The 113,835-nt window shown below is 71.8% G+C and carries 103 protein-coding genes and 1 pseudogene (2 of these 104 cut by a window edge); 36 read left to right on the forward strand and 68 right to left on the reverse strand.

Translation table 11 applies throughout. The features are described 5' to 3' along the window. Positions 1-328 carry the start of a UPF0182 family membrane protein gene (locus tag FB563_RS08165; RefSeq protein ID WP_107100762.1) on the reverse strand. It extends 2,585 nt beyond the left edge of the window, so only the first 328 of its 2,913 coding nucleotides appear in the window; it begins with the start codon at positions 326-328; its stop codon lies beyond the left edge, outside the window. A gap of 164 nt (positions 329-492) precedes the next feature. On the opposite strand from FB563_RS08165, the gene FB563_RS08170 reads away from it, so the two are divergent. Next, entirely contained in the window at positions 493-1,035 is a 543-nt protein-coding gene (locus tag FB563_RS08170; RefSeq protein ID WP_055709272.1) for a PPA1309 family protein, read from the forward strand. Positions 1,036-1,118: 83 nt separating this feature from the next. Here FB563_RS08170 and FB563_RS08175 read toward each other — a convergent pair whose 3' ends face one another. The 4 genes from FB563_RS08175 to FB563_RS08185 all read right to left on the reverse strand — a co-directional run bounded on the left by FB563_RS08175 (position 1,119) and on the right by FB563_RS08185 (position 4,374). Further along, on the reverse strand, positions 1,119-2,216 hold the full coding sequence (locus tag FB563_RS08175) for a YlbL family protein (protein ID WP_055709273.1): 1,098 nt from the start codon (positions 2,214-2,216) through the stop codon (positions 1,119-1,121). A gap of 48 nt (positions 2,217-2,264) precedes the next feature. Beyond that, positions 2,265-2,438, reverse strand: a complete 174-nt coding sequence (locus tag FB563_RS42810; RefSeq protein ID WP_167528473.1) for a hypothetical protein — start codon at positions 2,436-2,438, stop codon at positions 2,265-2,267. A gap of 238 nt (positions 2,439-2,676) precedes the next feature. Then, positions 2,677-3,135, reverse strand: coding sequence for a molybdenum cofactor biosynthesis protein MoaE (locus FB563_RS08180; RefSeq protein WP_055709274.1), 459 nt, complete (start codon positions 3,133-3,135; stop codon positions 2,677-2,679). 120 nt (positions 3,136-3,255) lie between these two features. Continuing rightward, positions 3,256-4,374: an SDR family oxidoreductase gene (locus FB563_RS08185; RefSeq protein ID WP_055709275.1), complete on the reverse strand. Its 1,119-nt coding sequence runs from the start codon at positions 4,372-4,374 to the stop codon at positions 3,256-3,258. A 191-nt stretch (positions 4,375-4,565) separates the two neighbouring features. Between FB563_RS08185 and FB563_RS08190 the strand changes: the two genes are divergently transcribed. Beyond that, positions 4,566-6,023, forward strand: coding sequence for a zinc-dependent metalloprotease (locus tag FB563_RS08190; RefSeq protein ID WP_055709276.1), 1,458 nt, complete (start codon positions 4,566-4,568; stop codon positions 6,021-6,023). Next, positions 6,020-6,535, forward strand: coding sequence for an NUDIX hydrolase (locus tag FB563_RS08195; protein WP_055709277.1), 516 nt, complete (start codon positions 6,020-6,022; stop codon positions 6,533-6,535). The genes FB563_RS08190 and FB563_RS08195 overlap by 4 nt, the downstream gene beginning before the upstream one ends. Positions 6,536-6,598: 63 nt before the next feature. On the opposite strand, the gene FB563_RS08200 is transcribed toward FB563_RS08195, so the two are convergent. From FB563_RS08200 to FB563_RS08215, 4 genes are all read right to left on the reverse strand, one after another. After that, positions 6,599-7,354: an AIM24 family protein gene (locus FB563_RS08200; protein WP_055709278.1), complete on the reverse strand. Its 756-nt coding sequence runs from the start codon at positions 7,352-7,354 to the stop codon at positions 6,599-6,601. 17 nt (positions 7,355-7,371) lie between these two features. After that, positions 7,372-8,052, reverse strand: coding sequence for an AIM24 family protein (locus tag FB563_RS08205; RefSeq protein WP_055709279.1), 681 nt, complete (start codon positions 8,050-8,052; stop codon positions 7,372-7,374). Between the two features lie 12 nt (positions 8,053-8,064). Further along, complete coding sequence (locus FB563_RS08210; protein ID WP_142218561.1) at positions 8,065-9,804, reverse strand: TerD family protein; 1,740 nt, start codon at positions 9,802-9,804, stop codon at positions 8,065-8,067. Between the two features lie 129 nt (positions 9,805-9,933). Then, the gene (locus FB563_RS08215; RefSeq protein WP_055710390.1) at positions 9,934-10,530 is read right to left on the reverse strand and encodes a M48 metallopeptidase family protein; all 597 of its coding nucleotides are present in this window, start codon (positions 10,528-10,530) and stop codon (positions 9,934-9,936) included. A 306-nt stretch (positions 10,531-10,836) separates the two neighbouring features. Between FB563_RS08215 and FB563_RS08220 the strand changes: the two genes are divergently transcribed. Together FB563_RS08220 and FB563_RS08225 are read left to right on the forward strand one after the other, a co-directional pair. Further along, positions 10,837-12,051, forward strand: coding sequence for a TOMM precursor leader peptide-binding protein (locus FB563_RS08220; RefSeq protein ID WP_142218562.1), 1,215 nt, complete (start codon positions 10,837-10,839; stop codon positions 12,049-12,051). Then, positions 12,044-13,423, forward strand: coding sequence for an ABC1 kinase family protein (locus FB563_RS08225; protein ID WP_142218563.1), 1,380 nt, complete (start codon positions 12,044-12,046; stop codon positions 13,421-13,423). The genes FB563_RS08220 and FB563_RS08225 overlap by 8 nt, the downstream gene beginning before the upstream one ends. A 74-nt stretch (positions 13,424-13,497) precedes the next feature. Here FB563_RS08225 and FB563_RS08230 read toward each other — a convergent pair whose 3' ends face one another. The 5 genes from FB563_RS08230 to FB563_RS08250 all read right to left on the reverse strand — a co-directional run bounded on the left by FB563_RS08230 (position 13,498) and on the right by FB563_RS08250 (position 17,410). Next, positions 13,498-13,710, reverse strand: a complete 213-nt coding sequence (locus tag FB563_RS08230) for a hypothetical protein (RefSeq protein WP_142218564.1) — start codon at positions 13,708-13,710, stop codon at positions 13,498-13,500. A gap of 157 nt (positions 13,711-13,867) precedes the next feature. Then, positions 13,868-14,191 carry a hypothetical protein gene (locus FB563_RS08235; protein WP_055706133.1) on the reverse strand — a complete coding sequence of 108 codons (324 nt, stop codon included), beginning with the start codon at positions 14,189-14,191 and terminating at the stop codon, positions 13,868-13,870. Further along, positions 14,188-14,556 carry a WhiB family transcriptional regulator gene (locus tag FB563_RS08240; protein ID WP_023546912.1) on the reverse strand — a complete coding sequence of 123 codons (369 nt, stop codon included), beginning with the start codon at positions 14,554-14,556 and terminating at the stop codon, positions 14,188-14,190. Before FB563_RS08240 ends, FB563_RS08235 begins: the two co-directional genes overlap by 4 nt. A gap of 173 nt (positions 14,557-14,729) precedes the next feature. After that, positions 14,730-15,050 (reverse strand): hypothetical protein, encoded by a 321-nt coding sequence (locus tag FB563_RS08245; protein WP_055706134.1) that lies wholly within the window; start codon positions 15,048-15,050, stop codon positions 14,730-14,732. A 164-nt stretch (positions 15,051-15,214) separates the two neighbouring features. Next, positions 15,215-17,410, reverse strand: a complete 2,196-nt coding sequence (locus FB563_RS08250) for an ATP-dependent DNA helicase UvrD2 (protein ID WP_199832812.1) — start codon at positions 17,408-17,410, stop codon at positions 15,215-15,217. Between the two features lie 197 nt (positions 17,411-17,607). Between FB563_RS08250 and FB563_RS08255 the strand changes: the two genes are divergently transcribed. Beyond that, entirely contained in the window at positions 17,608-17,850 is a 243-nt protein-coding gene (locus FB563_RS08255) for a mycoredoxin (RefSeq protein WP_030649619.1), read from the forward strand. Between the two features lie 87 nt (positions 17,851-17,937). On the opposite strand, the gene nudC is transcribed toward FB563_RS08255, so the two are convergent. The 5 genes from nudC to FB563_RS08280 all read right to left on the reverse strand — a co-directional run bounded on the left by nudC (position 17,938) and on the right by FB563_RS08280 (position 28,285). Beyond that, positions 17,938-18,882: an NAD(+) diphosphatase gene (gene nudC, locus FB563_RS08260; protein WP_142218565.1), complete on the reverse strand. Its 945-nt coding sequence runs from the start codon at positions 18,880-18,882 to the stop codon at positions 17,938-17,940. A gap of 148 nt (positions 18,883-19,030) precedes the next feature. After that, positions 19,031-20,434: a dipeptidase gene (locus tag FB563_RS08265; RefSeq protein WP_142218566.1), complete on the reverse strand. Its 1,404-nt coding sequence runs from the start codon at positions 20,432-20,434 to the stop codon at positions 19,031-19,033. A 53-nt stretch (positions 20,435-20,487) separates the two neighbouring features. Further along, positions 20,488-24,069 carry an ATP-dependent helicase gene (locus tag FB563_RS08270; RefSeq protein ID WP_142218567.1) on the reverse strand — a complete coding sequence of 1,194 codons (3,582 nt, stop codon included), beginning with the start codon at positions 24,067-24,069 and terminating at the stop codon, positions 20,488-20,490. A gap of 116 nt (positions 24,070-24,185) precedes the next feature. Beyond that, entirely contained in the window at positions 24,186-27,641 is a 3,456-nt protein-coding gene (locus tag FB563_RS08275; RefSeq protein WP_107100737.1) for an ATP-dependent helicase, read from the reverse strand. Positions 27,642-27,898: 257 nt separating this feature from the next. Then, positions 27,899-28,285, reverse strand: a complete 387-nt coding sequence (locus FB563_RS08280; RefSeq protein ID WP_055708608.1) for an MGMT family protein — start codon at positions 28,283-28,285, stop codon at positions 27,899-27,901. Between the two features lie 186 nt (positions 28,286-28,471). On the opposite strand from FB563_RS08280, the gene FB563_RS08285 reads away from it, so the two are divergent. The 3 genes from FB563_RS08285 (at position 28,472) to FB563_RS08295 (ending at position 34,776) form a co-directional block, all read left to right on the forward strand. Continuing rightward, complete coding sequence (locus FB563_RS08285; protein WP_055708607.1) at positions 28,472-31,378, forward strand: lysylphosphatidylglycerol synthase transmembrane domain-containing protein; 2,907 nt, start codon at positions 28,472-28,474, stop codon at positions 31,376-31,378. Between the two features lie 152 nt (positions 31,379-31,530). Continuing rightward, the gene (locus FB563_RS08290; protein WP_055708606.1) at positions 31,531-33,075 is read left to right on the forward strand and encodes an alpha/beta hydrolase; all 1,545 of its coding nucleotides are present in this window, start codon (positions 31,531-31,533) and stop codon (positions 33,073-33,075) included. A gap of 147 nt (positions 33,076-33,222) precedes the next feature. Next, the gene (locus tag FB563_RS08295) at positions 33,223-34,776 is read left to right on the forward strand and encodes an alpha/beta hydrolase (RefSeq protein ID WP_055708605.1); all 1,554 of its coding nucleotides are present in this window, start codon (positions 33,223-33,225) and stop codon (positions 34,774-34,776) included. Positions 34,777-34,841: 65 nt separating this feature from the next. Here the strand turns inward: FB563_RS08295 and moeZ are convergent, their stop codons facing one another. The 12 genes from moeZ to FB563_RS08350 all read right to left on the reverse strand — a co-directional run bounded on the left by moeZ (position 34,842) and on the right by FB563_RS08350 (position 50,180). After that, positions 34,842-36,020: an adenylyltransferase/sulfurtransferase MoeZ gene (gene moeZ, locus FB563_RS08300; RefSeq protein WP_055708604.1), complete on the reverse strand. Its 1,179-nt coding sequence runs from the start codon at positions 36,018-36,020 to the stop codon at positions 34,842-34,844. Between the two features lie 63 nt (positions 36,021-36,083). Beyond that, positions 36,084-36,833 carry a spherulation-specific family 4 protein gene (locus FB563_RS08305; RefSeq protein WP_055708603.1) on the reverse strand — a complete coding sequence of 250 codons (750 nt, stop codon included), beginning with the start codon at positions 36,831-36,833 and terminating at the stop codon, positions 36,084-36,086. Then, the gene (locus tag FB563_RS08310) at positions 36,821-37,780 is read right to left on the reverse strand and encodes an NAD-dependent epimerase/dehydratase family protein (RefSeq protein WP_055708602.1); all 960 of its coding nucleotides are present in this window, start codon (positions 37,778-37,780) and stop codon (positions 36,821-36,823) included. Before FB563_RS08310 ends, FB563_RS08305 begins: the two co-directional genes overlap by 13 nt. Positions 37,781-38,048: 268 nt before the next feature. Next, positions 38,049-39,425, reverse strand: a complete 1,377-nt coding sequence (locus tag FB563_RS08315; RefSeq protein ID WP_234357899.1) for a hypothetical protein — start codon at positions 39,423-39,425, stop codon at positions 38,049-38,051. A gap of 473 nt (positions 39,426-39,898) precedes the next feature. Continuing rightward, positions 39,899-41,560 carry a glycosyltransferase gene (locus FB563_RS08320; RefSeq protein ID WP_055709822.1) on the reverse strand — a complete coding sequence of 554 codons (1,662 nt, stop codon included), beginning with the start codon at positions 41,558-41,560 and terminating at the stop codon, positions 39,899-39,901. Between the two features lie 236 nt (positions 41,561-41,796). Beyond that, complete coding sequence (locus FB563_RS08325) at positions 41,797-43,389, reverse strand: dipeptide ABC transporter ATP-binding protein (protein WP_055709823.1); 1,593 nt, start codon at positions 43,387-43,389, stop codon at positions 41,797-41,799. After that, on the reverse strand, positions 43,386-44,384 hold the full coding sequence (locus tag FB563_RS08330) for an ABC transporter permease (protein WP_055709824.1): 999 nt from the start codon (positions 44,382-44,384) through the stop codon (positions 43,386-43,388). The genes FB563_RS08325 and FB563_RS08330 overlap by 4 nt, the downstream gene beginning before the upstream one ends. After that, on the reverse strand, positions 44,381-45,397 hold the full coding sequence (locus tag FB563_RS08335) for an ABC transporter permease (protein ID WP_055709825.1): 1,017 nt from the start codon (positions 45,395-45,397) through the stop codon (positions 44,381-44,383). Before FB563_RS08335 ends, FB563_RS08330 begins: the two co-directional genes overlap by 4 nt. A gap of 4 nt (positions 45,398-45,401) precedes the next feature. Next, positions 45,402-47,120: an ABC transporter substrate-binding protein gene (locus tag FB563_RS08340; protein WP_055709826.1), complete on the reverse strand. Its 1,719-nt coding sequence runs from the start codon at positions 47,118-47,120 to the stop codon at positions 45,402-45,404. Between the two features lie 177 nt (positions 47,121-47,297). Beyond that, positions 47,298-47,393: an Ms4533A family Cys-rich leader peptide gene (locus tag FB563_RS45180; protein ID WP_324615887.1), complete on the reverse strand. Its 96-nt coding sequence runs from the start codon at positions 47,391-47,393 to the stop codon at positions 47,298-47,300. Positions 47,394-47,449: 56 nt separating this feature from the next. Further along, positions 47,450-48,958 carry a DUF3152 domain-containing protein gene (locus FB563_RS08345; RefSeq protein WP_142219049.1) on the reverse strand — a complete coding sequence of 503 codons (1,509 nt, stop codon included), beginning with the start codon at positions 48,956-48,958 and terminating at the stop codon, positions 47,450-47,452. 238 nt (positions 48,959-49,196) lie between these two features. Beyond that, positions 49,197-50,180, reverse strand: coding sequence for an alpha/beta fold hydrolase (locus tag FB563_RS08350; RefSeq protein ID WP_055706873.1), 984 nt, complete (start codon positions 50,178-50,180; stop codon positions 49,197-49,199). A gap of 212 nt (positions 50,181-50,392) precedes the next feature. Here FB563_RS08350 and FB563_RS08355 point away from each other — a divergent pair, with 212 nt between their 5' ends. The 4 genes from FB563_RS08355 to FB563_RS08370 all read left to right on the forward strand — a co-directional run bounded on the left by FB563_RS08355 (position 50,393) and on the right by FB563_RS08370 (position 52,215). Then, entirely contained in the window at positions 50,393-50,617 is a 225-nt protein-coding gene (locus tag FB563_RS08355; RefSeq protein WP_055706874.1) for a hypothetical protein, read from the forward strand. A 157-nt stretch (positions 50,618-50,774) separates the two neighbouring features. After that, the gene (locus tag FB563_RS08360) at positions 50,775-51,416 is read left to right on the forward strand and encodes a TetR/AcrR family transcriptional regulator (protein ID WP_055706875.1); all 642 of its coding nucleotides are present in this window, start codon (positions 50,775-50,777) and stop codon (positions 51,414-51,416) included. 134 nt (positions 51,417-51,550) lie between these two features. Next, positions 51,551-51,778, forward strand: coding sequence for a DUF3107 domain-containing protein (locus FB563_RS08365; RefSeq protein WP_055706876.1), 228 nt, complete (start codon positions 51,551-51,553; stop codon positions 51,776-51,778). A 170-nt stretch (positions 51,779-51,948) separates the two neighbouring features. Further along, positions 51,949-52,215: a hypothetical protein gene (locus FB563_RS08370; protein WP_055706877.1), complete on the forward strand. Its 267-nt coding sequence runs from the start codon at positions 51,949-51,951 to the stop codon at positions 52,213-52,215. 126 nt (positions 52,216-52,341) lie between these two features. Here FB563_RS08370 and FB563_RS08375 read toward each other — a convergent pair whose 3' ends face one another. After that, positions 52,342-53,088 (reverse strand): ferritin-like fold-containing protein, encoded by a 747-nt coding sequence (locus FB563_RS08375; RefSeq protein WP_199832851.1) that lies wholly within the window; start codon positions 53,086-53,088, stop codon positions 52,342-52,344. A 405-nt stretch (positions 53,089-53,493) separates the two neighbouring features. Between FB563_RS08375 and FB563_RS08380 the strand changes: the two genes are divergently transcribed. Then, positions 53,494-56,031, forward strand: coding sequence for a DEAD/DEAH box helicase (locus FB563_RS08380; protein WP_079048827.1), 2,538 nt, complete (start codon positions 53,494-53,496; stop codon positions 56,029-56,031). Positions 56,032-56,138: 107 nt separating this feature from the next. Continuing rightward, positions 56,139-57,020, forward strand: a complete 882-nt coding sequence (locus FB563_RS08385) for an alpha/beta fold hydrolase (protein ID WP_079048828.1) — start codon at positions 56,139-56,141, stop codon at positions 57,018-57,020. Here FB563_RS08385 and FB563_RS08390 read toward each other — a convergent pair. After that, positions 57,017-57,922 carry an NYN domain-containing protein gene (locus FB563_RS08390; protein WP_107100653.1) on the reverse strand — a complete coding sequence of 302 codons (906 nt, stop codon included), beginning with the start codon at positions 57,920-57,922 and terminating at the stop codon, positions 57,017-57,019. The two genes, FB563_RS08385 and FB563_RS08390, sit on opposite strands and share 4 nt — an antisense overlap. Before the next feature lie 184 nt (positions 57,923-58,106). Here FB563_RS08390 and FB563_RS42820 point away from each other — a divergent pair, with 184 nt between their 5' ends. Beyond that, entirely contained in the window at positions 58,107-58,283 is a 177-nt protein-coding gene (locus FB563_RS42820; RefSeq protein ID WP_159045531.1) for a hypothetical protein, read from the forward strand. Between the two features lie 55 nt (positions 58,284-58,338). Here FB563_RS42820 and FB563_RS08395 read toward each other — a convergent pair whose 3' ends face one another. From FB563_RS08395 to FB563_RS08405, 3 genes are all read right to left on the reverse strand, one after another. Beyond that, positions 58,339-58,944, reverse strand: a complete 606-nt coding sequence (locus FB563_RS08395) for a MarC family protein (protein WP_055706879.1) — start codon at positions 58,942-58,944, stop codon at positions 58,339-58,341. Positions 58,945-59,008: 64 nt separating this feature from the next. Continuing rightward, positions 59,009-59,866: a PHP domain-containing protein gene (locus tag FB563_RS08400; protein ID WP_055706880.1), complete on the reverse strand. Its 858-nt coding sequence runs from the start codon at positions 59,864-59,866 to the stop codon at positions 59,009-59,011. A gap of 208 nt (positions 59,867-60,074) precedes the next feature. Next, positions 60,075-60,716, reverse strand: a complete 642-nt coding sequence (locus FB563_RS08405; protein WP_055706881.1) for a DUF6758 family protein — start codon at positions 60,714-60,716, stop codon at positions 60,075-60,077. Between the two features lie 117 nt (positions 60,717-60,833). Between FB563_RS08405 and FB563_RS08410 the strand changes: the two genes are divergently transcribed. Then, on the forward strand, positions 60,834-62,033 hold the full coding sequence (locus FB563_RS08410) for an MFS transporter (protein WP_055706882.1): 1,200 nt from the start codon (positions 60,834-60,836) through the stop codon (positions 62,031-62,033). Positions 62,034-62,074: 41 nt separating this feature from the next. Here FB563_RS08410 and FB563_RS08415 read toward each other — a convergent pair whose 3' ends face one another. Beyond that, a complete protein-coding gene (locus tag FB563_RS08415) occupies positions 62,075-62,659 on the reverse strand; it encodes a suppressor of fused domain protein (RefSeq protein ID WP_055706883.1) in 585 nt (194 codons plus the stop codon). A gap of 484 nt (positions 62,660-63,143) precedes the next feature. On the opposite strand from FB563_RS08415, the gene FB563_RS08420 reads away from it, so the two are divergent. After that, positions 63,144-64,274 carry a magnesium and cobalt transport protein CorA gene (locus tag FB563_RS08420; RefSeq protein ID WP_055706884.1) on the forward strand — a complete coding sequence of 377 codons (1,131 nt, stop codon included), beginning with the start codon at positions 63,144-63,146 and terminating at the stop codon, positions 64,272-64,274. A 24-nt stretch (positions 64,275-64,298) separates the two neighbouring features. Continuing rightward, a complete protein-coding gene (locus tag FB563_RS08425; protein ID WP_055706885.1) occupies positions 64,299-64,826 on the forward strand; it encodes a hypothetical protein in 528 nt (175 codons plus the stop codon). A gap of 93 nt (positions 64,827-64,919) precedes the next feature. Here FB563_RS08425 and FB563_RS08430 read toward each other — a convergent pair whose 3' ends face one another. Further along, complete coding sequence (locus FB563_RS08430) at positions 64,920-65,666, reverse strand: hypothetical protein (RefSeq protein ID WP_199832852.1); 747 nt, start codon at positions 65,664-65,666, stop codon at positions 64,920-64,922. Between the two features lie 190 nt (positions 65,667-65,856). Between FB563_RS08430 and FB563_RS08435 the strand changes: the two genes are divergently transcribed. Genes FB563_RS08435 through FB563_RS08445 form a run of 3 tightly spaced genes read left to right on the forward strand, consistent with a single transcriptional unit; the run spans position 65,857 to position 68,930 of the window. Then, complete coding sequence (locus FB563_RS08435) at positions 65,857-67,149, forward strand: magnesium transporter MgtE N-terminal domain-containing protein (protein ID WP_055706886.1); 1,293 nt, start codon at positions 65,857-65,859, stop codon at positions 67,147-67,149. Then, positions 67,139-67,753 carry a DUF1003 domain-containing protein gene (locus FB563_RS08440; RefSeq protein ID WP_055706887.1) on the forward strand — a complete coding sequence of 205 codons (615 nt, stop codon included), beginning with the start codon at positions 67,139-67,141 and terminating at the stop codon, positions 67,751-67,753. Before FB563_RS08435 ends, FB563_RS08440 begins: the two co-directional genes overlap by 11 nt. Positions 67,754-67,796: 43 nt before the next feature. Then, positions 67,797-68,930, forward strand: coding sequence for an Mrp/NBP35 family ATP-binding protein (locus FB563_RS08445; protein WP_055706888.1), 1,134 nt, complete (start codon positions 67,797-67,799; stop codon positions 68,928-68,930). Positions 68,931-69,000: 70 nt separating this feature from the next. On the opposite strand, the gene FB563_RS08450 is transcribed toward FB563_RS08445, so the two are convergent. The 5 genes from FB563_RS08450 to sigE all read right to left on the reverse strand — a co-directional run bounded on the left by FB563_RS08450 (position 69,001) and on the right by sigE (position 74,632). Continuing rightward, positions 69,001-69,666: a hypothetical protein gene (locus FB563_RS08450; protein ID WP_055706894.1), complete on the reverse strand. Its 666-nt coding sequence runs from the start codon at positions 69,664-69,666 to the stop codon at positions 69,001-69,003. A gap of 267 nt (positions 69,667-69,933) precedes the next feature. After that, complete coding sequence (locus FB563_RS08455; protein ID WP_055706889.1) at positions 69,934-70,404, reverse strand: sec-independent translocase; 471 nt, start codon at positions 70,402-70,404, stop codon at positions 69,934-69,936. Between the two features lie 84 nt (positions 70,405-70,488). After that, positions 70,489-72,066: a S1C family serine protease gene (locus tag FB563_RS08460; RefSeq protein WP_435015279.1), complete on the reverse strand. Its 1,578-nt coding sequence runs from the start codon at positions 72,064-72,066 to the stop codon at positions 70,489-70,491. A 776-nt stretch (positions 72,067-72,842) separates the two neighbouring features. After that, the gene (locus FB563_RS08465) at positions 72,843-73,925 is read right to left on the reverse strand and encodes a zf-HC2 domain-containing protein (protein WP_142218569.1); all 1,083 of its coding nucleotides are present in this window, start codon (positions 73,923-73,925) and stop codon (positions 72,843-72,845) included. Further along, positions 73,922-74,632, reverse strand: coding sequence for an RNA polymerase sigma factor SigE (sigE, locus tag FB563_RS08470; protein WP_078963521.1), 711 nt, complete (start codon positions 74,630-74,632; stop codon positions 73,922-73,924). Before sigE ends, FB563_RS08465 begins: the two co-directional genes overlap by 4 nt. A gap of 234 nt (positions 74,633-74,866) precedes the next feature. Between sigE and FB563_RS08475 the strand changes: the two genes are divergently transcribed. Next, on the forward strand, positions 74,867-75,565 hold the full coding sequence (locus FB563_RS08475; protein ID WP_079048867.1) for an O-methyltransferase: 699 nt from the start codon (positions 74,867-74,869) through the stop codon (positions 75,563-75,565). An 84-nt stretch (positions 75,566-75,649) separates the two neighbouring features. On the opposite strand, the gene FB563_RS08480 is transcribed toward FB563_RS08475, so the two are convergent. Both FB563_RS08480 and FB563_RS42825 read right to left on the reverse strand, forming a co-directional pair. Next, positions 75,650-75,817 (reverse strand): DUF3117 domain-containing protein, encoded by a 168-nt coding sequence (locus FB563_RS08480; protein WP_018544333.1) that lies wholly within the window; start codon positions 75,815-75,817, stop codon positions 75,650-75,652. Positions 75,818-75,961: 144 nt separating this feature from the next. Beyond that, the gene (locus FB563_RS42825; protein ID WP_159045545.1) at positions 75,962-76,126 is read right to left on the reverse strand and encodes a hypothetical protein; all 165 of its coding nucleotides are present in this window, start codon (positions 76,124-76,126) and stop codon (positions 75,962-75,964) included. A 62-nt stretch (positions 76,127-76,188) separates the two neighbouring features. Here FB563_RS42825 and chcB point away from each other — a divergent pair, with 62 nt between their 5' ends. Beyond that, entirely contained in the window at positions 76,189-76,992 is an 804-nt protein-coding gene (gene chcB, locus FB563_RS08485; RefSeq protein WP_055707264.1) for a 2-cyclohexenylcarbonyl CoA isomerase, read from the forward strand. 27 nt (positions 76,993-77,019) lie between these two features. Here the strand turns inward: chcB and FB563_RS08490 are convergent, their stop codons facing one another. Genes FB563_RS08490 through FB563_RS08500 form a run of 3 tightly spaced genes read right to left on the reverse strand, consistent with a single transcriptional unit; the run spans position 77,020 to position 78,615 of the window. After that, positions 77,020-77,679, reverse strand: coding sequence for a GNAT family protein (locus tag FB563_RS08490; RefSeq protein WP_055707265.1), 660 nt, complete (start codon positions 77,677-77,679; stop codon positions 77,020-77,022). Beyond that, positions 77,672-78,262 (reverse strand): DNA-3-methyladenine glycosylase I, encoded by a 591-nt coding sequence (locus FB563_RS08495; RefSeq protein ID WP_055707266.1) that lies wholly within the window; start codon positions 78,260-78,262, stop codon positions 77,672-77,674. Before FB563_RS08495 ends, FB563_RS08490 begins: the two co-directional genes overlap by 8 nt. After that, a complete protein-coding gene (locus FB563_RS08500; RefSeq protein WP_055707267.1) occupies positions 78,259-78,615 on the reverse strand; it encodes a DivIVA domain-containing protein in 357 nt (118 codons plus the stop codon). Before FB563_RS08500 ends, FB563_RS08495 begins: the two co-directional genes overlap by 4 nt. A gap of 135 nt (positions 78,616-78,750) precedes the next feature. Between FB563_RS08500 and folP the strand changes: the two genes are divergently transcribed. After that, positions 78,751-79,611, forward strand: a complete 861-nt coding sequence (gene folP, locus FB563_RS08505; RefSeq protein ID WP_055707268.1) for a dihydropteroate synthase — start codon at positions 78,751-78,753, stop codon at positions 79,609-79,611. A gap of 47 nt (positions 79,612-79,658) precedes the next feature. On the opposite strand, the gene FB563_RS08510 is transcribed toward folP, so the two are convergent. Together FB563_RS08510 and dapE are read right to left on the reverse strand one after the other, a co-directional pair. After that, positions 79,659-80,417 carry an LOG family protein gene (locus tag FB563_RS08510; protein WP_055707269.1) on the reverse strand — a complete coding sequence of 253 codons (759 nt, stop codon included), beginning with the start codon at positions 80,415-80,417 and terminating at the stop codon, positions 79,659-79,661. A 126-nt stretch (positions 80,418-80,543) separates the two neighbouring features. Next, the gene (dapE, locus tag FB563_RS08515) at positions 80,544-81,623 is read right to left on the reverse strand and encodes a succinyl-diaminopimelate desuccinylase (protein ID WP_055707270.1); all 1,080 of its coding nucleotides are present in this window, start codon (positions 81,621-81,623) and stop codon (positions 80,544-80,546) included. Positions 81,624-81,720: 97 nt separating this feature from the next. Here dapE and FB563_RS08520 point away from each other — a divergent pair, with 97 nt between their 5' ends. Together FB563_RS08520 and FB563_RS08525 are read left to right on the forward strand one after the other, a co-directional pair. Then, entirely contained in the window at positions 81,721-82,713 is a 993-nt protein-coding gene (locus FB563_RS08520) for a VldE C-terminal domain-containing protein (protein WP_199832870.1), read from the forward strand. Positions 82,714-83,001: 288 nt separating this feature from the next. Further along, positions 83,002-83,415: a hypothetical protein gene (locus FB563_RS08525; protein ID WP_055707271.1), complete on the forward strand. Its 414-nt coding sequence runs from the start codon at positions 83,002-83,004 to the stop codon at positions 83,413-83,415. A 55-nt stretch (positions 83,416-83,470) separates the two neighbouring features. On the opposite strand, the gene FB563_RS08530 is transcribed toward FB563_RS08525, so the two are convergent. Further along, positions 83,471-84,568: a bifunctional succinyldiaminopimelate transaminase/glutamate-prephenate aminotransferase gene (locus FB563_RS08530; RefSeq protein ID WP_055707272.1), complete on the reverse strand. Its 1,098-nt coding sequence runs from the start codon at positions 84,566-84,568 to the stop codon at positions 83,471-83,473. Between the two features lie 126 nt (positions 84,569-84,694). After that, positions 84,695-85,015, reverse strand: coding sequence for a ferredoxin (gene fdxA, locus FB563_RS08535; RefSeq protein ID WP_023546973.1), 321 nt, complete (start codon positions 85,013-85,015; stop codon positions 84,695-84,697). A 140-nt stretch (positions 85,016-85,155) separates the two neighbouring features. On the opposite strand from fdxA, the pseudogene FB563_RS08540 reads away from it, so the two are divergent. Then, positions 85,156-86,154: pseudogene (locus tag FB563_RS08540) on the forward strand (GNAT family N-acetyltransferase); the annotation flags it as partial. Positions 86,155-86,510: 356 nt separating this feature from the next. Continuing rightward, positions 86,511-87,377 (forward strand): transglutaminase family protein, encoded by an 867-nt coding sequence (locus FB563_RS08545; RefSeq protein WP_055707273.1) that lies wholly within the window; start codon positions 86,511-86,513, stop codon positions 87,375-87,377. Positions 87,378-87,398: 21 nt separating this feature from the next. On the opposite strand, the gene FB563_RS08550 is transcribed toward FB563_RS08545, so the two are convergent. From FB563_RS08550 to FB563_RS08585, 8 genes are all read right to left on the reverse strand, one after another. Continuing rightward, positions 87,399-88,013 carry a response regulator transcription factor gene (locus FB563_RS08550; protein WP_055707274.1) on the reverse strand — a complete coding sequence of 205 codons (615 nt, stop codon included), beginning with the start codon at positions 88,011-88,013 and terminating at the stop codon, positions 87,399-87,401. Beyond that, positions 88,010-89,200 carry a sensor histidine kinase gene (locus FB563_RS08555; protein ID WP_055707283.1) on the reverse strand — a complete coding sequence of 397 codons (1,191 nt, stop codon included), beginning with the start codon at positions 89,198-89,200 and terminating at the stop codon, positions 88,010-88,012. The genes FB563_RS08550 and FB563_RS08555 overlap by 4 nt, the downstream gene beginning before the upstream one ends. Before the next feature lie 5 nt (positions 89,201-89,205). Continuing rightward, a complete protein-coding gene (locus FB563_RS08560; RefSeq protein ID WP_055707275.1) occupies positions 89,206-89,937 on the reverse strand; it encodes an ABC transporter permease in 732 nt (243 codons plus the stop codon). Then, positions 89,934-90,863, reverse strand: a complete 930-nt coding sequence (locus FB563_RS08565) for an ABC transporter ATP-binding protein (protein WP_199832871.1) — start codon at positions 90,861-90,863, stop codon at positions 89,934-89,936. Before FB563_RS08565 ends, FB563_RS08560 begins: the two co-directional genes overlap by 4 nt. 145 nt (positions 90,864-91,008) lie before the next feature. Continuing rightward, complete coding sequence (locus FB563_RS08570; protein ID WP_055707277.1) at positions 91,009-93,435, reverse strand: hypothetical protein; 2,427 nt, start codon at positions 93,433-93,435, stop codon at positions 91,009-91,011. 162 nt (positions 93,436-93,597) lie between these two features. After that, positions 93,598-94,014, reverse strand: coding sequence for a DUF6113 family protein (locus tag FB563_RS08575; RefSeq protein ID WP_055707278.1), 417 nt, complete (start codon positions 94,012-94,014; stop codon positions 93,598-93,600). Beyond that, a complete protein-coding gene (gene mshB / locus FB563_RS08580; protein WP_055707279.1) occupies positions 94,011-94,868 on the reverse strand; it encodes an N-acetyl-1-D-myo-inositol-2-amino-2-deoxy-alpha-D-glucopyranoside deacetylase in 858 nt (285 codons plus the stop codon). Before mshB ends, FB563_RS08575 begins: the two co-directional genes overlap by 4 nt. 83 nt (positions 94,869-94,951) lie before the next feature. Further along, positions 94,952-95,146: a hypothetical protein gene (locus tag FB563_RS08585; RefSeq protein WP_055707280.1), complete on the reverse strand. Its 195-nt coding sequence runs from the start codon at positions 95,144-95,146 to the stop codon at positions 94,952-94,954. 164 nt (positions 95,147-95,310) lie between these two features. Here FB563_RS08585 and FB563_RS08590 point away from each other — a divergent pair, with 164 nt between their 5' ends. Next, entirely contained in the window at positions 95,311-97,449 is a 2,139-nt protein-coding gene (locus FB563_RS08590; RefSeq protein WP_055707281.1) for a prolyl oligopeptidase family serine peptidase, read from the forward strand. Positions 97,450-97,612: 163 nt separating this feature from the next. On the opposite strand, the gene FB563_RS08595 is transcribed toward FB563_RS08590, so the two are convergent. The 5 genes from FB563_RS08595 to FB563_RS08615 are packed head-to-tail and all read right to left on the reverse strand — an operon-like array spanning position 97,613 to position 103,177. Then, positions 97,613-98,665, reverse strand: a complete 1,053-nt coding sequence (locus FB563_RS08595; RefSeq protein ID WP_055707206.1) for an ABC transporter ATP-binding protein — start codon at positions 98,663-98,665, stop codon at positions 97,613-97,615. After that, positions 98,640-99,632: an ABC transporter ATP-binding protein gene (locus tag FB563_RS08600; RefSeq protein ID WP_055707213.1), complete on the reverse strand. Its 993-nt coding sequence runs from the start codon at positions 99,630-99,632 to the stop codon at positions 98,640-98,642. Before FB563_RS08600 ends, FB563_RS08595 begins: the two co-directional genes overlap by 26 nt. 23 nt (positions 99,633-99,655) lie before the next feature. After that, on the reverse strand, positions 99,656-100,636 hold the full coding sequence (locus FB563_RS08605) for an ABC transporter permease (protein ID WP_055707207.1): 981 nt from the start codon (positions 100,634-100,636) through the stop codon (positions 99,656-99,658). After that, positions 100,629-101,552, reverse strand: coding sequence for an ABC transporter permease (locus tag FB563_RS08610; RefSeq protein ID WP_055707208.1), 924 nt, complete (start codon positions 101,550-101,552; stop codon positions 100,629-100,631). The genes FB563_RS08605 and FB563_RS08610 overlap by 8 nt, the downstream gene beginning before the upstream one ends. Positions 101,553-101,557: 5 nt before the next feature. Beyond that, entirely contained in the window at positions 101,558-103,177 is a 1,620-nt protein-coding gene (locus FB563_RS08615) for a peptide ABC transporter substrate-binding protein (RefSeq protein ID WP_055707209.1), read from the reverse strand. A 466-nt stretch (positions 103,178-103,643) separates the two neighbouring features. On the opposite strand from FB563_RS08615, the gene FB563_RS08620 reads away from it, so the two are divergent. The 6 genes from FB563_RS08620 to FB563_RS08645 all read left to right on the forward strand — a co-directional run bounded on the left by FB563_RS08620 (position 103,644) and on the right by FB563_RS08645 (position 110,700). Next, complete coding sequence (locus FB563_RS08620) at positions 103,644-104,675, forward strand: ABC transporter permease (protein WP_079048864.1); 1,032 nt, start codon at positions 103,644-103,646, stop codon at positions 104,673-104,675. An 80-nt stretch (positions 104,676-104,755) separates the two neighbouring features. Beyond that, positions 104,756-106,540: an ABC transporter substrate-binding protein gene (locus tag FB563_RS08625; RefSeq protein WP_055707210.1), complete on the forward strand. Its 1,785-nt coding sequence runs from the start codon at positions 104,756-104,758 to the stop codon at positions 106,538-106,540. Between the two features lie 95 nt (positions 106,541-106,635). After that, positions 106,636-107,619, forward strand: coding sequence for an ABC transporter permease (locus FB563_RS08630; RefSeq protein WP_055707211.1), 984 nt, complete (start codon positions 106,636-106,638; stop codon positions 107,617-107,619). 11 nt (positions 107,620-107,630) lie between these two features. Next, positions 107,631-108,656 (forward strand): ABC transporter ATP-binding protein, encoded by a 1,026-nt coding sequence (locus tag FB563_RS08635; protein WP_142218570.1) that lies wholly within the window; start codon positions 107,631-107,633, stop codon positions 108,654-108,656. A 26-nt stretch (positions 108,657-108,682) separates the two neighbouring features. Next, complete coding sequence (locus tag FB563_RS08640) at positions 108,683-109,741, forward strand: ABC transporter ATP-binding protein (protein WP_055706762.1); 1,059 nt, start codon at positions 108,683-108,685, stop codon at positions 109,739-109,741. Positions 109,742-109,959: 218 nt separating this feature from the next. Next, positions 109,960-110,700, forward strand: coding sequence for a class I SAM-dependent methyltransferase (locus FB563_RS08645; protein ID WP_055706761.1), 741 nt, complete (start codon positions 109,960-109,962; stop codon positions 110,698-110,700). Here FB563_RS08645 and FB563_RS08650 read toward each other — a convergent pair whose 3' ends face one another. The 3 genes in view from FB563_RS08650 to FB563_RS08660 are tightly spaced (at most 12 nt apart) and all read right to left on the reverse strand, a layout consistent with a single transcriptional unit that may run on beyond the window. Then, positions 110,701-111,819: an ABC transporter ATP-binding protein gene (locus FB563_RS08650; RefSeq protein ID WP_055706760.1), complete on the reverse strand. Its 1,119-nt coding sequence runs from the start codon at positions 111,817-111,819 to the stop codon at positions 110,701-110,703. A 12-nt stretch (positions 111,820-111,831) separates the two neighbouring features. After that, positions 111,832-112,896: an ABC transporter ATP-binding protein gene (locus tag FB563_RS08655; RefSeq protein WP_055706759.1), complete on the reverse strand. Its 1,065-nt coding sequence runs from the start codon at positions 112,894-112,896 to the stop codon at positions 111,832-111,834. A gap of 10 nt (positions 112,897-112,906) precedes the next feature. Further along, positions 112,907-113,835, reverse strand: the 3' portion of a protein-coding gene (locus FB563_RS08660) for an ABC transporter permease (protein ID WP_055706758.1). 52 nt of this gene lie beyond the right edge of the window; only the last 929 of its 981 coding nucleotides appear in the window; its start codon lies off the right edge, out of view; the stop codon is at positions 112,907-112,909.

Consider the following 113,835-nt stretch of genomic DNA (forward strand, 5'->3'; position numbering starts at 1 on the left):
AGCGGTCGAGGCTCTGCTGCTCCATGGACATGGCGCTCAGCGGGGGCCGCAGGCGGTGCGCCAGCCAGATGTTGACCCCCACCGCGACCGCCATCAGCAGCCCGAAGACGAAGAAGAGGCCGATCTTGGTCCACAGCATGGTCGTGAACACCGACGAGTAGTGCACCGACCGGTACCACAGCCAGTCCGTCCAGAAGCCCGCGAACATGGTGAACGCCATGCCGAGGACGGCCAGGACGCCCAGGGTCATCAGCAGGGTCCGGACACCCCGGGACGGTCGTCCCGCTCTGATCCGTGGCCCCGTCGGGCCTCCGCCGCGGTCCGGCATCTGGAAAGCCAAGGTGCGCACCTCGAAGTTCGCTGTCGATCCGTCGGGCCCTCGTGTTCGCGGACCCGCCGTGGCCCCCCGTGATCGCGGACCCACACCTATGCAACTTACTCACGCTTTGGTCGGTTCCCGATTCGGGTGGGGAACGAGGCAGGATTGTGACCATGTCCAACACTCCCATGGCAGCGAGCCCGCTCACCCGGGCCGTACTCGAGATCGACGAGTACGTCTCCGGCCTCGGCTGGGACCAGCCCGCTCGCCTCTTCGCCCTTGTCGACACCGCACGGCTGCGGGCTCAGGAACCCGCGCTCGCGGCCCAGCTGGGCCTTGAGGACGAGTCCGCCTCCGCCGGTCTCACCCCGATCGAGCAGGACGAGATCCCGTCCGGCAAGCCGCTGGACGAGTTCCTCGGCACCATCGCCTGGCCGGACGCGGTGGTCGGCTGCGCGCTCTCGGTGGAGCGCCTGATGCTGCCGCCGTCCGCCGAGGCGCAGGTCCCGGAGAACCTGAGCGAGGCCAAGCTGGCCAAGTGGGTCGCCGACCACCCCGAGCGCCAGGAGGTGCGCATGACGGTCGCGGTGCTGCGCGACGGCGGGCGCGAGTCGGCGCTGCGGCTGCGCGAGAAGGACTCCCCGACGGAGGTCCTGACCGGCCCCGACCTGGTGCCCGGCCTGGCCGAGGCCCTGGCGGCGACGTTCGCGGACTGATCCCGGCCGGTTCGGTACGGCGCTGGGGGCGCCCCTGTCCCGGGGGCGCCCCCAGCCGTGTCACCGTCGCGCGCGGGTGCCGCTCAGCCCTTGGTGGTGCACTTGGGCAGCGCCGCGGTGTTGCCGCTGCGGATGTCCTTCAGCGCGTCGAGCGCGTCGCCGATGTCCTTCACCTTGACCAGGGTGAGCCCGCCCGGGGTGTCCTTGGCGGCGGCCGCGCAGTTGTCGGCGGGCGTCAGGAAGTACTGGGCGCCCCGGTCGCGGGCGCCCACGGTCTTCATCTCGACGCCGCCGATCGGCCCGACGGTGCCGTTGTCGTCGATGGTGCCGGTGCCGGCGACGAACTTGCCGCCGGTCAGGCTGCCCGGGGTCAGCTTGTCGTAGATGCCGAGGGCGAACATCAGACCGGCGCTGGGCCCGCCGACGTCGGCGAGCTTGATGTCGATCGTGAACGGGAAGGTGTGGTCGGTGCCGGCGGAGATCCCGACGATGGCCCGCTTGGCGCCGCTGTCGTCGGACGTGGTCGTGGTGATGGTGACGTCCTGCGTCCTGCTCGCCGTCCTGTGCGCCTTCTCGGCGGCGGCCTGCTCCTTGGCGGGGACGACGGTGAAGACGGCGTTCTGCCCGGGCTTGTGCCTGGTGACGAGCTTGGCGACGTCGGAGGGCTGCTTCACGGCCGTGCCGTCGACGGCCTTGATCACGTCACCGGCGTGCAGCCTGCCCTCGGCCGGCGAGCCCTTGACGACCGTGGAGACGATCACCCAGGACTTCACCGGGACGCCCAGTTCCTTCAGCGCGGCGACCTTGGCGCTCTCCTGGGACTGACTGAACTCCTCCGCGTTCTGCTGCGAGGACTGCTCCTCGGTCGTCCCGTTCGGGTAGAGCGTGTCGTGCGGGACGATCTTGGTGTCGGGGTCCAGCCAGCCGTAGACCGCCTGCACCAGGTTCATGCGGAAGTTCGCGCTGGTCACCCGGACCGTCGTCATGTTCAGGTTGCCGTCGGTCGGGTACGTCCTGTGCCCGGAGATCTGCAGCACCGGCTCGCCGTCGTGGTCCCCGAGCGTGTTCACGGTCGGGCCGGGGGACATCTCCGCGTACGGCACGGGGATGAGCACTCCCGCGCACAGGAGCGCGATCAGCATCAGGGTGGAGGCGAGCATCGTCGCGGTGCGGCGTGGCATGCCACGACAGTACGGGACGCCTCTGTCAGCGCACCGTCAGGGCACCCGTCACGCGCCGCCGGCACCCGTGTGGGACCTCTCCATGGCCTCGCGGAACCGGGCATAGCCGTCCAGCTCCGGGCCGTCGCCGCGCATCTTACGAGTCCGATTGGCCCAACTGCCCCACAGTCCGCCGCCGATCGCGGCCACCAGCGGAATCAGCAGCCAGACAAGCGCCCCCATGCCGACCTCCCAACGCCATGAGCGTCCGCAACTGACTGATCAGCAGATTAACCATCCGCACTGACAACGCTCACGCGAGGGTGCCGGTTACGCAACACGGAGTGGCCCGTGTGCTCCGAGTGACGTATCTCAGCAGGCGCCGACCCGCCCTCCCGTCACCCGACCACCACCCCTCAACGACGGCGCTACGCGCCGACCCGCCCTCCCGTCACCCGACCACCACCCCTCAACGACGGCGCTACGCGCCGACCCATTCATCGGTGCCGTCGGAGAACCTCTGGTGCTTCCAGATGGGCACCTCGTGCTTGAGGTCGTCGATCAGCTTCCGGCAGGCCTCGAAGGCCTCGGCGCGGTGCGGACAGGCGACGCCGACGACCACGGCCAGGTCCCCGACCCGCAGGTCCCCCACCCGGTGCACGGCGGCCAGCGCCCGCACCGGATACTCGGCCACCACCTTCTCGGCGATCCGCCGCATCTCGGCCTCGGCACTGGGGTGGCAGGAGTACCCGAGCGCGTCCACGTCCGCGCCCCCGTCGTGGTTGCGCACCGTCCCTACGAACAGGGCGATGCCCCCGGCCGCGTCGTCCCCGACGGCCCGGAACACCTCGTCCACGGAGAGCGCGGTGTCCCGGACACCGATCACCTTGATGGGGTCCTGTGCCGCCTGCTCACCGGGGTGCTCGTTCGCGTGTGCCATACCCCCATCGTGCCGCACGCCTGTGACACCGGGGAATACGAGATTCACCAGGCACGCGCGCGGGGACGTTTGGAGCCTCCTACGACGTGGCAGGGCGCAGGGGCACCCCACCCGCCCTGCTCACGCGCGGCGCCGGGCCTTGCGGGCCCGCCGGACCACGGCGGCGGCGCCGAGCAGGGCCACCGTCGCCCCCGCGGCCCCCGCGGCCGTCGCGTCCTTGCGCCCGAGCCGCCGACCGGCCACCGTGTGCCGCCCGGAAACCTCCTCCAGCAGCTCCGCGAGGACCTCCTCGTTGGTCCACCGCGGCCGCCACCCGGCGTCGTGCAGCCGGCTGCCGCTGACCACCCACGGGTACATCGTGTACGCCAGGTCGCCCGCCGGGGACGGCGTGAGCCCGATCCGGTGCAGCCGTGCCGCAGCGCCCAGCGCCACCGCCGACGGCAGCTCCATCCGCCGGATCCCGCTGAGCTCCTCGACCTCCTCCTGCTCCAGCCACCCGTCGCAGCCGACGGCCAGTTCCCCGTCGACCTTCTCCAGGACGGCGTACTCCAGGGCACTGCACAGGTCCTCGACGTGGCAGAACTGCCAGGCCGGCCGCGACCCGGCGACGACGAGCAGCCGCGGCGACTCGAAGTACCGGGTCAGCGCGGTGTCCGTGCCCCCGACCAGCACCGCGGGCCGTACGACGGTGACGTTCAGCCCCGGATGCGCGCGCGGCGCCCGCCGGGCCAGCCGCTCGATCTCCAGCAGGTCCCCCACGCCGGTGGCCTCGGCGGTCGCGCGCAGCTCGGCGTCCTCCGAAAGGGGCAGCTCGTTGTCCGGCAGCGCGCCGTAGACCATCGCCGAGGTGCACAGCACGACCCGGTGCACGCCGGCTGCCGCGGCGGCGGTCAGGACGGTCTGCGTCCCCCGGACGTTGTAAGCGCTGCGGGCGGCCGGATCGGTCTCCAGGTCGAGGTCGAGCGCGAGGTGGACGACCACGTCGGCGCCCCGCAGCTTGTCCGCGATGGCGGGGTCGCGCACGTCGAGGATGTGCCACTGTGCCTCGGCGCAGTCGCCGCGCCGCTCGTCGATGGCGACGACCTGCCTGATCTCCTCCGAGGCGGCGAGCCGCTCGGTGAGCAGGGCACCGACCCCGCCGGCGGCGCCGGTGACCGCGACGACGGGTCCGCGCACGGCGGGAGCGGGCGGGGTTGACGGGTTTCGCGCTGCGCGAACCTGCGGATCTGGGGAACTCACCGGGCGTCTCCAGCGGTTGTCTTCAGTACGAGCGCGAGTGACGCGTCCGTACCAGGTGTATCCATCCTGCCGCAGGCCTTCCGCGGGCGAAGCACCGAGGCCCGATCGGGTCCGGGTGTCTACGCTGGGTGGTGTTGTCGGGCAGCCGCGCCGCCGGAGAGAACCGGTGGCCTTACCAGCCGAGGAATCCCGTGAGTGACACCCCATTCGGTTTCGGCCTTCCGCCGGAGGAGCCGGAGGACGGCGACGAGGGCAAGAAGAAGGACCAGCAGAGCGGTGGTGGGCAGGGACCGGCCAACCCGTTCGGCTTCGGCGGCCTGCCCGGAGCCGGCGGCTTTGGCGGCCCCGGCGCCGACAATCCGCTCGCAGCGATGTTCGGGTCGCTGAACCCCACCGACCTGGGCGCCGCGTTCCAGCAGCTGGGCCAGATGCTCTCCTACGAGGGCGGCCCGGTGAACTGGGACATGGCCAAGCAGATCGCCCGCCAGACGGTCGCCCAGGGCACCCCGGACGGCACGAAGGACGCGAGCGTCGGCCCGGCCGAGCGCAGGGCGGTCGAGGAGGCCGTCCGCCTGGCCGACCTGTGGCTGGACGACGCGACGTCCCTGCCGTCGGGCTCCGCCTCGGCGGTCGCCTGGTCCCGCGCGGAGTGGGTCGAGGCGACCTTGCCCGCCTGGCAGGAGCTGGTCGACCCGGTCGCCGAGCGGGTCGGCGCGGCCATGGGCGACGTCCTGCCGGAGGAGATGCAGGCCATGGCGGGCCCGCTGATCGGCATGATGCGCTCGATGGGCGGCGCCATGTTCGGCACCCAGATCGGTCAGGCCGTCGGCGTGCTCGCGGGCGAGGTCGTCGGCTCCACCGACATCGGCCTGCCCCTCGGCCCGGCCGGCAAGGCCGCGCTGCTCCCGGCCAACGTGGAGGCCTTCGGCAAGGATCTCGGCGTGTCGCAGGAGGAGGTGCGGCTGTACCTGGCCCTGCGCGAGGCCGCCCACCAGCGCCTGTTCGCGCACGTGCCGTGGCTGCGCTCGCACCTGTTCGGCGCGGTCGACGGGTACGCGCGCGGGATCAAGGTCGACACCGCCAAGCTGGAGGACGTGGTCGGCCAGTTCGACCCGCAGAACCCCGAGCAGCTGCAGGACGCCCTTCAGCAGGGCATGTTCCAGCCGGAGGACACCCCGGAGCAGAAGGCCGCCCTGGCCCGTCTGGAGACCGCTCTGGCGCTCGTCGAGGGCTGGGTGGACGCGGTGGTCCACGCGGCCGCGAAGCCGCGTCTGGCGTCCGCCGACGCCCTGCGCGAGACCCTGCGCCGCCGCCGTGCCACGGGCGGCCCCGCAGAGCAGACGTTCGCCACGCTGATCGGCCTGGAGCTGCGCCCGCGCCGGCTGCGCGACGCCTCCCGCCTTTGGGCCTCGCTCACGGACGCGCGCGGGGTCGACGGCCGGGACGGCCTGTGGGCCCACCCGGACATGCTGCCGACCGCGACCGACCTGGACGACCCGGACGGCTTCGTGCACCGCGAGCAGCTGGACTTCTCCGAGCTGGACAAGATGCTCGGTGAGGCGGCGGGCGGCTCCCACGGCAAGCCCGACCTGCGCAAGAAGGACACCGACGGCGAGGACACCGACGGCAAGGGCGACGACACCGAGTGAGCCTGCATGACGACGCGGTTCTCGTGCTGAAGGGGTACGAGGGCCAGGACGAGCTGCGCCAGGCCTACCTGGACCATCTGGCGGCCCACCCGGACGGCATGTGGAAGGCCTGCGAGGCAGGGCATGTGACGGCGAGCGCCCTGGTGGTCGACCCGGCGCACGAGCGGGTGCTGCTGACCCTCCACAAGAAGATGCGGATGTGGCTGCAGATGGGCGGCCACTGCGAGCCGGGCGACGCCACCCTCGCGGACGCCGCCCTGCGTGAGGCAACGGAGGAGTCGGGCATCGCCGGTCTGATCCTGCTGCCGAGCGGTCCGGTACGCCTGGACCGGCACCACACGCCCTGCACCTGGCACCTGGACGTGCAGTACGCCGCCGTCGCACCCGACGGGGCCGTGGAGGCGATCAGCGACGAGTCCCTGGACCTGCGCTGGTTCGCCTACGGTGAGGTGGCGGACGTGGCCGACGAGTCGGTCGTACGCCTGCTGGAGGCGACCCGCGCGCGCCTGTGACCCCGGGCATGTGTAAGGGGCGTCCGCACAGGCCGACGCCCCTTACCTTGGTTCACTGGACGCTCAGCTCCAGACGTTCCCCTGGTTCTGCCCGCGTGCCCCGTGCTGCCCCATGCCGAACTGCGCGGCGAGGCCCTGCCCGATCACCGCGTTCTGCGGCGGCAGCAGCTCGCTGGGCTGGACCAGCGCGAACCCGGAGCCCATGAAGCTCAGCTCCCAGCCCTCACCGGTGTTGCCGCGCCGGCGCCACACTCCGGAGGAGTGCGTCTGGGCCTGCATCTGCACGCGCAGCCCGGTGGACCAGGCGACGATCGCGTCCGCGTCGCAGTTGACGTACTTGTCCGGCGTGACCCGCATCAGCAGCGGCGCGCCCGAGGTCATCAGGGCGACCTTGCCGCGCCCGGTGATGTTCAGCTGGTACTTCCCCGAGCCGGAGATGCCGTAGAGGCTGTCGACGGCGACGACCTCGTAGTGCAGCGAGGAGTCCATGGCGAGGACGTAGGAGCTGTCGACGGACAGCCCGTCCTGCTCGATGTCCATGATGTGCACGTGCTGGGCGAGGTTGGCGAGATACACCGTGCCCTGCCCGTGACAGCGCATCAGGTCCAGGCCCTCACCGGTGTACGCACGCGCGCGTGCCTGGTGGTTGTTCTGGTACTCGGCGTCGAACTCCATCAGCCCCTGGTAGGCGACCATGGTGCCCTTGCGGGCGAGGATGTCGTCGTGACCCTCCAGGGTGACGCGGAGCAGCTGCGCGTTCTGCAGGCTCCAGCGCTCCTGCGTCTGGACGTCGTTGTGCGCGAAAAGCGGGCTTTGCATGGCTTTCTGACTCCCCCTCAGCCCCGGACCCGGATGCGGTCGGTGCTGTCCTCGCTGGGCTGGACGACGACGATGCCCTGACCGGAGAAGGCCATCTGGTAGGCCTCACCGCTGCCCCGGCCGATCAGCGACTGCGCCTTGAAGCTGCGCTTGCCCTTCACCTTCAGGTTCGGCGACCAGGCGACGAGCGCGTCCGGGTCGACGTACGTCTCGTCCTCGCCGCCGCCGCAGTCGACGACGATCGGCTCGCCCCGGGAGGTCAGCGCGACCCAGCCCTGCCCGGAGATCCTCGTGTTCCACAGGCCCTGCCCGGCGAACTTCGCGAGCCCCTTGACGCGTTCCACGCCCCAGCTGAGGTGGGCGTCGAAGGCGAGCAGGTTGGTGGCGTTGACGGAGATGCCGTCTCCGTTGAGGTTGATCACGACGACGTTCGCACCGTAGTCGGCGAGATAGAGCAGCCCGTCCCCGGTGCACTTCATCAGGGGCGCGCCCTCGCCGGTGATCCAGTCGCGGGCGATCTGGCGGACGGCGGGCGGGTTGGGCTCGTACTGGACGAAGCCCTCGTAGGCGACCATCGAGCCCACGCGCGCGAGGAGGTCGTTGCCGGTCTGCATGGCGACCTTCAGCATGTGGTGGCCGTGGTTCTCCATGCGGGCGGTGACGGGTGCGGGGGCGTAGCCCGCGAGCGGCTGGTTCATGACGGGCTCCCTCTAGACCTCGTACGGCTGGACGACGATGAAGTTGCCGGGCGCGCCCCGGAACTGGAGGTTGACGCTCTCGCCGGTGTCGCCCGGGTAGGCGTTGCGGCGCATGCGGACCTGGCTGGAGACGATCACCTGGGAGGCGGCCGACCAGGCGACGACGGCGTTGCAGTCGGCGAAGGTGGTCGGCGTGACCGGCAGGACGACGGGCGTGCCGTGCGTCTTGACGACGATCGTGCCGGTGCCCTGGAACTGCATGGTGAACAGCGCGCCGCCGGGGATGCCGTGGCCCTCGATGCGGCGGACCTCGTGGTGCAGGCTCTCGTCGAAGGCGAGGACGTTCTCGGCGGAGACGCAGATCGCGTCGCCCTGGAGCTCGACGGGGTGCAGATGGGTGGAGTTCTCGGCGAGGAACACCTGGCCGTTGCCGGTGCAGCGCATCAGCTGCATCTCCTGGCCGGTGGCGTTGCCGACGATCCGCCCGGCGAACCCGGCGCCCTTGTAGCTGAAGTCGACCTTGCCCTGGTAGAGCACCATGCTGCCCTGCCTGGCCAGCACGGGCTGCCCGCCGATGCCGAGGTCCACGCGCATGAGCTTCTTGTTCTGCTGGGTCCAGCGCTGTCCGGTCGGCGTCTCCTTGTACATCTGCAGCGCGGCCGACACCCCCGCGCCGCCCTGCGGGGCGCCCTGCGGCGCCGCGTAGCCGCCGGGCTGCTGGCCCGGGACCTGCCCATAGCCCGGGGGCATGGGCGCGGTGGGCTGGCCGCCGTAGGAGGGCGGCTGCTGGCCGTAACCGGGGGGCATCTGCGCGGTCGGCTGACCGCCGTACGACTGCTGCTGGGGCGGGTAGCCGTACGACGGCTGCTGCTGCGGGTGGCCGTAGGGCGCCGGTGCGGGGGCCGGCGGAGGGACCGTGCCGCCGGCGGGCGGGGTCAGGGGGGCGATGACCGTCGGCGCGGCATGCACGTTCGGGGCTGGCGCCGGGGGCGGAGTCTGGCCGGGCGGGGTCTGGCCGGGTTGCGGTGCGAAGCCCTGCGGAGGCGTGGCTCCGGACGGCGGGGCGAAGCCCTGGACGGCGGGCTGCGGCACGGGGGCCGGGGCGGGCGCGGGGGCCGGCGCGGACGGGGCGGCGAACGACGGTGGGGTCGTCGCCTGGGCGGGCGGGGCGAAACCGGGGCCGGCGCCGGTCTGCGGCTGCTGCGGGGCGGCGGGCGCCTCCTCCTCCAGCACCTCGCCGCCGAAGTTCTTCAGCAGCGCCTCCAGACCGCCGTCGAAGCCCTGCCCGACGGCCGCGAACCGCCACACGTCCTTCAGATAGATGTCGCCGAGCATCACGGCCCGCTCGGTGGAGAACTCCACGCCGCTGAAGGAGTACCGCGCGACTTCCTCGCCGCCCGCCACGATGCGCAGGTAGCCGGGGGCGATCTGCGACATCTGCCCGGCGCCGTCGATGGTCGCCGTGAAGGACAGCTTGTGGATGTGCGACGGGATCCGGTCCAGGGTGACCCGGAACGACTCGGTGTCGCCCGCCTGGGCACCCAGCAGCTGGACGGACTCCTCCGGGGACTTCGGCTGGTTGAAGAAGACGAAGTACCGGTCGTCGGAGAGGCGCTCGTGGGCGTCCAGACCGAAGCAGCTGATGTCGAAGGTCAGTCCGGGGGCGGAGATCTGCACGCCTACGTACAGATCCGTGCCCGCGGTGAGGTCACTGATCCTGGCCTTGTGGCCGCGTTGGAATTCCCTGGCCATGCGTAACGACCGTCCCCCATCCCGAATGTGAGTGCGTCGCGCCAGGCTAACGGCAAAGTCCGACATCACACGCAGCCGGTACAGACCCGGTACACAACCGCGCCCGGAGGGGGACGGACGGCGCCCGGCTCACTCCCCGCGCACCCCGGGCAGATGCGGCAGCCGTTCCGCGGCGACCACCCCTTCGAGGTAGCCGCGGGCCCGCTCGGTGCGCGGGTACGCCTCCAGCAGCCGCCAGAAGTCCGGTCCGTGACCGGGGACCAGCAGATGGGCCAGCTCATGGCAGAGGACGTAGTCGACGACGTACTCGGGCATCCCCTGCAGCCGGTGCGAGAGCCGGATGCTGCCCTCGGCCGGGGTGCACGAGCCCCAGCGCGTGTTCTGGTTGGTGACCCACCGTACGGAGGCGGGGCGCGCCCGGCCGTCGAAGTACTGGGCCGACAGCCGCTCGGCACGCTCGGCGAGCTCGGCGTCGCCGAGCACCCGCCGGCTCTCCTGCGCGGCGAGTTTGTCGAGCATGACGGTGATCCAGCGCTGTTCCTCCGCCTTCGACATCCGGGCGGGGATCAGCACGACGGTGCGATCGCCCTCGCGGTACGCGGAGACCGTCCGGCGGCGCCGGGAGCTCCTGCGGACCTCGATCGCGCTCGCCCCCGAGCCGCCGGGCGGCTGGCTCGTCGTGCTGCGCTGTGGCTTTCCGGCGCGGTGCAGTGGGTCGGCGGGCACGCCCCGACGTTACCCGCTGGGTGTGGCCGAAGTCCCGGCTCAAGGAGGGTTCGATGCCGATCCCCCACCATGCGTTTGATTCCTATGACTCCTACGACTGATCCGCACATCCGGTTTGTGATGCTCCGCACGCCCGGTTCGACACTCTTTATCCAGTCCTCTTGTATGAGAAATACCCCCAACCTGTGGATAACCCTCTGCGCCGGGCGGCCGGTCGCGGCATGCTGGCAGGCGTCGGGGGAACGTGACCGGTTCCACCGGCGACGAGACGTTCGGGATGCTTTCCAGGGATACGGGGGGCCAGTCATGCATCCGGTGATGAAGCCCGCGCTGCGGCGCGGCTGGCGTGATCGCGAGACCGTGCAGTTCGGGATGACCGCGGCGCACGCGCTGACACTGGGACCGATGGACCCGGCGACGCGCGGCTTCCTGGATCTGCTGGACGGCACCCGCGGGCTGCCGCTGCTCCGCGAGGAGGGCCGCCGCATGCGGCTCCCGGCCGGCCATGTCGACACCCTGCTGGCACGCCTGACCCGCGCGGGCCTGATCGACGACGCGCGCGGCGGTGGACGGGCCGCCGACGCCCTGCGTGCGAAGACCGACGTCCTGCGGCATCTGCGCCCCGACCTCGCCGCGCTGTCCCTGACCACGGCCGAGCCCGGCGGCGCGCTCGCCCGGCTCGCCGCCCGTCGCGCACTGCGCGTGCAGGTGCGCGGCGCGGGACGGGTCGGTGCGGTGCTCGCCTCGGCGCTCTCGGGCGCCGGAGTCGGCGAGGTCGACGTGCGCGACGTGGGACGCGTGGAGCCGTGGGACGTGGCGCCGGGCGGGCTGCCCGCCGAGTCGCTCGGCGAGCGCCGCGAGTCGGCGGCGCGGGCCGCCGTGCGCCGTGCGGCACCCGACCGCCCACCCCGTCGCGCCCATTCCCCCGGCTCCGGCGCCCAGGACCCCGGGCTCTCCCTGGTGGTCCTCACGCCCCGGGACGAAGTCGCCGTGCACGCGCCGGACCCGGCCGACGCCGAGCCGCTCATGGCCTCCGGAACGCCCCACCTGTACGCCGGCGTGGTCGAGGGCACCGGAGTCGTCGGACCGCTCGTCGTACCCGGCGAGTCGGGCTGCGCCCGCTGTCTGCACCTCGACCGCGGGGACCGGGACCCGGCCTGGCCGCGACTGACCGCCCAGTGGCGGTGCGCCAGGGCCCGCCGGGTGGGCGCCTGCGATCTGACGCTGGCCACGGCGGTCGCCGGACTGGCCGCGGCGCACGCGCTGGCCTTCCTCGACGGGGAGTCGCCGTCCAGCACGGGCACCCGCTGGGAGGCCTCCACGCCCGGCCTCGACTGGCACGCCCGACCGGTCAGGCCGCATCCGGCGTGCGGGTGCGGCGCTGCGGAGAGACCGAAAGAGGAGCACTCCTCAAACGACGGCGAGGCGCGCGAGACAATGGCGGTGCAACGGCCGTCGACGGAGCGACGACGCACAGCGGGCGCGGCGCGGCCGACTGGGACCTGGAGGGCGCATGTCTGATCTTCCCCGGAAGGCGGTCACCCGTACCGCCAAGCTCGCCGCGCTCCCGCTCGGCTTCGCCGGCCGGGCCACCTGGGGGCTGGGCAAGCGGATCGTGGGCGAGTCCGCGGAGATCGTCGGCCGTGAACTGCAACAGCGCACGGCGGAGCAGCTCTTCAAGGTGCTCGGCGAGCTCAAGGGCGGGGCCATGAAGTTCGGGCAGGCCCTGTCCGTCTTCGAATCCGCCCTGCCCGAGGAGATCGCCGGTCCCTACCGCGCGGCGCTGACCAAGCTCCAGGAGGCGGCACCGCCGATGCCGACCCGCACGGTGCACGCGGTGCTCGAGGCGCGGCTCGGTCCGGACTGGCGTGATCTGTTCGAGGAGTTCGAGGACAAGCCTGCCGCCGCGGCCTCGATCGGGCAGGTGCACCGGGCGGTGTGGCACGACGGCCGTGAGGTGGCGGTCAAGGTGCAGTACCCGGGCGCCGGCGAGGCCCTGCTCTCCGATCTGAGCCAACTGAGCCGTTTCGCCCGTCTGTTGGGGCCGCTGATTCCCGGCATGGACATCAAGCCGCTCATCGCGGAGCTGAGGGACCGCGTCTCCGAGGAGCTGGACTACGCACTGGAGGCGCAGGCCCAGACCGTTCACGCGGAGGAGTTCGCGGACGACCCCGACGTGGTGGTCCCGGCGGTGGTGCACCAGTGCGATCAGGTCCTGGTGACCGAGTGGATCGACGGCATCCCCCTGTCGGAGGTGATCTCCGACGGCACCCCGGAGCAGCGCGACCGTGCCGGCCAGCTCCTGGCCCGGTTCCTCTTCTCGGGCCCGGCCCGCACCGGCCTGCTGCACGCCGACCCGCATCCCGGCAACTTCCGGCTGCTGCCCGGCGGCCCGGCCGGGGAGGACGACTGGCGTCTGGGCGTCCTGGACTTCGGCACGGTCGACCGGCTGCCCGGCGGTCTGCCGACACCGATCGGCGTCTCGCTGCGCATGACGCTGGACGGCGAGGCGGAGACGGTCTACGAACTCCTCTGCGAGGAGGGATTCGTGAAGGAGTCCATAGAGCTGGACCCCGACGCGGTCCTCGACTACCTGCTGCCGATCATCGAACCGGCCCGCGTCGACGCGTTCACCTTCAACCGCACCTGGATGCGCAACCAGGCCGCCCGCATCGCCGACCCCCGCTCCCCCGCCTACCAGCTGGGCAAGCGGCTCAACCTGCCGCCCGCCTATCTGCTGATCCACCGGGTGACGCTGAGCACCATCGGCGTGCTGTGCCAACTCGGCGCCACGGTACGGCTCCGCGAGGAACTGCAGGAGTGGCTGCCGGGCTTCGCGCTGGAAGAAGAGCTGGCTGAGACGGAGGAGGAGGGGACGGCAGCGGAGGCGTGACCGGGACCGGGGGGAGGGAGGGGGAGGGAGGGGGCGGGGGGAGGGGGCGGGGGGAGGGGCCCCCGAGCAGCGGCTCACCACCAGGACGAGTCCAGCCGCCCCTCGATCGCCCTCAGGTTCTCCCTGGAGCAGGTGTCGCAGAAGTACTGGCGGACGCCGTTCTCCACGGAGCAGGTCCAGGTGGCCGGCGGGGGACCGTCGGCGGGGGCGCCGCACCGGGCGCACACGAGTACACGGCGCTCCGGGGTGGAGCCGCCCTGATCACTTCCTCCGGGAAGACTCGTCACCTCGCGACGATAACTCCGCGGGCGGCGGATCGCCGTACAACGCACCGCGGCGGGGACAACGCGCCGCGGGGGCCGGTCCGTTCGGTCGGACCGGCCCCCGCGCAGAAGGCTTCGCCTCTCCAGGGCCGGGAGGCTACCTCTTCTGTTGGTGTGATCGTTACTGCATGACCGCCATGGCGAGCGCGCGCCGGGCGCGCAGCGAGGCGCGCTCGGCCCGGCGCTGCATCCGCTGGGCGACCGCCAGGCGGACGGCCCGGCGTTCCCGCACGGCGTCGTCGAGTCGTTCGTGCATATGCGCACGAGCCAGGGCTTCTTGCATGAGTTGCATCTCTCGGGTCCTGTTCTGGCGCGCTTCGGTCGCGCCGGTGGTGGTGACGTCTGGTGTCGCGGAGCCGGCGGGCTCGCTGGTGGACGGCTTCATCGGGGCCTGCTTCTGGGGGTCGTGCGTGAGGGGGCGATCGATCGTTCCTGCGGTGTTCATGCCGTGACCGGGTTCTTCCGCGGGCGGCCACGCGGCCGCTTCCGGGCGACGACGACACCCTGGACGAAGAGCTCGCCACCCCAGACGCCCCAGGGCTCGCGCCGCTCCTTGGCGCCGGCGAGGCAGGCCTCGATCAGCGGGCAGGTGCGGCAGAGGGACTTGGCGTACTCGACGTCGGCCGGCGACTCGGCGAAGAAGACCTCCGGGTCGTAGGAGCGGCAGGGGACGGGTACGCCGAGGTTCTCGATGGCGTCGTCGAGCGCGGTGAGCGCGGTGAGGGGGGTCAAGGTGGAGTCCTCCGTGAGGCCGGGCGGGGGGATCGTTTGCGAAGGCGGTACGGACGGGGCGTGCGCTTCGAGTTGCACGGTTGGTCTTCCTCGTCTGGTCGGTCCGGCCGGTTGACCGGGTGTCGGCTGGGTACCGGGTTCTTTTCTTGTCCCGAGGCCCCTTCGCTCCGTCGTCCCCGTTTTGGGGAAAACAGAAGGGCCGCGGATCCCGGATGGGGTTCCGCGGCCCTGAAGGCGCCGGCCTGATCGAATCAGGCTGGATCACTCCAGGGTTCTGGCCCACGGAAGGCCCACATCAGGTGGTGCTGCGTCGTCTGCTTCCGGAATCCGGCACCGGCCGCCGCAAAGGCATAGGCCTGCGCCTGTGCCGCTACTGCTTCCAGTGCCTTGGTCGGTCGCTCATTGCGCTCACGGACGGGAAGGCCCGCGAGAGCGACGGAGGACGCCGGACGGTCGGCACGAATGCCGGACAGACCGGTGCCCTGGTGGGAGGCGCCGAGCATGCACAGGGAGACGGTCGGGCGATCGGTCAGTTTGGCCGTGCTGATGGTGCTGCTGTTGATGCTGATCACTGGACTCGCCTCCTCTCGGCGTCTCGAGGACTGGGGTGAACCAGTCCGTTCGGATGTGCAAGTACATCACGGAGCCGGGCCCTTCGAGAAGGCCGCTGCGTCCGTGCCTAGAACCTATGGGGATTGCCGGGGCATGCGCAAACTATTTTTTCGACGAGTTCGCATCAGTCGTCCTCGTCGCCCTCCCCGACCTCGTGGCCTGCGCAGATGGCCAGAACGTCGGTTCCGTAGCTGCGCAGCTTGCGGCTGAGGACACCGGGGATGCGGGAGAGTTCGGCCGGAGTCCCGGGCCGGGCCTCGGCGATGGCCATCAGGGTGCGGTCGGTGAAGACGCAGAAGTCCGGCTGTCCGCTGCGCTCGGCTTGGACGGCCCGCCACTCCCGCAGCCGTTCGTAGAGCCCCTCGTCCATGTCCGAGGGACAGTCCTCGCAGCGCATCAGCTTCATCTCGCCCGCGTCGGTGAGCGTGCGGCCGCAGACCCGGCAGCGGGCAGGGGTGCGCTGGGTACGGCGGGGAGCGGCGATGGCGCCGGTGGTGGTCCCGCGCTCGACGCCTCCGGTCGCGGCGGCGCCGCTGCGGCCGACGGTGGCCGTGGTGCCGGGGCGCAGTCCGTCGAGGAAGCGGCTGGGCCGGCGGTTGGGGCGGGTGCCGGGTGACCGGGACAGCGCCCAGGACAGGTGGAGCCGTTCCCGCGCACGGGTGACGCCCACGTAGAGCAGCCGGCGTTCCTCCTCGATCTGCTCGTCGGTCCTGGCGTAGGTGATGGGCAGCATGCCCTCGGCGATGCCGACCAGGAAGACGACGTCCCACTCCAGGCCCTTGGCGGCGTGCAGGGAGGCGAGGGTGACGCCCTGGACGGTCGGGGCGTGCTGGGCGTTCGCCCGCTCGTCGAGTTCCGTCACGAAGTCGCCGAGGGTGGCGCCGGGTCTGGCGGCGGCGAGGTCGTGGGCGAGGCCGACCAGGGCGGCGAGGGACTCCCAGCGCTCTCTGGCGGCGCCGGAGCCGGCCGGGGGCTCGGTGGTCCAGCCCTCCGAGGACAGGACGGCACGCACCTGGGAGGGCAGGTCCACGGCGTCGTCCAGCAGGGAGTCGTTGCCGCCGAAGCGGGCCGCGCCGCGCAGGGCGATGCCGGCCTTGCGCACCTCGGGCCGGTCGAAGAAGCGCTCGGCGCCGCGCAGCTGGTAGGGGACGCCGGCGTCGGCGAGGGCCTGCTCGTAGGTCTCGGACTGGGCGTTCGTGCGGAACAGGACGGCGATCTCGGCGGCGGGGACGCCCGCGTCGATCAGCTCGCGGATGCGGCGGGCGGCGCCTTCGGCCTCGGCCGGCTCGTCGGTGTACTCGGTGTAGACGGGTTCGGGGCCGGCGGGGCGCTGGGAGACGAGTTCCAGCCGGTGGTCGGCGGCGCGGCCGCGGGCCTGGGCGAGCAGGCCGTTGGCGAGGTGGACCACCTGGGGGGTGGAGCGGTAGTCGCGGACGAGTTTGACGACCGTGGCGCCGGGGTGCCGGGTGCGGAAGTCGAGGAGGTGGTCGGGCGTTGCGCCCGTGAACGAGTAGATGGTCTGGCTGGCGTCGCCGACGACGCAGAGGTTGTCGCGGTCGCCGAGCCAGAGGTCCAGCAGCCGCTGCTGCAGGGGGCTGACGTCCTGGTATTCGTCGACGACGAAGTGCTGGTACTGCGCGCGGACCTGTTCGGCGATGTCGTGCCGGTCCTGCAGGATGGCGACGGTGAGCAGCAGGACGTCCTCGAAGTCGATCACGGCGCGGTCGCGCTTGAGGTCTTCGTAGGCCGCGTAGAGGTGGGCGACCTCGGTGGGGTCGCGCGGGGCCTCGCGGCCGGCCTTCGCGGCCGCGTACGGGTAGTCGGCGGGGATGGTCTGGGTGACCTTGGACCATTCGATCTCGGCGGTGACGTCCCGCAGCTCGCCCCGGTCGAGCCGGGTGCCCAGACTCGCGGCCGCGTCGGCGACGAGCTGGATCTTGCGGTCGACGAGCCGGGGCATGCCGCCACCGATCGCTTTCGGCCAGAAGTACTGCAGCTGGCGCAGGGCGGCGGAGTGGAAGGTGCGGGCCTGGACGCCGTGGGCGCCGAGCTGGCGCAGCCGGCCGCGCATCTCTCCGGCGGCGCGGTTGGTGAAGGTGACGGCGAGCACGCTGGAGGGCTGGAGGATGCCGGCGCGCACACCGTAGGCGATGCGGTGCGTGATCGCCCGCGTCTTGCCGGTGCCCGCTCCGGCCAGAACGCACACCGGGCCGTGCAGGGCGGTGGCCACCGCGCGCTGCTCGGGGTCGAGCCCTTCGAGCACCGCGTCGGCCGAGTCCGGTGTCCGCGGGAAAAGGGTGGAGTGCGTTGCTGCTGTCACCCCGCCATGCTGCCAGGTCGTCCGGGGCCGGCGTGTCGGTTGTCCACAGGCGGGCGCCCGTGGTCGTACTAATGCGGCAGGTGTCACACGGGCCTGTGGATACCGCGCCTGTGAATACCCCGGGCGGGAATGGCGGACGGCTCGCGTACGTTCTTCCCCTGGACGATTTTCCGAGCTGCCTGAGGAGCGCGAGAGACATGCAGGGCACTGTGACGATGTACAGCACGACTTGGTGCGGCTACTGCCGGCGGCTGAAGAGCCAGCTGGACCGGGAGGGCATCGCCTACACCGAGATCAACATCGAGCAGGACCCCGAGTCCGCCGCTTTCGTGGAGAAGGCGAATGGCGGAAACCAGACGGTCCCGACCGTGCTCTTCGCGGACGGCAGCACGCTGACGAACCCGTCGCTGGCCCAGGTGAAGCAGAAGCTCGCCGCGTGACCTTCCGCGGGTTTTTGCGGTGACCGCAGCGGGGCGGCCCCTGAACAGGATCAGGGGCCGCCCTGCTGTGTCTCGGACGCGTGTGTCTCAGACGAAGCTGCGCGTCGGCAGTGGCTTGCCGTACCACATCTCGATCAGGCGGGCCGCGATGGAGATGCCGTAGGGCGGCAGCACCTCGCCGGACTCGAAGGCCTCGTGCAGTTCCTCCCGGGAGAACCAGCGGGCCTCGTGGATCTCGTCGCCGTCGACATCGATCTCGGTCGTGGTGGCGCGGGCCATGAAGCCGAGCATCAGGCTGGACGGGAAGGGCCAGGGCTGGCTGGCCACGTACTCCACGGCACCGACGGTGACCCCGACCTCCTCGGACACCTCGCGGCGCACCGCCTGCTCGATGGACTCGCCGGGTTCGACGAAGCCGGCGAGCGTGGAGAAGCGGCCCTCGGGCCAGTGGACCTGGCGGCCGAGCAGGATGCGGTCGTCCGCGTCGGTCACGGCCATGATCACGGCCGGGTCGGTGCGCGGGTAGTGCTCGGCGCCGCAGGCGGGGCAGCGGCGGATGTGACCGGCGGCGGCGATGACCGTGCGTTCGCCGCAGCGGGAGCAGAAGCGGTGGGTGCGCTGCCAGTTCTCCAGGCCGACCGCGTGCACCATGAGGCCCGCGTCGCGCGGTGACAGGAGCAGTCCGGCCTCGCGCAGGCCCGCGGGGCGTGCGGACTGGTCGATACGGCCGGGCAGCGCGTCCTTCTGGAGCGCGAAGTAGCTGACGCCGTCCTCGTCGATGCCGAGGAAGTAGCGGTGCGCCTCGGTGAGCGGGGCCTCGAACGAGGGCGTCATGACGAGCTCGGTGCGGCCGTCCGGTGTCTCGTCGATGAGCACCTGGCCACCGGAGACCACGAAGCAGCGGGTCGTGGGGTGGCTCCACGCCGCCGCGAGCCAGGCCTCGTCGAGCCGGTGGTGGGCGGCGCGGTCGATGCCGCTCGGGGCGGTCAGCGAGATGGGTCGATCGGCTGTGTCGTCGGTCCAGGTGGTCACGGGTGCTTCCAACTCCCCCAGTGCAGCGGTCGGTTCGGCGGGCGGTTCGGCGGGACGTGGGCGGGCGGGCACCGGGCCGGGCGCGGGCGGGCGGGACGGTCGTTCCAGTGTGCCCCGCGCGTGGTGCCCTCCCGTACGGGCCTGCCGGTCAGGGCGTGGGCCGCCAGTGCTCGGCGAGGTCACCCCACAGGTAGGCGCTGGTCTCGACGCCCTTGAGGAGGAGGTCCAGCTCGACCTTCTCGTTCGGGGCGTGCCAGCCGTCGGAGGGGACGGAGATGCCCAGGAAGAGCACGGGGGCGCCGAGGACCTCCTGGAGGTCGGCGGCGGGTCCGGAGCCGCCCTCGCGGGTGAAGCGGACCGACTTCTCGAAGGCTCGGCCCATGGCGCGGACCACGGACTGCAGGGCGGGGTGGTCGAGCGGCGTCAGGCAGGGGCGGGTGGCCGCGCCGAAGCGGATCTCGTGCCGGATCCCGGCGGGCACCTGTGTCCCGGTCCAGGCGCGGACGGCCTTCTCGAGGTGGTCGGGGTCCTGGCCCGCGACCATGCGGAAGGACAGCTTCACCGTGGCCGAGGACGGGATGATCGTCTTGCTGCCGGGGCCCTGGTAGCCACCGCCGATGCCGTTGACTTCGGCGGTCGGGCGGGCCCAGATGCGTTCGAGGGTGGTGTATCCGGCCTCGCCGTGGGTGGCGCGGGATTTGGCGGTGTCCAGCCAGCGCGTCTCGTCGAAGGGCAGCTCGGCGAACAGCTCGCGCTCGCGGTCGGTCAGCTCGACGATGCCGTCGTAGAAGCCGGGGATCGCCACGCGCGCGTGCTCGTCGTGCAGGGCGGCGACCAGGCGGGCGGCGGCGGTGGCCGGGTTGGGTACGGCGCCGCCGAAGGAACCGGAGTGGATGTCCTGGTCGGGGCCGTACAGCCGGATCTCGCACTCGGCGAGGCCGCGCATACCGGTGCACACGGTCGGGGTGTCCTCGGACCACATGCCGGTGTCGGAGACGATCACGGCGTCGGCGGCGAGCCGGCCCGCGTGCTCCTCGACCAGGGCCCGGAAGTGCGGGGAGCCGGACTCCTCCTCGCCTTCGACCAGCAGTTTCAGGTTGACCGCGGGGGTGGTGCGCCCGGTGGCGGCGAGGTGGGCGCGGACGCCGAGTGTGTGGAAGAACACCTGGCCCTTGTCGTCGGCCGCCCCGCGCGCGTAGAGACGGTTTCCGCGGACGACCGGCTCGAAGGGGTCGCTGTCCCAGCCGTCCTCGCGGGCGGCGGGCTGCACGTCGTGGTGGCCGTAGACGAGGACGGTGGGCGCCTCGGGGTCGCCGGAGGGCCACTCGGCGAAGACGGCCGGGGCGCCGGGGGTCTGCCAGACCTCGGCCGTGGGGAAGCCGGTCTCCTTGAGCCTGGCGGCCAGCCAGTCGGCGCTGCGCCGCACGTCGGGCGCGTGGTCGGGCTGGGCCGACACGGAGGGGATGCGCAGCCATGCCGTGAGGTCGTCGAGGAAGGCGGCGCGGTGTTGCTCGATGTACGTGCGGACGGCGCTGTCCGGGGTCTGGCTCATGCTCACGAGCCTATCGGCCCGCACCGACAACCTCGGCGGGCGGTTCGTCACACTCAGGTTGCCTGCCGTGCCGTTTCGGAGTCTTCCGTTCGGGTGTCTTCCCTGAGGAGCCGTTCCAGCGCGGCCCGGTCCGGCAGGTCACGCGGCCGTACGACCTCGCCGCTGCGCACATAGACGAAGGCGGCCGTGACCGACTCCGGCGGCACGCCCTGCTGCTCGGCCCAGGCCAGCCGGTACACGGCGAGCTGGAGCGGGTCGGCGGTGCGGGTGCGGCTGGTCTTCCAGTCGACGATCTCGTACGTCGCCCCCTCGCCGTGGCCGTGCTTGTACACCGCGTCGATACGGCCTCGTACGACACGGCCGGCGAGGGTGAGCTGGAAGGGGGCCTCGACCCGGTAGGGGGTGCGCCGGGCGTACTCGGTGCGCTCGAACGCCTCCTTCAGGGCTTCGAGGTCCTGTTCGTCGGAGATCTCGGCGTCGCTGCCCGGCAGCTCGTCCGGTTCGAGCAGGGGCAGCCGCAGTTCCTCGAAGCGGGCTTCGACCCAGGCGTGGAACCGGGTGCCCCGGCGTGCGGCCGGTTGCGGGGGGCGTGGCATGGGGCGCGCGAGTTCCTGCGCGAGCCCGTCCGGGTCGTCGGCCAGGCGCAGCAGCTGGGAGGCGGTGAGTGTGGCGGGCAGCGGGACGTCGGTGACGGCCTGGCGGGCGCGCAGCAGCTCTCCGGTGAGTGCGTCCAGGTCACGGTCCCAGGAGGCGATGGTGCGGGCCTCCTCGGGGGTGAGGTCGGCGTCGTACCGCGGCCCGGCGGGGCGGGGGCGCTGTTCCGGGGCGGGCGCCTGGTGCGGGACGGTGAGCCGGTCGGTACTCCGGGCGTCCCCGTCGGCGCTGCCGGCGGGGGTGGGGGAGTGCGGATCGTAGGGCGGTTCTTCCCCGGCGAAGGGGTCCTCGTCGTACGGGAGGTCCCCGCCGTGGTCGTCGTACGGGAGGTCCCCGTCGTGGTCGTTGTACGGGAGGTTCCCGCCGTGGTCGTCGTACGGATCCTCGCCGTAGGGATCGTCGTCCGGCGGGACGGGCCAGTCCGGGTCGTCGAGGGCGGCGGGGTCGTGGGCGGTCGGCGGGTGGGCGGTGTCCTGGGCGGCGAGGGCGTCCAGGTGGGCCAGGACGGTCTCGGCGGCCGCGCGGCGGCGGGCCAGGGCGGCGGCGCTCAGCGGGAGCGGCCACACCTGGTCGGCGCCGCCCGTGTGCAGGGCCGGGTTCTCCGCGTCCTCGGCGGGCTCCTCCGCCCAGGCCTCGATCTCGCCGTACCCGGCGGCGCAGTGGTCGTGGAGGGCCTGGAGGAAGTCGGAGGGGCCGCGCGGCTTCTTCTGGCTGGGGCCCCACCAGTGGCCGGAACCCAGCAGGAGGGAGCGGGGGCGGGTGAAGGTGACGTAGCCGAGGCGGAGCTCCTCGGTGTGCTGGTGGTCCTTCATGGCCTCGTGGAAGGCCTTCATGCCGCGTGCGTCCCAGCTGTCGACGTCGGGCAGCGTGTCGGTGTCGCCCCGCAGGGCGTGCGGCACCACCTTGGCCTGCGCCGTCCACTTCTCGCGGCCCTGCGCGCTGGGGAAGGTGCCCTTGACCAGTCCGGGGACGGCCACGACGTCCCACTCCAGGCCCTTGGACTTGTGGGCGGTGAGCACCTTGACGGTGTTCTCGCCGCCGGGCAGGGCGTTGTCCAGGCCCTTCTCGTACTGCGCGGCGGTGCGCAGGAAGCCGAGGAAGGCGAGCAGGGTGGCCTCGCTGTCGCTCGCCGCGAAGGAGGCGGCGACGTCCAGGAAATTGGACAGGGTCTCGCGGCGGCGGGCGGCCAGGGCGTGCGGGGACGCCGACAGCTCCACCTCCAGGCCGGTGACGGCGAGCACGCGGTGCAGGACGTCCATCAGCGGGTCGGACAGCGAGCGGCGCAGGTCGCGCAGCTCGGTCGCCAGCCGGGCGAAGCGCACGCGCGCGTCCGCCGAGAACGGCAATTCGTCGTCATCGGTGTCGCCCTCCCCCGGTGATTCGAGGAAGGTGTCGAGGGCGTCCGCGAGCGATATCACCTCCGCCGGGTCGATCCCTTCGACGGCCGCGGCGAGCCTGCGGTCGGGGTCGTCGTCGTCCGCCACGCGTGCGTGGGCGACGAGAAGGCGGGCCCGGCGGCCCAGCAGGGCGAGGTCGCGGGGGCCGATGCGCCAGCGCGGGCCGGTCAGCAGGCGCACCAGGGCGGCGTTGGCGCCGGGGTCCTGCAGGACCTCGCAGACGGCGACGAGGTCGGCGACCTCCGGCAGGTGCAGCAGCCCGGACAGGCCGACCACCTCGACGGGGACGTCCCGGGCCACCAGGGCTCCCTGGATCTCGGCGAAGTCGGTCGCCGTACGGCACAGGACGGCGATCTCGCCGGGGGCCGTGCCGGTGTGCACGAGGTGGGCGATGGAGCCGGCGATCCAGTCGATCTCCTCAGCGTGGGTGGGCAGCAGCGCGCAGCGGACCGTGCCGTCGTACTCGGCGCCGGGGGCCGGGCGCAGGGCCTCCACGCCCGCGTGCATGGCACGCAGGGGTTCGGCGAGCCCGTTGGCGAGGTCGAGGAGGCGGCCGCCGCTGCGGCGGTTCTCGCTGAGCGCCTGCCGGGTGGCCGGGCGGCCGTCGGCGTGCGGGAAGTGCGCGGGGAAGTCGTCCAGGTTGGCGACGGAGGCGCCGCGCCAGCCGTAGATGGCCTGGCAGGGGTCGCCGACGGCGGTCACGGGATGGCCCGTTCCGCCGCCGAACAGGCCCGCCAGCAGGACGCGTTGGGCCACGGACGTGTCCTGGTACTCGTCCAGGAGCACCACGCGGAACTCCTCGCGCAGCAGCCGGCCGACCTCGGGCATGCGGGCGAGGCGGGCGGACAGGGCGATCTGGTCGCCGAAGTCGAGCAGATCGCGTTCGCGTTTGGCGGTCCGGTAGCGGCGGACGAGGTCGGCCAGCTCGCGGCGCGCGGCGGCCGTCTCGGGCACCTTGCGCAGATCGGCGTTGGTCAGTCTGGCGCTCTGGAGGGTGCGCAGCAGGTCCGCGTCCCATACGCGCAGCTCCTCGGGGTCGACGAGGTGTTCGGCGAGTTCGGAGTCGAGGGCGAGGAGATCGCTGACAAGGTCGGCGAAGGAGCGGGTCAGCGCGGGGTAGGGGCCGGGGGCCTCGCGCAGCACGCGCGCGGCGAGCTGGTAGCGGGTGGCGTCGGCGAGGAGGCGGGAGGTGGGTTCCAGGCCGAGGCGCAGGCCGTGGTCGGTGAGGAGGCGGCCCGCGAAGGAGTGGTACGTCGAGATCACCGGCTCGCCGGGCGGGTTGTCCGGGTCGATGACATCGGGGTCGGTGACGCCGGCCTTGATCAGTGCCTTGCGGACGCGTTCGGCCAGCTCGCCGGCGGCCTTGTTGGTGAAGGTCAGGCCGAGGACCTGTTCGGGGGCGACCTGGCCGGTGCCGACCAGCCAGACCACGCGGGCGGCCATCACGGTGGTCTTGCCCGACCCGGCGCCGGCCACGATCACCTGCGGGGCGGGCGGCGCGGTGATGCAGGCCGTCTGCTCCGGGGTGAACGGGATGCCGAGGAGCTCCTTGAGCTGCTCGGGGTCGGTGATACGGGAGGGCATGTCGGAAAAGGCTAGCGGCGGCCACTGACAGTCGGGTCCGGATCGGCTTTCCGGGGAGGAAGAAGCGCAGGTCAGCCTGCGTGGTGCCGTACGTCACCCCGGCATCTGGCGGTGGCTCACTCGACCACGTGGCGTCCCTCGGGCCGGGCGCTGCACGAGGCGCGGAACGCGCAGTGCGTGCAGTGCTGGCCGGTGTTCGGCGCGAACCGCTCGTCGAGGACCTTGCCGGCGGCGGTGGCCAGCAGCTCGCCGACCCACTCCCCCGACAGCGGCTCCTGGGTCTGCACCTTGGGCAGGCTGTCGCCTCCGTCGCGCTGGGCGGCGCCCTGTCTGAGGTGCACCAGTTCGGCGCCGCCGGGTTCGGGACGCACGCCGTCGAAGGCCTCGTCGGCGGCGCCTTCACGGACGGCGAGCTGGTAGACGGCGAGCTGGGGGTGGCGGGCCACCTCGGCGGCGCTGGGCGCCTGCTTTCCGGTCTTGAAGTCCACCACGTAGGCACGGCCCTCGGCGTCCGTCTCCACCCGGTCCATCTGGCCGCGGATGCGGACCTGGTAGTCGCCCGCTTCGAGGGTGACGTCGAAGTCCTGCTCACTCGCCACCGGGGCGCGCCCGGTGCGGTCCAGCACATGCCAGTTCAGGAAGCGCTCGAGCGCCACGCGCGCGTTGTCCTTCTCCTGCTGCGACTTCCAGGGCGCGTCGAAGGCGAGCGCGTTCCACACCGAGTCCAGGCGCTCCATGAGGACGTCGAGGTCGGCCGGGCTGCGGCCGGAGGCGACCTCGTCGGCGAGGACGTGGACGACGTTGCCGAAGCCCTGGGCGGTGGTGGCCGGGGCGTCCGCCTTCACCTCGCGGCCCAGGAACCACTGGAGCGCACAGGTGTTGGCGAGCTGGTCGAGAGCGCTGCCGGAGAGCACGACCGGCCGGTCGCGGTGGCGCAGCGGCACCTTGCTCTCCGTCGGGTCGTACATGCCCCACCAGCGGTAGGGGTGGGCGGAGGGCACCAGGGGGCGGCCGTCCTCGTCGGCGAGCACGGCGAGCCGGGCCAGGCGGCGGGCGGCGGCCTCCCGCAGGGCGGCGGAGGCGCGCGGGTCGACCGTGGTGGCGCGCAGCTCGGCGACGAGCGCGGCCACGGACAGCGGGCGGCGGGGGCGGCCCGTGACGTCCCGGGGTTCGACGCCGAGTTCGGTCAGGAAGCGGGACGGCTGGTCGCCGTCGTCGGCCGGCGCCTTCACAGCGGTCACGACGAGACGTTCACGCGCGCGCGTGGCGGCGACGTAGAACAAGCGGCGCTCCTCTGCCAGCAGGGCGCCGGGGGTGAGCGGTTCGGCGAGTCCGTCGCGGCCGATGCGGTCGGCCTCCAGCAGGGAGCCACGGCGGCGCAGGTCGGGCCACAGGCCCTCCTGGACACCGGCGACCACGACCAGCCGCCACTGAAGGCCCTTGGCGCGGTGCGCGGTCATCAGGCGGACGGCGTCGGGGCGTACCGCGCGGCGGGCGAGCGTGTCGGCGGCGATGTCCTCGGCCTCGATCTCCGCCAGGAAGTTCAGCGCGCCACGGCCTCCGGTGCGCTCCTCCGCGCGCGCGGCGGTGGCGAACAGCGCGCACACGGCGTCCAGGTCCCGGTCGGCGTTGCGGCCGGCCGCGCCGCCGCGCCGGGCGGCCCGCTCCAGCCGCGCGGGCCACGGCGTGCCCTCCCACAGGTCCCACAGCGCCTCCTCGGCCGTACCGCCGCCCGCGAGCCGCTCGCGGGCCTTGCGGAGCAGCGCGCCGAGGCGCTGCGCTCCGCGCGCGTAGGCCGGGTCGTGCACGGCCAGGCGCTCGGGTTCGGCGAGCGCCCGGGCGAGCAGGACGTCGGAGGGGGGCGGCAGCGGATTGCCGGCCGCCCGCTCCTCCTCGCGCAGGGCACGGCCGAGCCGGCGCAGGTCGGCCGGATCCATGCCGGCGAGGGGGGAGGCGAGCAGGGTGAGCGCGGTCTCAGTGTCGAGCCAGGTGGTGTCCGGGGCCGGCTCTGCGGTGTCCTGCGGGGCGGCGTCCTCGGGAGCGGCGTTGGCAGTGGCAGCCTGTTCGGCCTCTTGAGAGGGGGTCCCCTCGGGCTCGGAGGTGGTTCCCCCGGGCTCCCCGGAAGGTCCATCCTGGGGAGCGGCTGCGAGCGCGGCTGCGCTTTCCTCGTGACCCCGGGACGCCGCCGTGGCCACCGCGCGCAGGGCGGTGAGCAGGGGGGCCACCGCCGGCTCGTGGCGCAGGGGCAGGTCGTCGCCGTCGATGTCCAGCGGGACGCCGGCCGCGGTGAGGGCGCGGCGCAGGGTCGGCAGGGTGCGGGAGCCCGCCCGGACCAGGACGGCCATGTCGCTCCAGGCGACGCCGTCCTCCAGGTGCGCGCGGCGCAGGATGTCCGCGATGTTGTCCAGTTCCGTGCCGGCCGTCGGGTAGGTGTAGACCTCGACGCGTCCCCCGTCCCGCACAGCGGCCGGCTCGCGGTGCGCGCGGACCTTGTCGGCGGGCAGCCGGGGCAGCGGCATGCGCCGGGCGATCAGCCGGGTGGCGGTCAACAGGGCCGCACCGGAGCGGTGGGAGGCTCGTAGCACCTCGACGGGTGCGGGGCGGCCGTCCGCGCGCGGGAAGGCGGCCGGGAAGTCGAGGATGCCGTTCACGTCCGCGCCCCGGAAGGCGTAGATCGCCTGGTCGGGGTCGCCGAAGGCCACCAGGGTCCGTCCGCCGCCGGCCAGCGCGTGCAGGAGCCGTACCTGGGCGGGGTCGGTGTCCTGGTACTCGTCGACGTACACGGCGTCGTACTGGGCGGCGAGCCGTACGGCGTTCTCTGGGCGGCGCGCGAGCAGGACCGCGCGGTGTACCAGTTCCGCGTAGTCGATCACCCCCTGCATGTCGAGCACGTCCAGGTACTCGGCGAGGAACGCGGCCGCGGCGCGCCAGTCGGGGCGCCCGATGCGGCGGGCGAAGGCCTCCAGCGCGTCGGGACCGAGGCCCAGCTCGCGGCTGCGGGCGAGGACCGCGCGGACCTCGTCGGCGAAGCCCCGCGTGGTCAGACAGGCGCGCAGCTCGTCGGGCCAGCGCACGTGCGCCAGTCCGAGCCGCTGCAGTTCGGGCTGCCCGGCGAGCAGCTCGCGTACGGTGACGTCCTGTTCCGGGCCGGAGAGCAGCCGCAGGGGTTCGGTGAACAGGCCGCTGTCCTGGTGGGCGCGCACCAGTGCGTAGCAGTACGAGTGGAACGTGGTCGCCCGGGGCGCGCGGGCGGCGCCGATGCGCACGGCCATGCGGTCGCGCAGGTCGACGGCGGCCTTGCGGCTGAACGTCAGCACCAGGATGCGCTCGGGGTCGGTACCGCGGGCGATCCGCGCGGCCACGGACTCCACGAGGGTGGTGGTCTTGCCGGTGCCGGGGCCGGCGAGGACGAGCAGGGGTCCGGCGCGGTGGTCAACCACGGCGCGCTGTGCCGCGTCCAGACGAGGGGGGTCGACGGCGGTCGGCGGGGTACGGACCAGTCGGTAAGCGCCACGGCTCCCCTGCCGCACCGGGGGGTGCGGCAGGTGCCTGGTGGAGGAAGAGGAGCTCACGTGATGTGCCGGTCCTGGTGTTCGTGCTGGTGGGCGGGCGGTCACGGGTGCGAGACGGTGGCCGCGGGGTGAGGGGGACACGTGCAGCCGACGCTACGCCGCCACACGGGGCGGAAGCAGGGCTTCCGCTTGTTCCCTCGGGGCGCGCGGGCCACGTGTGTCCCACAACCCACGAACGTACGTCATGCCACGGATGTCCCCCACGTCACCCGAACGGGCCATGGGTTCTCACCGAGGGCACCCAATGGCGGAAGCTGTCAGATGTGACCCACCGCGCCCGCCCCGCCGTCCCATCGGGCCCGCCGCATGTCGATCCGCGGCAGATGCCCCTGGGCGCTCCTGGCCGCCTCCTTCAGCGGCGTGCCCTCCGCGCGGTAGTGGGCGAGCGCGCGCAGTTCATGGCCGGGCAGCAGCATCCCGTCGGCGCGTACCACCCGCCACCACGGGACGGCGCCTCCGTACAGCGACATCACCCGGCCGACCTGGCGCGGTCCCCCCTCCTCGAGCCACTCGGCGACATCGCCGTACGTCATGACCCGCCCCGGCGGGATCCGCTCGGCGACCTCGAGGACCCGCTCCGCGTACTCCGGCAGCGCGTCCACGCGGTCCTCGGGGGTGTCCTCGGCAGGGCTCTGCTCGCTCATTCGTCCCATCCTGCCGCACGCCACCGACATCGCGGCGCGGACCTCGGGGCACGGCCCTCTCGCCCCCGGACGGCGCTTCCGGCAGACTGTGCGCCCGCGCATCCGCACCCTGATGCCCGCGTGTGTCGGTGGGGCATGCCACCATCGTGCGGGCGGTGACCGGTGATACGAGACCAAGAAGAGACCATGAACCAGCAGGGCGTGCACCCCGAAGGCGCGGCGGGCACCCCTGACGCCGCCGCGCGCCCCGACACCGCCGCCGGCGCGGCCGAAACCGGCGGAGCCGCCCAGCAGCGGGACCCCGCTCCGCGCCGGCGCGAAGGCACGGAAGACGGCACCGCACGCGCGCGTGAGGACACTGCGGACGACGGCACGCGCGCGCGTGAGACCGACGGAGACGACGGCACACGCGCGCGTGAGGACGCGAACGGCGACACCGAGGGAGCTCACGTCCCGAAGAACACGCCGCCCGGCCACGGTCCCGGCGCGGACGACGATCCGCACGCCGAGGCGGTGGAAGGCGACGAACCGCTGCTCCCCGCGCGCGTGCACCGCCCCTCCGATCTCATGCGGCTCCTGGTGGGCGTGCTCGCCATCGTGGTGCTGCTCGCGATCGCCGCGTTCGCGCACGGCACCACCTCGGGCTTCGAGCAGGACATCAACAAGGGCACCGGGCAGGCCCCCGACCTGCTCATCCGGATCGCGGGTCTGGCGTCCAGCATCGCGATCCTGCTGGTGCCGGTCGCCTTCGCGATCGAGCGGCTGGTCAAACGCGACGGGCTGCGCATCGCCGACGGCGTCCTCGCGGCCGTTCTCGCCCACGGAGTGACCCTCGCGACCGACCTGTGGGTGGCGCGGGCCGCCCCGGGCTCGATCCAGGAGGCGCTCACCCAGCCCTCCCCGGGCGACATCCACGCCCTGACCGATCCCGTGCACGGCTATCTGGCACCCGTCATCGCCTATATGACGGCCGTCGGCATGTCCCGCAGACCCAGATGGCGCGCGGTGCTGTGGATCGTGCTGCTGCTCGACGCCTTCTCGATGCTGGTCACCGGCTACACGACCCCGTTCTCGATCATCCTGACGGTACTGATCGGCTGGACCATCGCCTACGGCACGCTGTACGCGGTCGGCTCCCCCAACGTCCGCCCCACCGGCCAGACGCTGATGGCAGGTCTCAGGCACGTCGGCTTCCACCCGGTCAGCGCGGCGCGCGAGGAGGCCGTGGAGACGGAGAACGGCGATCGCGGCCGGCGCTACTTCGTCACCCTGGAGGACGGCCCGCCGCTGGACGTCACGGTCGTGGACCGGGAACAGCAGGCCCAGGGCTTCTTCTACCGCGCGTGGCGCAATCTCACCCTGCGCGGCTTCGCCACCCGCTCCAGCCTCCAGTCGCTGCGCCAGGCGCTGGAGCAGGAGGCGCTGCTGGCGTACGCGGCGATCGCGGCCGGCGCCAACGCGCCCAAGCTGATCGCCACCTCCGAACTCGGCCCCGACGCGGTCATGCTCGTGTACGAGCACACCGGCGGGCGCACGCTGGACTCGCTGGCCGACGAGGAGATCACCGACGAGTTGCTGCGCAACACCTGGCACCAGGTGCAGGCGCTGCAGTCGCGGCGCATCGCGCACCGCAGACTCGCGGGTGACGCGATTCTGGTGGATCGTTCCGGCAGGGTGATCCTCACCGAACTGCGCGGCGGTGAGATCGCGGCCGGCGAGCTGTTGCTGCGCATGGACGTGGCGCAGCTGGTCACGACGCTCGCTCTGCGGGTGGGCGCCGAGCGCGCGGTGGCCTCCGCCGTCCGGGTGCTCGGGCCCGACGCGGTCGCCGACTGTCTGCCGATGCTGCAGCCGATCGCCCTGACGCGCTCCACGCGCGCGACGCTGCGCCGGCTGGCCCGGGAGCGCGCCCAGCGCGAGCGCGAGGCGGTCCTCGAGGCGTCCCGGCAGGCCAGGCAGGCGCGCACGGAGGAGGGGGCCGGAACGAGCGGGGCCGACCTCGAAAAGCCCGACAAGAAGACGGTCCGCGCCGAGCAGCGCGCGGAGCGGCGGGCCATGGAGGAGGCCCTCGAAGAGGCCCGCGAGGAGGACCTGCTCACCCAGATCCGGCACGAGGTGCTGCGGATCAGGCCGCAGGCCCCCGTCGAGCCGGCCCGGCTGGAGCGGGTACGGCCGCGCACCCTCATCAGCTTCATCGCGGGTGCGATCGGCGCCTACTACCTGCTGACGCAGCTCACCCACATCCAGTTCGGCACGCTGTTCGCGCAGGCGCAGTGGGGCTGGGTGGTCGCCGCGGTGCTGTTCTCCGCGCTCAGCTACGTCGCCGCGGCCATGGCGCTGCTGGGGTTCGTGCCGGAGCGGGTGCCCTTCCTGAGGACGGTGGGCGCGCAGGTCGCCGGGTCCTTTGTGAAGATCGTGGCGCCGGCCGCGGTGGGTGGTGTCGCCCTCAACACGCGCTTCCTGCAGCGCGCCGGCGTACGCGCGGGTCTCGCCGTGGCGAGCGTCGGAGCGTCGCAGCTTTTCGGGCTCGGCTGCCACATCCTGATGCTGCTGTCCTTCGGTTATCTGACCGGCACCGAGAAGACGCCGTCGCTGTCGCCGTCCCGTACGGTCATCGCGGGCCTGCTGACCGTGGCGGTGCTGGTGCTCGTGGTGACCTCGGTGCCGTTCCTGCGGAAATTCGTCGTCACGCGCGTGCGGTCGCTCTTCGCCGGTGTCGTACCGCGCATGCTCGACGTGCTCCAGCGCCCGCAGAAGCTCGTCACCGGCATCGGCGGCATGCTCCTGCTGACGGCCTGCTTCGTGATGTGCCTGGACGCCTCGATCCGGGCGTTCGGCGGCGGCTCGGCCTCGCTGAGCATCGCCAGCGTCGCCGTCGTCTTCCTCGCCGGCAACGCGCTCGGGTCCGCGGCGCCCACCCCGGGCGGCGTGGGCGCGGTCGAGGCGAGCCTCACACTCGGCCTCATCGCCTTCGGCCTGCCCAAGGAGGTCGCCGCGCCGGCCGTCCTGCTGTACCGCCTGCTCACGCTGTGGCTGCCGGTGCTTCCGGGCTGGCTCGCCTTCAACCAGCTCACCCGGAAGGGAGCCCTCTAGGGAGCCGGTACGGGCACGGGGTGCACCGCGCAGAGAGCCCTGTGCGGGCACGGGGTGCACCGCGCAGAGAGCCCTGTCCGGGCGCCGGGTGCCCGTACCTCGTACGGCCCGCGCCCCGCGCGCCCCGGCGTGCGCGCCTCCAGGATGGGAGCATGGCGAACCCCTCCCGGCTGCGCGCCGCAGCCCTGACCACCACTGCCCTGCTGCTCTCCGCACTGCTGGCCGGCTGCGGCGACGGCAGCAGGGACGGCGACCTCGCGGCGCAGAAGCTGGACTGGAAGGACTGCCCGGCTCCGTCCGAGGCCGAGGGCGGCGGAAGTGCCCCGTCCCCGCTGCCGAACGGCGGCACATGGCAGTGCGCCACCATGAAGGCGCCGCTGGACTGGAGCAAACCGAAGGGCGACACCATCGGCATCGCCCTGATCCGCGCCAAGGCCAGCGGCCCCGCGAGCCGGCGGATCGGCTCGCTCGTGTTCAACTTCGGCGGCCCCGGTGGCAGCGGCGTCAGCGCGCTGCCCGCCTTCGCCTCGGACTACGCCGCCCTCCGCACCCGCTACGACCTGGTCAGCTTCGACCCACGGGGGGTCGGCCGCAGCGCGCCGGTGAAGTGCGTGAGCGACTCCCAGCTGGACACGTACTTCCAGCAGGACGCGACCCCCGACGACAGCGCCGAACGCACCCAACTCCTGGACCGTACGAAGCAGTTCAACGCGGCCTGCGAGAAGAACTCCAAGAAGATCCTGCCGCACGTGGCGACAACCGACGCGGCCCGCGACATGGACCTGATGCGCCAGGTGCTCGGCGACGACAAACTGCACTACTTCGGCATCTCGTACGGCACAGAACTCGGCGGCGTGTACGCCCACCTGTTCCCCGGGAACGTCGGCCGGGCCGTGCTCGACGCCGTCGTCGACCCCACGCAGAACCCCGAGCAGAGCTCGCTCGGACAGGCAAAGGGCTTCCAGCTCGCGCTGGACAACTTCGCCGAGGACTGCGCCTCGAAGACCACGGAATGCCCGATCGGCACCAGCGCGCAGGACGTGAAGAACCGCATCGCGAAGCTGCTGAACGACCTGGAGAAAAGGCCGATCCCCGGCATCCCGCCGCGCCAGCTCACCCAGACCGCCGCGACGAACGGCATCGCACAGTCCCTGTACTCCAAGGACTTCTGGGAGTACCTCACCGAGGGCCTCGAGCAGGCCTACGCGGGCGACGGCAAGATCCTCATGCTGCTGTCCGACTCGATGAACGGCCGAAGCGAGGACGGCCAGTACAGCAACATCACCGCGGCGAACGTCGCCATCAACTGCGCCGACGAGAAGCCGCGATACACCGCCGACTACGTCCAGCAGAAACTGCCCGAGTTCCGCGCCGCCTCCCCGCTGTTCGGCGACTACCTGGCCTGGGGCATGCTCAGCTGCACCGACTGGCCCGTGGCCGGTGCCGCCGACCATCCCGACGTCAGCGCGCCCGGCTCGGCGCCCATCCTCGTCGTCGGCAACACCGGCGACCCGGCCACCCCCTACGAGGGCGCGAGGAAGATGGCGGACGCACTCGGCAAGGGGGTCGCCGTGGAGCTGACGTACAAGGGCCAGGGGCACGGTGCGTACGACAGCAAGAACAGGTGCGTGCAGAGCGCGGTGAACGGCTATCTGCTGGACGGGAGGGAGCCGAAGGCCGGCACGGTCTGCTCCTGACCCGCCCCACCCGAACCATCCCGCACCCGCGAAGAATCCGCTGGTCAGAGCGTTATCCACAGGCTGCCCAGGGCTCGGTCGGATGTGCCTACCATGGCCTGGACGCCCGGCGCGGCACGACGCGAAGGGCCTGTGAGGGGGGTGCGTATGAGGCGATTCCTGCGCTGGACGGCCGCGGTGGCCGCGGCGCTGCTGGTGGCCGGCTGCGGCGGCTCGCCGGGCGGGAGCCGCGAGGGGAAGGGGCACAAGGGCGAACGGAGCCGGGGCACGAGCGCCGCTCCCCCGTCGGCGTCGGCGAGCGACCTGCCCGCCTCCCTCACCTCGCAGCGCCTCGACTGGCACGGGTGCAAGGCCACGGGGGACTCCCCCGCACCGAGCGGCGACTGGCGGTGCGCGACGCTCAAGGTGCCGCTGGACTGGTCCGAGCCGGGCGGTGCGACGATCGGCCTGGCGCTGATCCGCGCGCGGGCGACGGGCGGGAACCGAATCGGGTCGCTGCTGTTCAACTTCGGCGGCCCGGGCGGCTCGGGCCTGGAGATGATGCCGTACTACGCGAACAGCGTGGCGAAACTCCGCGGGCGCTACGACCTGGTGAGCTGGGACCCGCGCGGAGTAGGCGCCAGTGAGGGCGTCCGGTGCCGCGGCGACCGGCAGATCCAGGCCACCGAGGACGTGGACGCCACACCGGACACCCCACGCGAGGAGAAGGCCTTCTTCCAGGACGCCGCCGACTTCGGCCAGGGCTGCCAGAAGGCGGCCGGCACCTTGCTGGCCCATGTGTCCACCACCGACACCGCCCGGGACATGGATCTGATCCGGCAGGTCCTCGGCGACACGCGGATACACTACTTCGGCATCTCCTACGGCACCGAACTCGGCGGTGTGTACGCCCACTTGTTCCCGAAGCGGGTGGGACGGCTGATCCTCGACGCGGTGGTCGACCCGACCGCGGACACGGTGGGCCAGGCGGAGAACCAGGCCCGCGGCTTCCAGCGGGCGCTGGACGACTACCTGAAGTCCACCGGACAGGACCCCGCGCAGGGCACCCGGAAGATCGCGGCCCTGCTGAAGCGGATCGACTCGCGACCGCTGCCGACGTCGTCCGGGCGGAAACTGACCGACTCTCTCGCGGTCACCGGAATCGTCCTGCCGCTGTACAGCGAGGCCGGCTGGCCGAGGCTGACCGCCGCGCTCGACTCGGCGGAGAAGGGCGACGGTTCACCGCTGCTGGCGCTCGCCGACGACTACGACGAGCGGGACTCCTCGGGTCACTACGGCACGACGTCCCACTCCCAGCGGGTCATATCGTGCCTGGACCAGAGGGAGCGGCCGACGCTCGCGCAGACGAGGAAACGGCTGGCGGAGTTCGAGCGGATCTCGCCGGTGTTCGGGGACTTTCTGGGCTGGGACACGTCCGGCTGGTGCCACGACTGGCCGGTGCCGGGCCAGTACACGCATCCGGAGGTCAGCGCCCCGGGAGCGGCGCCGATCCTGCTGGTCGGCAACACCGGCGACCCGGCCACGCCGTACGAGGGCGCCCGCAGAATGGCCGACGAGCTGGGCAAGGGCGTCGGCGTGGAACTCACCTGGAAGGGCGAGGGACATGGGTCGTACGGCAACGGCAGCGACTGCGTCGACTCGACGGTGAACGCCTACCTGTTGAACGGGACGGTGCCGAAGGACGGCAAGGTCTGCTCCTGACGCGGACGGGGGCCCCGGGCGCCGTACGCACCCGAGGCCCCCACCACCCGCACCGGGGAACCGGCTCAGTAGACCGGCTTGTGCGGTTCGATCTGGTTGACCCAGCCGATGACGCCGCCGCCGACGTGCACGGCGTCGGCGAAGCCCGCGGACTTCAGGACGGCGAGGACTTCCGCACTGCGGACACCCGTCTTGCAGTGCAGGACGATCTTCTTGTCCTGCGGGAGGCCCTCCAGGGCGGTGCCCATGAGGAACTCGTTCTTCGGGATCAGCCGGGCGCCCGGGATGGAGACGATCTCGTACTCGTTCGGCTCGCGGACGTCGATGATCTCGATGTTCTCGCCCTCGTCGATCCACTCCTTGAGCTGCTTCGGAGTGATCGTGGAGTCGGCGGCGGCCGCCTGGGCCTCCTCGGACACGACGCCGCAGAAGGCCTCGTAGTCGATGAGCTCGGTGACGGTGGGGTTCTCGCCGCAGACCGCGCAGTTCGGGTCCTTGCGGACCTTGACCTGGCGGTACGTCATCTCCAGGGCGTCATAGATCATCAGGCGGCCGACCAGCGGCTCGCCGATGCCCGCGAGGAGCTTGATGGCCTCGTTGACCTGGATGGAGCCGATGGACGCGCAGAGCACGCCCAGGACGCCGCCCTCGGCGCAGGAGGGGACCATGCCGGGCGGCGGGGGCTCCGGGTAGAGGCAGCGGTAGCAGGGGCCGTGCTCGGACCAGAAGACGGAGGCCTGGCCGTCGAAGCGGTAGATCGACCCCCACACGTACGGCTTGTTCAGCAGCACGCAGGCGTCGTTGACCAGGTAGCGCGTCGCGAAGTTGTCGGTGCCGTCGATGATCAGGTCGTACTGGCTGAACAGGTCCATCACGTTGTCGGCCTCGAGCCGCTCCTCGTGCAGGACCACGTTCACGTACGGGTTGATGCCCTTGACGGTGTCGCGGGCGGACTCGGCCTTGGAGCGGCCGATGTCGGACTGGCTGTGGATGATCTGGCGCTGCAGGTTCGACTCGTCGACCTCGTCGAACTCCACGATGCCGAGCGTGCCCACGCCCGCGGCGGCCAGGTACATCAGCGCCGGCGAGCCCAGGCCGCCGGCGCCCACACAGAGCACCTTGGCGTTCTTCAGCCGCTTCTGCCCGTCCATGCCCACGTCGGGGATGATCAGGTGGCGGGAGTACCTGCGGACCTCGTCTACGGTGAGCTCAGAAGCCGGCTCGACCAGGGGTGGCAGCGACACGGGGACTCCGTTGGTCGGTCAATCACTACAGTTGTTCTCCTCGTAACACTGCCATGGCCTTCTTCATTCCGAGACACCTGTTCCGATACGCGAGACGATTTCGTCCCAGTAGCCGGGCATGGTCTCCCAGGGGTCGATGCGGCCACCGCGGTCCGTGCGGTCGGTGAAGTAGATCGTCGCCGCTCCCTGCCACCGGGCGATGCGCAGCGCCTCCTCCAGATGGCCGCGGGGCACTCCGTGCACGAAGTGGCAGAAGCGGTCCGGCGGATAGTCGGCGGTCCACTCGGCGACCTGCGACCAGCGGTAGTCGGACCAGGGGCCGGAGAAGGTCACGAGTTGGTCGGCGTTCTCCGCGTACCCGGGGTGCGGATGGGTGCCGTGGCCGAGGACGATGTGGGCGGAGTCACTGATCATGCGGAGCGTGGTGACCGCGCGGCGCACCTCGGGGAGGGCGGTGCGGTCGGTGGGGCAGCGGTCCAGCAGGAAGCCGTCGACCCGGTACCAGTCGAGGTAGCGGTGGGCGTCGGAGAGCAGGTCGGCGAAGGCTCGGGCGCCATGGGTGAGGTCCAGGTGGCCGAGGACCCGGACGCCCGCACCGCGCAGCCGGCCCGCGGCCTCCAGGCAGTGCGGGTCCGGCCGGGTGCCCGGGCCGGCGGCCACGTTCAGGACGACCCAGTCCAGCGGGATGCCCGGGCGGGCGAGCTCGGCCCACTGGGCGGGGGCGACGAGCGGGTGGGCATAGCCGGGGACGCCGATGGCGGTGCGCAGGCCGGTGCTCGTGGCGCCTGCTGTGGTGCTGGTCAGATGCGGCATGCCGCCTCCATCCAGATGTCGGCGAGGGATTCCTCGAGGTTGATGCGGGGCCGCCAGCCGAGCCGGTCGCGGGCGGTGCGCACGTCGGCCTGCTGCCAGCTGCCGCAGCCGTCCGGGTACGGGTACGCTGCCGGGGCCGCGTGGTCGGAGTCGGCGCGGGGGTGGCCGATCGCGCCGCGCAACGGTCCGGGCGGGGCGTCGAGTTCGTGCAGGGCGCCGCCGTATCCGGCCACGCGTGCGAGGACGGCGGCGGCGTCGCGGAGGCGGACGGCGCGGCCGGAGCCGATGTTGATGACGCCCTGGGCGGCGGAGAGCGAGGCGGCGTGCACGGCGCGGGCGACGTCGCGTACGTCGACGAAGTCGCGCTGCACACCGAGGCCGCCGAGCTTGAGCTCGCCGTCGCCGGACTGCATCGCGCGCCGCATCGCCTCGGCGAGCCGGCCCAGCGGGGAGCCGGCCGGGGTGCCCGGCCCTGCCGGGGAGAAGACCCGCAGCACGACGGCGTCCAGTCCGGAGCCGAGGACCAGTTCGGTCGCGGCGAGCTTGCTCACACCGTACGGGCCGCCGGGGCGCGGTACGGCGTCCTCGGCGGTGGAGGAGCCGGGCTGGCTCGGCCCGTACTCGGCGCTGCACCCGATCTGCACCAGACGGGCCCCGCAGCCGCTGCGGCGCAGGGCCTCGCAGACGGTGGCGACGGCAACGGTGTTGTGCCGGGTCAGATCGCGGGCGCCGCCGCGGATGGCGCCGGCGCAGTTGATGACGACCCCGGGGTGGACCGCGTCGAGGAAGCGGGTGAGGGCGCCGGGGCTGCCGGTGGCGAGGTCGAAGCGGACGTCGGCGTCGTCGCCGCGGCCTAGTGCGGTGAGCTGGACGGCCGGGTCGGCGAGCAGACGGTCGGCGACGAAGCGGCCGATGTATCCGTTGGCTCCGATCAGCAGGACCCTCATCGGGCGACTCCGGGGGTGTCGGCGCCGGCGTGACCGGCGGGGCCGAGGTGACTGACGGTACGAAGGTGGCCGAGGGGGCCATTGGGTGCTGCGTGCCAAGAGGGTGTGCTGGGCCGAGAGGGTGCGGTGGGCCCGCCCGCGCTTGCGGTGCCGGCGGCCCCGGGGGCACCGGACGCTCCGGGTCGGGAGGTGGTCATCTGGCGTTCTCCTTCAAAAAAAGGGGTGGTGCGGTCGCCTCCGGCTGCGGTTCGGGCCGGCGGCGGCAGATTCAGTCGGGAGCCCCCGTGGGAGCGTGTGCCGAGGCCCGGGTGAGGGTGCGGCCGGCGTGGCACAACAGGGCCAGCGCGGCCGTGCCGCAGGCGAGGACCGGGACGGCGGCCTCGCCCCAGGTGTCCAGAAGCGTCCTTACGGGCGCCGCCAGGACGGCACAGCCCGGCAGCCTCCCGGCCGACGGCAGGGCGAGGGCGACGGCCTCCATGGCCACAGCGGCACCGAGCGCCACGGCCGGGGCGTGCCGGTGCCCGTGCACGGTGAGCAGGCGGGCGAGGAGCAGCAGGGCACCGAGGGCGAGGGTCTGCGGGTAGGCCACGGGTTCGTGCAGTACGGCGCCGCAGACCAGGAGCAGGGCGGTGAGCACGCCCAGAAACACGGTGAACGTGCCGAACAGCAACGGCTTGGCGGCGGCCGTGAAGTCCTCGAGGCCCCGGCTGCCGGCGAGCCTGCGGCGGGCGCCCGCGCTGAGCAGGTGGGCGCACCAGGCCGCCGGGGCACAGGCCAGGATCAGGGCCAAGGTGGGCGCGACGGCCGTGGGCCAGGGGCCGTCCGGGGCGCCGGTCGGCAGGGCGTCGGGGCCACCGGTCACGACGGCATGGAGGAGGCCGTCGCCGAGGAGGGCGTAGCCGAGCAGCCACAGGGTCCACGCACGCGTGCCGTTCGCCGTACGCCATGCGTGCGTGCCGGGCGGGCTGGCTAGGGGGCCGTGGCGCAGTGCGGTACGCGTGGCCAGGGCCATGGCGATGATGCCGACGACGGCGGTCAGGAGGCGGGGCTGTCCGTGGGTCAGGCGCAGTCCGGCCACGGTGGCCGCGCCGAGCGCGCCGGGCAGGAGGGTGAGCAGGATCCAGACCGCGCGCACCCGGGGCACGGGCAGGGGCTCGGACTGCGGGACCTGCTCGCCGGTGCGGGGCACGCGCGCGTACAGCTCCTCGGCGAGCGAGAAGACATCGCGGTGGCGGAAGCGGGCGGCGGTCCGGTCGGTGACGCCGTGCGCCTCCAGCCCGGCGGCGATCTCCAAGGGGTCCACGGCCCGCTCGCACAGCTCGCGGTGCCGGTGCAGCAGGGCTTTCACGGGGTCCGCGGCGCCCCGCCGGGGTGCGGCCACGCGCCTCGTGCCCGACTCGCCCTTGCCGGAGGGTGGGTTGTCCGGCGGCGAGTCGGCCGATCCCGCCCGAGTGGCCGCGGCGACCGCTCCGGGACGGCCCGGCCGCCCGGTCGGCTGGACGGCACCGGCGGGGCCTCGCGCACCGGCGACGGTGGCGGACGGCGCCGACGAGGTCTCCCAGGACCCGGCGTCCTGACCGCCCGGCTCCGCCTCGAACCACTCCCCCGACTGCGCGTCCTCCCAAGGCTCGGCCGTACTGGGCATCCCGGGTCGGTCCAGCCCGCCCGGAGCGCTCACCGCGCGGCGACTGTCATCGTGAGCCCCCGGCACGACAGCCGAACGCGAGCCCTCCGCCCCGCCCGGCCCGCCGGCGCCCAGCGCGCCCGCCTCCCCCGGCATCGCTGCGGCCGAACCCGGGTACTCCGTCTCTCCGGACACCCCAGTACGCCGCGCTCCCGGCCCGCTCAGCGCTTCCGGTGCCTCAGCAGCCGGACTCGGGTCATCCGCCTCGGTAGGCATCCCACTGCCCCGCCGGCCCAGGCCACCCGGTGCCTCCGGCGCCCAGACGGCCGACCCGGCGTCCCCCGATCCGCCCGGCGCTCCCGTGCTCAGCGGCCGGAGGTCGCCCGGCGCGCCCCGTTCGCTCACCTCGGCCGCCGCCCAAGTGCGGTCTCCGCCCGCGCGGTCCGCCATCGCTCCGGCGCGGTCTGCGCTCATGCCGTCGTCACGTGTGTCCATCACGCCCCCTCGGCGGCGGCCAGTCGTGTCGCGCGTACCGCTGGGGCCGTGACCCAGCCGGGGACGCTCCGGGGCAGGACACGGGCCGTGGGGCCGGTCCAGCGGCCGGGGACGTGGGACTCGGCGGGGGTGGCGAACGGCAGGGGCTCGCCGGCCTCGTCGAGGACGACCCGGCGCACCGGGCAGTGCGCGACGATCTGCAGGTAAATGCCGTGAAATGCCGCGATGTTCTGCTCGACGGTGAACAGTTCGAGTGCACGGGCGCGTGCGGCGGCGCCGAGGCGCTCACGACGCTCGGGGTCGCGCAGCAGCGCCACGCACGCCTCGGCGAGCGCCCGCGGATTGCGCGGGGGCACGACGAGCCCGGTGCCGCCGATGACCTCCACCACCGCGCCGACGTCGGTGGACACCGTGGCCCGGCCGCAGAACATGGCCTCGATCAGGCCGACGGGGAAGCCCTCGACGACGCTGGAGAGGACGACGACCGCTCCCGCGGCGTACGCCTCGGCCAGTGTGGGGGCCTCCGGGCCGCCGATCTCCTCGAAGGAGACCGGGTTGTCGCCGACGGCGTGCACGCCCTCCGCCTCGTCCGGGAAGAGCTGCGCGGCGAGTGCCCGGCAGTGGCCGAGGTAGGCCGCGCCCTCGGGCCCGGAGGGCGCGCCGACGATCCGGAGACGCGCCTTGGGCTCCTCCTTGCGGACCTCGGCGAAGGCGTGCAGCAGCGAGATCAGGTCCTTGGCGGGTTCGACGCGCCCGACCCAGGCCAGAGTGCCGGGCTCGGCGCGGTCCGGGGCCTCGCCGACCTCCGCGAAGCGGGTGGCGTCCATGCCCGGGTAGACCGTGCGGATCCGGGCGCGGTCGGCGCCGCACCGCTCCTGCCAGCGACGGGCGTGGGCGTTGCCGGGGGTGAGGACCTCGGCGCGCCGGTAGACCTCGGCGGCGAGCCGGCCCTGGTAGGCGGCGAGCAGCGCGCGTACGGCGGGGGGCGTGGTGTCGGGGCCGAGGGCCAGGTAGTGCGAGCGGAGCTGCACGCCGTACTCGGTGACGAGCAGCGGCACGTCGCAGAAGTGCCGGGCGAGCAGCCCGGGGAGGGCCGCGGGGCCGCCGGCGGCGGCGTGGCAGAGGTCGGCCGCGCCGAGGCCGTCGTCGCCGTACCAGTCGAGGGAGAGGGGGCGCAGGGCGCGTTCGAGGTGTGCGGTGACGGTGAGCAGGTCGGGTACGCGCGCCTCGCGCGCCGTGCGCAGTGCGCCGGGGGCGCGGCAGGCGCGTTCGAGGGTGCGTACGGCGGCGTCCGAGCGCAGGGCGCCGACCAGGCCGCCCTCGTCCCTGGCGAGTTCGGCGAGTCCGTACAGGGCGCTGCCGAAACGGTCCGCCAGATCGGTGGGCATCTCCTCGGAGGCGGCTCCGGGACCGGCGCACACGGCGGCGAGCAATTCTCCGTAGCACTCGGTGAAGCGCCGTCGCGCGCGCCGTGAGTAGGTGACCCCGTCGTCCTCGGCCGTCCACAGCGGCGCCGTACGCACCCGGCTGACCTGTGGTGGGAGCGGGACCCAGCCGTCGTCCTCCTGGCGCCGGCTGCGGCTGAGCGCGTAGATGTCGAACTCATGCTGGTCGAGCCCGCGCACGAGCCGGTCGCACCAGAGTCCGGCGTCACCGCTCACATACGGGTAGCCACCTTCCGTAAGCAGTCCGATGCGCACGTGTGCACCCCCGATCTCCCGTCCGGTGAGCCGCCGTTCGGCGGCTCGCAGCGGGACGAACGTAAGGGGACAAGGCGGTGGCGCGACGGACGGTTGTCCATCGCGCCACCAAAAGGGGTGAACGGTCGTAACTTTCGCGTGCGGGTCGCGTTCGGCCGCGCTAAGGCCTCACACGGCGATCGACCGTGCACGAAACGTTACGCCACGGCCGGTTCCCGCCGCGCCGCGCGCCGCTGTGCCGCCAGCTCGGGGTCGAGCGCCGGTACGGCCGCCAGGAGCTGCCGGGTGTACGGCTCGCGGGGGCTGTCGTACACCTCGTCGGCGGGCCCGTACTCCACCACCCGGCCATGGCGCATCACCGCGACCCGGTCGCTGACCTGTCGTACGACGGCGAGGTCGTGGGCGATGAAGACCAGCGCGAGGCCGAGTTCCCGCTGGAGTTCGCCGAGCAGCTCGACCACCTGGGCCTGTGTCGTGACGTCGAGCGCGGAGACCGGCTCGTCGCAGACGATGAGGCGCGGTTCGGCGGCGAGCGCCCGGGCGATGCCGATGCGCTGGCGCTGGCCGCCGCTGAACTCGTGCGGATAGCGGTCGTAGTGCGCCTTCTCGAGCCCCACGCGCTCCAGCAGTTCCGTCACGCGCCCCTGGATGCGCCGCTCGTCCTGTTCGCCACGCGCGCGTAGCGGGTCGGCGATGGACTCGCCCACGCTGCGGCGGGGGTTGAGGGAGGAGACGGGGTCCTGGAAGACCATCTGTACGGCCGGGTTCACGCCGGTGTGCGGGCGGCCCGCGTAGCGGATCGCGCCGGCGGTCGGCTCCAGCAGCCCGACGAGCATGCGGCCGAGGGTGGTCTTGCCGCTGCCGCTCTCGCCGACCACGCCGAGCGTCTCGCCGCGGCGGACGGTGAGGCTGACGTCGTCCACGGCCGCGAACGCCCGCCTGCCACGCCCGAACTCGCGCCGCAGCCCGGTGGCCTCCAGCACGACCTCGTCACAGGCCTGGGAGGCGGTGCGGCGGGCGTCCACGCGCGGGACGGCGTCGAGGAGTTCCCGGGTGTACGCCGCTGAGGGCGCCGCGAGGACCGTGCCGACCGGGCCGTGCTCGACGACCCTGCCGTGCCGCATGACGAGGACGTCGTCCACGCTCTCGGCGGCGACACCCACGTCATGGGTGACGAGCAGCAGGCCCATGCCGGTCTCCTCGCGCAGTGTGTGCAGCAGGTCGAGGATCTGGGCCTGGGCGGTGACGTCGAGGGCGGTGGTCGGCTCGTCGGCGATCAGCAGGTCGGGCTCGCAGGCAAGGGCCATGGCGATGAGGGCGCGCTGGCGCATGCCGCCGCTGAACTCGTGCGGCCGGGACCGGGACCGCCGTGCCGCGTCCGGAATTCCAACCCGCTCCAGCACCTCCACGGCACGCGCGCGTGCGGCGCGGCGCGACACGCGCGTGTGCACGCGGTGGACCTCGGCGATCTGGTCCCCGATCGCGTAGTACGGGTCCAGCGAGGACAGCGGGTCCTGGAAGACCATGGCGGCCTTGGCGCCGCGCAGGCGCCGCAACTCCTCGTCCGAAGCCGCCTGTACGTCCGTGCCGGCGACGCGGACCGAGCCGGTGACCCGGGCTCCGGTGCCGCGGTGCAGGCCCAGCAGGGCGCCCGCGACCGTGGACTTGCCGGAGCCGGACTCGCCGACCAGGGCCAGCGCGGCACCCTCGGCCAGGCTGAAGGAGAGGCCGTCCACGGCCCGCAGCGAGCCGAACTCGACGGTCAGGCCCGTGACATCCACCAGGCTCATGCGAGCACCACCCGTCGGTCGGCCACCGCGTACAGGACGTCCGCGAAGGCGTTGGCGAGGACCACGAAGAAGCCGATGACCAGGACCATGCCGACGACCACCGGCAGGTCGACGACGTTGACCGCGTGCACCAGCTCCTGGCCGATGCCGGGCAGCCCGAACAGGGTCTCGGTGAGGACGGCACCGCCGACGGCGGAGCCGACGTTGTTGGCGTTCAGCGCGATCACGGGCGCGAGCGCGCCGCGCAGGGCGTGCCGGCCGACGATGGAGCGCTCGCCGACGCCGTACGCCCGGAAGGTGCGGATGTGGTCCTCGGCGAGGGTCTCCAGCATGGCCGCACGGGTGAGGCGGGCGAAGGCCGCGGCCTCGATGAGGGCGAGCGAGAGCCAGGGCAGCAGCAGATTCCAGGCCCATTGCTCGGGGTCGTCCGAGAAGTTCACGTACTGCGGGAAGGGCAGCAGCTGCAGTTCGCCGCAGACGACGATCATCAGCACCAGGCCGATGACGAAGACGGGGGTGGCCGTGCCCGCGAGGGTGATCGCGGTCAGTACGCGCTCGGAGACCCGGCCGCGCCGCCACGCGGACAGCACACCGGTGCCGACGCCGAGGACGAGCCACACCACCATGGCGCCGAGAACCAGCGACAGGCTGACCGGCAGCCTGGTCAGGATGATGTCCAGGACCTGCTGGTCGGTCTGGTACGACTGGCCCAGGCAGGGCGCGGCGCAGTGCTCGACCGCGGTGCCCGTGGAAAAGTCCTGGCCGGCGAACAGGCCCTGCAGGAAGTGCCAGTAGCGCAGGTAGAGGGGGTCGCCCAGCTTCAGCTGCTCGGCGACCTGGTGCACCTGTACCGGTGAGCAGCGCGGGCCGCAGGTGATCTGGGCGACGTTGCCGGGGGTGACGTAGAAGACGACGTAGACGATTACCGAGATGGCGAGCAGCGTGACCACCGCGCCGACGGCGCGGCGCAGCAGGAATCCGCCGAAGCCGCTCATGCGGAGGCCTCCTTCTCGCTCCTGGCGTTCTCGACGTCCTTGCGGCCGGTGCCGACGCGCAGGCGGGAGGCGGCGCGCGGGTCCAGTGCGGTGCGCACGCCGTCACCGAGGACGGTGAGGGAGAGGACGGTGACGAACAGGGCGCCGGCCGGCAGCAGCAGGTACTGCGGCGCGGCCTGGTACCAGACGTCCGCGGCGGTCAGCATCTGTCCCCAGGACGGGGTGGGAGGCTTCACGCCGACGCCGAGGAAAGACAGCGCCGCCTCGACGGAGATGTTCATGGGCACCAGCAGCGCGGCGTAGGTGATGACGGGCGCGGCAAGGCCGGGCAGCAGTTCGCGGCGCGCGACCCGCCAGGCGCCCCAGCCGCTCAGCCGGGCGGCGGAGACGTAGTCGAGCCCCTTCAGGGACAGCGTCTGGGCCCGCACGATCTTCGCGATGGTGCCCCAGCCGATCAGGCCGATGACCAGGGTCACCAGGACCGGCCGCGGAAAGCTGGGGGGCACGACGGCCAGCAGCGCCAGCGACATGATCATCAGCGGCATCGCCACGATGACGTCCGTGGCCCGGCTCAACAGTTGATCAACCCATCGGTTGCCGAGCGCGGCGCCGACACCGACCACGACCCCGATGACGACCTGCAGCACCGTGGCCGCGAGCGCGACGCCCAGCGACACGCGCGCGCCGTAGACCAGCCGGGCGAACAGGTCGCGGCCGGTCTGCGGTTCGACGCCCAGCCAGTGGTCGGCGCTCATGCCGCCGAGGGAGCCCATGGGCACGCCGCCACGCGCGGAGTCGATCAGGGACGGGTGGTAGGTGGTGGGGTCCTGGCCCTCCAGCGCGGTGAGCAGCGGGGCGGCGAGCGCCACCAGGACGAGCAGCGCGACGACGGCCGCGGCGACCAGGGCGGCGCGCTGCGCACGCAGCCGCCGCCAGAACTGACGGGCCCCCGAGGCCGCCGGGACGGAAGCGTCCATCCCTGCGGCCTCGACGGCGACGAGTGCCTCGCTCACGGCGCTACTTCACCGCGACCTGGGAGATGTCCAGCACGCCGGTCCAGTCGCTGATGACGATGTTCCTGACGTCCTTGCCGTACAGACGCTTGTAGACCGGGTGGAACAGCGGCACGACGAGGGCCTTCTCGCCGATCTTCTTGTCCAGTGCACCCCAGCGCTTGGCGGCCGCATCAAGGTCGGTCAACTTGTTGATCGCGTCAATCTCGTCATTGACCGACTTGTCATTGAGCAGGCCCGTGTTGAAGTTCGCGCCGTCCTTGACGATCTGCCGGCCGTCGAAGATCGGGGCCAGGAACGGACCGCCGGACGGCCAGTCGGCACCCCAGTGGGCGAGGAAGAAACCGGGCTCGGTCTTCACGCCGTGGATCTTGTCCCGGTAGTCGTTGTCCTCCAGGCCCTGCAGCTTGACCGTGATGCCGGCCTTCTTGAGCGCGTCCTGGACGGCGGTCGCGATCTCCGGGCTGGTCTCGAAGTCCTTGGCGTTGGAGTGGGTCAGCGTCACCGTGAGCCCGTTGTGGTAACCGGCCTGGGCGAGCAGTTCCTTGGCCTTGGCCGGGTTGCCGGACGCGCCGGCCGGGAACGGGTCGTACGGCGTGTAGCCGAAGGACTTCTGGTCGGGCAGGAAGGTGGTGGCGGGCTCGGCGAGCGCGCTGCCACCGGCCGCGTTGACCACCGAGGACCGGTCGACGGCGTAGGCGATGGCCTCACGCACCTTCGGGTTGTCGAACGGCTTCACGGTCGGGTTGAACGCGATGTAGTTCGTGTAGCCGAAGTGCCCGGTGCCCACGCGCGCGGCCAGCTCCTTGTCGCCGCTCACCTTGGCGAGCTCGGCCGGGCCGAGGTTGGTGTCCGTGGTCACCGCCGCGGCGTCCGCACCCTGGGACGCGGACAGCCGCTGGTTGATCACCGAGGAGTCGAGACCGGAGCGGACGTCGATGGTGTCCGGGTAGGCCTTGCGCTGGTCGTCGACAGCCGTCGACCAGTACGTGTTGCGTTCGAGGACCAGGTGCTCGCCGTCGTTCTCGTTCCTGGCGACCCGGTAGGGGCCGGACGAGACCGGGTGCTCCTCGTACTTGGTGCCCTTGTCCTTGCTCTTGGGCACCGGGGCGAACTGCGTCTGCGTGGCGAGGTACGGGAACTCGCCCTCGGGCTTGTTCAGATGGAAGACGATGGTCCGCGCGTCGGGCGTCTCGATCGCCGAGAGCCCCTTCTTGTCCTTGTAGGGCCCCTGGTAGTCGGCCGCGCCGACCAGCCAGTCCCTCAAGTAGGGCGCGCCGCCGGAGAGTTCCGGGGCGAAGGAGCGCTCGATGCCGTACTTGATGTCGGCCGAGGTGATCGGCGTGCCGTCCTCGTACTTGAGCCCCTTCTTCAAGGTGTACGTCCACACCGTCGCGTCCTTGCTGGGGCGCCCGGTGTCGGTGGCGAGGTCGGGGACGACCTTGGCGCCGGCCGCGCCGTTCGCGCGGTTGCGGGTGGTGAGGGTGCGGAAGACCAGCGAAGGGACGTTTCCGCCGCCGGAGGTGTAGAGGCGGGCGGGGTCGAAGTCGGTCTGCGGCTGGGAATTCAGCACCGTGAGGGTGCCGCCCTTGTGGGGCGCGGAGTCGCCACCGGAGCCCTTGGCATCGTTGTCCTTCGGACCGCAGGCGGCGGCGCCCGCTGCCACGACCAGGCTGACGGATGCCGCTGCCACGCGGCGCGCTATGACGGACGATTGACGCATCGGAATGACGACCTCTCGAATACTGAGACTGATGGACGAGGAGTGAGACGATTGCGGGCAGACGTCGGCCTCGGCGTCGGGTCGTCGAAAAACCCGTGCGTCCGCGACACGGTCACGGATGGAGCACGGCGGAAGGAAAGAAGGAAGAATCGCGACGCGAACGCCAGGGAGGCGGCGTCAGCGACAGTGGATGTCGGCCACGCAGAGTGCGGTCACGCCGATGAGCGCCAGCTCTATGGCTGCGCTCTCACGGACGGCATGACTAGACCACATGCGCAGAAATATGAACGAAGTTACGGCTCATGTCAATGTGACATAAGCGGCGCCCGTCAACTCCTGGGATAGGGCCAGGGGTTGGGCAGGCAGTGGATTCCGTCATGGTCGAGGAACTTGGTCTGCTGCTGCATGACGGGGGCGAGTTCGCCGTTCTTCTGGCACGTCACATGGCCGTGGCCGAGCCGGTGACCGACCTCATGGTTGATCAGCATCTGCCGGTAGGCGTGGATCTTGTCCACGTATGTCTTGCTGCCCTGAGCCCACCTGTATGCATTGATCATCACTCGTTCGGTGGCGGCGGAGTCGCAGGAGACGTTGTCCTCCGTGGTGTCGAGCCCGGACTTGGCGCACCACTGGGCGGTCGTACCGGGGCTCGCCAGCGTGATCACGAAGTCGGGCTTGCCGGAGGAGATCCGCTCGAAGGTACGGGCACCGCCGTGGGCCCAGCTGCGGTCGTCGTTCAGGGTCTTCTGCACGGCCTCGGCGAACAGCTCGCCGTCCAGGCCGAGCCCCTGCTCGACGTCCACCCGGTAGGTGTACTTCTGGCCGGTGCCGGGTGCCTTGGCGAAACCGGGCACGACGTCGAACTTCCCCGACCCCTTGAACGTGGAGCTCAGCGGGTACTTCCGGTCCATCTTCTGCTCGTACGACAGCGTGACCGTGCCGGGCGAGGCGGACGGGGTCTGCCCGCCGGGGGTGCGCGCGTCCCGGGCCTGGTCGGTGGCGGAGCCCGAGTGTCCGCCGTCGTGCTGCGATGCGGTCACCTGGCCGGCGACGACCACCGCGAGCACGGTGGTGACGGCGGCCGCCGCGATCCCGGTGAAGGCCCGCCCCTTGCCGCCGAAGCGCTGCGCGGGCAGACCGGCGGAGCGCGGCCCGGGCGGACCGGCCGGGGGCGCGTCGCCGGCGTCCACCTCCGGCGCGTCCGCCTCCGGCGCGTCGGCCGGGTGTTCCTCGGCGGGGTGGGGCGTTCCCGGGCGGGGCGCGAAGACGTCGATGTCGTCGTCGAGACCGACGCCGCCGGCCCGCCCGTCGGCGAAGGCGTCGAGGTACTCCTGCCGGGGCCCGGAACCGGCCCTGGGCCCGGCCGGCCGCTGCCGCGGAAGCACCGCCCCCGGACCGGCCGCCCCCGCGAACTCCCCCCAACCCCCGCCGGCTTCCCGCTGCTCGGGATGCCCACCACGAGCAGAAGCGCCGTCATGGAAACGGGGGGTACCGTGCGCGGGCGTGCCGTCCGGAAGCCGCGGCGCACCGTGCCCGGGAGTGCCATCGGGAAGCCGCGGGAAACCACGGGCGGGCGTGCCGTCGGGCAGACGCGGCACACCACGCGCCGGGGTTCCCTCGCCGAAACGCGGAACACCCTGGGCCGGCGTGCCACCAGGAAAGCTCGGTACACCATGCGCGGGCGTGCCATCAGGCAGACGCGGCACCCCCCGCACGGGCGTGCCCTCGGGAAGCCTGGGAAAACCATGTGCCGGCGTGCCGTCGGGCAGACGGGGCACGCCGCGCGCGGGGGTGCCGTCCGCGAAACGCGGCGCACCAGGCGCGGGGGTACCGTCCATGACACGCGGCGCGCCCGGCGCGGGGGTGCCCGAAGGGAACGTCGGCGGTCGGTGCGAGCCGCGCGGCGGGGCCCCGGCGGTACCGGCGCCGGTACCGGTCCCGTTCGTCGACGCCTGTCGTTGCCCGGGCAGCAGCGGCTGCTCGTCCCGGGCACCGCGCGTCCGCCTGGTGGCGGCTATGTCCGCGGAGTCGGCCTTGGCGGCCGGGCCGCGGCGGCTGTGGCGTCCCACGCAGGCCTCAGCTCCCCGTGCCCGAGTCGGTGCCGGCGTCCTCGGTCTCCGCGAGGAGCTCCCGGAACGCCGTGGCCACCACGTTCGGGTACTCCATCATCGCGACGTGCCCGGCGTCCGGCAGGGACAGCAGGCGCGAGTCGCGGAAGGCGCGGGCGGCCCGGCGGGCCATGCGGAAGCCGACCAGCTGGTCACGGCCGCCGTAGATCAGCAGGGTCGGCGCGAGCACGCGCTCGGCCTGGCGCCACAGCCCGTGCTGTCCACCGAGCGTGTAGGCGTTGACGATCCCGCGCGCGGAGCGGGCCATCGCGTCCCAGAAGTACGGCAGCTGCAGCCGCCGTTCCAGCTCCTCCACGGCGTGCTGGAACGCCTCGGGCGACACCCGCCCCGGGTCGCCGTAGCAGAGCGCCAGGACACCGCGCACCCGCTGCTCGGCCGTCCACTGCTTGGTGAACCGGGTGAACAGGGCGGCGACACCGGGCACGCCGAGCAGCGCGGTCGGCGCCGCGGTGCGCTGGATGCGCAGCTCCGGCAGGGCCGGCGACACGAGCGTGAGCGTACGGACCAGGTCGGGGCGTACGGCGGCCACGCGCGTGGTGACCGCCCCGCCGAGCGAGTTGCCGAACAGGTGGACCGGGCCGCGGCCGGCCGCGTCGAGATAGCGGATCACCGCGCGCGCGTGCCCGGTGACGGAGTAGTTCCCGTCGTCCGGGGGCGGGGAGTCGCCGAAGCCCGGCAGGTCGACCGCCTCACTGTCCACGACGCCGTCCAGCTCGGCCATCAGCGACGACCAGTTCTGCGAGGAACCGCCGAGCCCGTGGACGTACAGCGCGGGCGGCAGGCCCTCGCGCGCGGGGCGGCGGGAGCGGACCGACAGGGTGACTCCGGGCAGTCCCACGGACCGCAGCCGCTCGCCCTCGCCGACCCGGACGGGCGCCACTCTCGGAAGCACACTGGCGGCCGGCACGGACGGCGACTCGGTCGAAGACATGCGGCAATGTTACGAGGTGATCACGTCGGGGTTCATGTGTTCGCCGTCACAGAGTGGGCCGCGAGTGACGGGTGAACCGGAACCGGACCGGCCCGCTACGAACGGGCGCGACGGCATGGCGTCCGGATCTGCTGTCTCCTAGGCTCGTAGAAAGGGCACCCGTATGTGGCCCCCTGCTGTTTCCAGGGACGTTCGTAGGAAGGGAGCCCACCATGGCCTATGACCCCATCGAGCCCGACACGATCGAGGACCTGGAGGCCGAAACGGCCGAGGAGATCGACGTCGAAGCCCCCGAGGTGGACGCCGCCGAGCAGCACCACGACATCGCGCCGGACCGCGACGACCCCCTGACGGGCAAGGATCCGGACGGCGCGAACGAGGCCGATCTGGTCGAACAGGCGCGTGTCGTCTCGCTCGACGAGGACGACTACCGCTGACCTCCCCGGACTCCCGCGACCGCACGAGGAGCCCACTGCGGCTTCCGCCGCCGTCCGGTACGTGAAATTCTGCGCTCGCAGCGCGCACACCACGGTTACCGAAAAGTACGATGGCCGCGCGGCCGACACCGCGAAATGGACGACTTTGGGAGGCGGCGTGACAGCCATCGAGCAAACTGAGGCGGCACGCCCGCGTGGCACCCGTCTGCCGCGCCGAGCTCGACGGAACCAGCTGCTGGGCGCCGCCCAGGAGGTCTTCGTCGCGCAGGGGTACCACGCGGCGGCGATGGACGACATCGCCGAGCGGGCCGGCGTGAGCAAGCCGGTGCTCTACCAGCACTTTCCCGGCAAGCTCGACCTCTACCTCGCCCTGCTGGACCAGCACTGCGAGTCGCTGATCCAGGCGGTGCGGGGCGCACTCGCCTCGACGACCGACAACAAGCAGCGCGTCCGCGCCACCATGGACGCCTATTTCGCCTACGTCGAGGACGACGGCGGCGCCTTCCGGCTGGTCTTCGAGTCGGACCTGACGAACGAGCCCGCGGTGCGCGAGCGCGTCGACAAGGTCACCAACGACTGCGCCGAGGCGATCTGCGACGTCATCGCGGAGGACACGGGCCTGTCGCGCGCGGAGTCGATGCTGCTCGCCTCCGGTCTCGGCGGTCTCGCCCAGGTGGTGGCCCGCTCCTGGCTGCACAGCGACCGCAGCGTGCCGCGCGACCAGGCGGTGCAGCTGCTCACCTCACTGGCCTGGCGGGGCATCGCGGGCTTCCCGCTGCACGGCAGCGAACACCACTGACGGCCGTTTGTTCCCGTCCGCTGTTCGCTGACGGCGTTCCGGCCCGGAGCGTGCAGGTCCCCTTACCGGACTAATGTGTGCTGGGTACGGCGCGGAAGATCGCGCACATCACTGACCGTCGGAGGGACATAGCCGTGGAGGTCAAGATCGGCGTGCAGCACGCGCCCCGCGAGATCGTTCTGGAGAGCGGTCAGAGCGTCGAGGAGGTCGAGCGCGTGGTGGCCGAGGCGCTGGCCGGGAAGACGGGGCTGCTGAGCCTTCAGGATGAGAAGGGCCGCAAGGTTCTGGTCCCGACCGACCGCCTCGCGTACGTGGACATCGGCGAGCCGACCGTGCGCAAGGTGGGCTTCGGCGCGCTGTAGGCGGACGTCATGCACAAGGGCCCGGCGGCCGCGAGCCGCCGGGCCCTTCCGTATGAGCGATGCACACGGCCGGCCCACAGCTCCTCCACAGCGGAGGATTGCACTCCGCAGGTCACGGGTATGACGGGCTACGACCGTCAAGGCAGACGTGCCGTGGGAGGGACCCGCTGATGATCCTGGAAGCGCTCGGCTCCGCTGTGCTCGGTCTCGTCCTCGCCTGCGCGGCGGCGTACCGCCTGTCCCACCGTCTGCCGTCCCGCCCGCTGGTCCTGTCCACGGGCATCGCCGGCGCCCTCTTCGGCGACTTCGTCACCCACACCGCCCTCGGCCCCGGCGCCGCCTGGCTGAGCCTCCTGGGCGCCGCGATCATCTCGGCGGCGTCCCTGTCCCTGCTCCTGCGCCCCGCAGGCAGGTTGCGCCGATCAGCGACGGCGTAGCAACGGCGCCTTTGCAGCGGGCGCAGGGGGCAGCGCCCCGAAGGGCGCGGGGAACTGCGCGAGCAACCACAACGCGCCCGCGGCCGCGCAACTCACCGCACCCACCCCACAGAGCGCACCCGGCTCTCAGGCCGCGAGGCCCAGCGCGGCCATCCGCTTGGTGTGCGCCTCGGTGATCCGCGAGAACATCTTCCCGACCTCCGCGAGATCGAACCCGTCGGCAACCCCGCCCACGAGCATCGTCGACAGCGCGTCCCGGTCGGCGACCACCCGCTGCGACTGCGACAGCGCCTCCCCCATCAGCCGCCGCGCCCACAGCGCCAGCCGGCCGCCCACGCGCGGGTCGGCGTCGATCGCGGCCCGCACCTTCTCCACCGCGAACCCGGCGTGCCCGGTGTCGTCGAGGACGGCCAGGACGAGCTCGCGGGTGTCGGAGTCGAGGCGGGCCGCGACCTCCCGGTAGAAGTCGCTCGCGATCGAGTCGCCGACGTACGCCTTGACCAGGCCCTCCAGCCAGTCCGAGGGCGCGGTCTGCTTGTGGAAGCCGTCGAGCGCGGCGACGAACGGGTCCATGGCCGCCGTCGGCTCCTCGCCGATCTCGGTCAGCCGGTCCCGCAGCCGCTCGAAGTGGTGGAACTCGGCCGAGGCCATCTTCGCCAGCTCCGCCTTGTCCGCGAGGGTCGGCGCCAGCTTCGCGTCCTCGGCGAGCCGCTCGAACGCCGCCAGCTCCCCGTACGCGAGCGCGCCGAGCAGGTCCACGACGGCGGCGCGGTACTGCGGGTCGGCGGAGGCCTGCGCCCAGTCCTGGGCGGCGACACCGGTGGGTTCGGCGGAGGCGGCGGACGCGTTCTCGGGCTTGTCAGAGCTAGTCATGAGGCGCACAATAGCCCGCTTGCGTGGCGCCGGAGGGGTCCTGTCGATCAGTGTGACGACCATGACGTGACGAAATCGGCCATCGCATGTGCGCGAATCCGGGGTATGGTGGTAATGCGCCTGCCAGAGTGCGTCGACGGTGTTCGACGTCTCCGAACAGGCCGCACGCATGAGGATGCCCGGTCGGTGGCCCGATCGGCTCCGACCCGACAGCCCTCCGTGGCCGTACGGCGAAGTACGTACGACGACCGGAGGGACACCCTCAGCGGTACGAGCGCTAGAGCGTCGGCAGAGGTCCCGTGCCTTACGGCTTGCCCGAGTGGTTCGCCCGTACGGCAGCCGACGTCCCCGGCACGGTCGCACACGACCCCCGCGCTCGCCTCGCGCCGCGCACACAGAAGAGGCATGATCCTGACTACGACGTTTCGAGACCTTGGGATTCTCCCCGAGACCGCCGAGGCCCTGGAGGCCGTCGGCATCACCACTCCCTTCCCCATCCAGGAGATGACGCTCCCCGTCGCACTTTCCGGCACGGACGTCATCGGCCAGGCCAAGACCGGCACCGGCAAGACGCTGGGCTTCGGTCTTCCGCTCCTCGAGCGCGTCACCGTCCCTGCCGACGTCGAGGCCGGACGCGCCGCCCCCGAGGCCCTCACCGACGCCCCGCAGGCCCTCGTCGTCGTCCCCACGCGCGAGCTGTGCACCCAGGTCACCAACGACCTGCTGACGGCGGGCAAGGTCCGTAACGTACGCGTGGTCGCGATCTACGGCGGCCGGGCCTACGAGCCCCAGGTGGAGGCCCTCAAGAAGGGCGTCGACGTGGTCGTCGGCACCCCGGGCCGGCTGCTGGACCTCGCGGGCCAGAAGAAGCTGAACCTCAAGCACGTCAAGAGCCTGGTCCTCGACGAAGCCGACGAGATGCTCGACCTGGGCTTCCTGCCCGACGTCGAGAAGATCATCGACATGCTGCCGGTCAAGCGCCAGACCATGCTGTTCTCGGCGACCATGCCGGGCGCGGTCATCGGCCTCGCGCGCCGGTACATGTCCCGTCCCACGCACATCCGCGCCACCGCGCCGGACGACGAGGGCGCGACGGTCGCGAACATCAAGCAGTTCGTCTACCGCGCGCACAACATGGACAAGCCGGAGATGGTCGCCCGCATCCTCCAGGCCGAGGGCCGCGGACTGGCGATGATCTTCTGCCGTACGAAGCGTACGGCCGCCGACATCGCCGAGCAGCTCCAGCGCCGCGGCTTCGCCTCCGGCGCGGTCCACGGCGACCTCGGGCAGGGCGCCCGCGAGCAGGCGCTGCGCGCCTTCCGCAACGGCAAGGTGGACGTCCTGGTCTGCACCGACGTCGCCGCGCGCGGCATCGACGTCGAGGGCGTGACCCACGTCATCAACTACCAGTCCCCCGAGGACGAGAAGACCTACCTGCACCGGGTCGGCCGTACGGGCCGCGCGGGCGCCAAGGGTACGGCGATCACGTTCGTCGACTGGGACGACATCCCGCGCTGGCAGCTGATCAACAAGGCGCTGGAGCTGGACTTCAACGACCCGGTGGAGACGTACTCCTCGTCCCCGCACCTGTTCTCCGACCTCGGCATCCCCGAGGGCACCAAGGGCACCCTGCCGCGCTCGGAGCGGACCCGTGCCGGTCTGGACGCGGAGGAGCTGGAGGACCTCGGCGAGACCGGCGGGCGTGGCGCACGCGGCCGCGGCCGTGGTGGCCGGGGCGAGCGTGAGGGGCGTCCCGAGTCCGGCACCGCCGAGCGCGAGCGTACGGCCCGTACGCCGCGCCGTCGCCGCCGCACCCGTGGCGGAGCACCGCTCGACGCCGCCGCGACCACCGCGGTACCGGCCGCCGAGCCGGGCGCCGCGGAGGCCACCGGTGCGGAGGAGGCGGGCGCTCCCCGCGCCCTGCGCCGCCGTCGCCGTACCCGCGGCGGGGCGCCGGCGCAGCCGGTGACGGCCACCGAGGCCGCCGTCGAGTCGGTGGACACGGCGGCGGGCCCGGCCCGGCTGGAGACCCCCGAGGCCCCGGAGAAGCCGCGCCGCCGCACCCGCAGGTCTGCGGAGCCGGCCGCGACCGAGACCACCGCGCCGGCGGCGGAGACGGCCCCTGTGGCCACCGAGCCGCAGGCCGAGGCCGCGCCCGTCGAGGCCCTGGAGCCGAAGCCGCGCCGCCGTACCCGCAAGACGGCCGAGCCCGCCGCCGAGACGGCCGTCGCCACGGCAGAGGGCACGGAAGCCAAGCCCCGCCGCACCCGGAAGACGGCCGCCGCCGTCACCGAGGCGGCACCGGTGGACACGGCGGCGGAGCCCAAGCCGCGCCGCACCCGCAAGAAGGCCGCCGTCGCCCCGGAGACGGCCGAGGCCGCGCCGCAGGCCGAGGCCGCCGTGGACACGGCCGAGGCCACGGAAGCCAAGCCGCGCCGCACCCGCAAGAAGACCGCGGCCACGCCGGAGACGACGCAAGCCCCGGAGTCGGCGGAAGCCCCCGAGGCCAAGCCGCGCCGCACCCGGAAGGCGGCCGCTGCGACCGAGGCCCCGCAGGCCGAGGCCGCCGTGGACACGGCCGAGGGCACGGGGACCAAGCCCCGCCGCACCCGGAAGACGGCCGCCACCGCCCCGGAGGCGACGGAAGCCCCCGAGGCCGAGGCCAAGCCGCGCCGCACGCGCAAGAAGGCCGCCGCCGCCCCGGAGACCACCGAGGCACCCGAGGCCGAGGCCAAGCCGCGCCGCACCCGCAAGACGGCCGCTGCCGTCGTCGAGGCGGACGGGGACGCCGAGGTGGCCGCGCCGAAGGTCCGGCGGACCCGCAAGGCCGTCGCCAAGGCGGTCGCCGCCGAGATTCCGGCGCAGGCCACCGAGGAGCCGGAGGTAAAGCCGCGCCGCCGTACCCGTAAGGCCGCGGCGGCCGTCGAGGCGGCCGAAGGCTGAGCCGGCAGGTCACAGGCGAAACGGCCCGGTCCACCCAGGTGGACCGGGCCGTCGCGTTTTCTTCCCCCGTATCCGCACCGTTCTGCCCGGCCCGATAGCCTCTCCCCATGAGCAGGCCCGCCACCTTCGTCCCGCCTCCCGGTGCCCGTGCGTACGCGCTGCGGACCGCGCGCGGGGAGTTCGCCGTCGTCGACGCTCCCGTGGCCGACGGGGTCGAGCCCCGCGGAGTGGCGCTGTTGCTGCCGGGGTTCACCGGGAGCAAGGAGGACTTCAATCCGCTGCACGTGCCCCTCGCGCGGCGCGGGTACCGGACGGTGGCCGTCGACGGGCGCGGGCAGTACGAGTCGGACGGGCCCGAGACCGATGAATCGGCCTACGCCCAGCAGGAGTTGGCGCGGGACGTGCTGGCACAGACCGAGGCGCTCGGGGAGCCGGTGCATCTGCTGGGGCACTCCTTCGGCGGGCAGGTCTCGCGCGCGGCCGTGCTGCTTGACCACGCACCCTTCCGGTCGCTCACCCTCATGGCCTCCGGCCCCGCGCAGATCTCGCAAACCCAGCAGCAGCGCGTGAAGCTGCTGCGGGACGCGCTCGCGGTGATGACCATGGCCGAGGTGTGGGACGCGATGCGGGCGATGGAGACGCCCGAGGAGACGGAGACGCCCGTGCTCGACGGCGGCCTCGACGACCGCGACGACCTGCGGCGCCGCTGGCTCGGCACCAAGCCCGCCCAACTCGTCGCGGCCGGGCGTCAGTTGTGCGCGGAGCCGGACCGGGTCGCGGAACTGGCCGCGCTGCCGCTGCCGTTCCACGTCCTGTCCGGCGCCCGGGACGACACCTGGCCGCTGCCCCTGCTGGACGCCATGGCGGTACGGCTGAACGCCCGGCGCACGGTGATCGATGACGCCGAGCACTCCCCCAACACCGACCAGCCCCTCGCCACGGCCCGCGCGCTCGCCGACTTCTGGGACACCGCGGCCGAGCGGGGCTAGTACTGCGTCTGCAGGTGCTCCCAGAAGCCGTCCCTCAGGGCGCGGCGCAGGTCTGCCTGGCCGCGCAGGGAGTACTGGAGCAGGCCCTCGGCCTCGACCAGCAGGTCCTGGTCGACGGAGCCGGGGAGGTAGGGGTGGCCGGGGAGCAGCTCGACCAGGGCCTCGCGGCCTCGCGCTGCCAGCCACTTGGCGGCGATCTGGGCGCCGACGAAGCGCACGTCCTCGCGGGTGGGGCGGGTGCCGGCGGTGGCGTCGTAGGCGGCGGCCGTGCGGCGGGAGACGTACGGCTTGAAGAACTCCAGGTCGAGGGTGCGCTGGCTGTCGACCTCCCAGAGCAGCGGCTCGGCCTGGTTGCGGCCCTCGGGCGCCTCGATGCCCCACAGGTGGACACGGGCGCCGTAGCCCTGGGCCGCCTCGACCGCCGACACCAGGTCCTCGTCGCCGCCGAGCAGGGCCGCGTCGCTGATCGCGCGGTGCCTCGCCAGTGATTCGAGGTCGCTGCGGATCAGGGAATCGACGCCCTTCTGCTGGTTGTTGGCGTTGAGGTTGCCGAGGCGGACCTTGACGTCGGGGAGTTCGGCGATGGACTGCTGCTCGGCGGTGTGGATGCGGCGGCGGGCGCCGTCGTACCAGTACACACGCAGCAGGCGGCTGTCCGCGAAGACCTGGCGTGCCCGGTCGATGAGGGCTTCGATCAGGCCCTCGGCGTCGAGGTCGAAGGCCCGGCGGTCCTCGGTCCCGGCGACCAGCCGGCCCGCGGCCGCGTACAGATAGCCCGCGTCGACGAAGATCGCGTGGGTGGAGGGCGTCTTCGCCACCTCGGCGAGCATGCGTTTCAGCAGCTCGTTCGTGCGGTCGATGCGGTCGCCCAGGGCCGCCAGGTCGTCGTTCATCGCCTCCATTGTCCCGGTGGTCACGCTGCGAACACAACCGGTCCCGATCGGTTCGGCGGCCGATACTTACCGACCGGTAATTAGTCGTTCGAAAAATTTCTTTAGCGTAGGGAATGTTTGTAACAAGAAGCGCGTTGACTCCGTACGACAGCGGATACACCGCATGTCACCACGAGTAGTTCTCCTCAGGAGGATGACCAGACGAAGGGAGAAGCCTGTGCGCTTCGAGATCATGCGACTCGACGAGGTCGACGGCACCACCGTGGACAGCACCGTCGTGGACGCCGCCTCCGTCAACCGGATCGTTCAGCAGGCCGCCGCCATCGGGCAGCGTCTGTGGATCCGCCCGGCCGAGACCCAGGCCTCGTAACGCTCACGCGCGGAGCGCCACTCAAGCTTTCCGGGGGAGCCGAGCCGACGAGGGCTCAGCTCCCCCGGATCACCTGAGTGACGCCGTTGATGATCTGCTGCACGGCGATCGCGGAGAGCATCATGCCGGCGAGCCGCGTCACCAGCACGACGCCGCCGTCCTTGATGACCCGGATGATCAGCAGCGAGTAACGCATCACCAGCCACAGCACGACATGGATGGCGAGGATCGCGGACCACACCGAGACCTGTGTGGCCACGCTGCCGGCCCGCTGCACGGCCAGGATCACGGACACGATCGCACCGGGTCCGGCCAGCAGCGGCATGCCCAGCGGTACGAGCGCGACGTTCACGTCCTTCGTCTGCTTCGGCTCGTCGGTCTTGCCGGTGAGCAGGTCCAGCGCGATCAGCAGAAGCAGCAGGCCACCCGCGATCATCAGCGCGGGGACGGAGACGTGCAGGTAGTCGAGGATCTGGTGGCCCAGGACACCGAAGGTGGCGATGACCCCGCCCGCCACGCACACGGCCTGGAAGGCCATGCGCCTTTGCACCTTGGCCGGACGGCCGGCGGTCAGGGCGAGGAAGATCGGGGTGATCCCGGGGGGATCCATGATGACAAAAAGGGTCAGGAACAGAGAGCCGAAGACGGCGATGTCGAACATGGGGGAAGTACTGGCCTTGCTGGAAAAAGGGTGAACTGGGGGCGCGGAAGGGCCGCTGACGGCCTCAGGCCCCGCCGGTGCCCGGCACCGGGAACGCGCCGGTCGCCCGCCGCGTGATCTCTCCGTACACCTCGGGGTCGGTCGTGTACGCGCCCAGCGCCACGGTCTTGCGGCTGCCGTGGTAGTCCGAGGAGCCCGTGACCAGCAGATCCAGGTCCTTCGCCAGGCCCCGCAGCCGGTCGCGCGCGTCGGCGTCGTGGTCCATGTGATCGACCTCGATGCCGTCCAGACCGGCCTCGGCCATCTCGGCGATACGGAACTCCGGCACCGTCCGGCCACGCTTGGCGGCGGCCGGGTGCGCGAACACACAGACCCCGCCCGCGTTCTTGACCAGCCGGATCGCCTCGAAGGGGTCCGTCTCGTGCTTCTCCACGAACGCCCGCCCGCCGTCGGCCAGCCACTCCTCGGTGAACGCGTCGCTCACCGTCGGTACGACGCCCAGCTCGACCAGCGCCGTCGCCACGTGCGGGCGCCCCACGGAACCGCCGGCCGCGATCCGCTCGACCTGCTCCCAGGTGACCGGCACACCCAGCGCGTCGAGCTTGGCGACCATGCCCTTGGCCCGGGGCACCCGGTCGTCGCGCACCAGCTCCCGCTCGGCGAGCAGGGCGGGCTCCTCGGGGTCGAACAGGTAGGCCAGCATGTGCATCGAGATGCCGTCGATCCGGCAGGACAGCTCCGCCCCGGTGACCAGCGTGAGCCCCTCGGGCAGCGCGGCGATCGCCTCGGCGTACCCACGGGTGGTGTCGTGATCGGTCAGCGCGACGACGTCCAGCCCGGCAGCAGCGGCATTGCGCACCAGCTCGGCCGGGGTGTCCGTACCGTCGGAAGCCGTGGAGTGACAGTGCAGATCGATACGCACGCAGACTCCAGACAGGGGACGGTCACGGAAGGGGACACCTAAGGATAGCGGGGTTTTGACCCCCGACTGTCACACCTGAAACCGCCCGGCGCCCTTTACTGCGGCTGACGCAGGGGCGCGAGGAACTGCGCGACCAGCCCCCACGCACCCGCACCCGCACCCGCACCCGCACCCGCCAACGAAACGGAACCCGGCACCCCAGTGGGCGCTACGGCCGAAGCAAGCGCGGCGAAAGCGCTCCGCAGGGCACCAGATCCAGCTCCGCCCCCGCGTCCCGCAGATCCGTCAGCACCAGCTCGTCGTACATGAGCAGACCCGCCTGCTCGGGCCAGATCACCGCCCACAGCCACATGCCGAGGGCCTCACCGGCGAAGACGGCGCGGTCGTCGGGGGTGCGGTAGACGTGCCAGAGCGGGGTCGGGCGGCCGCCGGCCAGCACCTTGGCCTGGGGCGGCTTCTCGACGTTCATGTACGACCCCGGGTCCGGGCCGTCGATGCCCGCGTACCGCGCGCCGAGGCCGACGCCGAGTTCCTCGGCCACCAGGATGAGTTCACCCGGGCCGCCCAGCGGGCCGGGGCCGGAGCAGGCGACGGCGGTCGCGCGGCCACCGCTGCGGTCGTCGCCCGCGTAGGCCACCCCCGTGAAGAGCCAGCCGACCGGCAGCGGCCAGGGCATCCACAACGGGACGTGCGTGCGGTGCACGACGGCGGCGAGGGCTTCGACACTGGGCGGGATCACGGGCTGCAGCGGATACACCGTGCCGTGCACATCGCACTGCCACGCATCGGCGAAGAGACCGGGCGCCCTGACCCGGCCACCGCACCTCGGGCAACTGGGTTCGCCCCTCATAGGGCTCCACGGTCCTACCCCTGCCCGCCCACGTCAAGGACGATCACCCGTCCGGCAGACTCAATGTAATATACAATAATTAGGCGAACTAACTTGTGATGTGAGTGGGGAGTACAGATGGACTTGCTGCGACAGCCCAAGGCGGTCTGGGCCACGGCCGGCGCCTCCGTCGTCGCCTTCATGGGCATCGGCCTGGTCGACCCGATCCTTCCGTCGATCGCGCAGGGCCTGCACGCCACCGCCGGGCAGGTGTCCCTGCTCTTCACCTCGTACTTCCTGATCACCGCGGTAGCGATGCTGCTGACCGGCTTCGTCTCCAGCCGCATCGGCGGCCGCAGGACCCTGCTGCTCGGCCTCGCCTTCGTGGTCGTCTTCGCGGGCCTGGCCGGCACATCGGGCTCGGTCGCCGAGCTCGTCGGCTTCCGGGCGGGCTGGGGCCTCGGCAACGCGCTCTTCGTCTCCACCGCGCTCGCGGTGATCGTCGGCGCGGCGGCCGGGGGCAGCGCGGCGGCGATCCTGCTGTACGAGTCCGCGCTCGGCCTCGGCATGGCCTGCGGCCCGCTGCTCGGCGCCATCCTCGGCAACATGAGCTGGCGCTACCCGTTCTTCGGCACGGCCACGCTGATGGCGATCGGCTTCCTGTGCATCACGGCGTTCCTGAAGGAGCAGCCGAAGCCGGCCCGCAGGACCTCGGTCCTGGACCCGATCCGGGCGCTCGGCCACGGCGGTCTCGCCTCGGCCGCGGTCTCCGCGTTCTTCTACAACTACACGTTCTTCACCGTGCTGGCCTTCACGCCGTTCGTGCTGGACATGACCCCGTACCGGTCCGGCGCGGTGTTCTTCGCCTGGGGTGTGCTGCTGGCGGTCTTCTCCGTGATCGTGGCGCCGCGCATGCAGAAGCGGTTCGGCTCGCTGAAGGTGCTCGGCGGCTCGCTGGTGCTGCTCGCCGCGGACGTCCTGGTCCTCGGTTACGGCGACCACACCACCGCGATCGTCTGCACGATCCTGTCCGGCGCGCTCATCGGCGTGAACAACACCGTCTACACCGAACTGGCCCTCGGGGTGTCGGACGCCCCGCGCCCGGTGGCGAGCGCGGGCTACAACTTCGTCCGCTGGTTCGCGGCCGCCGCCGCGCCCTACTTCGCGCCCAAGATCGAGGAGTGGAGTGACATCCACCTCCCGTTCGTGGTGGCGGCGGTCACCTCGCTGCTCGGCGCGGCCGTGGTGGTCGTACGCCGCAAGGCCCTCGCCCACGAGCCCGAGGGGCCGGCGCCGGAGCACGCCGCCGAGGACGGCGTCTCCGTCTTCGCCAACTGACCGGATCCTGGCCCGCGTTGGTGAGATCGGTCACGTGCCGGTCAGTCGAGCGGGACGGACCTGCGGGCGGGGTCCCTCAGGTCCGTCCCGTTCGCGAGCCAGCGCTCCTGGAGGGCCTGGGCGCCGTGCACCCGCTTCCAGGCGGCCTCGTTCGGGGTCATCGGCAGCAGCGGCAGGAACCGCACGGGCTCCATGGGGTCGTCCAGCTCCAGGTCCTCGACCAGGCCGCCGGGCTCGCCCACCAGCACCGAGGTGAAGGGGGCGCCGGGCCACAGCGGGTCGCCCACGTCCAGGGAGGCGCCCGGGGTCACGATCAGACCCTCCACCTGCGGGGACGCGGCCAGCACGGCGAGCGGCCGGAGCACCTTGTCGGTGTCGGCGAGGCCCGCGCGGACGGAGAGGACCAGCTCGGCGCGGGGGCCCTTGACCGGGTCGGCGAGCATCGCGGCGGGGTCGGTCATCGGGTGCGCGGACATGCCGAGGGTGGCGTACCGCAGGACGTCCCCCTCCTGGAACCGGAGCACCTCGATGCGGTCCGTGCCGAGGAAGGTGACGGCGGCGCGCGCGTCCGGCTCGCCCAGGGCGGTGGTCAACCGTGCCTCGACCAGAGGAAGAACATCAACCATGCGGCGAGCATAGAACTCGTCAGTAGCGGGCAAAGCGGCGACTTGACACTTCGGGCGGCTGCTACGCTGAGCCGGTGGTTCGGGACAGCACGCACAAGCGTCGCGATCGAGTCCCGACGCCGATGAGACTCCCTTACGAGGGACCGGCCGGAGGAGGTGGGGCTGTCATGGATCGAAGTCGACCGTGCAGTACCACTCGCTCTTCCGCCCGTTGATGTAGTCGCTGGCTGGTTTCCGGCTGTTCCACGCCTCCCGTGCGCGTTGCCCTTCGGAAGAGCACTTCGTTTCGCTTTGCCCTGATCGTCTGATCACCCGATCTGCCTGATCGAATCAGTTCTGCATCAGTAGCGAAGTCGCCACCGCGACGGTGCGGTGCTCCCCGCTTTGTGGACGTGCCAAACATCCGCAGTGAAAACGTCCTCATTCCGGGTAGTTCCACCCGTCGCCGGCGGTCTTTCGTTGCCTGTCGCGAAGGAGCCTGCCCATGTCGATGATCCGCGACCTGCGCGCCGTGGTCCGTCCGTCCCGCGTCTCGCTGCGCAAGGCCACGAGCGCGTCGAGCACGTCGTACGACACCACCCGCGACCCGGCCACCCCGTCGGCCGTCGTCGACTGCGCCGTCTACCGCGACGGCGCCCGGGTCGCGAGCGCGAAGCCGCTCAGCCCTCAGGAGGCGATGCGGCAGGTGCGGCGCGACGGCGGCTTCGTGTGGATCGGTCTGCACGAGCCGACGGAGGCCGAATTCGCCGGTATCGCGAGCGAGTTCGGGCTGCACCCGCTGGCCGTCGAGGACGCGGTGCAGGCCCACCAGCGGCCCAAGCTGGAGCGGTACGACGACTCGCTCTTCACCGTGTTCAAGACCATCCACTACGTCGAGCACGACCGGCTCACCGCCAACAGCGAGGTCGTGGAGACCGGCGAGGTCATGTGCTTCACCGGCCGGGACTTCTTCATCACCGTCCGGCACGGCGGCCAGGGCTCGCTGCGGGCCCTCCGGCACCGCCTCCAGGACGACCCGGAGCTGCTGGCAAAGGGCCCCTCGGCGGTGCTGCACGCGATCGCCGACCATGTCGTGGACGGCTACATCGCGGTCGCCGACGCGGTGCAGGACGACATCGACGAGGTGGAGACCGAGGTCTTCTCGCCGGGCCGCAAGGGCGGGGTCTCCCGTGGTGTGGACTCGGCACGGATCTACCAACTCAAGCGTGAGGTACTGGAGTTCAAGCGGGCGGTGGCTCCCCTGCTGCGCCCGATGCAGCTGCTGAGCGAGCGGCCGATGCGGCTGGTCGACCCGGACATCCAGAAGTACTTCCGGGACGTGGCCGACCACCTCGCCCGGGTCCAGGAGCAGGTGCTGGGCTTCGACGAACTCCTCAACTCCATCCTCCAGGCCAACCTGGCGCAGGCGTCCGTCGCGCAGAACGAGGACATGCGCAAGATCACCGCCTGGGCCGCGATCATCGCCGTGCCGACGATGGTGACCGGTGTGTACGGCATGAACTTCGACCACATGCCGGAGCTGCACTGGAAGTACGGCTACCCGCTGGTCCTGGGCGTCACCATCGCCATGTGCGTGGGCATCCACCGGGTGCTCAAGCGCAACGGCTGGCTGTGAGCGGGCGCTGGATAGGCTGGGCCCATGACAAGCGAGCTGCTCGACCGGGCCCTCATCGAGGAGGCCTCGAAGAAGTCCGGCCTCATCTGGGTCAGGGGCGCCGGGTCCCCCGCCGCGCGTGCGCTGTGGCACGTGTGGCACGAGGGCGCGGTGTGCCTGGTCGGCGACGGGCCCGGTGAGCAGCCCCTCGAAGGGCTGGTCGACGGGGGCACCGCCGAGGTCACCGTGCGCAGCAAGGACAAGGGCGGCCGGCTGGTGACGTTCCCGGCGACCGTGTCCGAGCTGTCCCCCCGCTCCGAGGAGTGGGAGGCGGCCGTCGCCGAGCTGAAGGGCAAACGCCTGAACGCCCCCGACGGCGAGGAGATGCCGGGCCGCTGGGCGCGTGAGTGCCGGGTGCTGCGCCTGGCTCCGGCGGGGTCCGTGCTGCCGTTGCCTTCCGACAGCCTGGCCGAGCGGCCGGTCACGACTCCGGCGACCACGCGGATGCCGATTCCGGCGGGCTTGCCGAGGCTGCTTGCGAAGCGGCGAAAGGGAAAGCGGAAGGGAAAGTAGCGGCGGGGCTGGTCTCGGTCCGGGACGGCCGGAAGGCGCCGCGGGGGCCGAGCGCCGTCGCGGCGGACAGGACCGGGCGCCGCACCGGACGAACTAGGACGTCGGCAGCTGCTTGCCGTAGTCCACAGTCTCACCCTTCGCGGGCTCGGCGACGGTGAAGTCCTTGCCCCAGTCCGAGAAGCTGAGCGTGCCCGCCCCGCCGCCGCGGACCAGGCGGAGGGGGTACGGCGTGCCCTCCAGGGAGACGTCGAGGCTGCCGCCGGAGCCCTTGTCGCCGGTGATGCGGATGGTGCGGGTACCCGCGTCGTCGTGGTGGCCGTCCGTCGCCAGTGTGCCGTGGAGTGTGAGCAGTCCGTCGAGGAGGACGTCCTTGTCCGTGAAGCCACTGAACTTCTTGTACGCGGGGTCCGCCTGCGGCACCTTGACGTACTTGCCGTTCAGCGAGGCGGCCGCGCCGTCGCCGCTTTTGCCGTCGGCCTGGTTCCAGAAGTCCGCGTCGGCCTTCAGATACAGCTGCCTGCCGACCCGCAGCAGTTTGAAGGTCGCCCCCTTCGACGTCACGGACCCGGTGCCGCCGTCGGCCTTGAGCTGCATGTCCAGCGTGTACGTACGGCCGCTGGTGACGACCGTGCCGGACAGCCGTACCGCGGACGCCGACGCCGCCGCCGCCCGTGTCCTCGCCTGGATCCGGTCGGCGGGCAGCTTGCCCACGCCGTTGGTCCCCGCGTCCGGATCCCCGCCGCCGCACCCCGTCAGCACCGCCACCCCTGTCACGGCCAGTGCGCACAGCGCGGTGACCCGCGCGGCCCGGCCGGTTCGGCCCTGGGGAATCGCAGTCACAGGTGGGGCTGCCTTTCTGACGGTTCCTGAGCGGCGTACCGCAGCGTACCGGTGCCCCGGTCGCCCGGCGGAGCCAGTCCGTCCGGAGGGCCCACCGGGGCGTATCCGATCAGGAGGGGCTAGCCTGAAGCGCAACCGTGCGGGCATTTCCGAGCAACTCACACGAACCCCACCCAAAGGAACCACAGCCATGGCAGCCGGCGCCCCCCGGATCTTCGTCTCGCACCTCGCCGGGGTCCCCGTCTTCGACCCGAACGGCGACCAGGTGGGCCGCGTGCGCGACCTCGTCGTGATGCTGCGCGTGGGCCGCAAACCCCCGCGCCTGCTCGGGCTGGTCGTCGAACTGGTCACCCGGCGCCGCATCTTCCTGCCCATGACCCGGGTCACCGGCGTCGAGTCCGGGCAGGTCATCACCACCGGCGTGATGAACGTCCGGCGCTTCGAGCAGCGGCCCACCGAGCGGCTGGTCTTCGGCGAGCTGCTGGACCGGCGGGTGACCCTGGTGGAGACCCGCGAGGAGGTCACCGTCCTCGACCTGTCCGTGCAGCAGCTGCCGGCCCGCCGCGACTGGGAGGTCGACCGCGTCTTCGTCCGCAAGGGCAGGAAGGCGAGCGCCTTCAGGCGGGCCAAGGGCGAGACGCTGACCGTCGAGTGGTCGGCCGTCACCGGCTTCTCCCTGGAGGAGCACGGACAGGGCGCCGAGAGCCTGCTCGCCACCTTCGAGCAGCTGCGCCCCGCCGACCTCGCCAACGTCCTGCACCACCTCTCCCCCAAGCGACGGGCCGAGGTCGCCGCCGCCCTCGACGACGACCGGCTGGCCGACGTGCTCGAGGAGCTGCCGGAGGACGACCAGATCGAGATCCTCGGCAAGCTCAAGGAGGAGCGCGCGGCGGACGTCCTGGAGGCCATGGACCCCGACGACGCGGCCGACCTGCTCGGTGAGCTGCCCGAGGCGGACAAGGAGCGGCTGCTGAGCCTGATGCAGCCGTCCGACGCGGCCGACATGCGCCGGCTGATGTCGTACGAGGAGCACACGGCCGGCGGTCTGATGACCACCGAGCCGATCGTGCTGCGCCCGGACGCCACGGTCGCCGACGCGCTCGCCCGGGTCCGCAACCCCGACCTCTCCCCGGCCCTCGCCGCCCAGGTCTACGTCTGCCGTCCGCCGGACGAGACCCCGACCGGCAAGTACCTGGGCACGGTCCACTTCCAGCGGCTGCTGCGCGAGCCGCCGTACTCCCTGGTCAGCTCCATCGTCGACACGGACCTGCAGCCACTGGACCCGGACGCGGCGCTGCGCGTCATCGCCGGGTTCTTCGCCACGTACGACATGGTCGCCGCGCCCGTGGTGGACGAGTCCGGGTCACTGCTCGGCGCGGTCACCGTGGACGACGTACTGGACCACATGCTGCCCGAGGACTGGCGGGAGACGGAGTTCCACCTGAACGACGAGAACGAGGGGGTGGGGACCTATGGCTCCTGAGCGCGACACCGCGACCCGTGAGCGCACCCCGGCGGGCGCCACGGCCGCCACCCGGCCCCGTGCGCCCCGCCTGGACCAGCCGCGCCCGCCGCGCCGCCGGATCATCCCCGAGTGGGACCCGGAGGCCTTCGGCCGGCTGTCGGAGCGGATCGCCCGCTTCCTGGGCACGGGACGCTTCATCGTCTGGATGACGGTCGTCATCATCGTCTGGGTGCTGTGGAACATCGCCGCGCCCCGGCATCTGCGCTTCGACGAGTACCCGTTCATCTTCCTGACCCTGGCGCTGTCCCTGCAGGCCTCCTACGCGGCCCCGCTGATCCTGCTTGCACAGAACAGGCAGGACGACCGCGACCGGGTCAACCTGGAGCAGGACCGCAAGCAGAACGAGCGGTCCATCGCCGACACCGAGTACCTGACCCGGGAGATCGCCGCGCTGCGCCTGGGCCTGGGCGAGGTGGCGACCCGCGACTGGATCCGCTCGGAGCTGCAGGATTTCGTCAAGGAGCTGGAGGAACGCCGTCGGCACGACGGGCACCCCGGGCATGTCGTATTCCCGGCGGAACGGTCAGATCGGTCTCCGGGACGTGACACAGACGACCGCTGAGGGGCATCCCGGACGCCCCTCGGCGCGCCGTACCATCGTTCTCATGGCTACGGAAGACGCGGTGCGCGAGGCACTGGCGACGGTGAACGACCCCGAGATCAACCGACCCATCACCGAACTGGGGATGGTCAAATCGGTGGAGATCGGGGATGACGGCGTGGTCGCGGTCACCGTGTACCTGACGGTCTCCGGCTGCCCCATGCGCGACACCATCACCCAGCGCGTCACCGAGGCGGTCTCCCGGGTCGAGGGCGTCACCCGCGTCGACGTCACCCTCGACGTGATGAGCGACGAGCAGCGCAAGGAGCTGGCGGCGGCCCTGCGCGGCGGCCAGGCCGAGCGCGAGGTCCCGTTCGCCAAGCCCGGCAACCTCACCCGCGTCTACGCGGTCGCCTCCGGCAAGGGCGGCGTCGGCAAGTCCTCGGTGACGGTGAACCTGGCGGCCGCCATGGCCGCCGACGGCCTCAAGGTGGGCGTCGTCGACGCCGACATCTACGGCCACAGCGTGCCGCGCATGCTGGGCGCGGACGGCCGCCCCACCCAGGTCGAGAACATGATCATGCCGCCGTCGGCGAACGGCGTGAAGGTCATCTCCATCGGCATGTTCACCCCGGGTAACGCCCCGGTCGTCTGGCGTGGCCCGATGCTGCACAGGGCGCTGCAGCAGTTCCTGGCGGACGTGTACTGGGGCGACCTGGACGTCCTGCTCCTGGACCTCCCGCCCGGCACCGGCGACATCGCGATCTCCGTCGCCCAGCTGATCCCGAACGCCGAGATCCTGGTCGTGACGACCCCGCAGCAGGCGGCGGCCGAGGTCGCCGAGCGGGCCGGCTCCATCGCCGTCCAGACCCACCAGAAGATCGTCGGCGTGGTCGAGAACATGTCCGGCCTGCCCTGCCCGCACTGCGGCGAGATGGTCGACGTCTTCGGCACGGGCGGCGGCCAGATGGTCGCCGACGGCCTCACCCGCACCACGGGTACGACCGTCCCGGTCCTCGGCAACATCCCGATCGACGTCCGCCTCCGCGAGGGCGGCGACGAGGGCAAGCCGGTGGTCCTGACCGACCCGGACTCCCCGGCGGGATCCGCCCTGCGGGCCATCGCCGGCAAGCTGGGCGGCCGCCAGCGGGGCCTGTCGGGCCTGTCGCTGGGGATCACGCCGAAGAACAAGTTCTGAGAGCTTTCCGGCCCTACGGCGAAGGGGCGCCGAGAGCAACGGCGCCCCTTTTTCCGCTGAGTCCCGCCGGCTAGGCGTACGCGGCAACGTCCTTCACGACGGCGAACCCTAGACCGTACGCGCTCATCCCGCGCCCGTACGCCCCCAAGTGCACCCCCGCCTCGGTCGTACCCGCGAGCACCCACCCGAACTCCGACTCCCGGTAATAGAACGAGGCCGCAGCCCCATCCACGGGAAGAGAGAGCCGGCTCCACTCCGGCCCCTCCAGATCGTCGGCCAGGGCCCACGCGGTCTCCGTCTGCTGCTCCAGCCAGTCGTCCCGCAGGCTGTGGTCCATCTGCCCCGGCCAGGTGAAGGACAGCAGCCCCACCCCGGCCAGCCACGCCGCCGAGGAGACCGACGTGGCCTCCAGCAGCCCCGTACCGTCCGCGCTCCTCCGGGACGGCTGCGCGGCGACGGTGACGACCACCGCGAACTTCTCCCGCGGCTCACCGGCGGAGCCGGCCTCGCCCCGCACGGAGGGCTCGTCGCCGTGTCCGATCGAGCCGTGTTCGACGGCGCCGTCGGCCGTCGTCCCCACCTGCATCAGCCAGCGTGGACCGGTGAACGCCTCGTCGAGGCCGTACCAGGGGAAAGGTGCCTGCAGATAACCGTCGACCGTACGCCGGGCGGAGGGGAGCTGCTGCGCACCCTCCGCGGCCGGCGACTGCGCGCCCACCCGACTCGTCGTCTCCATCTGCCCGGACGCCTCCTCGCTCTCGTCGGACCAGCGGTGGCCCGCCCCCCTTCGGGCGTACTCGTCCGGTCCGCACAACAACTCGGCAGCATATCCACACCGGTGAGAGCCGCAGGGCAGGCGCTGGATGCGTGGGTCGCGCGAACGGCCTGTTCAGGCCGTGTGCGACGGGGGCGTGCTATGAAACGCGTCACGTGCGCGGGGTACGCCCGCGTGCGCGTGTCGGCGCCGGGGATGCGCCTGGGGGCGTCCGCTAGGTGGCGTCCGCTAGGTGGCGTCCGCGTCGAAGGGCGGCCGCTCGTCCTTGGCGGGCGCCTCGGGCTTCTTGGTCATGTCGACACGCCCCGAGGCGGCCGAACCCGCGGCCGACGAGGACGCCGAGGAGCCCGCGGACGACGCGGACACCTCGCTCTCCCGCCCGTTGACCGCGTCCGTGATCTCGGCCATCTCCTTCTTCAGCGGGTCGAACCCGTTGCGGATCTCCTTCAGGCCCAGCTCGTCGTTGTCCAGCTGCTTGCGGATGAACGTCTTCGGGTTGAGATCCTCGAACTCGAAGTCCTTGAACTCCGGACCCAGTTCGTTGCGGATGTCCTGCTTGGCACTCTCCGAGAACTCGCGGATCTTCCGGATCGTGCGCGTCACGTCCTGGATGACCTTCGGGAGCTTGTCCGGACCGAAGACGAGCACGGCGAGCACGATGATGGTCACCAGCTCCAGTGGCCCTATGTCATTGAACACCTGACGCTCCTTGCGATGTCCTCGGTCGCTCAACGGTACCCGGCGTTCCTGTCCGACCGGTACCGTCCCGAGGTGAGACTTGTGTCAGTTCTGCTCGGCCGCGCCCAGTCGGAGCGGGACGTCCCGGTCCGTGCCGTCGCGCCGGACCGTCAGCCGCAGCCGGTCGCCGGGCCGGTGCGCGCGGATCTTGACGATCAGTTCCTCGGCCGTGTGCACGCGCTCCCCGTCGACCTCGGTGATGACGTCGCCCGCCTTGAGACCGGCCCGGTCACCCGGGCCGCCTCTGCTCACGGCGGGGCCGCCGTTCGCGCTCGTGCTGTCGATCCGGGCGCCGTCGCCGGTGTACGCCATGTCGAGGGTGACGCCGATCACGGGGTGGGTCGCGTGGCCGTCGCTGATCAGTTCCTCGGCGACCCGCTTGGCCTGGTTCACCGGGATGGCGAAGCCGAGACCTATGGACCCGGCCTGGCTGCTGTCCGAGTCGGAGCCGCCGTCGGCGGAACGGATGGCGGAGTTGATGCCGATGACCTGGGCCCGGGAGTCGAGGAGCGGGCCGCCGGAGTTGCCCGGGTTGATCGGGGCATCGGTCTGCAACGCGTCGACGTAGCTGACGTCACTGCCGTCGCCCTTCTCTCCCCCGGCCGTGATGGGCCGCTCCTTGGCGCTGATGATGCCGGAGGTGACGGTGCCCGCGAGGTCGAAGGGAGCGCCGATGGCGACGACGGGGTCGCCGACCCGGACGTCGTCGGAGTTGCCGAGCGGCAGCGGGGTGAGCCCGTGCACGCCGTGGACCTGGACGACGGCGAGGTCGTAGCCGCTGTCGTGGCCGACGACCTCGGCCTTGACGGTGTCGCCGCTGCTGAACGTCACGGATATCGCGCCGCCTGAGCCGGCCGGCGCGACGACGTGGTTGTTGGTGAGGATGTACCCCCGGGTGTCGAGCACGAAGCCGGTGCCGGTGTCGCTCTGTTCGGTGCCGGTGACGTGCAGGGTGACGACGCTGGGCAGCGCGCGGGCGGCTATCGCGGCCACGCTGTCCGGCGCCCGCCCGGCAGGCACGTGCCCGGCCTGCGGCAGCCGTACGTCGTCCCCCAGCCCCTGCTTCTCGACCCAGGCGCCGGCCACCCCGCCGGCAACCGCGGACACCAGGGCCACCAGGAGGCTCCACCCCACCAACAGCCGCCTCCCCCGCCGCCCGCGCTCCTCCTGGGTCGGCACCCCGGCCCCGGTCTGCTGCCACGCCCCCGCCCCGAACACCTGCTCCTTGGGAGACTCCACAGCCCACGGGTCATAACGCCGCCCCGCCTCCATCCCGGAGAGGGGCGGCACCGGGGGGCCTGCGGGAGCGGGGGCACCGGGCGCCGGGACGCCGGGGGCTGGAGCGGCCGGGGCGGGCGCGCCGGGGGCGGGTGCCGAGGGGGCGGGTGCCGAGGGGGCGGCAGCGCCGGGCGGCTGAACGCCGGGGTTGGGCGCCGCCGGGACGGGAGCACCGGACGGCTGAACGCCAGGCGCAGGCACCGCCGCAACGGGACCACCGGGCGGCCGAACCTCAGGCGCAGGCACCGCCGCAACGGGAGCACCGGACGGCTGAACGTCAGGGGTGGGCGCCGCAGGGGCCGAGGTGTCGGCGGCTGGGGCGGCGGGGGTCGGCGCCTCGGGGATTGTGGTCGGCGCCCCGGGGACTGTGAGGGGAGCGGTGGCACCGGGTGGGGGTACGTCGGCACCGGTGGTGTGTGCCGCCGGAGCGGGTACGCCGTGTGCCGGGGTGTGCGGCCCCGTTACGGGTGTGGGCGTGGGCGCCTGGGCTGCCGGTGCGGGTGGCCCGGGAACCGGCGTGGGAGCCCCGGGTGCCGTCGATGGAGCGGTGGGGGCAGGCGCGGGTGTTCCCCGAGCCGGGCCCTGGGCCGCGGTGACCGCAGGGTGCTGTACGGGCGGCGCGGGCGCCCAGGGGCCCGGCTGGCCGTACGGCGGTGTGCCGTAGGGGTCCGGGTCGTGCAACGGCTTGGGCCGCTCGGTGGGAGCCGCCCAGGCGCCTGCCCCGGGCCCGGTCGAGCTGTCGGCCGGAGCGGGCCCGTCCGCCTCGGCACCGGCCGTCGGCTCCGACACCGGCTTGGCCAGCTCGAAGTCGCCGTCCTCGGTCGGCTCGAAGGACCCGTCGGCCAAGGCCTCGGCATTGTCCCCCTCACCCGTCTCGGACCCGGCCCGCCCCGACCCGGCTCCCTGCGCCGGGGCGGAGTCGCTCGGTGTCGCCCCCGCCGTTCCCTCCGGGCCGGACTCCGGTGGGACACGGTTGCCCTTGTTCATGCTCTCCCCACGGCTGGCCGCGGCCGCACGCGTCGGCGGCGGCCGCGGAACGTCGACTGCGCCCCCGGGTCAACGCCGCGGGAACGGCCCTCACCGGATTCAACCAGGTTCGCGGGCCGTGGCGAAGGGGCCGGTCAGGGGGTCCGGCGGGGAGTGGTGGGGGACGCGGTGGGGGCGGGGGTGGTGCTGAGGGCGGGGGCGGGGAGCGGGGCGGGCAGCAGGCCGGAGCCGGGCGTTCCGGGAACTCTCGACCAGGCGGCGAGCGGATAGACCACGGTGTCGTCGAGCGGACGTATCAGCGGGGAGACCGCGGCCGCACCGGCCATCACCGGCGCGGTCAGGCCGCTCACGGCGTCGGCGCCCTGGGCCTGGCCGGTGCCGGGGGCCGGCAGCCCGGGCACCAGCGGCGCGGCCATCGAGGTCGGAACGGCCGGCGTCGGTCCGAGCTGGGTACCGCCCTGGGCGAACAGCGGTGCCTTCGAGCGGCGGCGCTGACTGTCGGGGGTGGCCGCCCCCGAGCCCACGCCGGTGCCCGCCGAGCGCGCCGGGACCACATTGCTGCCGGCGCCGGAGCCGCCGCGAGCGTCCGCGGTGGTGTCACCGGGGATGGCGGTGGTGACGCCGCCCAGGGCGACCGCGGCCAGCGACACCGCGCCCGCGGCGGCGACCGCGAACCGCAGGCCGCGCGAGGCGGAGCGGCCGTCGTCCGGGCGGCCGACGGGATGGATACGGAAGCCGCGCTCCTCGGCGGCGGGGACGGGGCCGGCCGGATGCGCGGGGCCGTGCGGACGGGCCGGGACGTATCCGAACGCGAAGCGCTCGCCGCGCCTCACTCCGAAGACCCCGAAGACGCCGGAGGCGCCCGAGCCGCCGGCTGCTCCCGTCGCCCCTGGGGTGTCGTCGTCGTCCGAGCCGCGGCCGAAGAGTCCCCCGGGCGGCGACATGCCGTCGCCGTCCAGGTCACCTCCTCCGGGCAGGCCCTGCAGGCGGGCCAGGAGGCTCGCCGAGGGAGGCGGCGGGGCCGCCTCCGCGAACACGCTCTTCAGCCGGCGCTGGGCATCCGCCTCCGCCTTGCACCGGGCGCAGGTGGCCAGGTGCGCGAGGACCCGCTCACGCGACTCATGACCGAGCTCTCCGTCCACCAGGGCGGAGAGCCGGTCTCCCAGGTGCTGCTCTGCGAGGTGTGCCTCCGCAGGTTTGGGCCGGGATCCACTCACGCGGTCGCGCCCCCTCCCCCCAGAGCGGGGACACGGGCCAGGAAGGTGCGCCGCTCGGCCGCGCGCGCCTCCGGGGACCGGTGCGCGAGCGCCTTGCGGAGCTGGGAGCGGCCACGGTGGATACGGGAGCGGACCGTGCCGAGCTTCACGCCGAGGGTCGCGGCGATCTCCTCGTACGACAGGCCCTCGATGTCGCACAGGACGACGGCGGCGCGGAACTCGGGCGCGAGGGTGTCCAGGGCCTGCTGGACGTCGGCGTCGAAGTGCGCGTCGTTGAAGAGCTGCTGCGGGGTGGGCTCGCGGCTGGCCAGGCGCTCGGCCGCGTCCTCGCCGAGTGCGTCGAAGCGGATGCGCTGCTTGCGCCGGACCATGTCCAGGAACAGGTTGGTGGTGATGCGGTGCAGCCAGCCCTCGAAGGTGCCCGGCGAGTATGTCGACAGGGAGCGGAAGACGCGGACGAAGACCTCCTGGGTGAGGTCCTCGGCGTCGTGCTGATTGCCCGTCAGGCGGTAGGCGAGCCGGTACACCCGGCCGCTGTGCGTGCTGACGATCTCCTCCCACGTGGGCGGAGTCCACGCCTGCCCGTCCGCGTCGGTGGAGAAGGTCGCGGTCTGGGCCTCGCCTGCGGCGAGACCGGCGTGGTGGTCAGCAGCGGTGTCGGTCACGGATTTCGGCCTGCCCGCCGACCCGAGGAAGCGCCGCAGCACTCCACCCCGATCCTCGGGCGCAGCCGCACCTCCCCTGTCGGCTCTGGTGGTGTCCAGTGGAGCCCCTACCATAGCCACCTCGCCCGTTAGCTCCGGATAAGCGGTTTTACGAGAATTTGATACTCGCTGATACGGCTCGTGCGGCTGCGTCAGCAGTTGCTCGGCGGTCTGATCCACCTCTCGCCCCCCGTCGCGTCGCCGGCCACCGTCTCATCCCTATAAACGCCCGGTCCCATCTGCGGGTTCCCGCCACCAACGGATACAGTCACGCCCAGGCAACCACGGGGACAGGAGAGGGTCATTACCGGCAACCGGCAGACGAGCTGGGCGTTCGCCGACGCCTTTGTCGCCGAGGACGACGCGCTGCGGTGGGCCCGCGACCGGGCCCGCGACGCCGGGCTGCGCTCGGTGTCGCCCAGCACCGGCGCCGCGCTGCGACTGCTCGCCGCCTCCGTGGACGCGAAGGCGGTCGCGGAGATCGGCACGGGCTGCGGGGTGTCCGGAATCCATCTGCTGCACGGCATGCGCCCGGACGGGGTGCTCACCACGGTCGACCCGGAGCCGGAGCACCAGCAGTTCGCCCGCCAGGCCTTCCGCGCCTGCGGCTTCGCCAGCAACCGGGCCCGCTTCATCCCCGGCCGCGCCCTGGACGTGCTGCCCCGCCTCGCGGACGCCGGCTACGACCTCGTCTTCTGTGACGGCGACCGGCTGGAGTACCTGGACTACCTAGCTGAATCGTTGCGTCTGCTGCGGCCGGGCGGCCTGGTGGTCTTCGAGGGCGTCTTCGCCAACGGCCGTACGGTGGACTCGGGGCCGCAGCCCACCGAAGTGCTGCGGCTGCGGGAGCTGCTGCGCGCGGTGCGCGAGAGCCAGGAGCTCGTCCCTTCACTGCTGCCGGTGGGCGACGGGCTGCTGTGCGCCGTCAAGCGGTGACCGGCCCGCCGCGGGACGGATACGCGACTGCCCCGGCACCGCGTACGATGCCGGGGCAGTCCGAAGGACAGGATCGCTGGGACGTCAGACGACGACCTTCTTGAGGGCGTCGCCGAGCGCCTCGGCCTCGTCAGGGGTCAGCTCGACGACGAGTCGACCGCCGCCTTCGAGCGGAACGCGCATGACGATGCCCCGCCCCTCCTTGGTCACCTCGAGCGGGCCATCACCCGTCCGCGGCTTCATGGCCGCCATGCTCGTTCCCCTTCCTGAAACCAGCTCATCGTCTGCCGAGAGCCCTGGGAGGGCATCCGCGACTCCGAAACGGACACGCGACACCGGCATCGAACACATTGCTTCCCAGCCATTATCCCGCATCGCAGGACCCGATGACCAACATCAGTCGGCATCGCTTGGGCAACGCGCGCGAGCAAAACCACCCAATTCGGCGATGTGGCTGCGATACTGCACCGCCGCACGGACATCCGCCGGCCGGCTCCGCTCTTTTTTTCTTTGATGCAGGTCACATGTCCGGTCCGGCCCTTGGGCGGCGATCTCCGCCATGCTGTGCTTCATACACGGACGTACTGAGCGGTACGTCACCCGCTAACCGGAGGGGATGCGCCATGGCCGACACCGTGCTCTACGAGGTGAGCGACGGACTCGCGACGATCACGCTGAACCGCCCCGAGGCGATGAACGCGCTGAACATCGCGACCAAGGTCGCCCTCCGGGAGGCGGCGGAATCCGCGGCCGGGGACACGGCCGTACGGGCGATCCTGCTGACCGCGGCCGGGGACCGGGCGTTCTGCGTCGGCCAGGACCTCAAGGAGCACATCGGGCTGCTCGCATCGGACCGCGAGACCGGGTCCGGGCAGACGATGAGCACGGTCAAGGAGCACTACAACCCGATCGTGCGGGCCCTCGCCGGGGCGCCCAAGCCGGTGGTCGCCGCGGTGAACGGCGTCGCGGCAGGGGCCGGCTTCGGCTTCGCGCTCGCCGCGGACTACCGGCTGGTCGCCGACACGGCCGCCTTCAACACCTCCTTCGCGGGCGTCGCCCTGACCGCCGACTCCGGGATCTCCTGGACCCTGCCCCGGGTGATCGGCCCGAGCCGCGCCGCCGACCTGCTGCTCTTCCCGCGCAGCATCAGCGCCCAGGACGCGCTGGAACTGGGCATCGCCAACCGGGTCGTCCCCGCGGCCGAGCTGCGCGCCGAGGCCGAGAAGACGGCGCGGGCGCTGGCCGAGGGCCCGACGGTGGCGTACGCGGCCCTCAAGGAGGCGGTGGCCTACGGCCTCACGCACTCCCTCGCCGAGACCCTGGAAAAGGAGGACGAGCTGCAGGGCCGGGCCGGCCGGTCCGAGGACCACGCGATCGCCGTGCAGGCGTTCGTGAACAAGGAGAGGCCGAAGTACCTGGGCCGCTAGAGCCTGGGCGGGCCCCGTGGGCCGGTGCTACCGCGCGATGAGCAGTGCCTCCGCGCCCACCGGGCGGTAGCCGGCCGCCTGGAAGGCGCGGACACTGCGGGCGTTGCCCGCGGCCTGCTGCGACCAGACCCACTGCCCCGGGGGCACGAGGTGCCGGGCGGCCGTGGCCAGGGCCCGGCCCAGCCCCCGGTGCCGTACGTCCTCGTCCACCTCGACGGCCGTCTCCCAGCGGCCCGCCACGCCCCGTCCGAGGACGACCACTCCCCCGTCCGTCGCCCAGACGCGCACCTCGTCCCGGCGCTCGCGCGCGCTGTGCACGCGCGGATGGTCCGGGTCGGCGATCTCACGCAGCTCCAGCGGGGGGTCGCCGGGCAGGGAGCCCGCCACGGTGAGCAGATCAATGGTGTCGGTCGACCGGCCCGTGCGGGCCAGGAACGCGGCCAGGAAGCGGGGGTTCATCGCCGCCGCCAGCGCGTCGCAGTCGAGGGACGCGAGCGTGCTGCGCACCCACTGGGGGTCCTCGTCCGTGAAGACCACGGAGTGCGCGGTGAACGCGATCACTCCGGCGTCGCGACGGCTCGGCTGCGGCACCACGGTCGTGCCGCCGTCGGGAGCCGGGAAGCGCCCCCGGGCCGCCGCGTCCAGGATGTCGGCCAGGGTCGGGGACGGGGACGTCGGGTCAGGCACCGGCGCCTCGCGCCACGCACGTCTCCAGGTGGTCGTCGACCAGGCCGCAGGCCTGCATCAACGCGTAGGCGGTCGTCGGGCCGACGAATCTGAGGCCGCGTTTCTTCAGGGCCTTGGACAGGGCCGTGGACTCCGGGGTCACGGCCGGGACGTCGGCGAGGGTCTTCGGGGCCGGGCGGCCGGCCGGGTCGGGGGCGTGGGACCAGATCAGCTCGTCCAGCTCGCCTTCCGCCCAGTCGGCCAGCACGCGCGCGTTGGCGAGCGTGGCGTCGACCTTGGCGCGGTTGCGGATGATGCCGGGATCCGCCAGCAGGCGCTCGCGGTCCTCGTCGGTGAACGCGGCGACCTTCTCGATGCGGAAGCCGGCGAAGGCCGCGCGGAAGCCCTCGCGGCGGCGCAGGATCGTGATCCAGGACAGGCCCGACTGGAAGGCCTCCAGGCTGATCCGCTCGAAGAGGGCGTCGTCGCCGTGGACCGGGCGGCCCCACTCCTCGTCGTGGTACGCCACGTAGTCGTCGGTGGACAGCGCCCAGGGGCAGCGCAGGGCGCCGTCGGGCCCGGCGAGCGCGGCGCCGTCGCTCATCGCGGGTCCTCCGGTCGCTCGGGCTTCTCCAGGTGGACGTGTGCCGCCGCGGCTCTGGCGCCGGCCAGCGCCGACTCCAGGTCGGCGATACGGGCGTCCCGCTCGGCGAGCTCGGCGCCGAGCCGGCCGAGGGCGTCGTCGACATCCGCCATGCGGTAGCCGCGCGGGGCCAGGGGGAAGCGCAGGCTGTCCACGTCCGCGCGGTTCACCGGGCGGTCCGGGGGCAGCGGGTCCTGCAGCCGCTCCGGTGCCACCTCAGGGAGCGGGCCGCTCCCGCCGCCGCCCACCACGGCGAGGGTCACCGCGGCGACCACGACGGCCAGCGCGACGACCAGGAACAAGAACATCACCATCGCCAGGGGTCCCCACGCTCCGTGCCGGCCTGTGCCGGACGCTGAATCTGTCTGGCTCCGATCGTGCCATGCGAGTCTGACAGTTAGGGTCACAGGCGGTTGTGCTGCGGGACGTACTAGGAGAGGTCACAGCGGATGCTCAGGCTGGGCAGGCGGGAATTCGGGCCCCATGAGCCGGTGGTCATGGCGATCGTCAACCGGACTCCGGACTCCTTCTACGACCAGGGGGCCACGTTCCGCGACGAGCCGGCTCTCGCGCGCGTGGAGCAGGCGGTGGCCGAGGGTGCGGCGATCGTGGACATCGGCGGGGTGAAGGCCGGGCCGGGCGAGGAGGTCACGGCCGAGGAGGAGGCGCGGCGGACGGTCGGTTTCGTGGCCGAGGTACGGCGGCGCTTCCCGGACGTGATCATCAGCGTGGACACCTGGCGGGCCGAGGTCGGCGAGGCGGTGTGCGAGGCGGGGGCGGATCTGCTGAACGACGCGTGGGGTGGCGTCGACCCGGGGCTCGCGGAGGTCGCCGCGCGGTACGGCGTGGGGCTGGTGTGCACGCACGCGGGGGGTGTGCAGCCGCGTACGCGTCCGCACCGGGTGACGTACGACGACGTCATGGCCGACATCCTGGACGTCACGGTGGGTCTGGCCGAGCGGGCGGTCGCGCTCGGCGTGCCGCGGGAGTCGGTGCTGATCGATCCCGGGCACGACTTCGGGAAGAACACGCGGCACAGTCTGGAGGCGACGCGGCGGCTGGACGAGATGGTCGCCACGGGGTGGCCGGTGCTGGTGTCGCTGTCCAACAAGGACTTCGTGGGTGAGACGCTGGACCGGCCGGTGAAGGAGCGGTTGATCGGTACGTTGGCGACGACCGCGGTGTCCGCGTGGCTGGGGGCGCAGGTGTACCGGGTGCACGAAGTGGCCGAGACCCGCCAGGTCCTGGAGATGGTCGCGTCCATCGCCGGCCACCGGGTCCCTGCGGTGGCTCGCCGGGGTCTGGCCTAGGGACCAGGGGTCGCGTGTCCCCTGGTCCCTTCGGTCGGAGGCCCGCGCTAGCGGCCCGCCTCCTTCGACACCAGGGCCACCGCCTCCTCCACGTCGTCCGTGACGTGGAACAGAAGCAGGTCCTTCTCCGCCGCCTTCCCCTGGGCCACCAGGGTGTTCTTCAGCCAGGACACCAGGCCGCCCCAGTACTCGCTGCCGAAGAGGACGATCGGGAAGCGGGTGACCTTCTGGGTCTGGACCAGGGTCAGCGCCTCGAAGAGTTCGTCGAGGGTGCCGAGCCCGCCGGGCAGGACCACGAAACCCTGCGCGTACTTCACGAACATCATCTTGCGGACGAAGAAGTAGCGGAAGTTCAGGCCGATGTCGACGTAGGGGTTCAGGCCCTGCTCGAAGGGCAGCTCGATGCCGAGGCCGACCGAGACGCCGCCCGCCTCGCAGGCGCCCCTGTTGGCCGCCTCCATCGCGCCCGGCCCGCCGCCCGTGATCACGGCCCAGCCCGCCTCCACCAGGCCCCGGCCGAGCCGCACCCCGGCGTCGTACTCCGGCGAGTCCACCGGCGTACGTGCCGAGCCGAACACACTGATGGCGGGCGGGAGTTCGGCCAGTGTGCCGAAGCCCTCGATGAACTCCGACTGGATGCGCAGCACGCGCCAGGGGTCGGTGTGGACCCAGTCCGAGGGGCCACCGGCGTCCAGCAGCCGCTGGTCCGTCGTACTCGCCGTCACCTGTCCTCGGCGGCGGAGGACCGGTCCCAGCCGCTGCTCGTCCGGCGGGATCTTCTTCCCCTCGGGGTTGCCGGTAGGCATGTGCGCTCCCTCCGCTCGGGGGTGGTTCCACCTCAGCGTAGATCCACACCGGTTACGGAGGGGGGACATACGTATGTCCGGCACGCGTGCGCCGTACGGGCGACGCGTGCCGTCCCGCGCGGCGGCCTACGCGGTGAGCCAGTTCCGCAGGCGCTCCTCGCCCGCCAGGATCTTCGCCGTCTCCACCCGCTCGTCGCGCTTGTGGGCCAAGTGCGGGTTGCCCGGGCCGTAGTTGACGGCCGGGATGCCGAGCGCGGAGAAGCGGGAGACGTCCGTCCAGCCGTACTTGGGGCGGGGCGTGCCGCCCACCGCCTCGATGAAGGCCGCGGCGGCCGGGTGGGAGAGGCCGGGCAGCGCGCCGCCGCTGTGGTCGTCGACCACGAACTCCGCCACGCCGCAGTCCGCGAACACCTCGCGGACGTGCGCGATCGCCTCCTCCTCGGTGCGGTCGGGGGCGTAGCGGAAGTTGACCGTCACCACGCACTCGTCGGGGATGACGTTGCCGGCGACCCCGCCGCTGATGCCCACCGCGTTCAGGCCCTCGCGGTACTCCAGGCCGTCGATCACGGGGTAGCGGGGCTCGTAGGCGGCCAGCCGGGCCAGGATCGGGGACGCCGCGTGGATGGCGTTGGAGCCCATCCAGGAGCGCGCCGAGTGGGCCCGCTCGCCCGTCGTCCTCAGCAGCACCCGCAGGGTGCCCTGGCAGCCGCCCTCGACCTCGCCGTCGGACGGCTCCAGCAGGACCGCGAAGTCGCCCTCCAGCCACTCCGGGTGGGCCATGGCCACGTGCCTGAGGCCGTTCAGTTCGGCGGCGACCTCCTCGTTGTCGTAGAAGACGAAGGTGAGGTCGCGGTTGGGAGCGGGGACCGTGGCCGCGATGCGCAGCTGCACCGCGACGCCCGACTTCATGTCGCAGGTGCCGCAGCCCCACAGCACGCCGTCCTCGTCCAGGCGCGAGGGCACGTTGTCCGCGATCGGGACCGTGTCGATGTGGCCGGCCAGGATCACGCGCTCGGCGCGGCCCAGGTTCGTACGGGCGATCACGTTGTTGCCGTAGCGGTCGACCGTCAGGTGCGGCAGGGCGCGCAGGGCGGTCTCGATCGCGTCCGCGAGCGGCTTCTCGGTGCCGCTCTCGGAGGGGAAGTCCACGAGCTGTGCGGTGAGTGCGGCGGCGTCGAGCGTGAGGTCAAGCGAGGTGTCGGCCATGGCGTCGACCCTAGCGCGCCACCCTCCTGGGCCTGGGGTAAGCGCTGTCCGGACGACCCCACGTGAGGCCCCGGCGGGCCTCCAGTACCTTGTACGCGTGCCAGAGCCGTCCCCCACCCGTCCCAAACGCCGCGGCCGCCTCTTCCGTTTCGGCGCGGCCCTGTTGGTCCTGTGCGGCGTCGCCGCGTACCTCGTGGTGCAGTACGTCACCGGAGGCGGCGGAGCGCGCGGCTGCAAGGTGGTGTCGGCCGAGGGTGACGGAACGTCGTACGAGTTCACCCCGGAGCAGGCGGTGAACGCGGCGACGATCGCGGCCGTCGGCACCGGGCGCGGGATGCCCGAGCGCGCGGTGACGATCGCGCTGGCGACCGCCCTGCAGGAGTCGGGGCTGCGCAACGTCGAGCACGGCGACCGGGACTCGCTGGGCCTGTTCCAGCAGCGGCCCTCGCAGGGCTGGGGCACCGAGCAGCAGATCATGGACCCGGCGTACGCGGCGGGCATCTTCTACGCGCACCTGGCCAAGGTGCCGCACTACACCGGTCTGCCGCTGACCGAGGCGGCCCAGGAGGTCCAGCGCAGCGGCTATCCGGAGGCCTACGCCAAGCACGAGCCGGACGCACAGCTGCTGGCGGCGGCGCTGACCGGGCGCGCGGCGGCCACGCTGACCTGCGACGGACGCCCGGCGACCACGGCCTCGGCGACGGGTCCGGACGCCGTACGGGCCGCGTTGGTACGGGACTTCGGGCGGGACGCGCTGCAGGAGACCGGTGCGGAGGTGGGCGGTACGCCCGTGCCGTCGCCCTCTCCCTCGCCGAGCGTGACCGCGACCGCGCAGGGGCGGACCGTGACCGTGCCGGTGCCGCAGGGCACGAAGGTGGACACGATCGGGCGCGGCGAGCGGCAGCGGGGCTGGCAGCTGGCGCAGTGGGCCGTGGCCAACTCCTCGGCGCTGCACATCCAGCGGGTGTCGTACGCGGGCCGGGAGTGGGCCGCGGGCAGCGGCGGCGGGCAGTGGAAGGCGGCCGCTTCCGGCGGGTCCGGCGGCGCGGGCGCGGCGCTGGGGGTCGTCCGGATCGAGACCGGACAGTAGTACGGGAGATCACCCCGAGGGGTTGTACGGCGCCGGTCCGGGCGGCGGTTCGGACGGGACGCGTGCCGTCTCGGGGATTCCTTGGAAAACCAGGGCTGTAAGGATTCTGCGCGGGTTTTGGGCGGATGTTCTTTGCCCGTTTTTATCCACACCTGATAATGCGATGCGTTATCCATTCTTTACCTGGGGCGTCCGCAACCTTCACGGGCTTCGAGCGGTAGTCACGGCGTCCGGGCCACGACACGGACCCGGACACAGACACCGTTCTCTCCCGTCGAATGGAGCATCATGTCCCTCCCTCTGACCCGCCGGATCGCCCGTGCCGCGCTGCTCGTCGCAGCGGGAGCGGCAGCCGGGGTCGGTGCGGCCGGCTCCGCCGGTGCGGCCACGAGCCTGCCGGCGACCCCGAACGTGGGTGGCCTGTCCGCTCTGGACACGGCACACGCCGGCAGCACCGTCGACGGTGCCGCGCAGAACGTCACCTCCCTGGCAGGCCACACGGGCGGCAAGGCGGTCGAGCAGACGGTGCCGGCCGCGGGCAAGGCCACGGGCGGTGCCCTGAAGAAGACGGCGCCGGTGGCGCAGCAGGCCGCGGGCGGTGCCGCCGGGGCGGCGGGGCAGGCCCTCGGGGGCGCCGCGTCCAACGCCTCGAAGACCGGCGTGCCGAACCTGCCGGTGCAGGGGCTGCCGTCGCTCGGCTGAGCGCCCGGTTCTGACCGGTGACGGGGTCCAGGGAGTTCCCTGGACCCCGTTCGTCTTATGCCGTCAGGCGCTTCACCGCTGCCTGGACGCGTTCGTCCGTCGCCGTCAGGGCGACGCGTACGAACTTCTCGCCCGCCTCGCCGTAGAAGTCGCCGGGGGCGACGAGAATGCCGCGGTCGGCCAGGTGGGCGACCGTCCGCCAGCAGGACTCGTCCCTCGTGGCCCACAGGTACAGGCTCGCCTCGCTGTGTTCGATGCGGAAGCCGTGGCCCAGCAGGGCGGCCCGCAGGGCCTCGCGGCGGGCGGCGTAGCGCTCACGCTGGACGCGGACGTGCTCGTCGTCGCCGAGCGCCGCCACCACGGCCGCCTGGGTCGGCGCCGGGGTCATCATGCCGCCGTGCTTGCGGATCTCCAGCAGCGGGCCCAGGACGGCCGGGTCGCCGGCGATGAAGGCCGCGCGGTAGCCGGCCAGGTTGGAGCGCTTGGACAGGGAGTGGACGGCCACGATGCCGTCGTAGGAGCCGCCGTTGACGTCCGGGTGCAGGACCGAGACCGGGTCGGCCTCCCAGCCCAGTTCCAGGTAGCACTCGTCGGAGAACAGCAGCACACCGTGCTCGCGGGCCCAGGCCACGATGTCCGTCAGTTCCTGCTTCGACAGCACCTTGCCCGTCGGGTTCGACGGCGAGTTCAGCCACAGGAGCTTCAGGCCCGCCGGGTCCAGGTCGCGCGGGTCGTCGTAGACCTCGTACTCGGCGCGGGCGAGGCGGGCGCCGACCTCGTAGGTGGGGTAGGCGAGGCGCGGGTAGGCCACCTTGTCGCCGGGGCCGAGGCCCAGCTGGGTCGGCAGCCACGCGACCAGTTCCTTGGAGCCGACGACCGGCAGGACATGGCGGTGGGTGACACCTCGGGCGCCCAGTCGGCGCTCCAGCCAGCCGGTGATCGCGTCGCGCAGCGCCGGGGTGCCCCAGACGGTCGGGTAGCCCGGGGAGTCGGCCGCGTCGATCAGGGCCTTCTGGATCGGTTCGGGCACCGGGTCGACCGGGGTGCCCACGGAGAGGTCGACGATCCCGTCGGGGTGCGCGGCGGCCGTCTTCTTGTACGGCTCCAGCTTGTCCCAGGGGAAGGTGGGGAGCCGGTCGGAGACTGCGGACACGGGAATCAGGCTCTCTTTCGTACGGTGCGGCAAACGCCTCGGTCCCGCACGGCGGCGATCTGGGCGATCGGGCCGTACGGGACCGAGGCGGCGCGGCGGTGTGCGGGCCGCTTGGCGCTCAGACGGTCACTCGCCCTGCGGCGGCAGCGCGGCGACGAACGGGTGGTCGCGCTCGATCAGCCCCAGCTTGCTGGCGCCGCCGGGAGAGCCGAGCTCGTCGAAGAACTCGACGTTCGCCTTGTAGTAGTCCTTCCACTCCTCCGGGACGTCGTCCTCGTAGAAGATCGCCTCGACCGGGCAGACCGGCTCACAGGCACCACAGTCGACGCATTCGTCCGGGTGGATGTACAAGGACCGGGAGCCCTCGTAAATGCAGTCGACCGGGCACTCCTCGATGCACGCCTTGTCCTTGACGTCGACACAAGGCTGCGCGATGACGTAGGTCACGCTGTCGTTCCTCCTCGATAGGGCGCTGGCGGGCCTCCTCAGGCTCCGCCGCCTGGCGCGCGGGAGCGCGGCGTCGTCGATGCCCGCCCCTAGTATCTCCGTTCCGGGGCATGATCCGAACAGGAGGGGTGAACTGACCAGTGGAAATCTCGGCTGCAGGACGTCTGGAAGTCCGCATCACCCCTGCTGACGTGGGGAAACGTGTCTCCGTACGGCGGTTGAGCGAACCCGGCGCGGCGCAGGAGAAGTTCACCGACACGGTGGGTGTTCTCACATCATGGGACGGTGGCGTGCTCATGATCACACGGCGGGACGGGCGGAGCGTCCGGATCGCCGAGTCCGCGCTGGTCGCGGGCAAGGTGGTACCGGCCGCCCCGGCGCGCCGCCGGGGGCCCGCCGCCTCGTACGAGGAGCTCGCTCGGGTCTGCTCGCGCGGCTGGCGGCCGCTGGAGACCGAGCGGCTCGGCGAGTGGGAGCTGCGGGCGTCCGGCGGGTTCACCCGGCGGGCCAACAGCGTGCTCCCGCTCGGCGACCCCGGCCTGCCCCTCGACGCGGCCCTTGCCGCCGTACGACGCTGGTACGGCGAGCGTGGCCTGCCCGCCTACGTCCAGACGGCCACGGGTGCCGAGGGCACGCAGGAGCTGCTGTGCGCGGAGCTGGAGCGGCGCGGCTGGGTGCGGGAGGTGACCGCCGAGGTGTGGACCGGCGCCCTGGCGCCGGTCGCCGACCGGGCCGAGGGCACCGGTGTGGCGCTGTCCCGGCAGGCGGACGAGGCGTGGCTCGCCCGGTACCGGCGCAAGGGGGTGAGCGAGGTGGCCCTGCGGGTGCTCGGTGGGGGTCCGTCGGTGTGGTTCGCGACCGTGCCCGGTGCCGGGGGCGAGGCGCCGGCGGCGATCGGGCGGTGTGTCGTGGACGGGCGGTGGGCCGGGTTCGCGGCGGTCGAGGTGGATCCCGGGCGGCGCCGGCAGGGCCTCGCCACCGAGGTGATGGCCGCGCTGGCCCGGCGGGCGCTGGACGAGGGCGCGTCGGCGGCCTGGCTGCAGGTCGAGACGGACAACGAGGGGGCCCGCGCGTTGTACACCGCACTGGACTTCACGCCGCACTTCACGTACCACCACTACCGGGAACCGGACGCGGCGACGCCGGAGGAGCAGCAGGAGGAGACGGGCGGCTCCACGGACCGGCACCGCGGCCGGCCGACGAAAGCACCCGCCGGCATCCAGCCGCCGGCCGACCGCGACACGGCCACGGGCACACCGGGCGGGCGAAGCCACGCCACCCCACCCACCGACCGCCAGGCCGAAGGCCATGCCCAAGCAGCCCAAGGCCTCGGCCGGACCACAGGCCCGGGCGCGAGCGCGGTGGGCCGCTGGAGCCACATCGCCGAGACCGTCGGCCGCCAGGACCCGGGAGTCGGCCGGGACGGAGGCGAAGAGGCGGACGATTCCGGTCCGGTCGGGTCGTAGAACCGCCCGTGGAAGGGCATGAGCCTGGCATGCGTCACCCGTATCTGCCGCCGCCGTACCCGCCCCCGCCGGAGCGGTCGGCCGAGTTGCGCCGCAGGTTCGCCGAGGAGGCACGGTCCGAGCGGCCGGATCTGTCGGCGCTGTGCCTGCTGATCGGCGCCGAGGCGGACGGTTCGCTGGACGAGGCCGGGATCGACGCCGCGCAGCTGGAGCTGGACCGGCTCGCGGGCGAGCTGCCGTACCGGCCGGGCGGGCCGCACGCATGGGCGGAGGCCGTACGGCGGCTGCTCGGCGGCCGGTACGACTTCCACGGCACCCCGGCCGACTACGACCGGCTGGAGTCCTCCCTGCTGCACGAGGTGCTGCGGCGGCGGCGCGGGCTGCCGATCCTGCTGTCGGTGGTGTGGCTGGAGGTCGCGCGGCGGGCGGGGGCTCCGGTGTACGGCGTCGCGCTGCCGGGGCACTTCGTGGTGGGCTTCGGCCCGGCCGAGGAGCAGGTGCTGGCCGATCCGTTCGACGGCGGGCGGGTGCTGACCGGGACCGACGCTCAGATGCTCGTGGTGGGGGCCACGGGGGCACCGCTGGAACCCTCCATGCTGGAGCCTGCCGCGCCGCTGGAGGTCGTCCAGCGGATCCTGAACAACATCCGCGCGTGGGCAGCGGCCCGGCCGGAACGGTCGGACGTGGCGCTGTGGGCCGTGGAGCTGGCGCTGCTGGTACCCGCGCATCCGGCGCGCCTTCGCTACGAGAAGGGCCAACTCCTGGTGCAGCGCGGGGAGTTCTCCTCCGGTGCGGAAGAGCTGGAGTATTACGCCGACTTGATCGAGGTGGTGGACGAGTCGGCCGCGCGGAAGGTACGGCAGCAGGCCCACACCGCGCGGGCCATGCTCAACTGAGAGGCCGGGCGGCCGGCCCGGTCACAACCACCCCTTCTCCCGCGCCGTCCGCACCGCCTCCGCCCGGTTCCGTACCGCCAGCTTCTGGATGGCCGTGGAGAGGTAGTTGCGGACCGTGCCCTGGGAGAGGTGGAGGGTCTCGGCCAGCTCGGCGTTGGTGGAGCCGTCGGCGGCCGCGCGGAGGACCTCGCGTTCGCGGTCGGTGAGCGGATTGGCGCCCTCGGCGAGCGCGGCGGCGGCGAGCGTGGGGTCGATGACCCGCTCACCGGACAGCACCTTGCGGATCGCCTCGGCGAGCTGGGCGGCCGGGGCGTCCTTGACGAGGAAGGCGTCGGCGCCCGCCTCCATGGCGCTGCGCAGATACCCGGGGCGCCCGAAAGTCGTCAGGACGACCAGCTTGACCTGCGGAAACTCCCGGTGGACCTGGGCGGCCGCCTCGATGCCCGTGCAGCCGGGCATCTCGATGTCGAGCAGCGCCACGTCCACTCCGTGCGCGCCGACGGCGGCCAGCACCTGGTCACCGCGCGCGACCTGGGCGACGACCTCGATGTCCTCCTCCAGGCCGAGCAGCGCGGCCAGGGCCTCGCGGACCATCGACTGGTCCTCGGCCAGGAGAAGCTTGATCGTGCTCGTCATGCCCCGGATCCTACGTCCCCCGAAGAGGCCGCGGGGACGCGGGCGACCAGCCGGAACCCGTGCTTGATCCGGCCCGCCTCCAGGGAGCCGCCGGCCTTCTCCAGCCGCTCGGTGAGGCCGGTCAGACCGTTGCCGGGGCCGCCGCCGGAGCCACCGGATCCGTTGTCCTCGACGGAGAGTTCGAGCATGGCGCCGTCGAGGGACTGACGGTGGGTGAGCTGGACCAGACACCTGTCGGCGCCGCTGTGCCGGACCACGTTGGTGACCGCCTCGCGCAGCGCCCACGCGAGCGCGGACTCCGACTCCTCGGGCACACCGCCGAGATCGGGCTCGGCGGGCACCTCGGCGCTGACACCCGCGGCGGTCAGGGCGACCTGGGTGCCGGCGAGTTCTGCGGCGAGCCTGGGTCGCCGGTAGCCGGTGACCGCCTCCCGTACGTCGACCAGGGCCTGCCGGCTGACCTGTTCGATGTCGGCGACCTGCTGGGCCGCCTTGTCGGGGTGGTCGGGCAGCATCCGGCCGGCCAGCTCGCTCTTCAGCGTGATCAGGGAGAGCGAGTGACCGAGCAGGTCGTGCAGGTCGCGGGCGAGGCGCAGTCGCTCCTCGTTCGCGGCGAGCTGAGCGACGGTGGCCCTGGCCTTGCGCAACTCGATCGTCGTACGGACGAGTTGACCGACGCCGACCATCGCGAACCCGATCAACGGGACCAGGAGCAGGCTCTCGTCCGGCTTCTCGTGCCAGCGCAGTCCGACGAGGAACATCGTCGCGGTCGCCGCGGGGATCGCCCAGAACGCGGCCCGGACCGGCAGGGTGGCCCCGCAGGCGACCGAGAGGTAGATGAACAGACCGAGCCATGCGCCGCCGAGGGTGTACGCCAGCAGCGGGGCGAGGACCCCGAGGGCCGCGAGCAGGGAGACGACGACCCGTGGGGCGAAGGACCGGCCGATGTTCCGGAAGACCAGCGTCAGGTAGGCGGTGACGAAGGCGGCGAGGCCGATCCCGCCGGCCAGCGTGGCACCCGGGGTGTGGCGGCCCGAGGCCAGGTCCTTGACCGGCGCACTGAGGAAGACCAGCCAGATGCCGATCCACAACACCTTGACGATCAGCTCGCGCCGGTTGCGCGGCCCCTGGCCGATCCGCACCTGGTGCTCCGGCCGCCGCTCGCAGGCCTGCGGGTCTTCCGTCATCGCGCTCACGCCTTCAGCGTGTCCTTCCGGTACAGCCAGGCCGCGCCGCCCGCGAAGATCAGGAAGAAGGCGACGAGAATGGCGATGTCCTGGGCGTGGGGAGCCTGGCTCTGCTCGATGGCCCGCCCCAGTGCAGCGTACGCGTGCGTGGGCAGCCACTTCGCGATGTCCTGCAGCCAGGTCGGGAAGGAGGAGGACGGCATCCACAGGCCGCCGAGGATCGACAGACCGAAGTAGACGATCATCGTGATCGGGCGGACCGCGTCCCCGGAGGCGAGGTAGCCGATGGCGACGCCGAGCGCGGCGAAGACCAGGCTGCCGGCCCAGATCGCCCCGGTGAGCGCTGCCCACTGCCAGGCGTCCAGGCGTACGTCCTTCACGGCCGCGGCGACCAGGAAGACGACCACGATGGACGGCAGACTGACGACGGCGGCGCTGGCGGTCTTGGCGAGGACGTACCCGCGCCCGGGCAGCGGGGTCAGCCGCAGCTGCCGTACCCAGCCGCCCTCCCGCTCCTTGGCGATGCGCTCGCTGTTGCCCATCAGGACGGCGGTCAGGGCGCCGAAGGAGGCCATGGAGACCATGACGTACTTCGCGACGCTCAGGCCGGTCCCGTCGACGTTGCCCGTCTGGTTGGAGACGAGCAGGAAGATCACCGCCGGGTAGATCACCGAGAAGAAGAGGAACTTGCGGTTGCGCAGGGCCCGGGTGAGCTCCAGCTTGATCAGGGCGTTCATGACTGCTTGGCCTCCTCGGCCTCCGTGATGGCGACGAAGGCCTGCTCCAGACCGAGACCGGCGACTTCGAGGTTGCGGGGGTAGACACCGAGGCCGTACAGGGCGTGCACGGTGGCGTCGGCGTCGGACGACTGGATGCGGACGGTCTGGCCCGACACGTCGATCGACGTCAGGAACGGCAGGGCGCGCAGGGCGGCCTCGTCGATCTCGCCCTCCAGGTCGAAGGAGACACGGCGGGCGCCGGCCTTGGCCTTGATCTCGGCGGCGGTGCCGTCGGCGAGGAGCCGGCCGCGGTGCAGCACCAGGACCCGGTCGGCGATGGCGTCGGCCTCTTCGAGGTAGTGGGTGGCGAACAGGACCGTACGGCCCTGGTCGGCCTGCTCGCGCATGGTGGCCCAGAAGGCCTGGCGGGCGGACACGTCCATGCCGGTGGTCGGCTCGTCCAGGATGATCAGGTCGCTGTCGCCGGCGGTGGCGAGGGCGAAGCGGACCCGCTGAGCCTGGCCGCCGGAGAGCTTGTTGACCTTGCGGTCGGCGATCTGCGTGATGCCGGCGCGGGCCATGACGTCCGCGGCCTTGTACGGCTTCGGGTGCAGCGAGCAGCCCAGCTTCACCAGTTCCTCGACGGTGACCTCGTCCATCAGCCCGCCGCTCTGCAGCATCGCCCCGACCCGGCCGGCGACGATCGCGTCGCGCGGGGTGCCGCCGAAGAGGTGCACCGCGCCGCCGTCGGGCTGCTTGAGGCCGAGGAGCAGGTCGAGGGTGGTGGACTTGCCGGCCCCGTTCGGGCCGAGGAGGGCGACGGTCTCGCCCGGGTACAGCCGGAGCGAGAGCCCGTCGACGGCCTTCACGCTCCCGTACGTCTTGGTCACCTGGTCGAAGCCGACCACCGGGGTGGTGGTGGCCGGTGCCGCAGTTGTCGTCATGGCACCCATGCTCGCGGCGCGGGCCGGGTGCCGGGCAGTGTCGGGGGTCCTGAGTGCCGGATGACAGATGTCATGCCGATCGGGTGACAGGGCACGACGAAGGGGCGCCCGGTGTCCGGTGGGCGCCCCCTGTGGTGTCGCCGTGCTAGCTCGGGTGGGTGGAGATGACGGCGACCCGGTTGGTCCTGCTGATCAGGGCCTGGCGGAGGGCGGCGTAGACGTCCTGCGGGGTGACGGGCGTCTTGCTGCCGTTGCCGCGGGTGATGAGGACGCCGTCGAAGGCCTTGCCGTACAGCTGCTTCAGGGCGTTCAGGTCGGGCTTGTCGACCAGCTTGCCGTCCGAAGTCGGCACCACCTTGAGGAACTTCCAGAGCGATTTCTCCGGGCTCATCAGCACGACGTGGCCCGCGCCCGCCGACACGGTCACCTTGGCCGACATCGCCGGTTCCGCGAACAGTTTCATCTCCTGGTCGACGGCCGCGTTCGACACCGTCGGCTGCTTCGTGGTCGTCGGCACGGTGACCGGGGTCGGCGTGCCCGTCTCCACCAGGGTGCGGTAGGCCTGTTCGACCGCCTGGGTGGACTGGGCGGCGTCGATGGCCTTGCCCGCCTTGCCGTAGACGGCTACCGCCTGGCCCGGCTTGAAGTCGATGCCGCCCTCGACGACCGACCCGGAGCCGCCGCCGGCCTGCTGGAGGGCGGCCTGCAGCTTCTCCTCGTCCACCGGCATCTCGGGATCGATCACGCGCTTCTGCCCGAAGAGCGAGCCGATGACGTGGACCGGGTTGTAGTCGCTGGTCGCGGCCTTGCTCACGGTGGCCTGGAAGTCGAACTGGAGACCGGCGTTCTCCGGGGTGAGGGTGACCGTGTTGCCGCCGACGGAGAGCTTCAGCGGCTTGTTCACCCGGCCGCCGAAGGCGTCGTCGAGCTTCTTGACGGCGTCGTCACGGGTGCCGCCGCCGATGTCCACGCCGAGGACCGTGGTGCCCTTGGGCACGTCGGTGTGGTTCATCAGCAGTCCGGCGCCGTAGGCACCGCCCGCGACGACGACCACGCCGGCGCCCAGCAGCACCAGCTTGCTGCGGCCCTTCTTCTTCGGCTTGGCCTGCGCCTTGGGCGCACCGGACGGCTCCGGCCGGGACTGGGGCTGCGTGGCCGGGCCGCCGGCCGGGGTGCCGAAGGGGGACGCACCGGCCCCGGGGACGACCGGGATGCCGCTGGTGACGGTGTGTCCGGAGACGTTGTCGGCCGGGCGGTAGCCGGGCGTGCCGGGTTCGGGGGCCGGCTTCTGCGGGGTGAGGATCGCGGTGTCGTCGCTGAGCCCGCCGCCCGGGCCGAGACCGGCGGCACCGGAGCCGGCAGCCGGGGCGCCGGGTCCGGCGGGACCTTCGAGGTCGGCGATGTCGGCGAGGGCGCTGCGCGGGGGCTGGGCGCCCGGGCGGCCGGGGCCGTCGTAGCCGCCGGGGCCGTCCCTGCCGTCCGTGCCGGACAGGCCGTCGAAGGGCTCGCCCGCCGACGGGACGAGAGGGCCGTCGCCGGTGACGGGGCCGCTGGTGGGGCCGGCCGGGCCCTGCGGACCGCCGGGGCCGCCATGGCCGCGCGGGCCGTTGAAGCCGCTGGGACCGCCGGGGCCGCCGAGACCGCCCAGGCCGTTCGCGCCCGGGGCGCCGGGAGTGCCCGGGAAGCCGTTCCGGCCGTCCGCGCCCGGGGTGCCGAAGCCGTCGTGGCCGCCCGCACCGGCCGTACCCGAGCCCGAACCCGCCGTACCCGTGCCGTCGAAGTCGTCCTGGCCGCCGTTCTCCGAGAAGTACGGCAGGTCGTCGCGGCGCGGTTCGCCGCCGGACGCGCCGGGGCGGGAAGCCGTGCCCCTCGGGGCCGCGTTCAGTGCCTCGGTCACGTCGAAGGAACCGGTGCCGCCGCCGTGTCCGGGGGCGACGGGGCCGCCGGTGGCGCCGGGCAGACCCTTGCCGGTGCCGGTGCCGGTGCCGGAGCGGGAGGCGCCCGGGACGCTCATGGAGCCGACCACACCGCCGGGACGCCCGCCGGACCGTGCGCCGGTGGTACCGGACGCACCGGATGCTCCCGGACCACCCGAACGGGTGCCCGACGAGCCGGGGGCGGTGCTGGAACCGCCGGACGTTCCGGACCCGTTCGTGCCACCGGTGGCCGGAGCGGCCTTGCCGCCGGAGGACTTGCGGGGCGCGAACCAGTCGCTGGTCTTCTCCTCGGCCTGCGCCGCGGGCTCGGCGGGCGGCTCGACGGAGCCGGTGGCCGACCGGTCGGCCGCGGGCCGCGTGTCACGGGCGGGCGCCTCGTCCCCGGCGCCGTCGGTGTCCCCGACGGGCTTGCGCACGACGACCGGCGGAATGGGCCGGGACCCCGGGATGTTGATCCGGATCCGGGTCGTCAGCGTGGTCTCGGTCTTCTTCTCCTCCGGCCGCGTGACCGAACGGCCGGCGTCCGTACCGTCGTCGGAAGCCATGGGGGTCCCGTACGGCGGGGTGCCGGAGGGGTATGCGGCTCCGCCGCGCCCGTTGGGCCCGGAGGACGGAGTGTCAGTTTCACGACTCAAGGCAGGTTCTCCCAGTTGGCTTCGCCGCGCGTTACGACCTCAACTAGCTCGGGCGGCTCGGCGGCGCGCACCACCATACTGGCCACTTCTGGCGTGTATCCCATGACCACTGAGGAAACCCACACGGGACTCGCACGTGCGCCGCGTGGAGAAAGTAGTACGTCACTTGCCAAGTCGGGCGGGACCGCCCCGAGGTTGCCGCCCGGCGCCAAGGGTGGCGCAGATCACAGCGAGGGCCATGCCACCGAGCAGGAACAGGTACGAGCCGAGTCCCGCGCCGAACAGGAAGTCGCCCTCGGGACGCGAGGTGGTGAGCAGGATGACGGTGATGATCCAGCCCACCACCGGTGCGACCGCCCCGCCCCGGCCGCCCATCGCGTACGCACCGCCGAGGAACAGCCCGGCCGCGCCCGCGAGGGCGAGCAGCAGCCCGCCGGGGAACCAGGCGGCCTGGACGAGGGCCCCGGCCGCCCCGATGACGGCGCCGAACAGGAAAAGTCCCGCATAAGCGATGATCCGCCCGGCGGAGGGCCGCTGCAGCGGCTGGGCGAGCAGCGGACCCTGCCCGTTGCCGCTCATGCCGTCCCCTCCTCGACGCCCGCGAACAGGTCGGTCTCCCCGGGCCGGGCCTCGCCGCGCACCAACTCGTAGTACTCGGTGGTGAACAGCGGCTGGGCCAGTTCGTTGGAGAGCGCGAAGTAGGGCTCGGCCACCTCGATCTGGGTGACGTGGGCACGCATCGCGGCGGCCTTGGCCGCGGCGAAGGCGGTCCCGTCGACGCTGGTGGTGACCCGCTCGTCGTCGACCACGCCGGGTACGTCCGCCACGCTGCCGCTCTTCTCGAACGGCAGCACGGCCAGTTCCTCCTGGAGCCGGGCGAAGGCGGCCTCGGCGACGGAGCGCGGGACGCGGTTCCAGTAGACCTTGTCGATCCGGTGCCCGCGCTGGTCCGCCAGCTCGACGGCGCGCATGGCGACGCGGTGGGCCTGGATGTGGTCGGGGTGGCCGTAGCCGCCGTTGTCGTCGTAGGTGACGAGGACCTGGGGCCGGACCTCGAGGATCAGGTCGGCCAGATACCCGGCGGCCTCGTCCACGTCGGCCTGCCAGAAGCACCCGGGGTCGTCATTGTCCGGAATGCCCATCATCCCGGAGTCGCCGTACCGCCCCGCGCCGCCGAGCAGCCGGGCGTCGCTCACGCCCAGCGCGCGGGTGGCGTCGGCCAGCTCCCCGCGGCGGTGCGCGCCCAGGGCGGGCCCCGTCAGATGCCGCAGCCCGGGCGGGATGACCTCCCCCCTCTCCCCCAGCGTGCAGGTGACCAGCGTCACGTGCACACCTTCGGCCGCGTACCTGGCCATGGTGGCGCCGTTGTTGATCGACTCGTCGTCCGGGTGCGCGTGCACCAGAAGGAGACGCCGGGCGGGGAGTTCCGTCATGGGTCCACCCTACGAGGCTCCGGGCCTCCCCCACCGGCGGCACCCGGACAGCACATGCCCGTGACGCCCTCCGGACCGTCCGCTCAGAACTTGATGCTGCTGATCATGCTGGCGACGTTGGTCGTCAGCTGGCTGATCGTGGGGGCGACGGTCGAGGAGGCGAGGTAGAAACCGAGCAGCATGCAGACGAGCGCATGGCCACCCTTCAGCCCCGACTTCTTGATCAACAGGAAGACGATGATCGCCAGCAGCACCACCGCCGAAATCGAGAGTGCCACGGCGGCTCACCTCCAAAGATCGTCCGATCTAGATCAGTTGAGCAAATCCACGCAGACGCCAGCAGGTTCATACCCACACAGCGGTAGTGATCATAACTATCCGTGCTCGCGCATCGCTCGGCGCACGGCCGCACAAGGGGGCGCATGGCCAATATGGTCGGGGTATGACGACCGAGTCCGACTCCTTCCCCCGCCGGCATGCCCGGACGCAGCGGTTCACGCTCGGCGCGCCGCGTGCGTTCACGGTGGCACCCGACGGTACGCGTGTCGCGTTCCTGCGCTCCCGCTCCGGCACCGACCGGGCCAACTCCCTGTGGGTCATGGACCTTCCGGAGGGCGCGGAGCGCCTCGCGGCCGATCCGGGCGCGCTCCTCGGCGGCGCCTCCGAAGAGCTCTCCGCCGAGGAACGGGCCCGGCGCGAACGCAGCCGGGAGGGGGGTGCGGGCATCGTCGGGTATGCCACCGACTCCGCCGTGGAGTTGGCGGCTTTCGCCTTGTCAGGGCGGCTTTTCACGGCCGAGCTGCGGGCCGGTACGGCGCGTGAACTCCGGGTCCCGGGGCCGGTGATCGACCCGCGCCCCTCCCCCGACGGCACACACATCGCGTATGTCGCGCAGGGTGCGCTGCGGGTCGTGGGCGCCGAGGGCGACGGCGACCGGGCGCTCGCCGAGCCGGAGCCCACGGGTGGCCCGGGGCGGGTCACCTACGGGCTCGCGGAGTTCGTCGCGGCCGAGGAGATGGGCCGTTCGCGGGGTTACTGGTGGGCTCCGGGCGGTGACCGGCTGCTCGTGGCGCGCGTGGACGACACGCCGGTGCGGCGGTGGTGGATCGCCGATCCGGCGCATCCGGAGCGTGAGCCACACAACGTCGCCTACCCGGCGGCCGGCACGCCCAACGCGGACGTGCGGCTGTTCGTGATCGGGCTCGACGGGGCGCGCACGGAGGTCGCGTGGGACCGGTCCCGCTATCCGTATCTGGCCCGTGTGCACTGGTCAGCGGCGGGTGCGCCGCTGTTGCTGGTGCAGGCGCGGGACCAGCGCAGCCAGCTGTTCCTGGCGGTGGACCCGGACACGGGGGCCACCCGGATGGTGCACGCCGACGAAGATCCAAGTTGGCTGGAACTTTTCCCCGGGGTGCCGTGCTGGAGCCCTTCCGGGCAGCTCGTCCGGATCGCGGACGAGGGTGGCGTCCGGGTCCTGGCGGTCGGCGAACGGCCCTTGACCAGCGGCCTGTTGCACATCCGGGCGGTGCTGGACGTGGGCGACCACGACGTGCTGGTTTCCGCCTCGGCGGGCACGGAGGCACCGGACCCCGAGACCGGCCAGGTCCATGTGTACCGGGTGAACGAGCTGGGCGTGGAGCGCGTGTCGCAGGAGCCCGGTGTGCACTCGGCGGTGCGCGCCGGGGGTGTGACCGTGCTCGTGTCCGCGACGCCGGACACTCCGGGCGCCCGTGTCCAGGTGCTGAGTGACGGAAAACCGGCGGCGACTGTCCGGTCGTACGCCGAAGATCCCGGTTTGTCCCCCCGGGTGACGCTCACCCAGGGGGGCGCACGCCGAATTCCGTGCGCCGTGCTTATGCCACGGGACTACCACGGTGACAGTCCCCTGCCCGTCCTCATGGACCCGTACGGCGGCCCGCACGGCCAGCGGGTGCTCGCCGCGCACAACGCCCACCTCACCTCCCAGTGGTTCGCCGACCAGGGTTTCGCGGTGGTCGTGGCGGACGGGCGGGGCACTCCGGGGCACTCGCCGGCCTGGGAGAAGTCGGTCCGGGACGAGCTGGCGGCGGTCGTGCTCCAGGACCAGGTGGACGCGCTGCACGCGCTCGCCGGGGAGTTCCCGCTGGACCTGGGCCGGGTGGCGATCCGCGGCTGGTCCTTCGGCGGTTATCTGGCCGCGCTGGCGGTACTGCGCCGGCCCGACGTCTTCCACGCGGCGGTCGTCGGCGCCCCGGTCACCGATCTGCGGCTGTACGACACCCACTACCAGGAGCGCTACCTCGGCCTCCCCGACGAGCAGCCGGCGGTCTACCGCCGCAACTCGCTGGTCGACGACGCGGGCCTGGTCGACGCGGCCGAGCCGCACCGCCCGATGATGATCATTCACGGCCTCGCGGACGACAACGTCGTCGTCGCCCATTCCCTGCGGCTGTCCTCCGCCCTGCTCGCCGCCGGCCGCCCGCACGAGGTGCTGCCGCTGTCCGGGGTGACGCACATGACCCCGCAGGAGACGGTCGCGGAGAACCTGCTGCTGCTCCAGCTGGACTTCCTCCGGCGGGCGCTGCCCGACCAGGGAAAATGACCGTGAACCGCGTTAACACGCAGGCAACTTCACGGAAGCGGTACCGATATACGGACACGCGAGGCTGATCAGCGTACGGCCGTGCGGGTGCCGTGAGCGGGCCGGGGTGCGCCATGTCACCCCGGCCCGCTGCCGTACGCGCACTCCCACGACTGCGCCGCCCCTATGTTCCCTCCGTCGGAACCACCCGCTTCTCCTCCGCGAAGTGACAGGCCGAGGGATGGGCCGCCGGGCCGGCGGCGGCGCGGAAGGCGGCCGGTACCGCGAGCGCCGGCACCTCCCGGGCACAGCGCTCCTGTGCCTTCCAGCAGCGGGTGCGGAAGCGGCAGCCGGAGGGGATGTTCGTCGGCGACGGCACGTCCCCGCTGAGGATGATCCGCTCGCGCTGTGCGCGGACCTCGGGATCGGGGACCGGGACCGCCGACAGCAGCGCCTGGGTGTAGGGGTGCGTGGGGTGCTCGTAGATCTCGGCGTCGCGTCCGGTCTCCACGATCCGCCCGAGGTACATCACGCCGACCCGGTCGGAGATGTGCCGGACGATGGACAGGTCGTGCGCGATGAAGACGTAGGAGAGGTCGAACTCCGACTGCAGACGGGCCAGCAGGTTGATCACCTGGGCCTGGACCGAGACGTCGAGGGCGGACACCGGCTCGTCGGCGACGATCACCTCCGGACGCAGCGCCAGCCCCCGGGCGATGCCGATGCGCTGGCGCTGGCCGCCGGAGAACTGGTGCGGATAGCGGTTGACGTACTCCGGGTCGAGGCCGACCACGTCCAGCAGTTCCTGGACCCTGCGCCGGCGGTCGCCCTTGGGCGCGACCTCGGGGTGGATGTCGTACGGCTCCCCGATGATGTCGCCCACCGTCATACGGGGGTTGAGGGAGGTGTACGGGTCCTGGAAGACCATCTGGATGTTGCGGCGTACGGCCTTCAGGGCCCTGCCGGACAGCTTGGTGATGTCCTCGCCGTTGAACCTGATGGAGCCGGCCGTCGGGCGCTCCAGGTTGCAGAGCATCCGGGCGACGGTCGACTTGCCGCAGCCCGACTCGCCGACGATGCCGAGGGTTTCGCCCTTGCCCAGGGTGAAGTCGACGCCGTCGACGGCCTTCACCGCGCCGACCTGCTTCTTGAAGAGGATGCCCCGGGTGAGGGGGTAGTGCTTGACCAGGCCGGTCACTTCGAGGATCGGCTCAGTGGCCGGGGGCGTCGAGGCCATCGAGGCACTCCCTCCAGAAGTGGCAGGCACTGCCGCGGGTGCCGGAGACCTCGTACAGCGGGGGCTCGTCGGTGCGGCAGACCTCCCTCGCCATCGGACAGCGCGGGTGGAAGGAGCAGCCCGGCGGGATGTGCGTCAGGTTCGGCGGCAGGCCCTTGATGGCGTACAGCTGCTGTCCCTTCTGGTCCAGGCGCGGGATGGAGTCCAGCAGGCCGCGGGTGTAGGGGTGGGCGGGCGCCTTGTAGATGTCGCGGACGGGCGCGGACTCGACGATCTTCCCGGCGTACATGACCGCGATCCGGTCGGCCACGTCCGCGACGACCCCGAGATCGTGGGTGATCAGGATCAGCCCCATGTGGTACTCGCGCTGCAGCTCCGCGAGCAGGTCCATGACCTGGGCCTGGACGGTGACGTCCAACGCCGTGGTCGGTTCGTCGGCGATGATCAGCGCCGGTTCCAGGGCCAGCGCCATGGCGATCATGATGCGCTGGCGCATGCCGCCGGAGAACTGGTGGGGGTAGTCCCGCACCCGCTGGGCGGCGGCCGGGATGCGTACCCGCTCCATCAGCTCGACGGCCCTGCGCCGCGCGTCCTTCCTCGACATCCCGCGGTGCACGACGAACATCTCGCCGAGCTGGTCGCCCACGGAGATGACGGGGTTGAGGGCCGACAGCGCGTCCTGGAAGATCATCGCCATTTCGGCGCCGCGGATCCTCCTGCGCTCCTCTTCTTTCAGTGTGAGCAGATCCCGTCCCCGGAACAGGATCCGACCGCCCGTGACCTTCCCGGGCGGGGTGTCGAGGATCCCCATCACGGCTTGCGCGGTCACCGACTTGCCGGACCCCGACTCGCCGAGCACGGCCAGGGTCTCCCCCGCGTCCACCTCGTAGCTCACCCCGTTGACGGCGTGCGCGACCCCGTCCCGGGTCCGGAACTCCACCCGCAGGTCCCGCACTTCGAGCAGCACGCCGCCGTCACCTCGCACGGCCCTCACCTCAACTTCGGATCGAGGGCGTCGCGGACCGCGTCGCCGAGCATGATGAAGGCCAGGACCGTGACGGCGAGGGCGCCCGAGGGCCACAGGAGGGCGTGGGGGGCGTTGCGGATGTAGGGGGAGGCGGCGGAGATGTCGATGCCCCAGGAGACGCTGGGGGGTTTCAGGCCCACGCCGAGGTACGACAGGGTCGCCTCCAGCGCGATGTACGTGCCCAGCGCGATGGTCGCCACCACGATCACCGGGGCCACGGCGTTCGGGGCGATGTGACGCAGCAGGACGCGGGAGTCGGAGGCGCCGAGGGCACGGGCGGCCTGGACGTAGTCGTTCTGTTTGGCGGTGATGACCGAGCCGCGGGCGATCCGGCCGATCTGCGGCCAGCCGAGCAGCACCATGAACCCGATGACCGGCCACACCGTGTTGCTCGTCACCACCGACAACAGCACCAGGCCGCCGAGAACCACCGGGATGGCGAAGAAGATGTCGGTGATCCGGGACAGGATCGAGTCCCAGGTGCCGCCGAAGTACCCCGCCAGGGCCCCGAGGACCGACCCGAGGACGGCCACCCCGAGCGTCGCCAGCACGCCCACCGTGACGGACGTACGGGCGCCGTACACGGTGCGCGTGTAGACGTTGCAGCCCTGGCCGTCGTACCCGAAGGGCGCGCCCGGCCCCGGCCCGTCCTGCGCCTTGGCGAGGTCGCACTTCAGCGGGCTGCCGGAGGCGATCGCCGAGGGCCACAGGGAGATGAAGACCAGGAAGAGGATCACCACCGCCGAGATCAGGAAGACCGGGTTGCGGCGCAGGTCCCGCCAGGCGTCGGACCAGAGGGAGCGCGGCCTGCCCGCCGGGCCGGTGCCCTCCGGGCCGGCGGGCGTCCGCTCCAGCGTGGCCGCCTCGCTCGCGCCCAGGTCCATCGCGCCGCCCATGCCGGTCCCGGCGATGGCGCCCTCGGGCTCGTACGGCTGTTCAGGCATAGCGGATCCTCGGGTCGAGTACGGCGTACAGGAGGTCGACGAGGAGGTTGGCGACGAGGAAGACCAGGACGAGGACCGTCACGAAGCCGACGACCGTCTGGGTGTTCTGGCGCAGGATGCCCTGGTAGAGCTGGAAGCCGACGCCGTGGATGTTGAAGATCCGCTCGGTGACGATCGCACCGCCCATCAGCGCGCCGATGTCGGCACCGATGAAGGTGACCACCGGGATCAGCGAGTTGCGCAGCAGATGCCGGGTGACGACCCGGTGCCTGGGCAGGCCCTTGGCGATCGCGGTCCGGACGTAGTCGGCCCGCTTGTTCTCCGCGATGGAGGTGCGGGTCAGCCGCGTGACGTAGGCGAGGGAGACCGAGGCGAGGACCAGACCGGGCACGATCAGCTCGCCGAACGTCGCGTACGCCGAGACGGACGGTCTGATCCAGCCCCACTGGACGCCGAGCAGCAGCTGGAGCAGCAGACCGGTGACGAAGGTGGGGACGGAGATCACCACCAGGGTGGCCAGCAGCACCCCGGTATCGACGGGCCGGCCGCGCCTGAGGCCGGTGAGCACGCCGAGCGTCACGCCGACGACGATCTCGAAGAGGATCGCGACGATCGTCAGCCGGATGGTGACGGGGAACGCCGTTCCCATCAGCTCGGTGACGGGCTGGCCGTTGAACGCCGTACCGAAGTCCCCGGTGAAGACGTTCCCCATGTAGGTCGCGTACTGCTGCCAGAGCGGCTTGTCCAGGCCGAACTCCCGCTTCAGCTGGGCGGCCGTCGCCGGGTCGCAGGCCCGCTCGCCGCACAGGCCGGCGATGGGATCGCCCATCACGTTGACCATGAGGAAGATCAGCAGGGTGGACCCGATGAACACGGGGATCATCTGGAGCAGCCGCCGTACGACATAGCGCCCCATGCCGCTCAGCCCACCTTGATCTCGTTGTAGACCGGCACGCTGAACGGGTTGAGCGCCACGTTCGTGATCCGGGAGGCGTAGCCGGCGCTGCCGTTCTGGTACCAGAGCGGGATGGCCGCCATGTTGTCCCGGACGACCTCCTCGGCCTGCTGGAACAGCCGGACGGCGGCGGACTGACCGGTCTCGGCGTTGGCCCGGTCGACGAGCCGGTCGAACTGTCCGTTGGACCACTTGCCGTCGTTGGAGGAGGCGCCGGTGTAGTACAGCGGCTGCAGGAAGTTCTGGATCAACGGGTAGTCCATCTGCCAGCCGGCCCGGAAGGGGCCGGTCATCTTGTGCTGCCCGATCTGGTTGCGGAAGTCGGCGAAGGTGCCGACCGGGTTGCCCACGCAGGCCCTGTCGTCGCCGAGCGCGTTGTTGATGGAGTTGCACACGGCGTCCACCCACTGCTTGTGCGAGCCGGTGTCCGCGTTGTAGGTGATCTTCAGCCGGCCGCCGGGGATCCCGCCGCCCTCCTGGATGAGCTTCTTGGCCCGGGCGGGGTCGTAGTCGCAGGCGTGGCCGCACAGCCCGGGCTTGTAGCCGCCGGCCGCGCCGAGGACCGGGGAGGTCCAGTCGGTGGCGGGCGTGCGGGTGCCCCGGAAGATGGTCTCGGTGATCTGCTTGCGGTTGATCGCCATGGAAAGGCCGGTGCGGACCTTGCGTGCCCCGTCGGTGTTCCACTTCGGGTCGTAGTACGGGAAGGCGAGGGTCTGCAGGATGCCGGCCGGGGTGTTGATGTAGCGGCCGTTCAGGTCGGTCTCGACGTTCTTGAGCTGGCTGGCCGGCACGTCGTCGACGAGGTCGAGGTTGCCGGCCAGCACATCGGTGTAGGCGGTGTTGCTGTCGGTGTAGACCAGCAGGGTCACCCCGGTGTTCCGGGCCTTGTCGGGGCCGGGGTAGCCGTCCCACCTCTTCAGGTTCATCGCCGAGCCCCGGGTGTACGACTCGATCCGGTACGGCCCGTTGCCGACCGGCTTCTTCAGCCAGGCGGCGTGGTCGGTGAAGAAGGTGCGTGGCAGCGGGGCGAAGGCCGCGTAGCCGAGGGTGTCGGGGAAGCTGGAGAACTTCTGGCCCAGCCGGACGGTGAAGGTGTGGTCGTCGACGACCTTGAGTCCGGACAGGGTGTCGGCGGTCTGGGGGCCGCTGTCGGGGTGGACCTTGTCGTACCCGTCGATGTAGGCGAAGAAGTAGGCGTCCTTCTGGTTGTTCCGCAGGCTCGCCCCGTAGTTCCACGCGTCCACGAAGGAGTGGGCGGTCACCTTCTCCCCGTCGGAGAAGGTCCAGCCGTCCTTCACCTTGATCGTGAAGTTCTGCGAGTCCTTGGTGTCGATGGACGCGGCGAGCCAGTTCTGGGCCTTGCCGGTCCTCGGGTCGTACTTCTTCAGGCCCCGGAAGATCATGTCGAGGACCTTGCCGCCCTGGACCTCGTTGGTGTTGGTGGGCTCCAGGGGGTTCTGCGGGTCGCCCCAGGAGGAGGTCAGCACCCCGGCGCCGCCGACGCCGCCGCCCCCACCGCACGCGGTGGCCAGCAGCCCGGCCGCGATCGCACAGGCGGCCCATCGGGCGTGCGTGATACCCCGCATGGCTGCCTCCTCCGCGCTCACCGATCCATTACCGGCCAATATCGGCTTATACGACGCATACCGCATGCGCGCCGCTGGATTGAGGGGCCGTTAGGGGGACGCATCATCCGAACGCGGACAGCCGGACGGAGGCGGCCGGACGATCTTGCCAGGGGTGCGCAACAGATCTTCGGACAACGATGCCGAAACGTTGGATTGCGACCGGTCGATGTACGCATTTCGACACACCACCGTCCGCATATCGAACTTCTTGTCCGATTCGCCAAGTTTGTCCGATGTGAAGCACGGATTGATTACGGCGTACTACCCGCGTAGCTACGGAACGATCAAGTACAAGTAAAGAAGGTAAAGACGCAACCAAGGCGACCGAGAATTTATTGACCTTGAATGAATTGCGTTGAAAAAGTCCGGCGTAGCCCGTAGGGGAGCGCCCTGCGGAGCCTTGACCCACAAGGCACGGAGCATCATGACCACCCCCGCATCCCCTTCCCCGGCCGCCGCACTCGAGGTGACCGAAGAAGACAGCGCCACTTCGGCGAAGCCCGGCAACCCCAGGGGCACCGAGAGCCGCTCTCCGGGACGGCTGGCCTGGACCCGCTTCAAGCGGGACCGGACGGGCGTCATATCCGCCTTTGTGGTGATCTTCTTCTTCGTCGTGAGCATCGCCGCGCCGCTGATCGCCAAGGTGTACGGCAAGGACCCGTACACCACCTACGGCCAGAACGACCCGAGCCTGCTCAACGACTTCGGTTTCCCGGTCCAGCCCAACGGCGGCATGAGCGGGGACTTCTGGTTCGGCATCGACCCGCAGCTGGGCCGGGACGTCTTCACGTTCCTGCTGTACGGCATCCGCAACTCGCTGCTGATCGCGACGGCGACAACCCTGCTCGTGGCTCTCCTGGGTGTGGTCGTCGGCATCACCGCCGGATACCTGGGCGGCAAGACGGACTACTTCGTCGGCCGGATCATCGACATCCTGCTGGCCTTCCCGCAGATGCTGTTCTTCATCGGCTTCTTCCCGGTGCTGCTCACGATCCTGGTCGCACCCGACGAGGCGACCCCGACCTGGCTCACCGTCGCCTCCCTGATCATCATCATGACGGTGTTCGGCTGGGCGCCCATCGCCCGACTGCTGCGCGGTGAGGTACTCGCCCTGCGTGAGCGGGAGTTCGTGGAGGCCGCCAAGGTCACCGGTGCCTCCCCGGCCCGCATCATCTTCAAGGAACTGCTTCCCAACCTGTGGACGCCGATCCTCATCCAGGCGACCCTGGCGCTGCCCATGTACGTGACGACCGAGGCCGGTCTGGCCTTCGTGGGTGTCGGTCTCTCCGACCCCACGCCGGACTGGGGCGTCATGGTCCAGAACGCCTCGAAGTACTACCAGAACGACATCACGTACATGCTCTTCCCGGGCCTGACGATGGTGATCTTCGTCATTGCCTTCAACCTCCTCGGCGACTCGGTGCGCGACGCACTGGACCCCAAGGCCGGGCGCTGAACCTCCCGTCCCACCTTCCGGACCGGGCGACGGGGCCCGCCGGAGAAGCTCGTATCTCTCCTCGACCAGAGCAGGAAAACATGTCCCTTTCCCGCAGAAACTTCGTCATCGCCACGTCGGTCGCGGCCGGCGGCTCCATGGTCCTCTCCGCGTGCAGCAGCGGCGGAGGCGGGAACAGCGGCAACGGCGCCCACGCCGGCACCTCCACGTACACCGGTCACGTGACCGTCGGTACGAAGGAGGACTCGACCGGCCCCGCTCCCGAGATCCCGGGTGCGAAGAAGGGCGGCAACATCATCGGCATCGGGCCGGACGACTTCTCCCACCTGGACCCGCAGCGGATCTACTTCGCCTGGAACTCCACCGTCGCCAACCTCTACGTCCGTGCCCTGACCGGCTACAAGATCGCCATGGACGGCTCCATGAAGCTGGTCGGTGACCTCGCCACCGACACCGGCACCATGAGCGACGGCGGCAAGACCTGGTCCTTCACCCTGAAGGACGGTCTGAAGTGGGAGGACGGCAGCGAGCTGACCGTCGAGGACGTCCGCCACGGCATCGAGCGCGGCTTCGCCAGCTTCACCACCGAGGGTGCGCAGTACGTCCAGTCCGCGCTCGTCGGCTCCAGCGACTTCCGCTCGAAGTACAAGGGCCCGTTCAGCAACCAGCACCTGGACTCCATCGTCACCGACAAGGCGAAGAAGACCATCACGCTGAAGCTGAAGGTCGCCCGCCCGGACCTCAACTTCACGCTCGCGATGCACTCCTACGGCGCCGTGCCGGTGAGCCACGACACCAAGGAGAAGTACGACAAGGACCCGGTCTCCGCCGGCCCGTACAAGATCGCCCAGCACTCCGTCGACAAGTCCCTCAAGCTGGTGCGCAACCCGCACTGGGACCCGGCGACGGACGCGATCCGCAACGCCTACCCGGACAGCTTCACCTTCCAGTTCGGCACCGAGTCCCTGCCGGCCACCGACCGCCTGATCGCCGAGAGCGGCGACGACCAGTACGCGGTCATGGCCTACAGCGGTGTGCCCGCCGAGCGCCTGCAGAAGGTCCTGGGCGACGCGCAGCTGAAGCAGCGCACCATCAACGGCCTGCTCAGCGGTCTGTACTACTACGCCATCAACTGCAAGCGGATCACCGACCCGAAGGTGCGCCAGGCCCTGAACTACGCCTGGCCGCTGGAGCAGATCCGCCGCATCTACGGTGGCCAGGCCGCCGGTGACTACGCGACCTCCATCATCAGCCCGGACATCCTCGGCTACGAGCACCAGGACGTCTACGGCAAGCTGAAGAAGCCGCAGGGCGACCCGGAGAAGGCCAAGGCGCTGCTGAAGGAGGCCGGCAAGCTCGGCCAGAAGATCGTCTACACCTACCCCAAGGGCAGCAACGACGCCTACACCAAGACGGCGGTCGTCATCACCAACGCCCTGAAGGCGGCGGGCTTCGACCCGGTCGTCAAGCCGGTGGACTCCACCAGCTACTACGACCAGGTCCAGCAGATCAACAACAGCTTCGACGTGATGTGGTTCGGCTGGTCCCCGGACTGGCCGACCGGTTACACCGTCATGCAGCCGCTGTTCGACGGCGCCACCATCGCCAACGGCTCCAACAACGTCTCGCAGCTGAACGTGAGCTGGGTCAACGACGCGATCAAGCAGAACGCCGTCATCACCGACCCGAAGAAGGCCGGCGAGGCCTGGGAGGCGCTGGACAAGAAGATCATGACCGAGCTCGCGCCGATCATCCCCGAGACCTTCCAGCGCCGGTTCTACCTGCACGGCTCGAAGGTCGGCGGCGCGCTGTTCGACCCGCTGTTCTCGGCGTTCGTCATGTACAAGCTGTACGTGAAGGCCTGACGACCAAGCCAGTCCAGGGGCGGGGCGCCGCACACCGGCGCCCCGCCCGTCCCCCTCCGCCCCCACCACGGCGTCGCCCAGGGAATCCCATCGCCATGTTCCGCTTTCTCGTCCGCCGGACAATCGGCGCAGCGGTGATCCTGCTGATCATCAGTGCCATCACCTTCTTCCTCTTCTACGTCGCTCCGCGTGACCCCGCCAGGGTCGCCTGCGGCAAGGTCTGCACGCCACAGACTCTGGCGCTGGTCAAGCACAACCTGGGGATCGACGATCCGCTGCCGGTGCAGTACTGGCACTGGCTCGAAGGCGTCTTCGTGGGCCGCGACTACGCGTCGTTCGGGCACTGCAACGCGCCCTGCCTCGGCTACTCGTTCATCAACCGCGAGCCGGTCACGGGCATCATCCTGGACCGCTTCCCGACCACGATCTCCCTGGCCCTGGGCAGCGCGGTCGTCTTCTTCCTCTTCGGTGTCGGCACCGGCATGATCGCCGCCGTCAAGCAGGGCAAGCCGCTGGACAAGATCGCATCTTCGGCCTCGCTGATCGGTTCGTCGCTGCAGATCTACATCGTCGGCATCGTCGCGATGTTCTACCTCTCCGACGAGTGGCACCTCCTGCCCCGCCCGAACGACGACGCCGGTTTCACGGACAACCCCGGGGCCTGGTTCGGGGGCTTCCTGCTGCCGTGGTTCGTGCTGGCGATCATCTTCACCGCCAACTACACCCGTATGACCCGCTCGCAGCTGGTCGAGACGCTGAGCGAGGACTACGTCCGCACCGCTCGTGCCAAGGGTCTGTCCGCCCGTACGGTGTTCTTCCGTTTCGCCTGGCGCGGCTCGATGGGCCCGATCGTGACGATCCTCGGCATGGACCTCGGCACGCTGCTCGGCGGCGCGGTCATCACGGAGGCGACGTTCGGCCTGCACGGCCTCGGCGCCGTCTCGGTGAAGGCCGTGAAGGACAACGACCTGCCGATGCTGCTCGGGGTCACCCTGGTGGCCGCCGCCGCGATCGTCGTCTTCAACATCGTCGTTGACGCCGTCTACGCCCTCATCGACCCCCGCGTCCGCCTCGCCTAAGGAGAGACAAGATGAGCACCCCCTTCCTCTCCGTCCGCGACCTGCGCGTGCACTTCTCCACCGAGGACGGCATCGTCAAGGCCGTCGACGGGCTCTCCTTCGACCTGGAGAAGGGCAAGACCCTCGGCATCGTCGGCGAGTCCGGCTCCGGCAAGTCGGTGACCAACCTGGCCATCCTGGGCCTGCACAACCGCGAACGCACCGCCCTCGAGGGCGAGGTCCTGCTCGACGGGCAGGAGCTTCTCACCGCCTCCGAGCGGACCCTGGAGAAGCTGCGCGGCAACAAGATGTCCATGATCTTCCAGGACGCGCTGGCCTCCCTGTCGCCGTACCACAAGGTCGGCGTGCAGATCGCGGAGACGTACCGCAAGCACACCGGCTGCTCCAAGAAGGAGGCCCGGGACCGCGCGATCGAGATGCTGCGCCGGGTCGGCATCCCGCAGCCGGACGTGCGGGTGGACGACTACCCGCACCAGTTCTCCGGCGGTATGCGCCAGCGCGCGATGATCGCCATGGCCCTGGTCTGCGACCCCGAGCTGCTGATCGCCGACGAGCCGACCACGGCCCTCGACGTGACGGTCCAGGCCCAGATCATGGACCTGCTGAAGGACCTGCAGCAGGAGTTCGGCACCGCGATCATCTTCATCACGCACGACCTGGGCGTCATCGCCGACATCGCGGACGACGTGCTGGTGATGTACGGCGGCCGGTGCGTGGAGCGCGGCACCAAGAAGCAGGTGCTCAGCGCCCCGGACCACCCCTACACCCTGGGCCTGCTGAACTCGATGCCGAGCCTGGACGGCCCGGTCGACGTGCCGCTCTCCCCCATCCCCGGCTCCCCGCCCTCGCTGCTCAACCCGCCCTCCGGCTGCCGCTTCCACCCGCGCTGCGCGTTCGCGGAGCAGGTCGCCGACGGAAAGTGCTCCAGCGACCGACCGCTGCTGGAGGTCGTGGAGGGCCGCGGCTCCGCCTGCCACCTCACCGCGGAGCAGAAGCGGGAGCTCTTCACCGACTTCGCCGCAACCCGGCACAACTGACGGACAGCAGACGGGACTTCACGACCATGAGCAACACGAACCCCCTCCTGGACGTCTCCGGGCTCACCAAGCACTTCCCGATCAAGGGCGGCTTCCCGATCCGCCGTACGGTCGGCGCGGTGCAGGCCGTGGACGGGCTGGACTTCCAGGTCGGCGAGGGCGAGAGCCTGGGCCTCGTCGGTGAGTCGGGCTGCGGCAAGTCGACCACGGGCCGGCTGATCACGCGCCTGATGGAGCCGACCGGCGGCACGATCACCTACCGCGGGCAGGACATCACGCACGCGGGCCGCAAGCAGCTGGCGCCGATCCGCTCCGAGATCCAGATGATCTTCCAGGACCCGTACGCCTCGCTGAACCCGCGGCAGACGGTCGGCAAGATCATCTCCGGGCCGATGGAGATCAACGACATCAACCCGGCCGGCGGCCGCGAGAAGCGGGTCCGCGAGCTGCTGGAGATCGTCGGTCTCAACCCCGAGCACTTCAACCGCTTCCCGCACGAGTTCTCCGGCGGCCAGCGCCAGCGCATCGGCGTGGCCCGCGCGCTCGCCCTGGAGCCGAAGCTGATCGTGGCGGACGAGCCGGTCTCCGCCCTCGACGTCTCGATCCAGGCCCAGGTCGTGAACCTGCTGCAGAAGGTGCAGAAGGAACTCGGCATCGCGTTCGTGTTCATCGCCCACGACCTCGCGATCGTCCGGCACTTCTCGCAGCGCGTCGCGGTCATGTACCTCGGCAAGATCGTCGAGATCGCCGACCGCGAGGACCTGTACGGCAACCCGCGCCACCCCTACACCCGGGCCCTGCTCTCCGCCGTGCCCGAGGCCACGGTGGACGAGGAGCCGCGCGAGCGCATTCGGCTGGTCGGCGACGTGCCCTCGCCCATCAACCCGCCCTCCGGCTGCCGCTTCCGCACCCGTTGCTGGAAGGCGACGGAGAAGTGCGCGACGGAGGCCCCGCCGCTGGTGCAGGCGGAGGGCAACAAGCCGGGTCACCTGACGGCGTGCCACTATCCTGAGACGCGGGAGACGATCCCCGCCCCCCGCGCCTCCAAGGACCGTCTCTCCAAGGACCCCGAGGCGGCGGCCTGACACACCCCTTTTCGTCAGTCGCCCCCTCGCGGAACGGACCTTCACCGGCCCATTGACCCGAGCCCCTGAACGTCCGTTTCCAGGGGACGAAGGCCCGCGCCTCCCCAGGCGCGGGCCTTCGTCGTACAACCCGGCCGCCCGCGCCAAGAGTTGAGAACCCCTCAAGAACTGCACCCGAACCTGACACGCCGTTCAGCAACGTGTGTCAGACTGCCGCGGTGGTAGATCATGTGTTTACCGATCTCACGCTCGCCGCCCTCTACGACCGCCTCAACCCCTGGGGGCCGGGAGACGACTTCTACCTGGGTCTGGTGCGGGCGGCCCGTTCGGTGCTGGATGTCGGGTGCGGCACCGGGCAGTTGCTGCGGCGGGCCCGGGCCGAGGGGCACCGGGGCCGGCTGACGGGGCTCGACCCGGCCCCCGCCATGCTCGTCCAGGCGCGGCGGGCCCGGCCGGACGTGGAGTGGGTGCTCGGGGACATGCGCGCCCGGCTGTGGGCCGGGGAGTTCGACCTCGCCGTCATGACCGGGCACGCCTTCCAGGAACTGGTCCGGGACGAGGACGTCCGGCACTGTCTGCGCGGGGTCCGGGCGGCTCTCGGCGACGGCGGGCGGTTCGTGTTCGAGACCCGCAACCCCGGCGCTCGCGCCTGGGAGCGGTGGACCCCGGACCGGGTGCACGAGATCACGGCCGCCGACGGCACCCCGGTGCGGGTGTGGCACGAGGTCCAGGGCGACGGGCTCAGCGGTGACCGGGTGAGGTTCACCGAGACCTACGAGGGCGAGGTCTGGCCGGCCCCGCAGGTCTGCCACAGCGTCCTGCGGTTCCTGGACGAGGAGTCCCTGGCGGGCTTCCTGGCCGAGGCCGGCCTGACGGTCGTGGAGCAGTACGGCGACTGGGGGCGGGGGCCGCTCACCCCCGCCAGCCCAGAGATCATCACCGTGGCCCAGCCGGCCTGACTAGTCGGCGTCCTCCTCCAGCGCCACCAGTGCCGGGTCCAGCACGATGTCCTCGTCCCGTGCCTCGGTCGTCGGCTCCTCCGGGAAGTGGCACGCCGTCAGGTGGCCTTCGTGGTTGCCGGAGATCCGGACCAGCGGCGGTTCCTCGGTCGCGCACTTGTCCTGGGCCTTCCAGCAGCGCGTACGGAAGCGGCAGCCGGAGGGCGGGGAGATGGGCGAGGGGACGTCGCCGGCCAGGCGGATGCGTTCGCGAGCCCCCGTGTCGTCCTCGGAGAGGTTCACCTCGGGGACCGCGGACAGCAGGGCATGGGTGTACGGGTGGCGCGGCCGGGTGTAGATGGAGTCGCGGTCGCCCACCTCGATGATCTTGCCCAGGTACATGACCGCCACCCGCTGCGAGAAGTGCCGGACGACGGCCAGGTCGTGGGCGATGAACACGAACGCGATGCCGAGTCCCTTCTGCACCTCCTGCAGCAGGTTCACGACCTGCGCCTGGATCGAGACGTCCAGCGCGGAGACCGGCTCGTCCGCCACGATCAGCTTCGGCTCCAGGGCCAGTGCGCGGGCCACGCCGATGCGCTGGCGCTGGCCGCCGGAGAACTCGTGCGGGAAGCGGTTGAAGTGCTCCGGGTTCAGACCCACGATCTCCAGCAGCTCGCGGACCCGCTTCTCCCTCCCGCCCTCCGGCTCGATCCCGTTGATCTCCATCGGCCCGGAGATGATCTTGCCGACCGTCTGCCGCGGGTTCAGCGACGAGTACGGGTCCTGGAAGATCATCTGGATCTCCGAGCGGATCGGGGCGAGCTGCCCCCGCGAGGCGTGGCTGATGTCCTGCCCGCGGTAGGTGATCGTGCCGCTCGTCGGCTCCAGCAGGCGCGTGATCAGCCGGCCCGTGGTCGACTTGCCGCACCCCGACTCGCCGACCAGGCCGAAGCTCTCCCCGGCGTGCACGGTGATGTCGATGCCGTCCACGGCCTGCACCGCGCCGATGGTCCGGCGGATCGGGAAGCCGCCCTTGACCGGGAAGTGCTTGGTCAGTCCGGAGACCTCCAGCAGCGGCTCCCCGTCCGGGGCGGCGCTCTTGTCGCGCGGAGCCGGGAGGACCATGTCCTCAGTCATGCCGATGTCCTCCTAGCCCAGACGGGGCTTGATCTCTTCGATGAAGATGGTCCGCTTCTGTTCCTCCGTGAGGTGGCACGCGGAGGCCCGGTCCGGCGCCAGCAGCGGGCGCTCGCGCACACAGCGGCCGGTGCCCTCGACCCGCTCCGGATAGGCGCAGCGGGGGTGGAAACGGCAGCCGGACGGCGGATTGAGCAGCGAGGGCGGGGCGCCGGGGATCGGGGAGAGCCGGCCGCCGAGGTCGGAGTCCAGGCGCGGCATCGAGTTCAGCAGGCCCCAGGTGTAGGGGTGCCGGGGCGAGCGCAGCACCTCGTCGACCGTGCCCCGCTCCACCGCGCCGCCCGCGTACATCACCATGATGTCGTCGGCCATGTCGGCGATCACCCCCAGGTCGTGGGTGATGAAGATGATGCCGGATCCGAACTCCTGCTGCAGGTCCTTGAGCAGATCGAGAATCTGCGCCTGGACCGTCACGTCCAGGGCGGTCGTCGGCTCGTCGGCGATGAGCAGGTCGGGGTCGCAGACCAGGGCCATGGCGATCATGGCGCGCTGGCGCATGCCGCCGGAGAACTGGTGCGGGTAGTCCTTCGCCCGCTCCCTGGGGTGGGGGATGCCGACCTTGCCGAGCATCTCCACCGCACGGGTCCAGGCCTCCTTCTTGGAGGCACCGGTGTGCTTCAGATACGGCTCGGCGATCTGCCGGCCGACCGTGTAGTACGGGGAGAGCGCGGTGAGCGGGTCCTGGAAGATCATGGCGACCTTGTTGCCGCGCAGCTTCTCCAGTTCCGACTCCCGAGCGGTCGTCAACTCCCGCCCGTCCAGCAGGATCTCGCCCTCGACGGTGGTGAACATGGGGTTGTGCAGGCCGAGGACGGTCAGGTTGGTCACCGACTTGCCCGAGCCGGACTCCCCCACGATGCCGAGCGTCCTGCCGCGCTCCAGGTCGAAGGAGAGCCCGTCCACGGCCCGTACGACGCCGTCCTCGGTCTTGAAGCTGACGTGCAGGTCGCGCACCGAGAGCAGCGGAGCTGTGCCGGCCGGGTTCGGGGCACCGGCCTCCTTGGTCAGAGTGGTCACGACAGTGCTCCTAGGACAGCCGCACGCGCGGGTCGATGAAGGCGTAGGCGGCGTCGACGATGATGTTGAACAGCAGGATCATGCTGGCGGAGAAGAGCATCACACCGAGCAGCAGCGGCAGGTCGCTGAAGAAGACGGACTGGACGGCGAGGTTGCCGAGGCCGGGCAGGCCGAAGGTGTACTCGGTGATGATGGCGCCGCCGAACAGCGAGCCGAGGTCGATGCCGAAGATGGTGACGATCGGGATCAGCGAACCGCGCCAGGCGTAGCGGAAGAAGACGTAACGGCGGGACATGCCCTTGGCGCGGGCGGTGCGGACGTGTTCCTCCTGGAGCTGCTCGATCATCGAGGAGCGGGCCATACGGGTGTACTGCGCGGCGAAGATCGTGGAGAGGATCACCCAGGGGATGATCAGGCCGCTGAGCCAGGAGACGGGGTCCTGGGTGAAGTTGGTGTAGGCGGGCTTGTCGAACCAGTGGGTCTGGTAGACGAGGATCGCCAGGGCCAGCGGGCCGAGGAAGTAGATCTGCAGCGAGCTGATGACCATGGCGGCGGCGGTGGCCGTCTTGTCGATCAGTGTGCCGCGCCGCCAGGCCGCGAGCAGCCCGGTGCCGAGCCCGATGACCAGGAAGCACACGGCCGCGCCCAGGGTGAGCGAGACGGTGGTGGGCAGCCGGTCCAGCAGGGTGCCCCAGACCAGCTCGTTGGTGTGGTACGAGTAGCCGAAGCAGGGGGCTGGGCATGGTCCCTGGTCGAACTGGTTGCTGCCCATGACGAGGTTGTGCAGGAAGATCCAGTACTGCTCGGTGATGGGTTTGTCCAGGCCGAGCACGTGGTGGATGTTCGCGATGCTCGTGGGGTTGCAGGTCTTGCCGCACATCATCAGCGCGGGATCCCGGGGCACCCCGAAGAACAGCACGAACGTGACGATGCTCAGCA

Source organism: Streptomyces puniciscabiei, assembly GCF_006715785.1.
In the GTDB taxonomy this organism is placed as follows: Bacteria; Actinomycetota; Actinomycetes; order Streptomycetales; family Streptomycetaceae; genus Streptomyces; species Streptomyces puniciscabiei.

Bases quoted from the DNA above. Each gene is read 5' to 3' on its own strand.
- FB563_RS08170 (WP_055709272.1), top strand. From the start codon at position 493: ATGTCCAACACTCCCATGGCAGCGAGCCCGCTCACCCGGGCCGTACTC.
- FB563_RS08175 (WP_055709273.1), bottom strand. From the start codon at position 2,216: ATGCCACGCCGCACCGCGACGATGCTCGCCTCCACCCTGATGCTGATC.
- FB563_RS42810 (WP_167528473.1), bottom strand. From the start codon at position 2,438: ATGGGGGCGCTTGTCTGGCTGCTGATTCCGCTGGTGGCCGCGATCGGC.
- FB563_RS08180 (WP_055709274.1), bottom strand. From the start codon at position 3,135: ATGGCACACGCGAACGAGCACCCCGGTGAGCAGGCGGCACAGGACCCC.
- FB563_RS08200 (WP_055709278.1), bottom strand. From the start codon at position 7,354: ATGCAAAGCCCGCTTTTCGCGCACAACGACGTCCAGACGCAGGAGCGC.
- FB563_RS08205 (WP_055709279.1), bottom strand. From the start codon at position 8,052: ATGAACCAGCCGCTCGCGGGCTACGCCCCCGCACCCGTCACCGCCCGC.
- FB563_RS08210 (WP_142218561.1), bottom strand. From the start codon at position 9,804: ATGGCCAGGGAATTCCAACGCGGCCACAAGGCCAGGATCAGTGACCTC.
- FB563_RS08220 (WP_142218562.1), top strand. From the start codon at position 10,837: ATGCATCCGGTGATGAAGCCCGCGCTGCGGCGCGGCTGGCGTGATCGC.
- FB563_RS08225 (WP_142218563.1), top strand. From the start codon at position 12,044: ATGTCTGATCTTCCCCGGAAGGCGGTCACCCGTACCGCCAAGCTCGCC.
- FB563_RS08235 (WP_055706133.1), bottom strand. From the start codon at position 14,191: ATGAACACCGCAGGAACGATCGATCGCCCCCTCACGCACGACCCCCAG.
- FB563_RS08255 (WP_030649619.1), top strand. From the start codon at position 17,608: ATGCAGGGCACTGTGACGATGTACAGCACGACTTGGTGCGGCTACTGC.
- FB563_RS08265 (WP_142218566.1), bottom strand. From the start codon at position 20,434: ATGAGCCAGACCCCGGACAGCGCCGTCCGCACGTACATCGAGCAACAC.
- FB563_RS08270 (WP_142218567.1), bottom strand. From the start codon at position 24,069: ATGCCCTCCCGTATCACCGACCCCGAGCAGCTCAAGGAGCTCCTCGGC.
- FB563_RS08280 (WP_055708608.1), bottom strand. From the start codon at position 28,285: ATGAGCGAGCAGAGCCCTGCCGAGGACACCCCCGAGGACCGCGTGGAC.
- FB563_RS08285 (WP_055708607.1), top strand. From the start codon at position 28,472: ATGAACCAGCAGGGCGTGCACCCCGAAGGCGCGGCGGGCACCCCTGAC.
- FB563_RS08290 (WP_055708606.1), top strand. From the start codon at position 31,531: ATGGCGAACCCCTCCCGGCTGCGCGCCGCAGCCCTGACCACCACTGCC.
- FB563_RS08295 (WP_055708605.1), top strand. From the start codon at position 33,223: ATGAGGCGATTCCTGCGCTGGACGGCCGCGGTGGCCGCGGCGCTGCTG.
- FB563_RS08305 (WP_055708603.1), bottom strand. From the start codon at position 36,833: ATGCCGCATCTGACCAGCACCACAGCAGGCGCCACGAGCACCGGCCTG.
- FB563_RS08310 (WP_055708602.1), bottom strand. From the start codon at position 37,780: ATGAGGGTCCTGCTGATCGGAGCCAACGGATACATCGGCCGCTTCGTC.
- FB563_RS08315 (WP_234357899.1), bottom strand. From the start codon at position 39,425: ATGCCCAGTACGGCCGAGCCTTGGGAGGACGCGCAGTCGGGGGAGTGG.
- FB563_RS08325 (WP_055709823.1), bottom strand. From the start codon at position 43,389: ATGAGCCTGGTGGATGTCACGGGCCTGACCGTCGAGTTCGGCTCGCTG.
- FB563_RS08330 (WP_055709824.1), bottom strand. From the start codon at position 44,384: ATGAGCGGCTTCGGCGGATTCCTGCTGCGCCGCGCCGTCGGCGCGGTG.
- FB563_RS08340 (WP_055709826.1), bottom strand. From the start codon at position 47,120: ATGCGTCAATCGTCCGTCATAGCGCGCCGCGTGGCAGCGGCATCCGTC.
- FB563_RS45180 (WP_324615887.1), bottom strand. From the start codon at position 47,393: ATGTGGTCTAGTCATGCCGTCCGTGAGAGCGCAGCCATAGAGCTGGCG.
- FB563_RS08345 (WP_142219049.1), bottom strand. From the start codon at position 48,958: ATGGACGGTACCCCCGCGCCTGGTGCGCCGCGTTTCGCGGACGGCACC.
- FB563_RS08350 (WP_055706873.1), bottom strand. From the start codon at position 50,180: ATGTCTTCGACCGAGTCGCCGTCCGTGCCGGCCGCCAGTGTGCTTCCG.
- FB563_RS08355 (WP_055706874.1), top strand. From the start codon at position 50,393: ATGGCCTATGACCCCATCGAGCCCGACACGATCGAGGACCTGGAGGCC.
- FB563_RS08370 (WP_055706877.1), top strand. From the start codon at position 51,949: ATGATCCTGGAAGCGCTCGGCTCCGCTGTGCTCGGTCTCGTCCTCGCC.
- FB563_RS08375 (WP_199832851.1), bottom strand. From the start codon at position 53,088: ATGACTAGCTCTGACAAGCCCGAGAACGCGTCCGCCGCCTCCGCCGAA.
- FB563_RS08380 (WP_079048827.1), top strand. From the start codon at position 53,494: ATGATCCTGACTACGACGTTTCGAGACCTTGGGATTCTCCCCGAGACC.
- FB563_RS08385 (WP_079048828.1), top strand. From the start codon at position 56,139: ATGAGCAGGCCCGCCACCTTCGTCCCGCCTCCCGGTGCCCGTGCGTAC.
- FB563_RS08390 (WP_107100653.1), bottom strand. From the start codon at position 57,922: ATGGAGGCGATGAACGACGACCTGGCGGCCCTGGGCGACCGCATCGAC.
- FB563_RS42820 (WP_159045531.1), top strand. From the start codon at position 58,107: ATGACCAGACGAAGGGAGAAGCCTGTGCGCTTCGAGATCATGCGACTC.
- FB563_RS08395 (WP_055706879.1), bottom strand. From the start codon at position 58,944: ATGTTCGACATCGCCGTCTTCGGCTCTCTGTTCCTGACCCTTTTTGTC.
- FB563_RS08405 (WP_055706881.1), bottom strand. From the start codon at position 60,716: ATGAGGGGCGAACCCAGTTGCCCGAGGTGCGGTGGCCGGGTCAGGGCG.
- FB563_RS08410 (WP_055706882.1), top strand. From the start codon at position 60,834: ATGGACTTGCTGCGACAGCCCAAGGCGGTCTGGGCCACGGCCGGCGCC.
- FB563_RS08415 (WP_055706883.1), bottom strand. From the start codon at position 62,659: ATGGTTGATGTTCTTCCTCTGGTCGAGGCACGGTTGACCACCGCCCTG.
- FB563_RS08420 (WP_055706884.1), top strand. From the start codon at position 63,144: ATGTCGATGATCCGCGACCTGCGCGCCGTGGTCCGTCCGTCCCGCGTC.
- FB563_RS08425 (WP_055706885.1), top strand. From the start codon at position 64,299: ATGACAAGCGAGCTGCTCGACCGGGCCCTCATCGAGGAGGCCTCGAAG.
- FB563_RS08435 (WP_055706886.1), top strand. From the start codon at position 65,857: ATGGCAGCCGGCGCCCCCCGGATCTTCGTCTCGCACCTCGCCGGGGTC.
- FB563_RS08440 (WP_055706887.1), top strand. From the start codon at position 67,139: ATGGCTCCTGAGCGCGACACCGCGACCCGTGAGCGCACCCCGGCGGGC.
- FB563_RS08445 (WP_055706888.1), top strand. From the start codon at position 67,797: ATGGCTACGGAAGACGCGGTGCGCGAGGCACTGGCGACGGTGAACGAC.
- FB563_RS08450 (WP_055706894.1), bottom strand. From the start codon at position 69,666: ATGGAGACGACGAGTCGGGTGGGCGCGCAGTCGCCGGCCGCGGAGGGT.
- FB563_RS08480 (WP_018544333.1), bottom strand. From the start codon at position 75,817: ATGGCGGCCATGAAGCCGCGGACGGGTGATGGCCCGCTCGAGGTGACC.
- FB563_RS42825 (WP_159045545.1), bottom strand. From the start codon at position 76,126: ATGGCGGAGATCGCCGCCCAAGGGCCGGACCGGACATGTGACCTGCAT.
- chcB (WP_055707264.1), top strand. From the start codon at position 76,189: ATGGCCGACACCGTGCTCTACGAGGTGAGCGACGGACTCGCGACGATC.
- FB563_RS08495 (WP_055707266.1), bottom strand. From the start codon at position 78,262: ATGAGCGACGGCGCCGCGCTCGCCGGGCCCGACGGCGCCCTGCGCTGC.
- FB563_RS08500 (WP_055707267.1), bottom strand. From the start codon at position 78,615: ATGGTGATGTTCTTGTTCCTGGTCGTCGCGCTGGCCGTCGTGGTCGCC.
- folP (WP_055707268.1), top strand. From the start codon at position 78,751: ATGCTCAGGCTGGGCAGGCGGGAATTCGGGCCCCATGAGCCGGTGGTC.
- FB563_RS08510 (WP_055707269.1), bottom strand. From the start codon at position 80,417: ATGCCTACCGGCAACCCCGAGGGGAAGAAGATCCCGCCGGACGAGCAG.
- dapE (WP_055707270.1), bottom strand. From the start codon at position 81,623: ATGGCCGACACCTCGCTTGACCTCACGCTCGACGCCGCCGCACTCACC.
- FB563_RS08525 (WP_055707271.1), top strand. From the start codon at position 83,002: ATGTCCCTCCCTCTGACCCGCCGGATCGCCCGTGCCGCGCTGCTCGTC.
- FB563_RS08545 (WP_055707273.1), top strand. From the start codon at position 86,511: ATGCGTCACCCGTATCTGCCGCCGCCGTACCCGCCCCCGCCGGAGCGG.
- FB563_RS08550 (WP_055707274.1), bottom strand. From the start codon at position 88,013: ATGACGAGCACGATCAAGCTTCTCCTGGCCGAGGACCAGTCGATGGTC.
- FB563_RS08555 (WP_055707283.1), bottom strand. From the start codon at position 89,200: ATGACGGAAGACCCGCAGGCCTGCGAGCGGCGGCCGGAGCACCAGGTG.
- FB563_RS08560 (WP_055707275.1), bottom strand. From the start codon at position 89,937: ATGAACGCCCTGATCAAGCTGGAGCTCACCCGGGCCCTGCGCAACCGC.
- FB563_RS08565 (WP_199832871.1), bottom strand. From the start codon at position 90,863: ATGACGACAACTGCGGCACCGGCCACCACCACCCCGGTGGTCGGCTTC.
- FB563_RS08575 (WP_055707278.1), bottom strand. From the start codon at position 94,014: ATGAGCGGCAACGGGCAGGGTCCGCTGCTCGCCCAGCCGCTGCAGCGG.
- mshB (WP_055707279.1), bottom strand. From the start codon at position 94,868: ATGACGGAACTCCCCGCCCGGCGTCTCCTTCTGGTGCACGCGCACCCG.
- FB563_RS08590 (WP_055707281.1), top strand. From the start codon at position 95,311: ATGACGACCGAGTCCGACTCCTTCCCCCGCCGGCATGCCCGGACGCAG.
- FB563_RS08595 (WP_055707206.1), bottom strand. From the start codon at position 98,665: ATGGCCTCGACGCCCCCGGCCACTGAGCCGATCCTCGAAGTGACCGGC.
- FB563_RS08605 (WP_055707207.1), bottom strand. From the start codon at position 100,636: ATGCCTGAACAGCCGTACGAGCCCGAGGGCGCCATCGCCGGGACCGGC.
- FB563_RS08610 (WP_055707208.1), bottom strand. From the start codon at position 101,552: ATGGGGCGCTATGTCGTACGGCGGCTGCTCCAGATGATCCCCGTGTTC.
- FB563_RS08615 (WP_055707209.1), bottom strand. From the start codon at position 103,177: ATGCGGGGTATCACGCACGCCCGATGGGCCGCCTGTGCGATCGCGGCC.
- FB563_RS08620 (WP_079048864.1), top strand. From the start codon at position 103,644: ATGACCACCCCCGCATCCCCTTCCCCGGCCGCCGCACTCGAGGTGACC.
- FB563_RS08625 (WP_055707210.1), top strand. From the start codon at position 104,756: ATGTCCCTTTCCCGCAGAAACTTCGTCATCGCCACGTCGGTCGCGGCC.
- FB563_RS08630 (WP_055707211.1), top strand. From the start codon at position 106,636: ATGTTCCGCTTTCTCGTCCGCCGGACAATCGGCGCAGCGGTGATCCTG.
- FB563_RS08635 (WP_142218570.1), top strand. From the start codon at position 107,631: ATGAGCACCCCCTTCCTCTCCGTCCGCGACCTGCGCGTGCACTTCTCC.
- FB563_RS08640 (WP_055706762.1), top strand. From the start codon at position 108,683: ATGAGCAACACGAACCCCCTCCTGGACGTCTCCGGGCTCACCAAGCAC.
- FB563_RS08650 (WP_055706760.1), bottom strand. From the start codon at position 111,819: ATGACTGAGGACATGGTCCTCCCGGCTCCGCGCGACAAGAGCGCCGCC.